Consider the following 115,343-nt stretch of genomic DNA (forward strand, 5'->3'; position numbering starts at 1 on the left):
GCTTCGGCCTGCTGGCCGAGCCAGCGCGTGACGTTTGCGAGGCTGATCACATAGTTGCCGTGGTTCCTGAAGTTATCCGGCAGCGCCCAGTTCGGCACGCTCTTCGAGCCGGTTTCGGTGAGAAAGAAGAAGCGGTCCTCGGTCACTTCAACATCCAGAGGCGCGCCTTTTTCCTTCCAGTCCGGAATCAGTTCATTCAACGCACGCGGGTCCATCACGGCACCCGAGAGAATATGCGCCCCGATCTCCGAGCCTTTTTCCAGCACGCAGACGCCAAGCTCGACGCCCTTCTCGGCCGCCAGCTGCTTCAGCCGGATCGCCGCGGACAGGCCAGCCGGGCCGCCGCCGACGATCACGACGTCGTATTCCATCGACTCGCGCGGGCCGTATTGTTCTAGCAATGCTGCGGTCATGCAAAAAGTCTCCGTACCGGTCTTGCGGATGCTTTTCTCCGCAATTAAAGATTCGACCTCGCCTTCACCAATAGCGATGTCCGCTACAACGCTATTGCTGTATCAGATCGTAAGCGCAGAGTGCTGCAACTTCCGTCACGCCGCCGTCCACCGGCAGACACGCGCCGGTAATGAAGCGCGCATCATCGCTGGCGAGGAACAATGCAGCCGCCGCAACGTCCCACGCGTCCCCTTCGATGCCGAGGGGCGCGACCTTGCGGCGCCGCTCTTTTGCCGGCTCGTCCAGCATGCTCTCGACCATCGGGGTGAAGATATGTCCCGGCGCGATGGCATTGGCACGGACCCCATCGCGGCCGTATACGACGGCCAGTTCACGCGTCAACGCAATCATGCCCGCCTTCGACGACCCGTATGCGGCCGCGCCGTGACTCCGCAGACCCGCTGTCGAACTGACGTTGACCACTGCGCCATTCTTTCCTGCAACCAGATGAGGCGCCGCCGCTCGGCTCATCAAAAAGGCACTCTTGAGATTGACATCGATAATGCGATCCCATGAGGCTTCGTCGATATTCTCGAAGTGGCCTCCCGCCCCTGCCACACCGACATTGTTGACAAGGATATGCAACGCGCCATAACGCTCGACCGTAGCCGCAACGACGCGTGCGCATGCATCGCTGTCGGTGACATCGGCAGCGCAGACGAACCCATTACCCCCGGCTTCAACGATCATCGCAAGCGTTTCGGCAGCCCGCTCCTCGTCACGATCGACCAGGCAGACCGACGCGCCTTCACGCGCGAAAAGACAAGCGATGGCCTTGCCGGTACCGACACCATTGCCTTGCGAACCCGCGCCGGTCACGATGGCGACTTTGCCAGCCAGACGCTGATGAAAAACCTTTGGAAAAGGCATGCTTTACCCGATGTGAGTATTCGACGAACTGTCAGTGTGGTGGACGCAGCACCGTTACCCGGCCATCGCGCACCGCCAGAATCACTTCATCTCCGGCGCGAAAGTGCGATGGAATCTCGTCGAGCGGCACCTTCCTGCCATCGATCCCCCGGCAGTACGTGTTTTCATCGAACACGAACGCTCCACTGCGGCCTTGATCGCCCTGCACCGCCACCTCACGGGACGTCAGCGACGTGATGTTGCCGATAATCGGTGTGTCGCCGGACGCGGCCATTACACGAATGTCCATCGAAAGCCGGAAGCGGTCCGAGTAATTTGCCACGCCGGTATGTGGAGTATTCAGATGCATCATGACAACATCGCCGGGCCGATATGTCGTGCGGCGCCATGCATGCGCCGGCACTGCGCCATCAGGAATCGGAAAAAGCGGTGGTTGCGCGAGATCGTGCAAATACGGCCCCTTATGCATGCCTTCGGCGAGCACCAGCCCTCCGACGTCAGGATCGATCTCGGCCAGCGGAATCCAGCAGATAGAGAACGGAATTCCCGCGTTGTAGAAACCGTCCTGATGGACATAGTCGAAGCGGGCTCGAGCGCGATCTTGCGCCGGGGGCGTAGCGCGATACTCGACCGTGGGAATCCAGAATGGGTCGTCGGCAAGCAGGCGGCTGAAAAAACGATGAATTGACGGCTCGGCGACGAAAGGTTTCCAGACCTTGCGCGACGCGAGCGACTCCATACGAAATGGAAAGTCTTCCAGGCTCTTGCCGTTGAATCGAGCAACGGGATCGTCCGGGGCAATCACGCCAAGTTGCGAAAGCTCGTCTAGAAATACTCTGCGCAACCGCCCGACTGCTTCGGTGTCGAGCACGTCCCGGAAGAACCAGTACCCATCGCGATCCCACGCCGCCTGCAGGGCCGCGCGATCGTCAAGAATATCGTTCGATACGTGGAGTTCCTGCATTGCCGGCAGTACGCCAGCATCCAATGTCGCGTTCATACCGTCTCCTTGCTGTTCGCCGCAGTTCGTCCGCGCGGTCGACCTTTCCACCTGTGGATTGGAGATTTAGCTTAAGCCTCGCTGCGCAATAATGCAACTAGTAGTTCCATTATTGCGGAAGCACTAGTGAGGCCTGTATGAACCCAAAACAGAGGACCCGAAGCGATGAGCTTCGAGACATCACTGCGCCGGCGAAACTGTCCCATGGTCGAGCATAGCCGCCCCGAAACGCGCAGCGTAGGCTGTGTTCACTGCCTCGGTCTGAAAGCGCGTCTCGTTTATGGCGAAGATAAAGTATCCATAGACCAGGTCTCGCCGGTAGTCCTCCCACGCCGCTTCGAACGCGGGTGTTTCGACACCGTTTGCCGCAAGATGAGTCAGGTAATGGGCAAGCAATTGGCGCTCCCACTTGCGCCGATCGGCAATATCGAGCGCGGAGCAGATATGGTATGAAACTTCGAGACTCCAAGGCGCACGGCTGACCTGCGCATCGAAAAAACCCGGCTTGCCATCTGCTGTTACGTACAGGTTACCGAGGTGCGTGTCACCGTGAATCAGACACACCGGCTTGCCTCGATGCGACTCGCCAAGCTGCGTGAGTGCCGCCTCCATCCACTCACGGTCGTGAAGAAGCCGGCTGACTGCGGCTCCACGGGGTAGTTCAACATAGTGCCGCCATACCTCAGGCACCAGATAGCGGCGCATGTAGTCGAGCGACCACCCCGAGAAACGCTCGCCAATCCAACCGTATCGCCCGTGTTCAGCGAATTCCGGACTGTCCCACGTTTGAGCGTGATAACGCGCCATTGCGGCAAGCCGCGCCGCGACATCGTCATAGCCCGCTGAACACTGTGCGTGACAAAACGTGACTCCGCTTGCTCGCAGATCCTCCATCACGACAATCGACTGCCAGCCAGAGGGATCGGTGCCCGCATAGAAGCACCGAGGCGCGTTCATGTCGATGAATGGCAACACGTCGCGATAGAAACGCATCTCGTTCTGGTACATGTCTTTCATCAACGGGCTGTGTTCTTCAAATCCCCCCTTCACGATCATCCGCGCAGGCAGACAGAACTCTTCTCCCGTACCGTTGTACTCGAGCAGAACGCGCACCTTCGTCGAGGTTCCCGACAAGACGTCCTCGCATAGTAAGCTCGTGACCTCCACGCCGGGATAGCGAAACTGAAGCGCTGCGGTCAGCCACTTCGCGGAAATTTCATCGACCGTCACCGGCAGTCTCATGTCGCTTGCAACAATTAGCGCGGACAAGGTTTGCCCCCCTTTAAAATTTTCAGTAGCTAGCCCATCAACTCGAACACGTCGTGATCGAGGGCCGCCATTGCAAAGCGAGATGCGACTGCGCAGTTATTGACCTCAGCCTGCCACTCAACGGGATTCACCAACCAGAAATAGAGCCCGTAAACGAGATGGCGCCGATATGCATCCCATGCTTCATCGAAAGACGGCGGTGTTGCAACTCCATATGCGGCGAGTCGTTCGAGGTAGTGCGTAAGCAGCGAGCGTTCCCATTCTGGACGGTCGGCAATATCAAGCGCGGACACGAGAAAGTATGTGAAATCGTGCGACCATGGTCCGCGCCGATACGATTGCCAATCGAGAAAACCGGGCGTGCCATCGCGCTCGATATACAGATTTCCCAAGTGCACATCGCCATGTAAAAACGTCATCGGTCCTAGCCGATCGAACGAACGCAGGTTCAGCAGCGCTCGCTGCATCCAGTCGCGGTCATGGAACTGCCTGGCAATCGCAGCCCCTCGCGGCAACTGGGTGTAGTGCGCGAATACATCAGCTTTGAGTTGCCCCCAGTGATAGGTGCCGGCCTCGCCGTCCGGCAACGGGTCCTGTTCGGCCAGCCAGCCAAGCTTACCGTCTGCAGCGAGAGCGGGCGCACTCCAGTATTGCGCGTGCAATCGGGCTTGTGCGTCGAGGTTTGCCGCAGCTTGCGCGTACGACAACGTATTCTGCACACGGCAGAAGGTCACGTCCCGTTCCGCGAGATCCTCAAGAATGACAATCGATTGTCCATTCGAATGGTCGGTCGCCGAGAAATATGCGCGAGGAACCTGCACGGGCAATTCAGGCTGCACCTCGTCGAAAAAACGCGCCTCGTACTCGTAGATATACGCATTCAGATGCCGATATTCGGGGACAAAGCCGCCTTTGACAATCAGAGACCGCGGCAAGCCGGCCTCATTTCCCCGCGCATTGTATTCGGGGCGAACGCGAAGCTTCGTTGCTGTTCCGTAGATGACATCCATCAGTTTCAGCGACGTGACTTCCACACCTTCGCAATAGGTCGCGAGTGCCTGCGACAGCCATTTCGCCGTCACCTCGCCTACTTCCACCGGCAACGGCGACAATCTTGCTTCACATTCACGTTCCATTTGGCTTCCTAACTGTATTTGCCGTGGAGCGGACCGCAACGCGCGACAGCTTACAGCATTGAAAACATATTGCATTGTCCAATGCATTCGCGCGTAGTCATCTCGTTGAAGACCGGCGAGCCTCCCACAGACGGAACATCTCGGCGCATCGTCGCGCACCGAGCCTATCGTTGACAACATGGGGAAAACCACAAAACGAAAGACGTTGCGTTTTTCGAATGACGTGCATATAGTTGCCTTCAACGGCAGATACTTTTTTGGCAGAAATCCAGTGGACAACTCATCAGCGCTTCAGTTTGAGGCCGCTTTGCCGGACTGCGAACTCGCGCATCGGCAAGGCACGAATACCTATCGTTCAGAGGAAAGCGTCGCCTACCGGATGAACCAGGTGCGCATTCTGCTGTGCGACGCGGTAGACGCCAAACTCTCGGCCTATGGTCTATCCGCCTTGCAATGGGGCGTCCTGAAAGCGCTGTTCGACGGACGTGCCAGGACGCCGTCAGAGCTATACCGCATCCTGCTGTCCGACAGCGGAGCCATGACGCGCCAGCTCGATTTTCTTGAAAGACGTGGGTTTCTCCGCCGCGTTCGCAATGAATTGGACAGACGCAGCGTTTACCTGGTGCTGACCGATAGCGGCCGCACGACGATTTGCGAAACCGTTCCTTTGATCGTCGAGACGAACGACCGGCAATTGCGCGGTTTCACTCAAGACGAAGTGGAAACGCTGAAGCTGTGTATGGATCGCATGATTGCCAACCTCGGCTGACTAAAGATTAGTCCCACGCGCATTCATCCGGGCGCGAACGTCGCGTTCTTACCGAATCGAGAAGGAATACTCATGGATCATGTCGATACCCCCGTTCAGAAGGCCCCGCAATCTCTGCATGGCGGCGCTCCGGCGTATCTGCTCGTACCGCATGTCTATCGCGGGCGTACCGTCTCGGGCGCGGCTGTCACGCATATCTCGCGCGATCTTGGCACGGGATTTCGCACACCGGCGATAGAGCTGGACGATCTGATCTGGTCCCGCACGCAAGCAGGCCCCGCGTTCGACTTGCCGATTGCACACGTTATCGACTTCCTCGTCGAGCTCGGTCCGCGTCTGCATCTGGATGCGAATCCGCTGATGCAGCAGGCGCTTGAATCGATGATCCAGGTGAGCCCGCTCGGTCGCCGCATTCTGGAAAACTGCTATCGCGACATTCCGAATCTGTTCGCGCGCAGCGTGATCGAAGACGAGTTGCGTATCAGCCTCGGCGACGCCAGTGTGATCGACGGCTGGATGCCGCGCACGTTGCGCGGACGCCCCAGCCGTCTGCGCGCGTTTCCTCCGCGCCTCGTTCACATACTCGCCGGAAATTCGCCCATGGTCGCCGCCATGACCGTGATGCGCGCCGCGCTGACCAAAGGTGTGCATCTATTGAAGCTGCCTTCCAACGACCTTTTTACCGCGACGGCGATTTTGCGCACCATGGCCGAAATCGACCCCGCGCATCCGTTGACGCAGTCATTTTCCGCCGCTTATTGGCGCGGCGGGGACGAGAACGTCGAATCGATCCTGTATCGGCCGCAATATTTCGACAAGCTCGTGGTGTGGGGTGGCGAAAGCGCCGTGCGCCATGCAATGCGTTACGCGGGTCCCGGCCTGGAACTGGTCGCTTTCGACCCGAAGGTGTCGATCTCGCTCATTGGACGGGAAGCATTTGCGTCGGAAGAACTGCTTGGACAAGTTGCACGCGCCGGCGCGGCCGATGTGCAGTCGTTCAATCAGGACGCGTGCAATGCGAGCCGCTACCAATTCATTGAAGGCGACGAGGACGATGCCGACCGCTATTGCGAACATCTTGCGACAGCACTGAGCGAAGACTTCCGTTATGGCGATGGGCAAGGCCCCGTAGTGCCAAACGACATCCGGGAAGCCGTCGACGTGTTACGCGAAATGGAGCCGATTTATCGCGTGTTCGGTGGTTATGACGGAAAGGGCCTTGTGATCCGCTCGGACGAGCTGGTCGACTTTCATCCCATCTGCAAGACGGTGAACGTCATTCCAGTGAAGAGCCTCCATGATGCAACCCGGTTTGCAACCGTGGCCACTCAGACCGTTGGCATCTACCCTCCGCACCGCGTCGTCGAGGTTCGTGACGCGCTCGCGTGTGCCGGCGTCCAGCGCATGGTGACGCTTGGCGAATCGATTTCAGACGGCGTTGGCGGCTATCCGCATGACGGCATGTTCCCGATTCACCGCTTCATGAAGTGGATATCCGAAGAAGCGGGCGGGAATAGCTCGACGGAGACCGAATGATGTCGGCCCTCGACACTCTGCTGCAACTGACCGCTCATCCCGACCCCTTTCGCAACGCTCCGGACGATCTCCACGCCATCCAATTGCAGGCGTTGCGCGAACGGTTCGCGCAGCGGCGCCGACAGATCCGTATTCTCGACAAGCGTGCAACGGATGCGGACGTAGGTGAACTTTCAAACCTTCATGATGCGGTGCCATTGCTGTTTGCAGACGCGGTCTACAAGAGCTATCCCGACGCTTTTATCGAACAGGGCAAATGGGCGCGACTAACCGCGTGGCTGCAAACGCTGACGGCGCAAAAGATCGAAGGCCCAAACTACACCAACGTTACGAACATGGACGACTGGATCAACGAACTGCGCCGACATGGCCATTACGTGATGAGTTCCAGTGGCACATCGGGAAAACAATCTTTCATCTATCAAAGCGGTGCCGATAGGGAACTTGCCTGGCGGCTGATGGGCCAGGGCATTCGTTGGGCGGCAAGCGCCATGCGCGATCCATCGCGCCGCGTTCCGGTGTTCCTGCTGACGCCCTCCTCCGGTTCGTATACCGGCACCGAGCGAATGTCCAGATTCGCGGAAACAATCGCCATTCCTGGCGACATCCACTACATGTCCGACGTGCCGCAAAGCGCGGACCAGACCGCGCGCATGGCACGCATGCGCCGCGCTATTGCTGACGGTACCGCCATGCCCAGCGATATCGCCACATTCCAGCTCGAAAGTCGGGCACGCGCTGAACTCGTGCAGGCCGACTTCCGGCGCTTCATCGATCTGCTGCTGGAACGACGCCGCGAGCCGATGTTCATCATGGGCATGATGGGCATGCTGTATCAGATCGTGGCAACCGCGCGCGAACGGGGCATACCGGATGGCGAGTTCCATCCGGACACGGTCATTAGCATCGGTGGCGGGAAAAAAGGCGCGAATCTTCCCGACGATTTCCAGGAACAGTGCGCGCGCTTCTTCAATTTCAACGCGGCCAACTTTAATGACGGCTATGGCATGGGCGAGGTATCCGGATTCTGCCCATGGTTCCACGCAGCCAACGCGTGGGCTGTTCCGCCATGGCTTGTGCCACTCGTGCTCGACGCCACTGGCGAACAGTTGCTCAATCCGCCGGGTGGCAAAGGTGTCGTCGAGGGGCGCCTCGCGATTATCGATTTGCTTGCCGATGGACGCTGGGGCGGCGTAATCAGCGGCGACAAGGTCGTGATGGAATTCGGGCACGGCATCGATGGTGTGCGCACACCTCTCATTCGCGATGTCGTGCGCTACAAGGACTTGCCAGGGGGCGACGACAAGCTGTCGTGTGCCGGCACGATCGATGGCTATGTGCGCGGCGAGCTAGGCGACATGGTCGAAGCCAGCCGCACCGCGTGATTTTTTTTCCTATTTCGTTAGAGAGAGTTTTGATGACAGGCAAATCGACATCCGCCGCTGTCTGGCTAATCACGGGCGTCTCGTCCGGTCTCGGCCGGGCCCTCGCTGAAGCAGTGCTCGCGCGCGGTGACAAGGTGGTCGGCACCGTGCGCAACCCGTCGCAGATCGAGGCATTCGAGCAGTTGTCTTCCACCGGCCTCGCGTACGCAATAGTGCTCGACGTGACCGACGCGTCAACCGTCCCGCACGCCATCGAGCAGGCGCTTGCCCGCGCAGGCCGCATCGACGTGCTGGTGAATAACGCGGGATACGGCTTGTTCGGCGCGCTCGAAGAGGTGTCCGACGCCGAAGCGAGACAAGTGTTCGACACCAATTTCTTCGGCACCGTGAACACCATCCGGGCAGTGTTGCCGCATTTACGCGAGCGCGGCTCAGGGCACATCGTCAACCTGTCATCGGTCGCGGGGTTGATCGGCATTACGGGCTGCAGTTTCTATTGCGCTTCCAAGCATGCAGTCGAAGGCTTGTCAGAGTCTCTTTCACGAGAACTCAAGCCGTTCGGCGTACACGTCACGCTGGTTGAACCCGGCGGTTTTCGCACGAATTTTGCGGGCAGCTCGCTGCGGTGGAGCGAAGTCGCAGCACCTGCATATGCAGACACAGTCGGAAAAATGCGTGAGCAGATGACCCACTATCACGGCACACAGTCGGGGGATCCGACCAAGGCGGCTGCGGCGATCATCCAGGCGGTCTATGCCGAGGAGCCGCCGTTGAGGCTGGCTCTCGGGCCCGACGCGGTCGGCGTCGTGCGCAACAAACTTGCGGCGCTGCAGGAGAACCTCGACACGTGGCTCGATGTGTCGACCGCCACGGATTTCGCCCAATAGCGCCTCGTCACTTAGGAGACCCCATGTCTGCCGTTGACCGCTTTTACGACCTTCTTGAACAGGATGTCGATCCGTTTCGCCAGCACCCCGACAATCTTCGGGCGCTTCAACTGGCGGCGATGCGCGAGCGCTTTACCGAGCGCCGGGAACAGATCAGGCTCCTGAACCGTCGCGCAACCGACATGGGCATCGATGAGCTCCGCACCGAAGCCGATATGGTCCCGCTGCTGTTCGCACACCAGATTTACAAGAGTTACCCGGAGCAGTTCGTCGAGATCGGTCGATGGAAGCACTTGAACACCTGGCTACAAACACTGACGAGCCGGCCAGTGGTCGACGTCGATGTGGATGGTGTCGAGAACGTCGATAGCTGGATGGAGCGCCTGCGCGGCGCCGGCCACTACGTGTTCAGCTCGAGCGGCACCTCAGGTAAATGCAGTTTTATCAGCCAGACGCGCGCCGACATGGACCGCGTGACGGCGACGTGCGTGAAGCTCGGCGTGTATGGCAACAAGCTGATCGAGCGGGATTTCGGCAAGCGTCCGGTGTTTTTGATGATGCCGCCAAGCGGTGCCCATCGTCATATCGGTCCCGTCCTGAGCGCGGCCACGCAACTCGGCAGCGAAAGCACGTTGATGTTTGACGAGCCAGTGCTGGCATCGTCGACGATAGAGATGGGCCGCATGCGCCGCACGCTCGCAGATGGCAGCGCGAAGCCGAGTGCGATCGCGGCGTTTCAGGAGCAGGCTGCAAAGCGTCAGCAACATACAGGCGCGATGATCGACCGCTTTCTCGACAAACTACTCGCTCACCGGGATGTGCCTGTGCTCGTGCAGGGCAACTGGTCTCTGCACTGGACGCTGGTCGATTTCGCGCGCCGGCGTGGCGTTGCCAACGGCATCTGTCATCCGGAAACGGTCATCACCACAGGTGGCGGCTTGAAAGGCACGCAAGCCCCTGCGGATTTCCGCCAGCAGATCATCGACTTTTACGGCATCAAGTCGGAGAACATCCAGAACAGCTATGGCATGTCGGAGATGATCGGCACCGGCCCATGGTCGGACGTGGCGCAAGGCTTCGCGATCTGTCCGTGGATCGTTCCGTTTGTGCTTGATAAGGCCGGCGAAAAGTTGCTCAACCCTGCCGATGGAAGCGGAGTTGTTGAAGGCCGCTTCGCGTTCTTCGATCTGCTTGCCGAAGGGTATTGGGGCGGGTTCATCACGGGTGACAAGGTGACAGTCGACTTTTCGCCCCAAGGCGACACAGAGGGTTTGCAAGGACCGCTCATCAGGCAGGTCGGCCGTTATGCGGATCTCGAAGAGGGTGAAGACAAACTTTCGTGTGCGGGAACGATGGAATCATACGTTCGCGGCATGATCGAAGTCTGACGGTTCAGCCTGTGCACTCACCTATCTCAGCACCGGCCGCGCCGCGATCAATACACAATCCTTCGAAAGACCCCATACCAGCCGACACCGTGAACGCCGAGAAAGGAGCCGTAAAGAATCGCCGCATTATCACGGTGTCGATCATGCTGGCCACGTTGATGCAAACGCTCGACAGCACGATTGCCAATGTCGCCCTTCCGCACATGCAGGGTGCACTCGCAGCGTCGCAGGATGAAATCGTCTGGGTTCTTACCTCGTACATTGTCGCGGCGGCGATCGCCACACCGCTCACCGGATGGTTCACCGACCGCCTTGGTTTGAAGCGTCTGCTCGTCGTTTCCATTGCTGGCTTCACGATGGCTTCGGGACTATGCGGTATTTCCGCTTCGCTTCAGCAGATCGTGCTGTCGCGCGTGCTGCAAGGCGTGTTTGGAGCTGCGCTGGTACCTCTCGCGCAGTCGATCCTGCTCGATATCAATCCACGCGAAAAGCAGGGCCAGGCGATGTCCGTGTGGGGCATGGGCGTGATGATCGGCCCCATCATCGGCCCGACTCTCGGCGGATGGCTCACGGACAGCTATAACTGGCGCTGGGTATTCTTCATCAACCTGCCCGTCGGCTTACTCGCGCTAGCCGGCATCCTGGTCTCGCTCCCGGCTCGCGATGATCGCCAGAAGCGCAGTTTCGATTTCGTGGGTTTCATCACGCTGGGGGTGGCAATCGGCGCCTTCCAGGCGATGCTCGATCGCGGCGATCAGCTCGACTGGTTCGGCTCACTGGAAATTCGCATCGAAGCCGTGATTGCCGCTATCGCATTTGCGTTTTTTATCGTGCACACGGCGACCGCCGGTCCGCGATCGTTCTTTCGCTACCAATTGCTGTGGGATCGCAACTTTGCCACCGGCATCGGCTTCATCTTCGTCATCGGTGCGGTGCTCTACGCCACCCGTGCGCTGATTCCGCCCATGCTGCAAAATCTGATGAACTATCCTGTCGCGACGACGGGCCTCGTCACCGCGCCAGGCGGTCTCGGTACGATGATCGCGATGCTGATCGCCGGGCGCCTTGTCGGCAAAGTCGATCTGCGGCTTTCATTGCTATGTGGCTTCGCCGTATCCGCGTTTTCGCTATGGCAGATGACGCAATACACCATCGTGCTGGCACGCTCCGATATTGTCTGGCCGGGGCTGATTCAAGGCTTTGGTCTGGGTTTGGTGTTTGTGCCGCTGAGTGCGGCATCGTTCTCGACATTGACGCCGGAACTGCGCGCGGACGGCACTGCGATTTACAGCCTGATGCGCAACCTCGGGAGCAGCATCGGCATCTCCGTTGTGCAGTCAATCGTGTCGCGCAATACTCAGGTTTCTCATGCTGCACTTGCCGAACACGTGACGGCATTTAATCCGCTGCTGCGACAACAGTTCGACGTTTCTTCGCAAGCCTCGATGGCGACGCTCGACGCAATCATCACGCAACAGGCATCGATGATCGCGCACATCGATGCCTTCAAGCTAATGCTATTCGCTACGCTGGCCGTGATTCCGTTGCTTGCCCTGATTCGTCCGACGCACCAGCATGTTGCCGGCGAGATTGCGCACGTCGCGCTCGACTAGCGTTATGGCCGCCCTACTGGCGGACTGCCAGGGAGGTGAGTACACTTTCACTTTCCCCCTGGTAGCTAGCTGCCCATGGCTAAATCTCCGGCACGCCATCCTTCACCCGTACCTCCAGTCGGCGCCGTAATGGCCACAGCCGCTCCACGCGCCGCGGGCCGGCCTACACAAGACGCCGCGGCCGAACTGCGCGAAAGACTGCTGAGCGCAGCCACGCAGATTTTTCGTGCGGAAGGATTCGGTGCAGCCAGAGTGGAAGAAATAGCTGCTCTCGCCGGGATCAGCAAAACAACCGTCTACCGGCAGTTCGGCACGAAAGAGGATCTGTTTCGCGCCGCGATCTCGCATGGCATGCAGGATTTACGAGGCAGGATCGAGCAGTTGCTCAAACCGTCTCGCGAGTTCGAGAAGACGCTGTCGCTCCTTTTGCGCACATTGACTGAGCATATGGCGGCCACGGACACGATTCAAATTACCCGTGTCGTGGTTGGAGAATCGAATCGCTTTCCGGATGTGGCGAATGGGTTCGTTCGGTATGTCAACGAGATGCTCGAACCGGTAGCGGAGTTCATCGCCTCGGCCGCTCGCGGTGGCACGATCAAGGTGGATGACGCACCTGCGGCTGCGCGTGACCTGCTCACGCTAGTGGCGGGCAGCACGGAAGTATTGATGGGCATTCCGACTACGCGCGCACATCGCGAACAGCGTGCCGCACACATTCAGCAGTTGCTGCTGTCGGCCTGGAGGTACACGCAATCCAGCCAGACTCACGAGCCACAGGTCTAGAGCGGCCAGCCGCTCTACGCATCCATCTGCCCCATGACCTGGAATTGTGCCGACACTTGAGCAATACGCTGACCGTTCGCCCAGATCAGACAATCTGAAAAGACCACGCGCTTACCGGACCGAAGCACGTCCACATGCGCCTCGACCCAGTCACCGGGCTGAGCGCCACCTAAGAAATTAACTGTCAGATTGGTCGTCAACACCTTGAGTGCGGGTTGGCGCGAATACTTGCTCGCCCATGTGATGGCGGTGTCAGCCAGCATGCAGACCATCCCACCATGCATCATCTGCCCAAGGTTGCGGTGTTTCTCGCGCATGCGCATGCCGACCACATGGCCACGCTCGTTTTTCCTGTACCAGATCGCGCCGACGAGCTCATGGAATGGGCCGAACGTCGGCATCAGCTGAAACCCCTCGGGAATCCGATCGTCGCCATCGTGATCAGCGTGCTCGGCGTGGGCAACGGCAGTGAGGTGGGCTTGCATTGACGTAGTCCTCTGTCGGGTCGATAGGCATCGTCTTTTGATGTCTTTGGGCATGGCACGACGCGCTGTTTCACCATAAAATGTAGCGTATCATTATTCGCACGTAAGTCAACTATACGCACGGAGACAACGGTGATCACAGCACCCCTATTTGCGCCACTGTCGGTCCGCGGAATCACGCTGGCAAATCGCGTCGTGATGTCGCCCATGACACGCGGCTTTTCTCCTGACGGACTGCCTGGGCCCGATGTCGCTTCGTATTATCGGAGGCGCGCTGAGGGCGAGACCGGACTCATCATTACTGAAGGTGTCGGGATCGATCATCCGTCGGCGCTCGGCGAAGCCGGACTCGGTGAGAATTCGATTCCCATGCTGACGGGGCCCGAATCGGTCGAAGCATGGCGCCTCGTGACCGATGCGGTCCACGCAAGCGGAGGTGTGATTTTTCCCCAGTTGTGGCACATGGGTCCGATGAAAGAAGCAAACACCGGACCTGTGCCCGCCGCTGCCCCAATGCGGCCATCTGGCCTATGGGGACCACGGGGAGGCCTGACGTCACTCGACGCCGGCTATCTTGACCGAGTGCAGCCTGCCACCCGACCAATGACCGACGAGGAAATCGCCGACGTCATTGCAGCCTATCGCCGAAGCGCGTCGTATGCAAAAAACGCGGGATTCGACGGAATTGCCCTTCACGGCGGTCACGGCTATCTGGTCGATTCGTTCCTGTGGAGCGAGACCAACCAGCGCACAGATGCGTGGGGTAAAGACCTCGTCGCGAGGAGCCGCTTCGCGGCGGAAGTAGTCCGCGAAATCCGCGCGGAAATCGGCGAAACCATGCCGATAAGTTTTCGCTTTTCGCAGTGGAAACAGCAGGATTTCAAGGCGCGTCTCGCCAGCACGCCCGAAGAGCTCGAACAGATTCTCGCGCCGCTCGCTGACGCCGGCGTCGATATTTTCGAAGCAAGCACACGGTATTTCAACCGCCCGGAGTTCGCAGGCTCCGATATGAACCTTGCCGGCTGGGCAAAGAAGGTGACTGGCAAGCTCTCGATGACCGTAGGCGGCATTGGAATCAATAAGGGCTACTATGATTCCATGGCCGGCGCGGAAACGGTAGCGCAGCCCGACCTTACGCCATTGCTCGATCGCTTCATGCGCAACGAGTTCGATCTGGTCGGCGTGGGCCGGTCATTGCTGCATGACGCTAACTGGACCCGTCGCGCGCGTTTAGGTGAACCCTTCCTCGGGTTCAACACGGATTCACTGGCCCGGTTGATCTGATCCGGGCAGTTCTCGTACGCGAATCTGCCGGCGCCCGCAAGGCTCGGCAGTGCGTCCCTTGCTGCAGTCAAAACATGCCACAGCAAAGGCGCTTCAGTGGCGACTAAGCTACGAGCGCCCGGTAACCGGAATCGATGCGCCGGTCACAGCGGATGCCGCAGGCGTTATGAGAAAGAGAATGACGGCTGCGATGTCTGCCGGCTGCACCCAGCGCGAGAAATCCGCATCGGGCATATCCTTGCGGTTTTGCGGCGTATCGATGACACCCGGAAGGACTGCGTTGACCGTCATCCCGCGATCCTTGACCTCGTCGGCGAGTGCCTCGGTGAAGCGCAACACGCCGGCCTTCGATGCCGCATAGGCGCCCATGCCCGCGCCGGCCCGCAGCGCCGCGCCGGCACCCACATTGACGATGCGTGCGCCCTGCGCTCCATTCGCGAAATGCTCCAACGCCGCTCTCGACGCGGTCACAGACGTGCGCACATTCATCTGATACATCGCATCCCATGTGTCCAGATTGCTGTCCGCCAATGTTTCCCAGCGAAAACCACCGGCCACGTTGATCAATGCGTTCAAAGGTCCGACACGCTCGGCCACTAACGACATGGCCTTGCGTGCGCTGACCAGATCTGTCAGATCGACGCCGCCAAACCGCGATTGCCCGTCCTGGGGGGATACGTCAGGCGCCAGCGCCCGATCCAGCAGTGCAACACTCCAGCCATCGGCTGCGAACGCGTTGCCGACGGCCCGACCAAGCGTTCCAAACCCTCCAGTCACCACCACTACACGTTGCATTGGGCACTCCTGTTAACAAGCTGCGCGCGACAGTGAAGCGAGCACGACTTAGCGGCCTTTGAATACCGGATCACGCTTCTCGCGAAACGCATTCACCGCTTCCTGATGGTCTTCCGTCTGATTCGATAAAGCCTCGTAGGCAATCGACGCATCGAGTATCGAATGGGCAAGTTGTTTCAAACCGATATTGATCGATGTCTTGGTCCACTGAATGGCTTGCGACGCGCCCGTGGCCAGCCGCTTCGCCATGGCATCGACAACCGCATCGAGTTCGTCCGCGGGAACGGCACGATTGATCAATCCGAGACGAGCTGCCTCTTCAGCCCCAAGCAGATCGCCGGTCAACAGGTACTCCTTGGCCTTCGCGTAGCCGATCAATTGCGGCCAGATCACAGCGCCGCCGTCTCCGGCGACGAAACCGACCTTCACATGCGGATCGCCGATTTTCGCGTGGTTCGCTGCATAACTCAGATCAGCGAACAGCGCGATGGTCGCCCCGAGTCCCACTGCATGACCATTGATCTTCGCGATCACCGGCTTCGGACAATCGAGCATCGAGAAGATGATCTTTTTCGCACGCTGCATGCCGGCGAGAAACAACGATTGATCGTCGATGACTTTCTGCATGTGTTCAATATCGCCGCCCGCACTGAATGCGCGGCCCGCGCCGGTGAGCACCACCACCCGCGTTTGCGGATCTTCCGCGACGTCCGCGAAGAGCCGCGACATTTCGATATCCATCTGTTCGTCGAAGGCGTTCAAAGTGTCGGGCCGGTTCAGCGTGACGGTAAGAACGCCACCATCGCGCTCGAGCAGCAACGCCTGATAATCCAGTAAGTTCATGGCTAGCCTGTCCAGAGTGACGCGAACGCGCGGGACGTCGCAAGCTTACCCGCTGTCGCTTCTATCTTTATGGGTCGAACAAAAACCGCTCGAGGCGCGTAAAACACGCGCCTCTTCACTGCCCGGACATCCGGACGATCAGGCCCGGGCCGGGATGAAGCGGCGCCCGTTGTCGTACATAATTTTTTGAGTGTCCACTGCGGACAACGGCTCGCAAGCCTCACGCGCGAAGTCTTTCGGTTCGGGCACGCCTTCTGCATGCGGGTAGTCGGAGCCCATCAGCAGATAGTCCGCCGATCCCGTTTGCGCGACGATCTGCGCGAGGTCATCTTCCGGATACGCTACCACGAAGACGTTCTCCTTGAATATCTGGCTCGGCCGGCTCTTCAGTTGACCGCAAGGCCAGTAGCCGTTTTTCGACATTCCGCGGCATTTGTCCATCTTCACCAGCATCGACGGCACCCATTCAGCGCCATTTTCCGCACTGCACAGTTTTACGTTCGGGAAGCGCTCGAAGAAGTTGTAGAAGATGAACGACGACAGCGTTTCCACCACCGGGCGCTCGCCGTAACCATGCATCCATACGAATGCAGTCTGGCGCTGACGCGATTGCTGCACCGGCTCGCCCCAGACGGCCATGTGGTCCTTCATATAAATCGCTTCGGAAACATGGAACGTGACGCGCACGCCGGCTTCATTGAGAATCGCCCAGTACGGGTCGAAATAGGGATCGGCGGGTGCGCGTCCGCCGAACGGCCCCATTGGCATCAGGATGACACGCACGCCGTTTGCCACGAGCCACTTCGCTTCGGCAACAGCCGAATCGAGATCGTCGAGCGTGACGATCGGCGTGCTGTAGATACGCTCTTTATAGCTGAAACCCCAATCGTCGAGCATCCAGCGGTTGTATGCGTGCAAGACGGCATTAGCGGCAACCGGTTCGCTCAAGTACGAGATGCATGCAACCATTTCGCCAACATACATCGTGCAGGCCTCGACACCGAACTCGTCCATCTTCTTCAGACGCGCGTCGCGATTGAACATGTCAGGCGTGGGCTGAACCCGCATTTCAACGTTATCCTTGCCGTCCTTCATGGCCCGCAGCCATTCGTGGAGTTTCCCCGGCGGCGGTACGAGTCCTTCCGCCGAAGTGTAGCCTTCGCTGATCTCGACCTTGCGATCGCCGACGTACATGCAGCGATTGCCTTCGGGAGTCACACGGCTTGTGAACCCCCAGTCTTTCTTGAATTTTTCCGGCAGATAGCGGCTGAACGCATCCTCCACTTCATAGAAGTGTGTGTCGGCGTCGTAGATCTTTCCCTGGTAAGTCTGCATGAAGAAGTCTCCTGTTTATAGAACGAGCGATGAGAGCCGTGCCGTTCAATGAAGTATCGGCGCACGCAGTCGACGTACAAACCTCCATATCGAAACGAGAAATCGTGATACCGGATCGATATCGGGAAGAACGATCCTGCCAGCGCCATGGCCGCTCGATCATTCCGCGCAACAACCATTATGCGTACACCGTTCAACTATGGGATGATAGAAAAGACTCAATCCAAGGGAGACGCCTCATGCACGCCGATGCAACGCCGCAATCGTTACCGCGAGCGCCCCTTACCGGGGGCACGCGGCGCTGGTTCATGGTTGCAGTGCTGATGTCGGCAGTCGCGGCATCGTCAGGCATTACGGTGATCTATACGATGCTCGTCACCCTCTACCGGGTATTTCCGGGGTCGGCCTCGGTGGGTTGGACAGTCACCGCCTACTGGCTCGGGGCAGCAATCTTTGCGGCGATCTGTGGGCGGCTTGGCGATCTGCTCGGCTACCGGCGAGTCCTGCTCATTGTGCTGGTTGTCGCGGCCGCAGGGGGCGCGGTGGCGGCGTGCGCACAAAGCATCGCCGTGTTGATCGCCGGCTGCGCCATGCAGTCCATCGCATCCGGCATCACGCCGCTTTCCATGGGACTCGTCCGGGAAAACCTGTCCTCCCGACAAATACCGTCTGCCGTTGGATTGATCAGCGCCGCAGGGATGGTGTCGGCCGGATTGATCTATATTTGCGCCGGCGTTGTGGTCGACCACTACTCGTGGCAGGGCGGCTTCTGGCTCAAAGTGGCTTTGTGTGCGCTCACGATCACAGCGGTGCGTCTATGGGTGCCGCAATCGTCGTGCAGGGCCAGCGAAAGAATCAACTTCGTGCGAGGCCTCGCCTTCGCACCGGCGTTATGTGCAATTCTGTTCGCCGTTCAGCAGATCCACGCATGGGGACTCATGGACCCGCGTATCTGGGGCATCCTGATAGCGAGCCTGGTGGTGCTGTGGCTTTGGGCAAGAGATCAGCGCCGCGTGACGAATCCGCTTATCGACATCCGCATTCTGGCGAAACGCCAGGTGATTCTCGCCAACGTCTGCATGATGTGTATCGCCATCGGCGCGATGCAACTCGGTCAGGTCTTTTCCCTGCTATTACAGCAACCAGCCTGGACGCATGCCGGCTTCGGGCTGACCGCAACTCAGGCTGGACTACTGATGTTCACCATCAACTCCGTCGCGATGATTGCGAGTCCGTGGAGTGGACGCATCGCCGCTCGCTACGAAGCGCGTCGTGCCGCATTGATCGGCATGGGAATGCTAGTGATGTCGTGGACCGGCCTGATCGTGCTTCGCAGCAATTTATTGCTGTTCGTTCCAGGCGCAATGCTCTGCTCCTTTGGTCTCGCCTTCGCGCACACCGCTGTCTACAACCTGATTATCGAGGCCTCGCCCGCCGAACAGACCGGCGAAGCGACGGGTCTGCTCTACGTATTTTTTTCTTGTTTTTTCGCGGTCGGTGCCCAGGCGGTATTCACGTTGCTGCAGGGCGCATCCGTGAACGAAGGAGGTGCGTCGTTTCCAGCTGCGCAAAGCTACGTTGCAGTGTTTGCGTATGTGGCAGGCAGTGCGCTGGCGGGACTGGCCATTGCCTACGTGTTGCCGCGCCGCCGCGGACCGGGCCGTCAGTCCCGCGCCCTCGATAGCGCACGCGTAAGTGGCCCGGCACGGGTTCGGTAAGTGCTCGAGTGGAATTGGCGGCCGCAACACGAATCCGCCAAAGACATCACGCGCGAGCCTGGCTACTCCTCGTCGTTCGCTCCGCTCAATGCGGAGGCGCGTTGCGCAACGGCGAGCATATGTTCCTCCAGACTCTTTCGTTGCCGGTCGAACCGCTCCAAAGGCGCGCCGACCGCCATTGCCGCAATCACATTGCCGTTGGGTCCGAAAATCGGTGCCGACAACCCTGCCGAGTCAGGCAGCAGTTCTCCGCGGCTGATCGACAATCCCGTCTCCACGATGCTTTGTAGCTGCTCGCGCAAAACCTTCTTGTTGACTGTGGTTTGTTCCGTGTGCCGCTCGAGCTTGACCGTGCGAAGATACTCGGCAAGAAACTCTTCGGACTGGTAAGCCAGCAGAACGCGCCCGGCGGCCGTGCAATACAGCGGGCGACGCATCCCGACGATCATCGAATATCGAACGGACTGTGCACTTTCAATGACGTCGACATACGTGATGACCTTTTGCTCTGCATCGAGCACGCCGATATAGACCGTTTCGTGAGTGCGCTCGGACAACTCGACAAGAAACGGACGCAGCATCTTCGAAAAATTCCATACCGCCATGACGTTCGCGGAAAGCCGGAAAATAGACGGTCCCAGCCGGTAGCGGCCGACGTCGTGCATAAGAAACCCCTCCGCTACAAGGGGTCGCAGCAAGTTGAGCAAGCTGCTTTTCGGCGACTCCAACGCAACGTTTAGTTCAGCCAGCGACATTCCATCCGGCGCTTTGGCCAGTACGTCGAACAGTCCGAGCAGGCGGGTCAGCGAACGCGGTCCGGTGACATCTCTGTCTGCCGACGCCAGGATTTCTTTCGACATATCACTCCCTTCCATTTAATTTGGGTCCATTATAAATGAACCATTCACATAGTCTCACGTCGGACGCGGGTTTAGCACAGTTTACTGTCCAGGACCGAAATAATTATGGACCGGCCCTGGCTCGACGTACTATATAATTGAACGACGTTCACAAAACTGCCAAACGTGTGACGGGCAAGCCGGTTCGACCTGCACAGTGAGCGCATATTCAATCGATACGAGACTAAGGAGTTCGTTCATGAGTGGACTACAAGACCGGGTTGCCATCGTAACGGGCGGGGGCCAGGGGCTAGGGCTTGGCATAGCACGTGCATTGGCAATGGACGGCACGAACCTCGTTTTGACTGGGCGCACCGAAGCGAAGCTTCGCAACGCGCAAAACACACTTGAGGCGCTGGGCGTTCGGGTGCTCGTGGTGCCTGGCGATACGCGCAGGCGCGCAGACGCAGAAAATGCAGTCGCCCTTGCCATCGAGCATTTTGGGCGTATCGACGCGCTTGTCAATAACGCGCAAAGCAGCACTCCGGGCGTGCCTCTGGAAGATGTCACCGATGAAAACTGGCGCGAGACGCTCGAATCGGGCCTTTATGGCACGCTGTACTTCATGCAGGCTGTCTTGCCACACATGAAGCGGCAGCAAGGTGGCAGGATCGTTAACTTCGCGTCGCGCACAGGTATCGAAGGCACGCAGGGCTTCGCGCCATACGCCGCTGCCAAGGAAGGCATTCGCGGCTTGTCGCGGGTCGCCGCCCGCGAATGGGGCGCTCATGGCGTCACGATTAACGTGGTGTGCCCCGCTGCACTGACCCCCTCTGCCGACGCCTATCTGGAGGCAAATCCCACCGAGCGCGCGCGCTATCTGTCCGAGATCGCAGTGGGCCGTTTCGGCGACCCCGAGAAAGATATTGGACGTGTAGTTGCATTCCTATGTAGCGAGAGTGCAGGTTATGTCACGGGTCAGACTATCAATGTCGATGGCGGGCAATCGATGCTTTAGAGCTACGCAAGCTAATTGATAGCCTGCAACAGCCTTTGAATCGCAGCGGGGTTGCATGCAAAACGCAAAGCCGCTCCCTTACACAGAGTTCTCCTCCATCGGACTTCGCGAGAGTGCGATGAGTTTGGCCCCGACTTCTTGCGGGAAGTCGGGGCCATTTTTTTTGGAGTTGCTCAGTCTCGCCGACAGCGCTTGCTGACGGCGTCAGACGTTGGACCTAAATGATCTTGCGCTCACGCAACGCGTGGATATCCGCAGGCGACATTTCCAACAGTTCGCTCAGCACCGAATCGGTATGCTGACCGAGCGTAGGAGGAGCGGTATAAGAATCGATCGGCGTACCTGACATTTTCACCGGATTGGCGACCATCTTCACTGCGTCGTCCGACAGCGGATGCGAGGCTTCCACGCACATGCCTCGCGCCTGAACGTGCGGATCGGCGAAGACCTCTTGCAGATTGTTGATCGGGCCTGCCGGGACGCCCGCGGCGTCCAGCGCAACCAGCAACTCGTTGCTCTGCCATTGCGCGATCAGCGGCTCGAACACCTCTCCGAGTGCCCGGCGGTTCCTCACCCGTAGCGCGATTTCGCAAAAACGCGAATCGGTGGCGAGTTCCGGACGACCCAACACCTGACACAGCCGCGCATACTGTTCGTTATTGCCGGCGACAATCATGATGTCACGGTCCGCGCATCGGAACATGCGTGAGGGCATGCCGCCGTTACCCTCGGTTCCGCGTCGGATCGGGATTTCACCGGATACCAGATACTGGCTGGCATAGTGCGAGGTCGCGGCGATCATTGAATCCAGTAGGGACAGGTCGATGTACTGCCCCTCTCCACCCGGCGCGCCGCCGGCGTCGCGCCGATAGAGCGCCGCCACGATCGCTGACGCCGCGTATTGCCCACAAATGATATCCGCGAGACTGGGTCCGGTCTTCATCGGGCCACCACCCGGGACGTCGTCGCCATTGCCCGTGATGCTCATCAGGCCGCCCATTGCCTGAAAAATCGAATCGTAGCCCGGACGCGGACTGTAGGGCCCCGTCTGGCCAAAGCCCGTGATCGAACAGTAGACGAGACGCGGATTGACCGTCTTGAGACTCTCATAGTCCAGGCCATATCGTTTCAGGTCCCCAACCTTGTAGTTCTCCAGTAGCACATCGCATTTAGCCGCAAGCGATCGGATCAGTGCCTGCCCTTCGGACGTCGCAATGTCGCAGGTGATGGACTTCTTGCCTCGGTTCGCGCTGATAAAGAAAGTCGATTCGCGCGTGTCGTTACCATTCCGGTCCTTCAGGAACGGAGGACCGAACTGCCGCGAGTCATCGCCCTTGCCCGGACGTTCGACTTTAATCACATCGGCTCCTAGGTCCGCCAGCATCTGCGCGCCCCATGGTCCCGCAAGGATGCGGCTCAGATCTAGCACACGAATCCCCGACAACGCACCGTTCTTCATATCGAATCGTTCCATTGAATTCATTCCAGACACGACGCCGGCAGTAGCTGCCTAGTAGCTGCCTGATAGCTGCCTGATAGAACTTCTAACGCATGAAAGCCCGTTCATCCACGCCCAATGTATCGTGCAGGTAGTTTCGCTAGCATCCGCTAAATCGGGCAGCACGCTTTTCGACAAACGACTGGACACCCTCTTTGGCATCTTCCGTGTTGTAGAGAAACTGCTGGGTCGCCTGAACCTTGGAATAGGCATCTTGCCAGCCCGAGCCTAACGATAACCGCGCATTTGCCATGGTCGCCTGCACGGCCAAGGGTGCCTGCGCGGCAATGCGTTCCGCGATCTCCAGCGCCTGCTTAAATTCCTCGCCCGCGGGCACGACTTCCTGAACGAAATTCATACGATAAGCTTCCTGCGCCGTGAATTCGTCACCCGTCAGCAGGATTTTCATTGCGTTGCCCCACCCCGCGCGATCCACCATCCGTATCGTCGCGCCGCAGCCGGCCATGATCCCGCGCTTGACTTCAAGCTGCGAAAAGCGGCAATTATCTGCAGCCACTGCCACTTCCGATGCCAGCATCAGCTCAACCGCCACCGTGAAGCAGATTCCCTTCAGCGCAATCACGACGGGCTTCTTGCGCAGTGGTTCGCGCAGATTGAACGGGTCGACCTCGCCGACGGGAAGTAGCGGTTTACCCTCACGGCGCAGCGGCGCGATCTTCGGCATGTCGAGGCCCGCCGTGAAGTGATCGCCCTCTGCATGGAGCAGTCCACAGAAAATGTCGGGACTCGTTTCGAGAAGCGTATACGCCCTGGCCAGTTCCTCGAACATTTTGGGGGTAAAGCCATTGCGTTTTTCCGGACGGTCAATGCCGATCAACAGAACATGGCCGCGCTGCTCCACGCGAATTTGCCCGTCCTCATGGCGTGTCGTCATTCTCTGCCTCCTTGCGTCTTTTGATGGAGCGCCGACCCGAAGCTCAATTGACAAAGCCTCGCCGCGCATTCAGAATTATAAACATCGTTCAGTTTACGGACAAGCCTGATTCACCTAAGCGTCGGCGGTTCGGTACGTCGATGCAGCCGAACAAGGGGACGCGCAGAGCCACCGCGTCGCGTCCCGGCAGTCAGCAAGGTGGCGTATGTGTTCGTTGGTATTCATGCAAGGAAGACTTATGGGCTACGAAACGATCATCGTTGAAACGCGCGGCGCAGTCGGCTTGGTCAAGCTTAACCGACCGCAGGCGTACAACGCGCTGAGCAACCTCCTGATGGACGAGTTGACCGCCGCGCTCGACGGATTCGAAGCTGACGAAGCGATCGGTGCGATCGTGCTGACCGGCAATGAGAAGGCGTTTGCCGCGGGCGCCGATATCAAGATGATGAGCGACTGGACCTACATGGACGTATTCAAAAGACAGTTCATTACGTCCAACTGGGAGCGCACCGCGCGCTGCCGGAAGCCGGTTATCGCCGCGGTGGCTGGCCTCGCATTGGGCGGCGGTTGCGAACTCGCAATGATGTGCGACTTCATTCTCGCTGCCGACAATGCCCGCTTCGCATTGCCTGAAATTACGCTGGCGACAATTCCAGGCGCAGGCGGAACCCAACGTCTCACTCGCGCACTCGGTAAATCGAAGGCCATGGAGATGATCCTGACGGGCCGCAAGATGGACGCCATCGAAGCCGAACGCTGTGGCCTCGTCAGTCGCGTTGTGCCTGTCGGCGAGTTGCTCGACGAAGCGTTGAAGACGGCGCAAGCGATCGGCGGATTTTCGCAACCCGTGGTTGCGATGGCGAAGGAATGCGTGAATCGCGCGTACGAATCGAGTCTCGCCGAAGGCATCCTGTTTGAACGACGCATGGCTTATGCGACTTTTGCAACGGAAGACCGCAAGGAAGGCATGGCCGCATTCGCGGAAAAGCGCAAGCCCGTGTTCAACAATCGCTGAAAACCATACGCGGTTCTGAACGCACCCTTTGTGCGAATCGGTTAAGGCCCGTGCTTCGATCGACTCCTTACCAACCAGTCATCCGCCCAGACGGCTCAGGATCATGAATTCCAGGAAAAATCGCATCACCGAACTGCTTGGCATCGATTACCCGATCGTCCAGGGTGGCATGCGTTGGGTGGCTCGCGCGGAACTCGCGGCGGCAGTCGGCAATGCTGGCGGACTCGGCTTCATTTCCGCCCACACGCATGCGACCGCGGATGCGCTGGCTCAAGAAATCGACAAGGTGCGAACGCTCACCGACAAGCCGTTCGGCGTGAACTTGACCGTGCTCGGCAGCAACGCCGGGCTCGACTACGAGGGCTATGTGCGCACGATCGTCGAGCGGGGCGTGTCAGTCGTCGAAACCGCCGGCAGCAACCCCGCGAAGTACATCGCCATGTTCAAGGCAAGCGGGGTCAAGGTCGTGCATAAGTGCGTGACTGTGCGGCACGCGCTGAAAGCCGAATCGCTTGGCGCAGATGCGGTCAGTATCGACGGCTTCGAATGCGCGGGGCATCCCGGGGAAGACGATATTCCCGGGCTCATCCTGATCCCCGCCGCTGCTGACAAGTTGAAGATTCCGCTGCTCGCGTCGGGTGGATTCGCCGACGGCCGAGGCCTGATGGCTGCGCTCGCGCTCGGCGCGGACGGCATCAACATGGGCACGCGCTTCATGCTTACGCAGGAGTCGCATGTCCATGCGGCAATCAAGCAGCGCCTGCTGGAAGCGACCGAGCGCGATACGCTGCTGGTCGGACGCACGCTCGGCGACTCGAGCCGCGTGATAAAAAACAGCGTCAGCCTCGCGGCCGTCGAACTGGAGCGTGCCGGCGGTATCACGCACGCCGATCTGTATGCACTGACCGGAGCAGATCGCTGGATGGACGCCTTTGCAAGCGGCGACACCGAAGGCGGTGCGTTTCCGGCCGGGATGGTGACTGGCCTGATCCACGATTTGCCGACCTGTGCCGAACTGATCGCGAGAATCATGCGGCAGGCGGCTGACATCGCGCAGCGTGGCTTTCCCTTCGAGTTCCCTGCAGCATGAAGCTCGCCGGGGTTCGCGTCGTCGATCTGTCGCAATTCATGCCTGGGCCGATGCTCGCGTCAAACCTTGCCGATCATGGCGCCGACGTCGTCAAGATAGAACCGCTGACCGGAGATGCGGCGCGCGGTTCGTTAGAGTCGGACAGCGAGTTTTTCGTCGCGCTCAATCGCGGCAAGCGAAGCATCGCGCTCGATCTGAAACATGCCGATGGGCGCGCGATCGCGCTGAGACTGATCGACAACGCAGACATCGTGATCGAATCGTCTCGGCCCGGAGTCGCGGCGCGTCTTGGCATCGATTACGACACCGTGAGCCATACGAATCCCCGCCTCGTTTACTGCTCGTTGACCGCTTTCGGTCAAACCGGCCCGCTTTCGCACGTGCCGGCACATGACCCTGTCATACAGGCCTTCGCGGGAACGCTGCCGCGCGACGAACGCGGTGCGCCGGTCACGTCGGGTGCATCGCTTGCCGCGCTGGCCGGTTCATTAACGGCCTTGTCCGCAGTGCTGATGGCGTTGTTGCATGCACGCGAAACGGGCCATGGCGACTTCATCGATATATCGCTTTACGATGCGGCGCTGACGGCACAACCACATCTGAGCGGCCACGCGCTCAACCCTGCGAACGGGGACAACATTGACGCTCCGCATGGCGGCAACGCGATCGCACTGCTCGCTGCATACCGGACAGCCGATTCGCAATGGCTTTGCCTCGGCGGACGCGAACTCGACTTCGCAACCAACCTGCTGACGCCCCTCGGCCGCCCCGACCTGATCCCCGTCGCAGTGGGGCCGGCAGGCAAAGCGCAGGCCGGCCTGCGCGCGTTCCTCAGCGAAGTTTTCCTGACGCGCACGCTGACCGAATGGCTCGAATGGCTGGAAGGACGCCGCGTCAGTTTCGCACCCGTGCTGTCGCTGCGTGAGGCGCTCTCGCATCCACAGGCTCGCGCCCGTCAGATGGTGAAAATGGACGCGGCCGGCCGACGGCACATAGCAAGCGCGATCCGGTTCCAACGCGATCCTGCAGAACCGGCACTGTCGATTCCAGCCATCGGCGAGCATACGGTAGAGATTCTCGGGACACTGGGTTATACCGCCGAACACATCGCCGCGCTGGACAATGCGGGCGCCGTCCGTATGCAGCACCCCAGAACCGGGGCGTAAGGTCATGCCCTCGCTCCTGCAGCCGGCCACGATCGAGTTCGCGTCCATCGTTCGTCCCGGCGACACGGTCATGTGGGGCCAGGCAAACGCCGAACCGGTGCCGTTGACGCAGGCTCTCATCGGCCAGCGCCAGCAAATCGGTCGTTTCCGTATATTCCTCGGGGCGAGCACCACCGACACCTGCCAGCCGGTCCACGCCGACTGCATCGATTTCGTCTCGTACTGCGGAGCCGGCGCGAACCGGGAACTGGCACGCGCGGGCGCACTCGATGTGCTGCCGTGCCACTACTCGCAGTTTCCGCAAATGATCCGCTCGGGCGCACTCAAGGTAGACGTGCTGCTGCTGCAACTCGCGCCGCCCGACGCCGACGGCCGCTACAGTCTGTCGATAGCGCACGAGTACCTGATCCCCGCACTCGATACCGCCCGAGTGATCGTCGCCGAGATCAACGAACAGGCACCCTGGACATACGGCGAGCGTTATCTGCGCGACGACGACCTCGATTTCATTCTGCCGACCTCGCGCGCGCCACTCGAAAATGCGCCCGCCAAGGCAGGCGATGTCGAACTGGCAATAGCCGGCCATATCGCCGGCTGGATAGAAGACGGCTCGACGCTTCAGTTCGGTCTCGGTGCGATTCCCGAAGCCGTGCTTGCGCGTCTGTCGGACCGGCGAAACCTGGGTGTCCACTCCGGCACGATCGGCGACAAGGTTGCCGATCTGATGGATGCCGGCGTCATCAACAATGCGCTAAAAAACGTTGACCGAGGCGTGACGGTAGCAGGCGTCATGATGGGCAGCCACCGCATTCACGAGTTCGCGCATCGCAATCGCAAGGTGCAATTCCGCTCGACAAGCTATACGCACGATGCCGACGTACTAGCCCGCATCGACCGCTTCGTTGCAATCAATTCGGCACTCGAAGTCGATCTCAGTGGGCAGGTCAATGCCGAAGTCGCCGGCGGCAGATATGTTGGCGCCGTTGGCGGCGCTCTCGACTTTCTGCGCGGAGCACGGCTCGCCAGAGGCGGGCTGCCGGTGATCGCCCTGCCTTCGACGGCAGCCAAAGGCGTGAGCCGGATTGTGTCGGCACTGAGTGGCCCGGTCAGTACGCCGCGAAGCGACGCCGGCATCATCGTGACCGAATATGGTGTCGCCGATTTGCGGGGACTCGGTCTGAAGCAGCGACGCCAGCGCCTTCTGGCAATCGCTCATCCTGACTATCGGGCCACGCTCGAACAATCCACCAGTGGCTCCGGTTAACTCGCGTGACGCCAACAGCAGCCACCGGCCAGACGTGATGTCCAGGCAGCAACTTCCATACAGTTCGAAGAGAATCCTATGAAACGCGCAGCGATTGTCTCTCCAGTACGAACGCCGGTCGGCACTTTCGGCGGCAGTTTGCGCAGCGTGCCGGTCGAAGAACTCGGCGCTCTGGTCACCAAAGAGGTCTTGAAGCGCAGCGGGCTCGATGCCGCTCGCATCGACGACGTAGTGTTCGCGCAGTCTTACGCCAATAGCGAAACGCCGTGCGTCGGGCGCTGGATCGCGTTGCAGGCGGGCCTGCCGGTCGAGGTACCGGGCATGCAACTGGACCGCCGCTGCGGCGGCGGACTCCAGGCGCTCGCTACCGCTGCCATGATGGTTCAGACTGGCGCCGCCGATGTCGTACTCGCAGGCGGAGTCGAGAGCATGAGCAATATCGAGTACTACAGCACCGACATGCGTTGGGGCGCACGTGCGGGCTCCGTGCAGTTTCACGATCGCCTCGCGCGCGGCCGCGAACGCTCACAGCCGGAGGAACGCTTCGGCCACATCTCGGGCATGATCGAAACCGCTGAGAACCTTGCAAACGACTACCACATCAGCCGGGAGCAGGCAGACGAGTATGCGGTGCGTAGCCATCGGCGTGCAGCCGAAGCATGGGCGTCGGGCCGCATGGCTGATGAAACCGTTGCGATCTCCGTCCCGCAGAAAAAAGGCGCCCCGCTGCTCTTTGGCAAAGACGAAGGCTTCCGCGAAGACGCCAGCATGGAGAGCCTCGGTAAGCTGCGCACGTTAATACCCGGAGGCACCGTCACGGCAGGAAATTCGAGCCAGCAAAACGATGCGGCAGCAGCCTGTCTTGTGGTCAGTGAAGACAAGCTCGAAGCGCTGGGCCTGGAGCCGATGGCCTGGTTCAACGGCTGGGCCGCAGCGGGTTGCGAGCCGTCACGTATGGGCATAGGTCCCGTCGCCGCCGTTCAGAAGCTGATGACGCGCACCGGGTTGTCAATCGATCAGATGGATCTGGTCGAACTGAACGAAGCATTCGCCTGCCAGGTGCTTGCCGTGCTCAAGGGATGGGAATGGAACGATCCGGACCGCTTGAACGTCAACGGGTCCGGCATCTCGCTGGGTCATCCGATTGGCGCGACAGGTGTTCGGATGATGACTACCCTGCTCTTCGAGTTGCAACGTCGCAAAGGCCGCTATGGTCTTGAGGCGATGTGCATTGGTGGGGGCCAAGGTCTGGCCGCTCTGTTCGAGCGGGCCTGAACCGCGCTTGACGGTGCCCGTCTCACTTTCGATTGAGAAATCGCTCGCGTTGAATGCGCACTTCGTCTGAAGCCATCAACGCGTCGTAAATGGCACGCGCCGTTCTCATCCCCGCTTCGAAGTCGACGCATTCGACAGCAGCGCCGATTGCCGCAAGCGCCTGAGCACGCACGGCGCTTCCAGGCTCTTGCCCGATGAGATGCGCGCGTGCCTCTTCAAGCACCTCTGCAGTCTGATTTATAGCAACCGGGAGATGGCGGATCAGCGGCAGCGAAACATCATTGCGTTCGATCAGGGCGTGCGCCAGTTGCATAGCGGAGGCCAAGGCCTGACCGTGTCCGACGATCTGATCGAACAATGCGGTTCCCGCAAACGCCGACGCGGGCTCCATGCGAGCCGACAGAATCATATCGATGGCGCGTCGAAGGTCCAACGCTCGCGGCATGCGTTGTGTACCCGACAGCGGAATGGTGCCAAGTCCGACTTCCGGCAGACCGACCCTGGTGTCCGCCTCGACGACGCGATAGTGACACACCAGCGCCGTCTCCAGCCCGCCACCTATCGCCATGCCATGTATGGCGGCAATGACAGGTTTGTTCATCGACTCGATCATCGGATGAACATGAATCGACAGTCCGGGGGGCGTGGCCGCCGCAGGCGTCCCGAACTCGCGGATATCTCCCCCCGCGCAAAAGCCTTTGCCACGGCCGGTCAGGACGACAGCCCGCGCGTTCTCATCCGCTCGAGCCTGTGCAAACGCTCGCAACAAACCCGATCGCACCGCAACGCTTAATGCATTGACCGGCGCCGAGTCGATCGTGATCGTTGCAACGCCGTTTATACAGGCGTAGCGCACGGGATCGGTGTCGATATTGGCCATTACCGGCGGCATCCGATGTTAGCCACGGCGCCGAATCAAACCTCGATCATGACGAAGTCGATCTTTCCCGCACCGCATTCGGGGCAGGTCCAGTCGTCCGGAATGTCAGCCCAACGCGTACCAGGGGGAAAACCTTCAGCCGGGAGCCCGACCGCTTCATCATAGAAGAAGCCACAGAAGATACATTGCCACTGTTTCATAGTTGTCGATCTGCTATTCATTGAAGAGACTCACGTTCCGACTTTCCAGGTCAGCGGCAGATACAGCATGCCGTTCACCGCGCCCGAGCCACACCGTGGCTTGTCACCCTCACGAATACTGAAATCGGGAATGCGCTTTAACCACTCCTGCAAAAATACTTTGATCTCAGTGCGCGCGAGAAACGATCCGGGGCACCGATGCGGCCCATTTCCGAATGCCGCGTGCAGCACCGGCTTGCGGGTCAGGTCGACATCGAGCGGATTGGCGAACTTGCGATCATCCAAGCCGAACAACGAGTTGGGCAACTGGATCTGATCGCCTTTCTTCAGCATCACACCCTTGTAATCCAGGTCTTCAGTGACGACTCTCGCCGTATTCGCTACGCCAAACCGGCGAATCAGTTCGTCAACAGATGAAACCATCAGTTCAGGATGCTCGATGAGTTGCCGCCGGTGGCCCGGATTTTCTGCCAGAAAACGGGCCACGAAACCCATGAGAGAGGCAACAGTATCAAGGCCGCCGAAAAGCACGACGATGAACATACCGAACATGCGCTCGGGGCGCATCGGCTCGCCGTCGATCTTTCCATTCGCAATCAGGCTGACTAGATCAGCGCCCGAATTGGCCTGTCGGTCAGCCACCCACTTCGAGATGTAGCCGCCGAGCAGATTCTGCGATTCGAGCCGCTCATCGAGCGTGCCACGCACCGCCATCTCAGCCCATTCGAGCAGCCGTTCGCGATCATCGAGCGGAAGATCCGCAAGGCGCAGAAAAATGACAATGGGCAAGATCTTTGCGAACTCGGAAACGAACTCGCATTCGCCACGCGGCGCGAGCTTTTCAATCAGCTCCACTGCCAGGTTTCGTGCATCCTCTTCGACGGACGCGATGGCTTTCGGCAGAAACGAAGGCGAAATCAGATTCCGGTAAGCGGTATGCTCAGGCGGATCGAGTTCAAGAGGTACGAGCTGTGTCTGCTCCAATGACGGAATATTGACGCTGCGGTGTGAGAAATGCGTATGGTCCTTCTGCATCGCCTCGATGTCTTCGCCACGCGTGGCGATCCAGTGTCCCCCATAGTACGGAGACCAGACTATGTCGGGGCCCTGGTGCAAAGCTTTCCATGCGAGATGAACGTCGTCGGAGGCGCCCATCGGATTCATATAATCAAAATCCACCACCAGCTCACGCGGCACGTGGTCCGGCACGCTCCAGCTCTCTGGATAACTCATTTGCGGTCTCCTTGCGGCTCGAACCCAAGTCGCGTTGTGTTGTGTCGTGTCGTGTTGCGTCGCGTTCATAATATGCAACGACGTTCAGTTTTGTTATTATAGGCGGACTAACTTTCTACATCAACGCCTAACGAATGGAGACGACGGTGAGCGATATCGTGAAGGATAAGGTTGTGGTCGTAACGGGAGCCGGAGCCGGCATCGGGCGCGACTTCGCGCTCCAGTTCGCGGCGGCTGGCGCGAAGGTAGTGGTCAACGATCTGGGGCGGCACGCGGAGAGCGGCGAGTTCGCGGCGGAGCGAGTCGTGGCGGAAATCAAGGAAGCGGGTGGCGAGGCAGTGGCCGCTACCGATAGCGTCGCTGAATGGGACTCGGCACAAAAGATCGTGCAGGCCGCGCTGGACACTTTCGGGCGGATCGATTGCGTGGTCAACAACGCGGGTATCGTGCGCGACCGGATGTTCTTCAACATGAGCCCGGAAGAATGGAAGGCAGTCGTGGACGTACATCTGAACGGCTCGTTTTTTGTGGCAAGAGCTGCAGCGCCGCACTTCAAAGCGCAGAACGGCGGCAGCTACGTTCACATGACATCCACCTCCGGTCTGATCGGCAATATTGGCCAGGCCAACTACTCGGCCGCCAAAATGGGAGTCGTGGGTCTATCGAAATCGATCGCGCTCGACATGGCGAAATTCAATGTGCGATCGAACTGCATTGCCCCTTGGGCATGGACTGCGATGACCGCTTCGATTCCGTCCGAAACGCCGGAACAGAAAGCCCGTGTCGAGATCATGAAGAAGATGGAGTCGCGCAAGGTCGCGCCGCTCGCTGTATATCTGGCCTCTGACCGCGCGGCAAAGGTATCGGGGCAGATTTTCGGTGTTCGAGCGAACGAAATCTATTTCTTCAATCAGATCCGGATGGTGCGCTCTCTGCACCGCGACGCCGGCTGGACGCCGGAGTCGATTGCCGATCAGGTTATGCCGGCGTTCGAATCGAGCTTCTTCCCGAACGTGCCGTCCCTCACACTGACGCCCTGGGACCCGGTTTAAATCGAAATTTTGGCGTATTCATCGGCGCTGCGCTCTTGAGCTTTAAGGGGAGTTTCGGCGAATTGCTCCTCGCCCTGGCAGCGCCGGCTGCGTTAGCTCTAGTCGCGGCCCACCGGTTGTTTGCGAACCATCGCTAACTGGCGCTGGGCCTTAAGCAGCACCGGTAAATCCACCATCCGGCCATTCACCGAGACCGCTCCCCCGCCCGCACGCGCGAACGCATCGACCACCTCGCGCGCCTGCGCGAGATCGCCTTCACTTGGGCTGAAAGCGGCGTTGACAAGCGGAATCTGCTTCGGATGAATGCAAAGCTTGCCGCCGAAACCGAGACCTCGCGCGTTCGATGAATCGCTTGCAAGTTGGTCCATGTCATCGAGTGCGACGGTTACTCCATCCACTGGCGGCAACAAACCAGCGACGCGCGACGCGAGGACGATCCGCGAGCGCGCATAGAGCAGCGCGTCCCAGGAACCGCAGCAGTCCAGATCGAGTTCAAAATCGACCGAGCCGAATACAAGGCGCTCCACACCAGGCATCTTCGCGACCTCGAGTACCTGCCACACGCCTAGCGCTGATTCGATGATCGGCAAAACCGGTTTCGCGGTCGCACGTGCGACGGCTTCGAGGAACGACGGGTTTTCCGCCTTCGGCAGTACGATGCCGTCGATACCGTCCATACTGTCGATACCGTCCCGCGCAAGCAACGCCAGGTCACCCTCAAACCACGGAGTCCCGAAGCCGTTGATGCGCAGCAACACACGCGTAGACGCTGCGCCAAACGCCGCCACCGCATCGGCGACATGTCGACGAGCCTCCTCCTTGTCGGCTTCGCCAACCGCATCTTCAAGATCCACAATCACTGCATCGGCGCCAGAAGCCAATGCCTTGGCGAAACGCTCGGGCCGGATAGCTGGTACGAAGAGAAAAGAGCGCATAACGCCTCGGGAAAGTAGAAAGTTACGTGCGAAAGTAATAGCGTGTACGCCGTGTGAACACCCGGTCAGGCGAGCACCGCATTGGCTTCCATCCGCAACGTACCGTCGTTGCCGGCGATCCACAACCACACCGTCTTCCCTTGGTCTCCGTCAGTTTGCCCACAGACGAAGAACGGAGCTGTATCGATTACCGGGCTCACTGCACGAAACGAATAAGCCTTGACGGTCGCCTCCGGCATTTCGCGGTGCAACAGATCGAGCAGCAACGTGGCCAGCAGCGGGCCATGCACGACGAGTCCCGAGTAGCGTTCCTGCTCGACCGCATACGTCCGGTCGTAGTGGATGCGATGGCCGTTCAATGTCAGCGCTGAATAGCGAAACAGCAAAACCGGGTCTGGATGAATCTCACGCTTCCATTGCGCGCTCTCCGGTGCCGGCCTTGGTATCGGCAGCGCTTCGCTAGCGGCGGGATGATCCCGATAGACGATGTCCTGACGCTCCGTGATCGCCACGCCTGAGGCATCACTGATCTCATGCAACACCTTGACGAACACGAGATCGCCACTGCGGCCGTTTTTGTAGGTCACGTCTTCGATCGTCGACAATCGAGTGATGTTGTCCCCTGCTTGCAAGCGCCGCGAAAAGAGGAGCTGACTGCCTGCCCACATCCGTCGGGGCAACTCGACCGGCGGCAGGAATCCGCCGCGCTTGGGATGACCGTCCGGCCCCACGAGCGACTGTCGGTGAACAGGCAGAAAATAGAGCCAGTGCCATACAGGCGGCAACGCAGCGCCTTGCGCAAAGGCCTGGCTGTCGTGGTCGAGCGCTGCGGAAAGCGCGTTCATCGGCGCGAGCGTAACCGTGTCCAGGACAGTCTCGCTCTTGCCGATCCATTGCTGCAGAAAAGTGAGATTAATTGGCATCACAAGAACCTAAACCAGATTCAAAGCCTGACGTATCGCCTGTGCAATAGGCAGCAAAGGATCTTCGTCCGGCGAAGAAGGGTTGAAGAGTTTGTTGTGGCAGATCGCAACCGCAAGGCCGGTGTCAGGATCGGCCCAACCGATAGAATTTCCCTGCCCTGGATGACACAACGCGCGCGGCGACTGGACGGCAGTCACGGGTGGGTACATCCCGCCGAACCAGAAGCCACCGATGGTGATCGGAATCGGAAATCCGAACATAACCGGGTCGGGTTCCTCGCTATTCGCGCGAGGCGTCTTCAAGGTCGCGACAAGTTCCTTCGAGAGCAGTCGCACTCCGTCGATTTCGCCGCCGCCTGCCAGCATCGCCCAGAAGCGGGCTTCGCTTCGCGCGTTGAATATGCCTCCCACGCCGGCTACCTCTGCGCGGCGCACGTCGGGCCGTTCGAATACCGTTGGGTTCAACGCAACCTGCTCCGGCATGGAGGCGAGGAAAAGCGGAGGCAAATATTCAGGCGGCACCGGCACCATTGCATCCGTGAGCTTTGCAATGCGCGGCTCGACTGCATCCGGGATGCCAATCCACAAGTCGGCGATGCCTAACGGCTGGGCAATTTCTTCGCGCACGAATCGCCCCAGCGAGCGCCCTTGCGGATCGGCCCGCCTAACCAGTTCACCGACGATCCATCCGAACGTCATCGACAGATAGAGCGTCTTCGTACCCGGTTCCGCCAACGGCTCGAGGTCGGCAATCGCGGCTGTCATCCAGGTCCAGTCGCACATCAGCTCGGGCGTCACGCCTGCTGGCATCTGCGGCACGCACGCGCGATGCGTCAACACGTCTCGAATCGTTGTGCGCGCCTTGCCACGTGCCGCATATTCCGGCCAGTACCGCGCGACAGGTGCGTCGTAGTCGATGTGCCCGCGATCGGCCAGGACGTGCAAGGCGGTCGCTGCAACGGCCTTGGTCACGGAATAGACGTTGAAAAGCGTATCGCCGTCCACGAGGCGTCCCGTAGCCGGATCGGCCACACCGCTCCATGCGTCGATCACCAGCTTGCCGTTCAGATACGCCGCGACCTGTACGCCGATCTCGCCGCCTTCGCGAGTCGCATGGTCCAGCGCCCGCTGCACGATCTCCGCGCGGTTCGACTCTTGCACCGAATTATTCACGGCGTGTCTCCTTGGTCAAAGATTTCGTGGCCTCATGCCGCAACGTTTAAACCGCTGCAGCGATACCAGCCAATCCCTCGAGCGCGAGTCCATAGCCGAGTTCGTCGACCATGCGGCGCTTAAAAGGCTGGGAAAAAACACTGCGCGTATAACGCAGCGTGTCGATAGGCTTCGCAGCGAGTTCTCTTGCCAGCTCCCAGGCGCGTTCGAGCAGGCGCTCGGCAGCAAGCACTTCGCTGACGACACCCAGTTCGAGCGCTTGCTGCGCGGACAGATGCTGGCCAGTTAGCAGAAAGTATCGACTGCGGTTGGGACCGAGCAACATCGGCCACACAATCTGAACACCGTCCGCCGGCACGACGCCATGTACGAAATGCGCACTGTCAGCAATGTCTGCGTGGCCTGCGGCCAGCACGATATCTGACAATGCAAGCAGTTCCGCGTGAATGTGCGCGGGACCGTTGATCGCGCCGATTACAGGCACCGGAATATCGAGCAGTTGCATAAGGAGGTCCAGCCCCTCACGCTGTAGCCGCGGCCAGAACTTCGCCAGCGGCTCTGACGGCAACTCCGCGTAATTCATACTGTCGCAGAAGACATCGCCCGTACCTGTGAAGATGACGACCCGGTTATCAAGGTCGCGCGCCACCTGGTAGAACGCCTCGCCAAGCTGCGTATGGATGCTTCCGTCCAGCGCGCCCCATTTGAGAGGGCCGCCATCGGTATGCAGCTGGATCAGAAGAATGCCATCGCGTCTGTCGAAGCGAATGTTTGCATATCGGTCGCGATACGCGTCGAGCCGGGTCATCGTGCATCCTCCAGAATCAGATCGGCAGCCCGCCACGCCATTGCCATCATCGGGCCGTTGGTATTGCCGGAGATCATCGTCGGCGTAGCAGACAGATCCATCACGCGCAGGCCGTCGACGCCACGAACGCGCAGCCGTGAATCGAGTACTGCAAGGCTGTCCGTGCCCATCTTGCAAGTACCGCAAGCGTGATAACCCGACTGGCCTTCGCGCCGGTACAGGTCGAGAATTTCGTCGTCGGATTGAATGGCGGAACCGGGCCGCGTCTCGCTATCTAGCAGGCTCGCCAACGGCTCTGCGGCAAAGACTTCGCGCATCAACCGGAATGCGTTGACGGCCATACGCCGATCGTAGGGATCGGCAAGATAGTTGCCCGTCACCTCGGGCGGCGCAGTGCGATCGGCGGAAATAATCCTCACGTGGCCCTGGCTCTCGGGCCTGAGCGGATAGCTGAACAGTTGCATGCCCGGGAACGATTCGAAACCGTAGCCGGCGTCAGCGAAATCCAGTGAGTACGGTGCCATCATCAGTTGCACGTCAGGCCGCGTTGCATCGGGCGCAGTTTTGACGAAGCCACCCACCTGATACGAACCGAGGGCCATGACGCCGCTATGGAACAGAAAATACCGCAGCGCGTTGCGCCACAAACGCACTCCGGAGAACTCCCGGTTCTGCGAATCGCGCCATTGCTTGAGACGTGCCTGAGCCATATAAAGCAGGTGTTCGCGCAGGTTCCGGCCCACTCCGGGGCTCTCCGCGACCACAGGGATGCCCAGCGACTGCAAATGCTGCGCGTCGCCCACACCCGACAATTGCAATAGCCGCGGCGACTCCAGCGCGCCCGCTGAAAGCACAACCTCGCCTCGTGCCCTGTACGCGGTGTCGACACCGCCTCGTTGACATTGCACGCCAACAGCACGCGTGCCCTTGAATATGATGCGGCTGACTTCAGTACCTGTGACTACCGTCAGGTTCCTGCGCTTCCTCGCGGGCTTGAGAAACGCTTCTGCCGAACTCTGCCGTCGTCCGTTGTGGATCGTGTAGGTCAAGTACGCGACGCCTTCGTGATCGAGCCGGTTGATGTCCTCGACGCGCCGCACGCCAAGCGACCGGCACGCCTCGAGGACTGCTTCGCCGAGACGGTTGCGTTGCGCGTACAGCGACACCTTCAGCGGACCGCCTACGCCGCGTAGTTCATCGGCGCCGAGCGCATGATCTTCGATGCGCTTGAAGCACGGCGCCAGATCTTGCCAGCTCCAGCCGTCGACTCCCTGCGCGGCCCAACCGTCGTAGTCTCCCGGATGGCCACGCATGTAGACCATGCCATTGATGCTGCTTGAGCCGCCAAGCATCTTGCCGCGCAACCAGACCTCGTTTCTATGTCCGTTGCCGGTGTCCGGTTGCACAGGAATGAACCATGCGTGAGCAGGATCGCCAAGCAATTTTCCGAACCCCTTTGGCATCCTGATCAACGGATTGGTGTCCTCCGGACCCGCTTCTATTAACAAAACGTCATGACGTCCGCTCTCTGACAAGCGGTTGGCCAGCACGCATCCGGCTGCCCCTGCCCCCACGACGATATAGTCGAACTCGATCATCAGTTCAGTCTCCGACGGCATCTCTAACGGTCACGCCTCGCGGTTTACCAGCGCTCCTGGCCGCCTGTTGTTGTGTCTGTAGCGCCAGGACCTGGAAGCATTTGCTTGCTGGCCCCTTACGCCCTTGGTGCTCAGTCGAATACGACCGGAATCGAATGCGGCACGCGCATCATGATTCCATTGATCAGCGGAGCAGGTGCCGCCGGATCGAGGCGCAGATCAGGCAACCGGTCAAGGATCGCGTTGAGCGCACGCGTCATCTCGACACGCGCCAAATGCTGGCCGATGCAGACGTGCGGCCCATACGCGAAAGCGAAATGCCGATGCGTGCTCGTGCGGAAAATATCGAATCGGTCGGGGTCTGCGAAACGATCTGGATCTCGATTGGCACCGCCTGCCACCACGTCGAGGAATGCCCCCGCGGGAATATCGACGCCTCCCAATGTCACATCGCGTGCCGCCATGCGCGATTGCATCAAAACCGGTCCATCCCAGCGCAGCGCCTCTTCAATCGCGCGCGGCACCAGTGTGCGGTCGGCGCGCACGGCGTCGAGTTGCTCGGGATGCCGCAACAAGCCAAGCAACAATACGCTCGTCGCACGGTAGGTCGTATCGCCGCCTGCGTTCACCAATTGCCGCAGGAACGAAATGACGACCTCTTCGGGCAAGCGTTCGCCGTCGACCTCAGCCGTCGCGAGCATACTGACGAGGTCATCTCCTGGGCTCTCCCGACGTTGCGCGACGAGTTGCGCAAAGTACTTGCCGAGCTTGGTGGAGGCTTCGACCCCGTGCTCGATATCGACGGAAACGAGGGTCTGTGCGATAGCGAGCTTGTGAAATACCTTGACGTCCTCCGGCGGCAGCGCCAACTGACGGTAGATGATGTTGAACGGGTAATGAAGTGTGAATTCCTGCACGAGGTCGGCATGGCCTCGGTCGACAAATTTCTCCATCAGGTCGTTCACGACCGGGTCGACCAGCGTCTCACCCCATGCGGCCACCGTATTGGGCAGGAAAGCCTTCTGGAAAATCCGCCGGTACCTCGGATGCTCCGGAGCATCCATGGTCGAAATGCTACGACCAAAACTGATGCCGATATTGCGTTCGTAGGACCGGTTCGAAAAGGTCGCCGGGTCGCCCAACACTTGCGCAACCTCGGCATAGCCAAACACACAATAATGCTCGACGTCGGACATGGTCAGATCGGCAGGCGTTCCCATGAGCACCCGATAATCTCCCTTCTGGACGGAACCTTGTTCGCGTAACTCGGCAATGCGTCGATAAGGATCGACATCAGCGCCGTAGGCCAACGAATCCTCGAAGAAGGGATTGAACGCCGGATCGTCGAAATCCTGAAGTCTGATGTGATTGCCCATGATGCCGTCTCCTGTCATTGAGGTTATAGGGACACGAAAAACTCGCGCACAAGCCCTCCAAGCGCAGTGCTACTATGTGAACTATGTTCGAATTTGCACGATTGTGCAACAAAGAATTTTCAGCTGCAGATCGCCTCACGTGAGCGACATCGGCACCGTCGCCGCTCCGGCCTTTTCGCTACAGGGAAGCAAGTCATGCCGAATCTCAGCAACCGTTCCCCGCGTGCCCCAACTATGGCCAAGCCTGTGGCAGCGAGTGCGCCAGCGGCGATCACGCGACGTACGACGGCCGGGCGCATCCTCGATACTGCTGAAGAATTATTCGCACTACATGGTTACTTCGGCACATCGATCCGCGACATCATGCAAGCCTGTGGACTCGAATTCAGTCTGGCCCGCTATCACTTCGGCAGCAAAGATGCCTTATTCCGCGAAGCGATTGGACGGCGCGCGGCAGTCATCAGCCAGCAGGTGACCGAATCGCTCGATGAATTGCTGGACAATACGCGTGGCGCGGCGCCCAGCGTCGAGGCAATCGTCACGGCGTTGTCGACACCGGCATTCGCACATTTGAAAAGCGGTGACCCCGGCTGGCACAACTACCTTCGTCTGCTGACCCAGAACAGTTGTTTGCTTGAACGGCCCGACCTGACCGCGCCTTTCTACGACCAATATGCGGCGACCGCGGCGCGTTATCGTGAAGCGTTCGCTATCGCACTACCCGACGCGGACATCGACACCATCAGGTTGATGCAGGGCTTCGTGGAATCGGTATTTCATCTGGTGCTGAACGAGCTATATGCGCGTGCCGCGAAAGCTGGCTCGACGGTCGGCGCTTCGCAACTGTCGTCAGTGGACATCGACAACATGCATTCGTACCTCGTGCGCTTCGCCACGGGCGGCATCGATGCACTTGTCCGGCCGCCCCATTCATTCCCGGATTAGCGAGCATTGACAGTCACCCGCCAATTCGTTCACACTTAAGAACGACATTCACGAAACGGATCGCGGTTGTTGCGTCATGGAACGCGCAATGGCGACGCGAGACAGGAGTTCGCCTTCATGAGCACTGCAGTCCCCCAGGACACCGTACTGATCGTGGGCGCCGGCCACGCGGCAGGCGAATGCGCGACCAGCATTCGCGACCAGGGCTGGGCGGGCCGCATTATGCTAGTTGGCGACGAGCCACATCTGCCCTATCAGCGGCCGCCGTTATCCAAAGCCTTTCTGTCGGGCGACCTGACGGCCGAACAGCTTTACCTCAAGCCTCAAGCCACTTACGACAAGGCCGGGATCGAATTTATTCCGAATACGCGGGTCGATCGCATCGACCGCGCCGCGCGCACGGTTACCCTGTCGGACGGACGGGAAACCGGCTATTCGAAGCTAGTCATCGCCACCGGCGGGCATGCACGCAGACTCGAACTGCCGGGCATCGCAGAGATTGAAAAGCAGCCGAATTTTCACTATCTGCGCACGCTCGATCACGTCACGCGCATCCGTGCGCAGTTTCATTCCGGTGTGCGTCTGGTCATCATAGGCGGCGGATATATCGGCCTGGAGGTAGCGGCAATCGCTGTCCGGCGAGGATTGCATGTCACCGTTCTGGAAGCATTGCCGCGTGTACTTGCGAGAGTCACGGCGCCTGAACTTTCGGCGTTTTATGAGCAGGTGCATCGCGAAGCCGGCGTCGACATCCGCACCGGCACGGCGGTTAGCGGCTTTGAACTGGACGCGTCCGGCGACGCCGTTGCAGCGGTGAGATGCGCCGACGGTTCACGTATTCCGGCGGATCTCGTCATCGTCGGCGTGGGCTTGCAACCCGCGACCGAACTCGCAGAAACAGCGGGACTTGCTGTGGACAACGGTATCGTCGTCGACGAGCACACGCGCACGTCGGACCCTGACATCTTTGCTATCGGCGACTGCACTAACCATCCCAATGGACTGCTCGGCCGACGCTTGCGGCTCGAGTCCGTGCCAAACGCGATGGAACAGGCGCGCACGGCAGCGGCCACGCTTTGCGGCAAGGAGCGGGTGTACAACAGCGTGCCGTGGTTCTGGTCCGACCAATACGATCTCAAGCTGAAGATGGTGGGCCTGTCGCAGGGATATGACGAACTCGTGCTGCGCGGTGCGCCGGCGAGCCGTTCGTTCTCGGCGTTCTATCTGAAAGAAGGCGTGATGCTCGCCGCCGACACCGTCAGCCGCCCACAGGAATTCATGCTGGCGAAACGTTTTGTCGGCGAAAAGATTCCCGTCAAGGCAACCGAACTCGCCGACGATTCGATCCCGCTTAAAAGCCTGCTCCCTGCAGTCTGATTGACCTTTCCACATCCAACGACATCATGCCTATCATTCGATTCATTCAACCGGACGGCACCGAAACCGCCGCGTCCGCCAACGTTGGCGAATCCGTCATGCAGACCGCCGTCAGCAATCAGGTGGCGGGCATCCTGGGAGACTGCGGCGGTAGTTGCAGTTGTGCTACCTGCCATGCGTATGTAGACGATGCATGGGTTAGCCACATGCCACCGGCTGAGTCGTATGAGACCGACATGCTGACCTGCGCGATGGATGTGCAGGAAAATAGCCGCCTCACCTGCCAGATCAATGTCACACCAGAACTCGACGGGCTGGTGATTCGCCTGCCCAGTACCTCATAAGAGGATCGCGCTGCCCTGCCCGCGCGACTCGCTTCCGCAAGCCATCGCCCACGGGGACAGTCAGGGCGAGCGCGTGAGCGTGTTGATCGTCTCGGCCTCGCCGGCCTCCCAGAACGAGGCCCAGGTCGGGAAGCTCTGCGGCAGGCGCGGCTGGTATTTATCACTCTCGTATTTTCCCGGCCAGTTCTGAAAGCGCGGCGCTCCCGGCCGCTCCAGCCAGTCGGTCGAATACCAGTGGCGCTCATCGCGGCGCTCAAAATACCAGGCGCCGTCACGGCGCACATAGTGATCGAAATAGCAGATCGCCATGACGACCCATTTGCCGTTGTCCTCGTGCTCCGCGCGACAATACACCTGACCGGACGCGTGGTTCTCGTCGATCAGGTCGATGGCGTGTCCGCATATCTGGTGAACGCTGCGGTAGAACGAACGGAGGATATTCCCGGAACCGTAAAACGTTTTCAGGGCTGCCCTGCCGGTGCCCCAGCGGCCGCAATCGACGTCATCTGTGAAGAGGTTAACAAGGGCATCGAGATCACGACCGTCGACCGCAATCGCGTAGCGAATCGGCAACTGCTGGATCGCCAGTTGCGCCTCGATGCGATCGATTCGGGCGAGAAGGCTGACATCCGTTGTCACTTCGTCCTCCGCTCGTCTATCGCTGCACTGGCTGAGGCTCGAGCGCGAATTTCGTCCGCGTAGTACGGCTGATGAGACAGCAGCCCGCCATCCACGTTGATGATTTGGCCCGTGACAAAGGCGGCCTCGTCGGAGGCCAGATACACCACTGCGTGCGCCACGTCTTCAGGCTGGCCGAGCCGCTGCGTGAGATGGTGGCTCAACATCATTTCACCCGCCGGCCCCGCGTAGTGCCCTACCGTCGCTGGCGTCACGATCAGCCCCGGCGCGATTGCGTTGCAGCGAATCCCCTCCTTGCCGTGCTGCGTCGCGACATAACGCGTCAATGCTTCGATACCTGCCTTGCAGACGCCATAAGCGCTATAACCAAGCGCGCCTGCCTGCGCTGCGCCCGACGACGTATTGATGATCGAACCGCCTCCGCGAGCGCGCATGAGCGGGATCGCGTAGCGCGACGCCAGCATCGTACCGCGCAGGTTGATCCGCATGGTGTCATCCCAGACCGAAATATCGACTGCTTCCACGGCCGCATCGACGGTGCTCGATATCGACGTTGCCGCCGCGTTGTTGTGCAGCACGTCGACGCCGCCCCATGTTTCGCATGTCAGCGCGAACAACGCCGCGATCGAAGCCTCATCGCCAATATCGACCGGCGCGGCAATCGCCTGACCTCCGTTGCGTTCGATACGCTCGGCTTGCGCCGTTGCTCCGTCGACATTGCGGTCCGCGACGACCACCCGTGCGCCTTGCGTGGCCAGCATCGCGGCACAGGCTGCGCCAATTCCCGACGCTGCGCCCGTGACAACGGCAATCTTTCCTTCAAGTCGCAACATGTGCCATGTCTCCTCATGATTGCCGCGGCTTAGAATCAACGGTGCAAATCAATGCTGGAAATCAATGCTGGAAATCAATGCTTCGCAGCGAAACGCGCAAGGTGGAAGTCGATGTCGCCGAACATCTTTTCCATCATCGTCATCTTGCGGAAATAGTGGCCAACCTGATATTCCTCGGTCATGCCCATTCCACCGTGCAACTGGATGCCTTGTGCGCATACGAAGCGGCTCGCGCGTCCGGCAACCGCCTTGGCAGCCGATATGGCGCGGCTGCGCTCCGTTGCGGGCCGGTCCAGATGAGCAATGCCGCAATAGAGCATTGACCGCGTTTCCTCTACGGCAACAAACATTTCGGCCATTCGGTGTTGCAGCGCCTGGAACTTGCCGATTGGCTGACCGAACTGCACCCGCGCCTTGATATAGTCGGCCGTGATGTCCATCACGGCTTCCATCACGCCGAGAATCTCGGCCACGCTCGCGAGCGTGGCAAGCCCCGTCGCGGTGTCGAGCAATTCGGGCGCAGTTGCGGGAGCGCTCAGCAACGCCGACTCATCCAGTTCGACGTTACGAAACTCGATGTCCGCGGCACGGGATCCATCAAGCAGGCGATACGTACGGCAACTCACGCCCGCTGCGCGGCGGTCGACAACAAAAATCGCCGGCCCTTCCGCTGAGTCGTCGAGACGCGCGGTCACGAGCAACTGGTCCGCTGACCCGCCTGCAATCACGAGCGTCTTGGCGCCGCTCAGCAAATAGCCGCCTTGCGTCTTGCGGGCACTGGTATGCGTGACGCACCCCAGCTTGAAACGCGAGCCAGCCTCGCTGTCAGCCAGTGCAAGAAGCAGCCGGCCCTCGATGACGGCGGGCAGCAGAGCCTGCCGCTGTATCTCCGAACCACTGCGATCGACGATCGTCGCGCACAGCACGGCCGTTTGCAGAACGGGCTCGAGCACCATGCCGCGGCCAAACGCCTGCATGACAACAGCCGTCTCGACAAATGAGCAGGCAAGCCCGCCCACATCTTCGGGAAGTGTCAGGCCCAGCCAGCCGAGTTCCGCGTAAGACTGCCAGCGTTCACGGCTAAAACCTTCTTCGCTCGCGGCAATCTCCCGGCGCGCTTCGAATCCATATTCCTGCTGGATGAATCGCTCCACGCCGTCTTTCAGCATCGATTGTTCGTCGGAAAGATTGAAGTCCATGGTCAAAGTCCAAAGGCCAGCCGGGCAATAATGTTTTTCTGCACTTCCCGCGCGCCGCCATAAATGGTGGATGCACGGCCGATCAGATAACCGGTCGTGCGGCCGGCCACATAACCAGGCCATGCGTCGTCGGCCAACGGGTTCTCGACGCTCCAATCCCCGTGCTCCTGAAAGCGCATGCTGCGAGGACCGAGTGCATCGATCTGCAACTCCGTGACGCGTTGCTGCATCTCGGAGCCGCTGACTTTGAGCGCCGAAATCACCGCATCGAGGTTGCGCGTGGTCTTTTCCTCTGCAAGGATGCGCAGTACCGACCATTCCAGCGCCAGCAGATCCACTTCAACCGCCGCCACCTTACGGGCAAATTCCGGAGTGTCGATCAGACGCACACCGTCAATCGTTTCCTGCTCGGCAATGCTCTTCGCACGCTGCAATTCACGCTTGTTGAAGTAAAGGAATGCGCTCGCCGTGCGTTCTTTTTCCAGCAGGTATTTCGCGTAAGTCCACCCCATCCCGGCCTCACCCACCAGATGCGTACCCGGAACCCGAACGTTCTCGAGAAAGACTTCGTTCAGACCTGTTCCACCTTCGATTGAAACGATCGGGCGCACCGTAATGCCTGGCGTATCCATCTTCACGAGCAGAAACGAGATGCCGCGTTGCGGCTTAACCGTCGTATCCGTTTTGACGAGAAAGAATCCCCAATCGGCGATCGTGGCGTCGCTGGTCCATATCTTCTGACCGTTGATCACATATTCGTCGCCGTCGAGCACCGCCGTGGTTCTGAGCGCCGCCAGATCCGAGCCCGCATTCGGCTCGGAAAAGCCCTGACACCAGAACTCGTCCCCGGAGAGAATGGCGGGCAGAAAGCGCTGCTTCTGCCACTCCGAGCCGAACGCAATAATGACGGGCGCAACCATATGCGTTGCCTGCCAGCCGTAGTCCATCGCATCGGCGTTGTACAGTTCTTCCATGAAAATATGCTTGCGAAAGCCGGACCACCCTGTTCCGCCGTACTCCACCGGCCAATGCGGCGCACCCCATCCGCGCTGGTGAAGAATGCCTTGCCATGTGCGGATGTCCTGTCTCGCCGGAGGGTGAGCGCCAATCGTCCAGCGATGAGAGATACCGGCCGGCAACTGCTCCGCGAAGAACTGTCTGACTTCCTGACGAAACGCTTCGTCTTCTGCGCTGTACTCGAAATGCATGTCTGGCTCCTCCTGCTATTTCCCGCTAGCGAGCGACCTGAATGGCTCGCTGCCTTGCTTGCCCGGCTGCGTGCATCGGATCAGGTGATCGACTAACGCCCCTTGAAAACCGGCGTCCGTTTTTCGCGCGCGGCCAGTCGCCCCTCGGCCGCATCCTCGGAATTCACAGCCAGAGCGACAGCGTTGAGTTCCTCTACAAGAAACTGTTCCATTGTGCCGGCGTTCGAACGGAACAACTGCTTCGTCAGTCCAATCGAGAAGGTCGGCATTGCTGCCAGTTCCGCAGCGAGGTCCTCGGCAACCTGCATGAGCTTTTCATCTTCGACGACGCGGTTCGCCAACCCGCACTCAAATGCCTCTTGCCCGGTCAGCTTGCGATTGAGATACATGATCTCTTTCGCGCGGAATTCGCCGCAGTGACGCGCGAGCAGATGCACCATGCCGCCTTCGGGCAGCGTCGCTCGCATCAGAAACGCGGGGATGAACTGGGCTGTGTCCGACACCAGTAGCAAGTCGGCACAAAGCGCATAGCTCCATGCAATGCCAACCGCTACGCCTCGTACCGCCGCGATCACTGGCTTGTTGAGGTTATAGAGCCGCAATGCAATCTGCTGGTACACGGCCATCGACTGGCGCGCGTGCGATACGCTCATTTGCGGGGGCGCCGCGCCGCTGCCCTTGATATCGGCGCCCGCGCAAAATGCACGCCCTGCGCCCGTCAGGATCACCGCACGGATTGCGGAGTCCCGCTCGATACGATCGAGATGTTCGATCAGCAGGGTCAGCATTTCCGGCGTCAACGCGTTGAGCTTTTCGGGCCGGTTCAGCGATAGCGTTGCAATCGCACCCTGTAATGAAAGTTCGACATCCATGGTTTAACGGTCTTCAGTGGGTGAATCGCACGGCTCGTTCAGAGGCTCCCCGCATCAGGCGAAAAGCTTCATTCACCGCGTGCACGCAGTTTGATCATGCCGTTGCCGAACGGCTCGTCGCGACGCTTGAGCGCATCTTTCAGACCGACGGTTTCCATGTCGGCCTTGAATTGTGCCCGGCGCGGTCCCTGGCTCTGATGCGCGCGCGCATCGTTCTCGACAGCGAGGCGTTGCAGCGCGCGCGCACCCGCGAGTTCGAGGCCGAGGTTCACAATCCGCTTGTTCGCCGAGAGCAAGTCCGCGTCGACGAAAGACAGCCGGCGCGCCAGTTCCGATACTTCAGCGTCGAGTTCCTCGATGGGTACCGCATCCATCACGAGACCGATCTTCGCGGCATCGCGGCCCGTTAGTGAGTCGCCCGACAGCAAAAGGCGCTTCGCCCACTGCGGCCCGACGTGATAGAACCACATGTGCGCCGGCGGCGAGCCATTGGCGCGGGTCGCCGGAAAGCCGATCCGCGCGTTGTCCGCCGCCAGCACCATATCGCAGGCCAACGCGAGGTCCGTGCCACCGGCGAGGCAGTTACCGTGCACCTGAGCAATGATCGGCTTGTGAATTTCGGCCATCAGGTTGACGGTTTCCGACTGCCGCTCCATCGACCAGCAATCGTCATCGAAGCTGCGTATCGTGCCGCGATACTCACCCGGATCGACCTGTTCAGCCGCGCGGTCCGAATACGTGGTGACGAGGTCGTAACCGGCGCAAAAATCTTTACCGGCTCCGCGCAGTACGATCACATTGACCGACTTCAGATCATCGGCTTCGAGCAGCGCCTCTTTCAGTTCACGCAGAAGGACACCGTTAATCGCATTCCGTTTATCCGGACGATTCAGCGTGATTCGCGCAACGCGTTCAGCTACATCGAACTGAACGCATTCGGTGCTTTTAAGCCATTTGCCCATGATTCACTCTCATTCGAAGAAGGTACTCGCGCGCCAGAAGTTCAGCTGCTAAAACGCTGGCGCAATATGACCTTGCTGATCTTTCCGGTAGGCAGGCGCGGGAGTTCGTCGACGAACTGGATCGACTTCGGACATTTGTAGCTTGCGATCAGCTCGCGGCAGAATGCGATGAGTTCGGCTTCCTGACTTGATTCCCCTGTGCGCAGAACGACGATCGCCTTCACGCATTCGCCCCATTTCTCGTGCGGCACGCCGATCGCTGCGGCATCCATCACCGCGGGATGCTGAAGCAACGCGTCTTCGACTTCGCGGCTGTAAATGTTTTCGCCGCCCGAGATGATCATGTCCTTCTTACGGTCGACAAGAAAAACGTAGCCGCAGCTATCCTGATAGCCCATGTCACCGCTGCGATACCAGCCGTCGCGCAACGCTTCTACCGTTGCGACGCTGTTGTTCCAGTAACCGGTCATCTGGGTGGCCGAGCGCAGCCACACTTCGCCGGTCTGTCCCTGCGGAAGGTCCACCCCGTTATCGTCGACGATGCGCAATTCAATGCCCGGACACGGATGACCCACCGACGCCAACCGTCGAATTTCCTCGGACGTGCCATGCGGCCGGACCTCGTGCGCGGGCAGCCAGCAGGCATTGCTCTCGGTCATGCCGTACTGGACCGCGAACACGGGACCGAGCACCTCGATACCTCTCTGGAGCAGTGGCACAGGAACCGGCGCGGCCGCCGTCGTGATGTTCTCGATGCTCGATAAATCGTACGACGCCAGTTCGGGTACATCGAGCAACGCCTGGAGCATCGCCGAGACGAGAAACGTGAAGGTGATGCGCTCTGCCTGAATCGCCTCGAGCACCGCCTTCGGCTCGAAACCACGGTGCAACACGGTGGTGCCGCCCATCCACGCGACCGCGTTCACATAACCGATACCGCCTACGTGAAACGCCGGCGTGGTCTGCAACACGCGTGAGTGCCCCGAGAATTCCGTCACGAGCGCACAGCTGTCCGCGGTCGCGCACATCGCGCGGTGCGTGCGGACCACGCCTTTTGGGCGACCTGTCGTGCCGCTCGTGTAGATGAGATAAGCGTAGTCGTCGGGCTGCGAGCGGATGGGCGGTCCCTCCGGCGAGCCGGCTTCCATGACGGCCTCGAAAGATGTCGCCCACGGCGGTGCATCGCCGATACAAATATATTGTTCGATGTCCGGCATCTGCGAGCGCAGACCGTCCACGAGCTCCGAATATTGCGCCTCGAAAACAAGGGCTTTCGGCGCCGCATCCTTCAGGATGTGCGAGATCTCCGCTGGCGCAAGCCGGAAGTTGATTGTGGCGAGCAGAAAGCCGGCCCATTCGCATGCCCGGTAAGTCTCGTAGTACTCCGCGCAATTCATCGCCAGTACCGCGACCCGGTCCTGACGCCGGAGCCCACGCTGGTAGAGCGCATCGGAGAACCGGCGGGCTCGCGCTGCCATCTCGCCATGAGTCACGCGCCGGCTACCGAAAACCAGGGCTTCCCTGTCCGCATAGAAGCGGGCATTGCGCTCTATCATCTCCCCAATCGTTTTCATCTCGATCCTGTCTTCGTATGTTTAACGCTCGAATGTCAGGCCGCAAGCGTCTGCGGGTCTGCAAGCGCCGCAGCTATGAACGCCGTGAAGCAAGCTGCGTCCGCACCGTTGATCACGCGATGATCGTAGCTCAGCGAAAGCGGCAACATCTTGCGCCAGTCGATACCGCCGTCGCCGGAGGGCTGGGGCGTCAGCCGGGTTTTCGTCACTCCGAGAATGGCAACTTCGGGGGCGTTGATGATCGGCGTGAAGCCCGTGCCGCCAAACCCTCCCAGTGAGCTGATCGAGAAGCAGCCGCCGGACATTTCCGCCATCGAAAGGCCTTTCTCACGCGCCTTGAGCGACACCGCTGTTAGCTCAGCCGCCAGTTCCAGAACGCTCTTCCTGTCACAGTCGCGCAAGACCGGCACGAGAAGACCGAAACGCGTGTCCACCGCGACCCCAATGTGGAAGTACTTTTTGAGCACGAGGTTTTTGCCGTCACCGTCCAGCGATGCATTGAATTGCGGGAACTCCCGCAACGCACGAACCGCCGCCTTGATGAGAAATACCAGCGGCGTCAGCTTGACTGCGGGTCCACCCTCGTTATACGCCTTGCGGAAGGCCTCGAGCGTTGTGATGTCGGCGTCGTCCTGATGGGTGACGTGCGGAATCGTCAGCCAGTTGCGCGACAGGAACGCGCCCGTCAGCTTCTGAATGCGTGAGACCGGCTTGACCTCGACTTCGCCAAATTCGGCGAAGTCGACCTGCGGCCACGGGGGAAGATTCGCGCCGACACCGGCCGGCGCCGAACCATTGACAACTGCCGGCGCAGCCACGGGAGGTGCGGTGGAAACGGATTCGACGCTCATTTCGGATGCCTCGCTAGACGGGTTCAATCAACGTAAAGGACGACCGGCAAATCAGACGATCTCCGCCAGTACCGTACCGACCGGATAAACCTCGCCGATCTGGGCAACGATGCGCAGCGTTCCTGAAGCCGGCGCCTCGACTTCCTGCACTGACTTGTCGCTTTCCAGCGCATAGAGCGCCTGACCTTCAGTGACGGCCGCGCCGTCTTCCAGCAGCCATTCGGTCAGCGTGCCTTCGTTCATCGAAAAGCCCAGCTTTGGAAGCAAAACCTGTGTGGACATAAGTGCTCTCTTCAAGATCAGGAAAACCGGGATGGGGACTTCGAACCTGTGTCATCGAGCGTTGCGCGAATCGCTGCTTCGATCTCCGCGGCCCCCGGCACGAAGGCATCTTCCAACGGCTTCGAAAATGGGACCGGGCAGAACTGGGAACCGACCCGCTGCACAGGCGCCTTCAGTTCACGAAACAGCGATTCGTAGATGCGCGACGCGATTTCCGCGCCGACTCCGAATGGCTTGACCGCCTCATGCACAACGACAGCGCGGCCCGTTTTAGCCACCGAGGTCAGGATCGTTTCCGTGTCGAGCGGTGAAATCGTCCGCAAATCGATCACCTCGCAGGAGATCCCTGACGCACCAAGCTGTTCGGCCACAGCCATCACGTCATGCACGCGGCGGCTATAGGTGATGACGGTCACATCGGTGCCGGTGCGGACCACGTTGGCTTTGCCGAGCGGAATCCGCACGCCGCGCTCGGGCGCCTTGCCTGGATTCCAATAGGTCGGCATGTTCTCGATGAAGAGGCACGGGTCGTCGTCGTCGATGCAGGACAGCATCAGGCCGTAAGCGTCGGCGGGCGTAGACGGCGCCACGACCTTGATGCCTGCAACGTGTGCGAACCATGCTTCCAGATAGTCGGCGTGCTGGCCACCCGTGCCGAACCCGGCGCCCGTCATCGTGCGGATCACGAGCGGCACATGGGTCTGGCCGCCCGACATGAAGCGCAACTTGGCGGCGTGGTTGACGATCATGTCCATCGCGACCGTTGTGAAATTCATCAGCATGATTTCGGCGACCGGACGCATGCCGACGATCGACGCACCAATCGCCGCGCCAATGATGGCCTGCTCCGAAATCGGCGTGGAGCGGACGCGCGACGTGCCGTACCTGGTCGACAGACCTTTGGTCACGCCGACAATGCCCCCTTCCTGCCCGTCGGCCACGTCCTCGCCAAGCACGATGACATTGACGTCCGCGGCCATGGCGTCGTCAAGGGCAAGATTGACGGCCTGAATCGTATTGATGTCGGTCTGCGTCTGGTTCATGCCAGCACCTCGTCTTTGAAGATATCGCGCCGCAGCTCGGCGACGTCCGGATAGTCGCTCGACAGCGCGAACTCGACAGCCGCGTCGATTTCCGCGTTGTGGTTCGCTTCCATCTCCGCCAGCTGCGCTTCGGTCGCATGCTTCGCGGCGATCAGCCATGCCCGGAAGAGCGGCACCGGATCTTTTGCCACCCACGCCGCCTTTTCGTTCTGGTCCATATAGGCATCCGGGTCGCCGAACACGTGGCCGTGAAAGCGAAATGTATTGGCTTCGATCAACGTCGGACCGCCGCCTTCGCGGGCCCTCTCGATAGCCTCTCGCGCCACGCGATGCATTGCGATGGGGTCGTTACCGTCGACGGTAATGCCCGGCATCTGATACGCCACCGCACGCTGAGCGATGTTCGCCACCGAGGTACCGTACGCGTATTTCGTATGCTCGGCATAGCCATTGTTCTGGCACACGAAAACGACTGGCAGCTTCCACACCGACGCCAGATTCAGCGATTCGTGGAAAGCGCCGATGTTGGTAGCGCCGTCGCCAAAATAGGCGACTGCGACGCGGGGTTCGCCACGAATCTGCGCGGCTAGCGCGAGACCGTTCGCAATAGGCATCGAGCTGCCGACAATTCCCGTCGTCACCATCACGCCGGACGCCGGATGCGTGACGTGCATGGGTCCGCCCTTGCCTTTGCAGGTGCCAGTGGCACGGCCCCCGAACTCGGCCCAAAGATCCTTGAGCGGCACGCCCTTGGCGATCATGTCGTGCACGCCACGATAAATCGTGCAGATGTAATCGTCGCTGCCAAGACAGGCGGATACCGCCGATGGAATCACCTCCTGTCCGCGCGGCGAATAATACGGCAGGACCATCTTGCCGGATTTGATAACTGCACGAAACCGCTCGTCGTTCTGCTTGATAAGCGTCATGCGCCGATAGATATCGACCAGGACTTCACTGCCAGGCGGCTGATGGACTTTCATGCGAAGGTCTCCTTCGATCACCAGATCGTTTGTGCGCCGCTGGCATGGAGCGCGGCGATGTAACCGAAAACGAACGACGCGCCGATACTGCTGCCCGCGCCAGGATAACAACGGCCCACAACGGACGCAGTGCAGTTGCCCGTCGCATAGAGCCCGGGAATCAGCGAACCGTCTTCTTTTAGCACGCGAGCATATTCATCCGTGACAAGTCCGCCTGCCGTACCGACGTCGCCCGGATACATACGGACTGCGTAAAAGGGCGCCTGCTCGATGGGCCCGAGGTTGGGATTCGGCTTGATCGTTGGGTCGCCGTGGCAGCGATCAAAAGCACGTGAACCGCGTCCATAATCGCTGTCCACGCCCGACTCGCAAAAGCCATTGAAGCGCGTGATGGTGTCCTGCAAACCGACGCTGTCGATACCGCACTTTTGCGCCAGCTCGCTAATCGAGCCAGCCTTGATCATGTACCCACTGTCCAGCCACTGCTGCGGGACCTGACCTTGCATTGCCGTGCCCCACGGGTAATACTTGCGCTGACGGCTGTCCATCACCACCCAGCTCGGTACCGCCTTGCCGGTTTCCTTTTGACGCTGGTACATGCGTTGGCCGATCTCCATGTAGGCGCCGGCTTCGTCGCAAAAGCGGCGGCCGTCCTGGTCGACCATGATGGAGAACGGCAGCGACAGATCGAGGTGATGCATGAACGGCAGCGGCGAGCCGTCGGGCGCGCGCGCGCCTTCGGGCAGAGTTTCGTTGGGCCCAAGCGAGGTCACGACCCACCAGGCCTCTTCCATGCAATCCACCGCGCCGCCAATCGCGACAGCGGCTTCGAGAACCTCGCCGGTGTCGCCGGGATTGGCGTTTGTCCACGCGCTCGACGACGGCTGCGGCTGATACTTGCGGCGCATCTCGGCGTTATGTGAAAACCCGCCGGTATTCAATAACACGCCCTCGCGAGCACGCACGCGCATTTCACGTCCGCCGCGCATCGCAATGACACCAACCACCCGCCCGTCCTCTACGATGAGATCGCGCACGGGTGTTTCGGTCCAGATAGGAATGTTTTCGCGCAGCGCTATTTGCAGCATGCGGCCCTGGATCGCCGCGCCGTTCGAGACCAGCTCTTTGCCCGTCAGCTTCTGATACAGCATGCGGCCCGCGAGCTGCATCGCCTTGCGTTTGCCGCCCCATGTGCGCTTGAGCAGGAAAAGCTGTGGGAATTCGTTCGAATTGGCGGGAATCGATACCCCTTTGTAGCGCGAAAGCTTCGGCGCCCATTCGCCCAGTTCCTTAACGTCGAACAACTTTGCGAGCAGTGAGCGGCCACGAGGTTCACCGCCAGGCAATGTGTCGTAGTAGTCGGACCATCCGTCCGCATAGACGAACTGCATGCCCTGCTGTTCGAGAAATTCAGCCATCTTTGGGCCGGTGCGCAAATAGGCTTCCCGACGAGCCGGCGACGTTCCGGGCCCTTGATAGGTGACTGCCGCATCGAAGTATTCCCGTGCGCGCTCGTACGAATCGGGCACGCCGTGCCGCCGCATCACATGATTGTTCGGCAACCACCAGACACCGCCGGAATACCCCGTCGAGCCACCGACCTTCGACTGCTTTTCAATGATCAGCGCCTCTTTGCCCGCCGTCTTGCACGCGAGCGCGGCGCACATCGAGCCGCCGCCGCTGCCGACAACCACGAAGTCATAGGTCGCATCCCAGGCACTCATGCTCAATTCCTCCCGGCGATGAATTCCCGCAGCGCGCGGTGGAAATTGGACACCGAGGTCTCCTGCAGCGGATTCGTGCGAGATCCTTTGAAGCCACGCGATTTCATGCCTTGCTGCACGTTCGTCATGTTCTGGAAGTCCTGCCACAGGATCAGACCAAAGTTCTCCAATGCGTTCTGCTTCCAGTCGTCGACCCCGTAGTAAAACTCACGCTTGAGCGGCGGCTCGGCGCCCGGCGCGTAGCGAACCAGCGACCAGATATCGTAAATGCAGGAGTCCGGATTGTCGCCGTCGGGACGCGCGCGATAGAACAGCGCACCGTCCGGATAAGGCAGGAAAATGAGGTTTGGAAACACGTGCCAGTCGGCGCCCGCTCGCCCCATCTGCGCGAAGGAAATATCGGGCCAACCCGCACCTTCCGCGACGGCGGCCTCGCGCTGGAATTCCATGGCTTTCGCCAGAACTTCAAACTGATTGCCATTGGGCGCCATTTCGGTCAGCAGACGTTTGGACGCTTCGTAGTCACGCGCGGAATTGATCGCCTTCAGCGTGTCTTCCATCACCTTGAAGAAATTGACCAAGCCTTGGCGCACGTCTTCCGGCAGCGGTTTTCCGGTACGCGAGGACGGGCCGCCAATGAAGCGCGTCGCTGTCGCATAGCCGAACATTCCGTGGCGCCCATAGGCAAAACTGCGGGTGACGTCATCGCCGGCGACGTCGAGCAGTTGCGGGTGCGTTGCCGAGACGTGATAGCCCTCGTTGAACGCCTCTAGTGCGACCTTCCAGTTGCACGGCAGCCGGATCGACTTGTACCAGCGGTAGCGCATCTTTTCGAACTCGAAGCAGTTCGTGATTTCCGGAACCGGCTCAAGGAATTTTGCAAGCGGCTCGGCGTTGGTATCCATGTTGATGAACACGAATCCACCCCATGTATCCACGAGGACTTCCTGCAAGCGCAGATCCTCGTCGGCCATGTCGGGGCAGCCTTCCCAATCGCTGCGATCGAGCACGCGTGCGACGCTTCCATCAAGGTTCCATTGCCACCCGTGATAGTTGCAATGAAACTTCGCCGCCTTGCCGCAGCCGTTCGTCAGACGCCGGCCGCGATGCTGACAGACGTTGTAATAGGCCTTGATCTGGTCTGCGGCTGTGCGCACCACGATGATCGACTCGCCGATTACGTCAAACGTGACGTAGTCGCCGACGCCCGGAATCTCTTCCAGCCGGCAGGCGACCTGCCACACGCGCGGCCACAAATTTCGCGTCTCCTCGTCGAGGAACTGCTTCGACAGGTAACTATCCTTGGGCACAAAATCGAGGCGGACAGCATGCTCAAGCGAACTGGTATTCGTGTCACCCATTGATATCTCCTTCATGGTGTCGCCGGCTTGTGTGCCGATCCTGGATTCCTGCTTCCCGGCGCACCTGCCGATCGAGTCCCCGGCGCGCAGCGGTGGGTATATATGAACGTCGTTCAAAATACTAGGCTGACGGGAAGAACCTTGTCAATCCGGTCCAACGTCAGTCCAGCGCTTCCGTGAGCGCGGGCACAGCATCGAAAAGATCGGCCGCGAGGCCGTAGTCGGCGACCTGGAAAATCGGCGCCTCGTTATCCTTGTTGATCGCAACAATGACCTTTGAATCCTTCATGCCGGCCAGATGCTGGATCGCACCGGAGATGCCCACAGCAATGTAGAGCTGAGGCGCGACGATTTTGCCCGTTTGCCCGACCTGATAGTCGTTGGGCACGAATCCCGCGTCGACCGCCGCGCGCGAAGCGCCGACTGCCGCGCCGAGTTTGTCGGCGAGCGCGTCAAGGAGCCTGAAGTTGTCGCCGTTCTGCATGCCGCGCCCGCCCGACACGACGATATTGGCAGCCGCCAGTTCGGGCCTGCTTGATTTAGTCAGTTCCTGGTCGACAAAACGTGCGCGTTCATAGGACGCCGCCGCCGGCACGGATTCGATCGGCGCGGTGCCTTCCAACGAAACGGCGTCGAAGGCCGTCGTGCGAACGGTCAACACTTTGATCGGATCGGCCGACCTGACAGTGGCAAGCGCATTGCCGGCGTAAATTGGCCGCACAAAGGTATCCGCTGCCTTGATGCCAACCACTTCCGATATTTGAGCGCAGTCAAGCAGCGCGGCGACCCGCGGCATGAAGTTCTTGCCCACGGCTGTCGATGCCGCGATCACGTGGCTGTACGCCTGCGCCAGCGACACCACCAGCGCCGCCAGGTTTTCCGGCAACGCGTGCGCATACGCTGGGGCGTCCACGTACAAAACTTTGGTCACGCCGCTCACTTTCGTAGCATCGGCCACGGCGCCCGACGCTTCGTGGCCGGCAATCAGCAGATGAACCTCGCCGCCGATCTGCGTCGCGGCAGCGACCGCATTCAGCGTCGCGCGGTGCAGCGACGCGTTGTTGTGTTCTGCAATAACGAGAATGGACATGGTCAGATCACCTTGGCTTCATTGCGAAGTTTTTCGATCAACGCCTCGACGTCGGACACCATGATTCCGCTCTTGCGCGGCGGCGGTTCGGTCACTTCGAGTACCGTAAGACGCGGCGTCACGTCCACGCCGAGTGCGTCAGGCGTCAGCGTATCGAGCGGCTTCTTCTTCGCTTTCATGATATTGAGCAACGTCACATAGCGCGGGCTGTTCAGGCGCAAATCGGTGGTGACGACTGCGGGAAGATCGAGCGCGACTCGCTCGAGTCCACCGTCGATTTCGCGCGTCACGGTCAGCACACCGTCCGCAAATTCCGTTTTAAAGGCGAACGTGGCTTGCGGCCAGCCGAGCAATCCGGCGAGTTTCTGACCGGTTTGGCCGGCGTCGTTGTCGATCGCCTGCTTGCCGAGCAGCACCAGTTGCGGCGCTTCCCGCTCGACGATCGCAGCCATGAGCCCGGCGACAGCGAGCGGCTGCAAATCCGCCGCTGTCTCTACCAGGATGGCGCGGTCGGCGCCCATTGCCAGCGCTGTGCGCAAAACGTCCTGCGACTGCGAGGTGCCGGCCGAAACCACAACGACCTCGGTTGCGGCCCCGGCTTCCTTGAGCCGCACCGCCTCCTCCACCGCGATTTCATCGAACGGATTCATGGCCATTTTGACGTTGGCCAGATCCACGCCAGAACCGTCGGTTTTGACACGGGGCTTCACGTTGTAATCGATCACCCGCTTCACCGCGACAAGTATTTTCAATTGACGCTCCAGACGCTTTTATGAACAATGTTCTATATTCTGAACCACATCTTTCGCCACTGTCAACGACAACGAAGGTCCATCGAGGCAATGTCAGCTAACGATGGACGGCTATGGAGGCCATCATGAAGCTTTATCGCTGCGCTCGGATCGAAGGCATTACGGGGCTGGAATTCCGCGAGGAACCGGACCTGCCACCACCGGGACCACATCAGGTGCTGATGAAAGTGAATGCCAGTTCGCTCAATGCTCGCGAACTGCTTTTTATGCGCGGTGCGCTCGGAGACTGGCTGCAGCCGAACTACATTCCGGTCTCGGACGGTGCGGGCACGGTCATCGCCGTCGGCCCGGGCGTGCGTCGCGTGAAGCCCGGAGATCGGGTCGTGGCGACGTTCTATGAGAACTGGGTTGGCGGCACGCTGCCGCAGCATTCGGACACGCTGGGACGCGGTGCAATCGTCGAAGGCATGCTGCGCGAGACGGTTCTGCTTGGCGAAGAAGAACTCGTCGCGATACCGGAGCACCTCTCGGACGAAGAGGCGGCAACGCTGCCATGCGCGGCCCTGACCGCCTGGAATGCGCTGTGCGAACATGGGCCGCTGCTGCCTGGGCAAACCGTGGTCGTGCAAGGAACCGGCGGTGTTTCGCTCTTTGCACTGCAGTTCGCGAAGCTTTTCGGCGCACGGGTCATCGCTACCTCGTCGAGCGACGCGAAGCTCGCACGGCTTACGCAACTGGGCGCCGATGCCACCATCAATTACCGCAGCACGCCGCGCTGGGCGGATGCCGTGCTGGAAGCGACCGACGGCGATGGCGCCGACCTCGTCGTCGAGGTCGGGGGCGCGGCGACCTTCGCCGAATCGGTCGCGGCCACACGAAAAGGCGGCCGCATCAGTGTGGTGGGCATGCTCACCGGTGTCCCCTCGCCCGGTGATGGTTTCTTCATGCGCGGCCTTTCTATTGCCCCGATTCACGTCGGGTCCCGCCAGGATTTCGAGACCATGAACCGCGCAATCGGTTTCCATAGACTAAAGCCCGTGATCGATTCGACGTTTGCCTTTGCCGACGTGCCCGATGCTCTGCGTCACCTGGAAAGTCAGCGCCACTTCGGCAAGATCGTGATTCTGCACGCCTAACGCTTGCCGGTCGGTTGCAACGGATCCCTGTCCACAAATCGCGCGGTGCGGCCTGTCGACCCCGCGTATACCCCATTTCGCCAATCTCCGAATGTTGTTCATAATGTAGAACATCGTTCGTATCTTCCAATTCCCTCTGACCGATGCCTGCGCAAGTCCAGCCATCGGTCGGCGCTCGTTGCCGGGAAGACGTGCCAATGAAAATGTTCTCTCTCGATGGTCAGGTTGCACTCGTCACCGGTGCGTCACGTGGTCTGGGATTCGCGATGGCGAGCGCACTCGCGTCCGCGGGAGCGACCGTCGTGCTCGCCGCCCGCTCCCGCGACAGCCTCGAAACCGCCGCCGGGTCCATTCGCGGCACGACTGGCGCCAGTAGCGAACAGGTTGATTTCGAGCCGTTCGATCTCACTGATCACGCCGGCATCGCGACCGCCGTGCAGAACGTTCTCACGCGTCACGCAAGGATAGACATCCTGCTGAACAACGCCGGCATGTGCGAGTGGTCCGATTTTCTGCAATCAACGCCGGCCATGTGGCAGCGCACGATGGACACCAACGTTACGGCGGCCTATCTTCTCGCGCAGCAGGTCGCCGCGCCGATGATCGCGCAAGGACACGGGCGCATCATCAACGTCGGTTCGTACGTTTCGGTCCTGGGACGGGAAAAACTGCAGGCGTATGTAGCAAGCAAGCACGCAGTGGCCGGTCTCACCAAGTCGCTCGGCGCCGAACTGGGCCGCCACGGCATTCGCTGCAACGGCATCTGCCCCGGCTACTTCATGACCGATATGGCCGAGCCCGTCACGTCGAACCCTCAAATGAAGGAAGTCGTCCGTTCGCACATTTCAGTCGGACGATGGGGACGCCCCGAAGAACTTGGCGGCGCGGCCGTGTTCCTCGCGTCCGAAGCCAGCTCTTATATGAACGGCCAGATGCTAATGGTCGACGGCGGTGTGTCGGAGATCCTCTGCTTTCCGATGTCAGTGGTTTAGCCATTCCTTTGCGCAAAGACCGCTTAACGTAGCGGCGCAGCGCAACACGCTGTCCGCACTTCAGGGAGCGCGGATGTGGATACTCTCTGCTGATCCGATGAACAGCGCCGGCCTCGCAGTAGTGAAACTACCGCCCTGAACAGCGTTGACAACCCCCACATGCGTGTTTATATTTGCGAACAGTATTCACATTTCTCCGCTAGACAGTCGGCACAATGTCCAAAAAAACAGAGACGGCGCAACTAGCTGGACGCAGTGGTCAACGGTGGACCTCACTCCATCGAGAGTTGAAAAAGAGCGGACACAGTTCCGCAGGCTTAAACGGACATCTGAGCAGTAGGCCGAAAATTCAACGTAGAGGAGACAACATGAAACACTATCGGCCTCGGCCCACGAAAATCAGCGTTGCCGTATGGACCACTTGCCTCGCGGCTGTCTGCGGGCTGTACGGCACAAGCGGATTGGCTTTCGAGATCACTACGCCGAACCCTGACATCGACATGCACTGGGACAACACCGTGCGCGGCGATTACGGCCTGCGTCTGCAAGGCCGCGACGGCTTCTACACGAACAGCCCGGGCTACGACGAAAGCGACCTCTCGACATCGAAATTCGGCACGATTCAAGCTCGATTGAATCTGTACAGTGAATTCGACTTCAAGTACAAGGACAACTGGGGTTTCCGCGTGAGCGCGGCCGCCTGGTACGACCCGAGCTACCGCCGCCACGTCAGCAACAACACGTCGCTGCCTTCGCCCAACAATCTGCCGAACTATCCGGGTAATACCTACACGAGCTATATCGACAAATATTACGGGGGTCCCAGCGGCGAGCTGCGCGACGCATTTGTCTTCGGCTCGTTCAATCTCGGCGACCACCCGGTTGACGTCAAACTCGGCCGCACGGCCATTACCTGGGGTCAGGCCGCTTTCGCGACGATCGGCGGCACGAATTCAATTGCCTTCTCCCAGCAACCGATCGATCTGTACAAGGCAACGATCAGCCCGAGCGCGTCGCTCAAAGAAGTGGTCTTGCCGACCACTCAGACCGTCGTGTCGACCAAGCTGACCGACACCATTACCCTGGCGGCCCAGTACACGCTCGAATGGGATCACGACCGCATTCCCGAAGGCGGCACGTATTTCGGCGGCGCGGACGCTGTGTTGTACGGACCGCCGGTAGCCGCTTATACGGAGATCCCTGGACTCGGCCCGGTGCCGTTGAACCGGGTTGCGCCGATCAAGGGCCAGCAGGGTGATATAGGCATCGACGGAAAATGGCGCATCGATGCGATCGGCAGTACAGCCGAAGTTGCCTTCCGGCATTTCGCTATGAAGTTCCCGTGGGCCGCGCTGCAGGCGCCTGGCCGTGGCGTCAATCTGGGGCCGGTCACGCTGCCCGGCATTCAGGCGAAATACGGTAATGACGTCAACCTGGTCGGCGCAGGGATCAACGGTCCGCTTGGCAGCGCCGCGTACGCAGCTGAAATTTCCTACCGCTGGAATATGCCGCTGAGTCCCACCAGCGCAACGACGATCAACAACGCTCCGACGGGTCGCACGTTGCACGGGCTCTTCAACCTGACGCAGTCTGTCGGCAAGACGCCCTTCTGGGACAACATGTTTATACAGGGCGAATTCGCGTTCAACCGGTTGATGTCTGTACAGAACAACCCGGGCAACCTCGCATTGTCTGGCTACGATACGTCAGGACAATGCTCGAGCACCGGCAACAATCCGTACAACAACTGCGCGTCTCGTTTCTGGATGGGTATGGGTATCGGTGCGAGCCCGCAGTGGTACCAGGTGTTTCCTGGCGTCGACCTGACCATGCCCCTCTTCGTCAACCTGAACCTGAAGGGCTACTCACCGGTGATCAACAACGCCGGGGAATCGCAGGGCTTCAATACGTTCCTGATTGGATTGAACTTCAATATCCACAACAAGCATGAAATAGATATCACGTACACGTACTACACGAACAAGAAGGGACGCTCGAGCAGCGGTACGGCATCGGCTATCGGCGCACCGTACAGCGACAAATCGTGGCTTGGGATTACCTACCAGACTACGTTCTAAAACAGATGGAGACAGTTGTGAAACGTATATCCAGACTCGTCAAGGCACTCGCCGTCGCCGTCCCGCTTTGCGCGGTTCCCTTCGCTGGCGTGACAGCACTCGCGGCAGAATCAGGCACTACGCCATTTGGAGCGGAAATTGCCGGGAACAAGGACGGCACCATCCCCGCCTACGCCGGTGGCATCACGACAATGCCGGCCGGCTTCAAGGCAAACAGCGGCAAGTGGGCCGATCCCTACCCCGATGAAAAGCCGACACTGCAAATCACAGCGCAAAATTATCAGCAGTACGCGGACAAACTGAGCGCCAGCGCGCAGGAGCTTTTCAAACGCTATCCAACCTACCGGATGGACATTTACCCGACGCATCGCAGCGCGTCTTTTCCGGACTGGTATCTGGCAAATTCGGAGAAGAACGCGTCGAGCGCGAAGCTCGATAAAAACGGCCTGTCCCTCACCGGCGCTTTCGGCGGCAAACCGTTCCCTGTGCCCAAGACCGGCCAGGAAGCGATCTGGGACTGGGAACTGCGCTACGTCGGCACCTACCAGAGGAATACGGTCAAGACCTACCTGGTCGACAGCGCCGGGAACTCGACGCTTGCGGCTCAATTTAAAAGTTCATTGAGCTACCCCTACTACGACATCAAGAACGAAGACGAATTCAAGAAGAAAGGCGGCGAAGCAATCTGGTACCAGGTGTTCAACGACTATGCCGCACCGGCTCGGCTGATCGGCGAAACGACGCTCTTCTGGTATTTCATGAATACCTCGGACCATGATCAACAGTCGTGGATGTACAGTCCCGGCCAGCGCCGTGTGCGTGTGGCGCCCGATCTCGCCTATGACACGCCGAACCCGGGTTACTCCGGCGCCATCACTATGGATGACATCCAGTTGTTCTACGGCAAGCTGGACCGCTGGAATATGAAGCTTGTTGGCAAGAAGGAGATGTACATTCCGTACAACGACTACAAGCAGCAGTATGAAACACCCGCCAGCAAGATTCTCACGCCGAAGTTCGTCAATCCCGATACGACGCGTTGGGAATTGCACCGGGTGTGGGTCGTCGAATTGACACTGAAGCCCAATGTCCGTCACGTGTACAGCAAGAAGGTCATGTACATGGATGAAGATGGCGGTGGCGGTGCGATGGATGCCTACGACCAGTCCGGAAAGCTCTATCGCGGCGGATTCGAAACCACCGTGCCGGCCTACGATTACAAGGTGCCTTACTCGCTCGGCAACTGGTTCTATGACTTCGGCAGTGGCATCTATATCTTCGGCAGCCATCCTGCGGAGTCGCCCGGCATCTTCTTCAACGTGAGCTTGCCTAAGGATTTCTTCACGCCGGACCGGATGCAGTCGACTGGTGTCCGTTAAGGCACGACAATGGGCAGGGCGGGCGATGGTTGGCCCGCCATCGCCGCATGCCAGCAGAACAAAATAAGATGAGACAGCCCGTCACGGCACCTCGTGTGCCGTGGCGGCGCAAGGAGATGAAATGAGCCCTGGAACAACTCGCGCGCTCGTCCCGCTCATGCAGGCCGTCACGCTCACGCTTCTGGCCGCGGGCTGTTTCGTACCCGGCCATGCGAACGCAGCCTTTCACGACCCGATCGACACCCCTGCCGTCGCCGCGCCAAACGCTGCGCACGAACCCATGATGTCGGTCGCGCCGGCAGGCAAGCGGCTCGTTGCGGTCGGACCGCGTGGTGTGATCCTTCTGTCTGACGACGACGGCGCACATTGGCGGCAGGCGCCAAGCCCGGTGAGTTCGGATCTGGTCTCCGTCATGTTTGCAACACCGCAGCAAGGTTGGGCCGTGGGACACGACGGCCAGGTGCTGCACAGTGCAGACGCCGGAGCCACGTGGCACAAGCAGCTCGACGGCATAGCGGCGGCAAGGCTGATGCAGAGTTTCTACGCTCACCAGACTGGCGCGTCACCGGATTTAAAGGCCGCACAGGACGAAGCCGCGCGCTTTCTGGCCGACATGGGCGGCCGACCATTCCTCGACGTATGGTTCGACAACGACCGTTCCGGTTGGGTAGTCGGCTCGTTCAATATTATTTTCCATACCGCCGACGGCGGCAAAACCTGGGAGCCGTGGTTCGAGCGCGTTGACAATCCGAATGCGCTGAACCTTCACACCATCCGGCGCATTGGGTCCACGCTGTACCTTGCCGGCGAGCAGGGCCTTCTGCTCAAACTCGACGAGAGCGCGCAGCGCTTCGTTGCGCTCAAGACGCCGTCGAAAAGCAGCTTCTTCGGCATGGCCTCGAGCGGCTCGACGCTGATTGCCTACGGTCTGCTGGGCAACGCATTCCGCACGGTCGACAACGGCCAGACGTGGCAGAAGATTACCTTGCCCACCGGTGCGAGCGTGCTGGCCAGCGGGCAGCTTGCCGATGGCCGGCTGGTGCTCGGCACGCAGGCCGGCGAACTGCTGGTCAGCACAGATCAGGGCGAGACATTCAGCCGCCTCGCCGCACCGGTGTCCGGCCCGGTCTTCGGCATGACCATGCATGGCCGCGAAGCTATCTTGACGGGCGCGGCAGGACTTTCCCGCATCGTGCTTCCCGCCGCAGGTAGCGCCAAGTGAAAGCTTTCTTCCATTGCATTCCAGGAGTCAGACATGGCGGCAGGTAGCAACGCCCAATTCGACAAAATGCCGATAGTGACTGATCCCAGCACGTTCGACCGGCGATCCGGAAACATGCTCGAACGGCTGATCTTCAACCGCCGTCCGTGGCTTGTGCTGATCTGCGCCATCGTGACGGCGATTCTGGGTTTTCAGGCATCGCGACTCGAAGTCAACGCAAGCTTCGAGAAGATGATCCCGCTGTCGCACCCCTATATCCGCAACTATGTGACGAACAAGGCGGATCTGAAGGGTTTGGGGAACTCGGTGCGGATTGTCGTCGAAGCGAAAAATGGCAACGTGTACGATCCCGCCTACCTGAATGCGCTCAAACGGATCAACGACGCGTTGTTCCTGATTCCCGGCGTGGACCGTCCTGGCGTCAAGTCGTTGTGGATGCCGATCGTACGCTGGAACACGGTGACTGAGAACGGTTTTGCGGGCGGCCCTGTCATGCCCGAAAGCTACGACGGCTCACCGGCGCAGATCGATCGGCTTCGCATCAATGTCGCGCGTGCCAACATCGTTGGCAGCCTTGTCGCGAACGATCTGAAGTCGAGCATGATCCAGATACCCCTGCTCGACGCGTATGCCGATAGCGGCAAGCCACTCGATTACGCCAAGCTTACTCATCAGATCGAAGACGTTTTACAGCGCGAGTCCCATGGCGAAGTGCGCGTGCACGTTGTCGGATTCGCCAAGCTGATAGGTGATCTGATCTCGGGGCTCAACCTCGTCGCGATGTACTTCGGCATGGCAGCGCTGATTGCCCTCGTCGTGATCTTTCTCTACACGCGCTGCATTCGCAGCACCTTACTGGTAGTGAGCTGCTCGCTGATTGCGGTGATCTGGCAGCTCGGCATCATCAAGACGTTGGGGTTTGTGCTCGATCCGTATTCGATTCTGGTGCCGTTTCTTGTCTTCGCGATCGGCGTATCCCACGGCGCCCAGAAAATGAACGGCATCACGCAGGACGTCGGCCGCGGCACGCACAAGTATGTCGCCGCGCGCTACACGTTCCGCCGTTTGTTCCTCGCCGGCCTCACTGCCCTGCTCGCGGACGTAGTCGGGTTCGCCGTGCTGATGGTGATCGACATCCCCGTCATCAAGGATCTCGCGTTTACCGCCAGCGTCGGCGTTGGCGTGCTGGTATTCACGAACCTGCTGTTGCTGCCGGTTCTGCTGTCGTACATCGGTGTCAGCCCCTCGGCGGCCCGACGTAGCGTCAGGACCGAGAGAGAAGAAAACGCCGGACGCAATACTGTCGGTTCACTCTGGAACGCGCTTGATCGCTTCACCGAGCGCCGATGGGCCACTGCAGCAATTGCGTGTGCAGCGCTTCTCGCCGTGGGTGGATGGAGCGTCAGCCAGAAGCTGCAGATCGGCGACCTCGATGCGGGCGCACCGGAACTTCGGCCGGACTCGCGGTATAACATCGACACCGCTTATATCAATGCCCATTACGGGCTTTCGAGTGACCTGTTCGTGGTGATCGGCAAGTCCTCGCAGACGAGTTGTGACGGCAACAACTTTCCGCTTGCCGTCGAGGCCGATCGGCTCGAGACCATGCTGCGCACAGTGCCCGGCGTGCAGACAACCACCTCGATCGGCGCGCTTTCCCGCTGGGTCACTTCCGGTTTCTACGAAGGGTATCCGAAGTGGTACACGATCGACCGCGTGCCGTCGATCCAGAACAAGACCGTTTCGCAGATTGTGCTTGACCACCCGGACCTGCTGAACGCGACATGCACGACCGCACCGATCATTGCGTACCTGACCGATCACAAGGCGGCGACTTTGTCGCGCGTCATGGCGGCTGCCGAAGAGTTTGCGAAAACACACAACGACAAGGACCATCAGTTTCTGATGGTAGCCGGCTCGGCCGGCATCGACGCAGTGACGAACGTTGTTGTTGCGAAGGCCAACCGGCTAATGCTGCTCATGGTGTATGGCGCGGTCATCCTTTTGTGCTTCATCACCTTCCGCAGCTGGCGCGCGGTGATTGTGGCAGTGGTGCCTCTCGCGATCACTTCGATTCTTTGCGAAGCGTTGATGGTGACGCTCGGCATTGGCGTGAAAGTCTCGACATTGCCGGTGATCGCGCTGGGCGTCGGCATCGGTGTCGACTATGCGCTCTATCTGTTGAGCGTCCAGTTGTCTTACCAGCGAGCAGGACTGCCGTTGGCGGAAGCCTACCGCCGTGCTGTGCAATTCACCGGCAAGGTCGTCGCACTGGTTGGGGTAACGCTGGCGGCGGGGGTCGTTACATGGGCGTTTTCGCCAATCAAGTTCCAGGCGGACATGGGCATTTTGCTGACGTTCATGTTCATGTGGAACATGATCGGCGCGCTTATCCTGATCCCGGCACTGTCGCATTTCCTGCTGCGCGGCATCTCCGACTCCGCGAGCAAAGCGGCGGTGATGCCGGTTAAGGCCGACGCGTCTGAACAGCCTCCGCGGGCCATGCGCATTGAGAAGCTTGCCGCGACGAGCAGCGCTACGACTAAACAGACCACGCGCGGCTGACCCGCGGCGAGTGAATTGTCAAGGTGTCCGAATAATCAGTCACTGAAGGCAGCGTGGCACTGACTCTTATCCAGAGCCTTATCCAACGACACAGGGCGCCGAAGCGCCCTGTTCTTCTTAACGCACGTCCCACTCCAGGGGCAAATGATAGAGCGTGCCGTTGACGCCGCCATGCACGCCCGCCTTTTCGCCTGCCTTGACCCGGAAGTCAGGGATTCGCTTGAGCCATTCCTGCAAAAACACCTTGAGTTCCACACGCGCGAGAAACGATCCTGGACAACGATGCGCGCCGTTGCCGAAAGTCGAGTGAATAGGCGTCGGGCGAGAAAAGTCCACCGTAAGCGGATCATTGAACTTGCGGTCGTCCAGTCCGTGCAACGTAGTCGGGATAATGATCATGTCGCCTTCCTTCATCTGCACGCCCTTGTATTCGAAGTCGTGCGTGATGCGGCGTCCCTGATTGACCACCGGAAAGCGCCGCAGCAACTCGTCGACCGCCTTTTGCGTGAGTTCCGGGTGCTCGATCAACTCCTTACGATGCGCCGGGCTTTTCGCGAGAAAATTCGCGATAAAACCCATTGCCGATGCGACGGTATCTAACCCCCCGATCAGTACGAGTCCGCAGAGCCCCTTCAGTTCCTGATCCGTCAGCGCGCGCCCGTCGATCCTGGATTGAACGATCCGGCTGATAAGATCGTCGCCCGGGTTGGCACGCCGCTCTGCAATCTTGACGCCGAGGTATTCGAAAATCGCGCCGAGCGCAGCCAGCTTTCGTTCTGACGAGTCGGGCCGAACCATCTGGTCGGCGAGGCCAAGCAGGTAATCGCGATCTTCTGCAGGCAACGCGACCATGTTCATGAAGATGCCGATCGGCAAGTGTTGTGCGAAGCCCGAGACGAACTCTACCTCGCCCTTCTGATAAAAGCCCTCGATCAACTCGATCGCCATCTCGCGGGCCTTCTCTTCGAGCTTGCTGATCGCCTGGGGCATGAAAGCCGGAGCAATCAGCGCACGATAATTCGTATGCACAGGCGGATCGAAGAAGATCGGCGGCAGCGGCGCATGTTCGACCAGCGGCACCGTCAGTTGCTTCGACGAAAAATTCTCGTAGTCTTTGAATATCTGGTAGATGTCGTCACCGCGCGTCGCAATCCAGTGGCCACCGTTTCTCGGTGTCCAGAAGATGTCGGGAATGCCGTCGTCGTGCAGCCTCTTTAGCGCGAGATGGTAGTCGTCCCCGGCGCCGGGCGGATTATAGATATCCACATCTACCACCAGTTTCGGCGGCACATGTGCGGGGATCGGCGCCGACTCGGGCGGCGCTGCATGACCGGTTGCTGACATTCGGTGTCTCCTTTTGTGACGCGGCCAGGCACACCGGCATAGCGGTTATCGCACCGGCCATTAGGTGATTGACGCCTACAGATAGGCCCCGTACAACTCGACGTGATGTTCGGTATTGCCCCAGGTCATATCGATGCAGGTCAGGCGTTTCACGTACCATCCGACTGACAGTTCGTCCGTCATTCCCATACCGCCATGCAACTGTATGGCCTGTTGTGCAACGAAGCGGCCGCTGCGCCCGATCATCGCCTTGGCAGCACAGACCGCGCGATGGCTTTCGCGCGTATCGTCGTCCGCAAGTTTTGCGGCGGCGAAGTACACCATTGAACGGGCCTGCTCGACGGCGCTTAAAATATCGGCGGCGCGATGTTGCAAAGCCTGAAACTTGCCGATCGGCGCGCCGAACTGCTTGCGTGTGCGCAGATAGTCGTAGGTCAGATCGGCCAGCTTTTCCATCGCCCCCACCGCCTCCGCGCAAAGCGCGAAGATGCCGTGATCGACCGTCCATTCCAGCAGTGCGAAGCCTTCGTCCACGGTGCCGAGCACAGCGTCCGCATTGACATGCACGTCGTCTAGCGTAATCTCCGCGACGCGCTGGCCATCGAGCGCAGGAAATCCTTTCACCGTGACGCCAGTCGCTTTTGCGTCCACAGCGAATAGTGTGATGCCCGCCGTGTCCGTCGGCTCGCCCGACGTTCGTGCAGAAACAAACAGCAGGTCAGCGCTGTCGCCATGCAGGACCACACCCTTCCGGCCATTGAGCACATAGCCTGCACCGGATGCTTTCGCGGTCGTGGTCACGTTCCATAGGTCAAAGCGCGCGCCCGGCTCCAGCGTCGCGAGCGCGGTCTTCAGGCTGCCGGCGGCGAGACTGGCGAGCCACGATGCCTTGCGCGCCTCGTGGCCCGCAACGCCGATCAGTCTTGCGCCCAGCACCGCCGTCGAAAGGAACGGTTCGAGCACAAGCCCCCGACCCAATGCCTCCATGACGATCATGGTTTCCGCCGGCGAAGCGCCAAGACCACCGTATTGCTCCGGGACGTTCAGCGCCAGCAGCCCCATGTCGGCGAGCGTGGACCAATGGGCGGACGACCAGCACTGGGTTGTCGCCGCCAGCCGCCGCCGTGCTTCGAAAGCATATTCGTTATCGACGAAACGGCCGACCACGTCGGCCAGCATCTGTTGCTCTTCGGCGAGCGCAAAGTCCATGACGTCTCCTCAGATGCCGAGCGCCAATTTGGCGATAATGTTTTTCTGCACCTCGGTCGAACCGCCGTAGATCGAGATCTTGCGCCAGTCGAGATAGTGCGCGGCGAGCGCGTTCAGCAGTCCACCGTTCGCAGTCTCGCCGCTCCACTCTCCATCGAGCGCGTCAGCGACGAATGGCACGGCATAGGGACCGGCGCATTCCATAATGAGCTCGGTCAATTCCTGCTGGATTTCCGAGCCGCGAATCTTCAGCACGGACGCTTCGGGACCAATCGTCCGTCCCGCCGATTCAGCGGAGGCCACACGCAGCAGCGACCATTCGTGCGCGATCAGATCGATCTCGACCTTCGCGATCCGGTCGCGAAAGCGGACATCGTCGATGAGTGGCTTGCCGTGCTTCAGTTCCGTCCGCGCAATTTCCTTCAATCGCCGCATGAAGCGTTTGCAGTTGCCGAGCCCGGCAATATTGGTGCGTTCATGCCCGAGCAGATATTTCGCGATCGACCAACCATGATTTTCTTCCCCGACCAGATTTCGGACCGGTACCTCGACGTTCTCGAAGAAAACTTCGTTGACGTCATGTCCGCCATCGAGTGTCTTGATTGGCCGCACGGTGATGCCGGGCGTATTCATGTCGATCAGCAGAAAGGAAATGCCCTCCTGCGGACGACCGCCGCTTTGCGTGCGCACCAGACAGAAAATCCAGTTGGCCCACTGCGCAAACGAAGTCCATATCTTCTGGCCGTTGACGATATAGAACGATTCACCATTGCGCTCAACGCATTCCGCGCGCGTTTTAAGCGAAGCCAGATCCGAGCCGGCGCCAGGTTCGGAATAGCCTTGACACCACCAGTCCTCCATCGACACGATGCGTGGAAGAAAGTAATCGCGCTGTGCGGCCGACCCGAACTTCTGCAGCACCGGTCCGACCATCGACAGGCCGAACGGCATTTGCCTGGGCGCGCCGGCGGTAAAGCACTCTTCGTCGAAGATATTGCGTTGCGTAGCGTTCCACCCCGCGCCGTCGTATTCGAGCGGCCACGCAGGCGCGCCCCAACCGTTGGCTGCGAGGATGCGCTGCCAGCGAACGTAATCCTCGCGCGGCACATGACGGAAATTGAGCACTCGCTCGCGGATATCCGACGGCAACCGGGCCGCCACAAATTCGCGAACCGATGCGCGAAAGGCCTTGTCTTCCAGACTTTCTCGCAAATCCATAAAACGCACTCCTTTGACCACGCTTGCCGAGGACATCAATCCAGGTCCGGTGTTTCAGCCAATCTCCACGATGCCGTTATTCAGCACCACCACATCGCGCGCATCGACTCGAGCCCGCAAATGGAAACGTGCGTCACTCTCGCGCCACAATTGAAAACGGATAGTTTCGCCGGGATAAACCGGCGACGTAAGACGAAGCGCAAGGCGCTTCAGGCGCGAGGCGTCATTGCCGGCACACGTTCTGAGCGCGGCATAGCCTGCAATCCCGTACGTCGCGAGTCCGTGCAGAATGGGCTGCCTGAAGCCGGCTTTCGTGGCCACTTCAGGGTCGGCATGCAGCGGGTTCGAGTCGCCCGAAAGCCGGTAGATCAGCGCAGCCTGGGGCGAAGTCGAAAATTCGAATTCACTATCCGGGGCGCGCTCGGGAACCGATGGCAGCGCCTCCGGAGGCGGGTCGCTGATGCCGGTCTCCACACTGAAGCCACCGTCGCCGCGCAGAAAAGACACTTGCCGTACCTCGGCGAGCCGTTCGCCGCTGCCCTGCTCGAGCAGATCGCGCTTGAGTTCGACGATGGCGCCCTTACCCGCTCCCTTGTCTGAAACAAGGCTCACACGTGTCTTGCTGACGATAGTCGCGGCCGTCGGCATCGGACGAAGGAAGCGGACGTCCTGCTCTCCATGCACGAGTTTCAGATAGTCAACGCCGGCACGCGGATCACGCATCCATGATTTCGGCCAGGCGAATGCCGCGGCGCACGTCGGCAACGCCTGCAGTTCCTTCTCGTAGACATAGCGCAGTTGCGCGGCGTCGAGCGGATCGCTGCCAATGCCGAGACCGAGCGCATAGAGCATCACATCACGCTCGGAGTAGCTCTGGGTCACATCCTCAATTGGCCAGTTCCTGATGACTTCGTACTTCAACATGACTTTGCCCCGTAGGATTTCAATCGTCGGTGAAATTCGGCTTGCGCTTTTCGAGGAAGCTGGCGATGCCTTCCTTGTAGTCGTCGCATTGATTCGCAATCGGCATGTCGAGGCCGGCGGACATGATGGCTTCATGCGGCGTCTGAAACGGCACTTCCCAGAGCTGCGCCTTCATCACGCGCATCGAGCGCGGCGAGCAGTTCTCAGCGAGGTCGCGCGCATACGCGTACGTCTCTTCGGCCAGCGTGCTCGACGGAAACGCGCGGTTGACAAGCCCCATGCGTTCCGCTTCGAGGCCCTTGATCTTGCGCGCCGACAGAAGCAAGTCGAGCGCCCGCGCATGCCCGATATGGTGCGAGAGTATCCACGCCATGCCATATTCGGCGGTCAGTCCGCGCCGCGCGAAAGCAGTGGTAATCGTGGCGTCCTCGGCAGCGAAGCGGATGTCGCAGAACAGCGCGTGAATCAGGCCAATGCCCACTGTCGCGCCGTTGAGCATGGCGATGACCGGCTTCGGTATCGCCGGGTAGTACGAGCAGCGCGTTTGCCAGTCGGCGCGCTTGCGCATATCGAAAGGACGCGGCAGCTTGGTCATGAGCGCGGCTGGATCGCCGCCAAAGCTATGAATATCGCCGCCGGCGCAGAACGCCTTGCCCGCTCCGGTGAACACAATGACGCGCACGCCGCGGTCGGCCCCTGCTGCCTGCATCGCTTCATAAACTTCTGTGGCGACCTTGTCGTTCCAGCTGTTCATGTGTTCTGGACGGTTCAGCGTGACCGTGGCGATCCGGTCCTTTACGTCATATAGGATGGTCTCGTAGCCCATGGATGTCTCCGTCGGTGGTCGCGTTATCTAGAAAGAGCGTGGCATGTCCAGCACATGCTCGGCCACGTACGACAGAATCAGATTGGTCGAGATCGGCGCCACCTGATAAAGACGGGTTTCGCGGAATTTGCGCTCCACGTCGTATTCGCATGCAAAGCCAAAGCCGCCGTGCGTTTGCAAACAGGCATTCGCGGCCTTCCATGAGGCTGTGGCGGCCAGGTGTTTAGCCATGTTCGCTTCGGCACCGCAGGGCTGGTGGGCGTCGAACAATTCGCATGCTCTGTAGCGCATCAGATCCGCAGCTCTGACGTCGATATACGACTCAGCGATAGGAAACTGCACGCCCTGGTTCATCCCGATCGGGCGGTCGAACACCTGCCGTTCGGTGGCGTACTTCCGCGCGCGGTCGACAAACCAGTAACCGTCGCCGATACATTCGGCGGCAATCAACGCACGCTCCGCGTTCAGTCCATCGAGGATGTACTTGAAGCCCTTGCCTTCCTCGCCGATCAGGTTCTCTTCGGGAATCTCGAGGTTGTCAAAAAACAGTTCGTTGGTTTCGTGGTTGACCATGTTGGGGATCGGACGCACCGTCAAACCGTTGTCGATCGCCTGATGCAAGTCGACCAGAAAGCACGAAAGCCCCTCGGACTTTTTCTTGACGTCGGCGAGCGGTGTGGTACGGGCCAGCAGAATCATCAGGTCCGAATGCTGCACCCGGGAGATCCACACTTTCTGACCGTTCACGACATAGCGGCCATCTTTCTTCACCGCCATGGTTTTCAGTTTGGTGGTGTCCGTGCCGGTGGTCGGCTCCGTTACGGCCATTGACTGAAGGCGCAGTTCGCCGCTGGCGATCTTCGGCAGATAGGCTTTCTTTTGTGCCTCTGAGCCGTTGCGTAACAGCGTGTTCATGTTGTACATCTGGCCGTGGCAAAACCCGGAGTTGCCGCCATTGCGATTGATCTCTTCCATGATGACGGAAGCTTCGCTCAACCCAAGACCCGAGCCGCCGTATTCGTGCGGAATCAGCGCGGCCATCCAGCCTGCGCGCGTCAGCGCGTCGACGAACGCTTCGGGATAAACACGCTCGTGGTCGATGCGGCGCCAGTATTCGTCGGGATATTCCTTCGACAGATCGCGCAACGCATCGCGCAGTTCCTGATACGGATCGGAGGTAGAAAGTCTGCTCATCTGAATGATTCCGTTCACATGAAGAAGCCGCGGGCTCAGGCCGCTGCGTCGATCAGTCCGCCCGCACTGGCGAGCTGGGTCAAATGGTGTTCGGCGGCGCCGAACAGAATGTCGATCACACTCAAGCGCCGGAGATAGTGGCCGACCTTGCATTCCTCGGTCATACCAATGCCGCCGTGGAGTTGCACACCCTGCTGGCCGACAAACCGGCCGGCGCGGCCGATCTGCACCTTGGCCGCTGCAAGGCTGCGTCCTCGTTCGTCCACGTCCGGCTCCTCGCTCATCATGGTGGCGAACAGCGCCATGCTGCGGGCCTGCTCGACCATCACCAGCATGTCGACCGCGCGATGTTGCAACGCCTGGAACGACCCGATGGCGACGCCAAATTGTTTGCGCACCTTGAGGTATTCGACAGTTTCGTCGTGCGCGGCCGCCATCGAACCGACGGCTTCCGCGCATAGCGCGGCGATCGCTTGCGCGACGACCGTTTCGATCAACGGCAAGGCTTCCCCGGCTACACCGATCACATCCGCGTTGTTCACGCGCACGCCCGACAGCTCGATATCCGCTGCGCGCAGCCGGTCCTGTGTCAGATACTCCCGGCGCGTTAGACCAGGCGCATGCGCATCGACGACAAATAGCGCAATGCCGTCGCGGTCGCGGCGGCCACCTGAAACGCGCGCCGACACGATCAGCTTGTCAGCGCTGCCGCCGTGTATCACAACGCGCTTTGCTCCATCGAGCACCCAGGCATCGCCGTCGCGTCGCGCGGTGGTGGCAACGTCGGCCAGGTCGTATCGCGACTGCGGCTCCGCGTGTGCGAACGCCATCAGCAGCGAACCATCGGCGATGAGCGGCAGAATCGCCTCGCGCTGCGCGACACTGCTGCCGAGACGGATGCAGCCACCGCTCAGCACCACGGTCGCCAGATACGGTTCGACGACGAGTGCCCGCCCAAACGCTTCCATCACGATCATCGTTTCGACCGGTCCGCAGCCGCTGCCGCCAAAGTCATCGGCGAAGGTCAGGCCCAGCAAGCCCATGCTGGCGTAGCGGGCCCACTGCGCGCGACTGAAACCATCCGGCTCCGCCAGGTAGCGCGCACGCTGCTCGAAGCTGTACTCGTCTTTGACAAGCCGGTCGACACTGTCCTTGAGCATGCGTTGCTCGTCGGTAAAATCGAAGTCCATGGCCCTTGCTTCTCCGCGTTTCGATTGACCCTCAAAGTCCCAGAACGGACTTGGCGAGGATGTTTTTCTGGATTTCGTTCGATCCGCCCACAATTGAAACGTGGCGCGCAAAATAATGATTCGGCGCGATAGTCAGCGCCCAGTCGGGGTCGCGGATCGGCTCGCCTACGCCGCGCACGAAATCGAGATCGAGCGGCAGCGCGTCAGGCCCGGCCACTTCCAGAAGCAGTTCGGCCGCGAGTTGCTGAAGCTCCGACCCCTTGATCTTCAGAATCGACGTCTTGGGGTCCGGCGTGTGGCTACCGCGTGCGGTACTTCCGGCAATCACTCGCATCTGCGTAATTTCCAGCGCCTTCAACTCGACTTCGATAGACGCGACACGCTCACGAAATTGCGGGTTGTCCCAGAGCACACCGTCACCGCATGGAACACGCTTCGCAAGATCTTTGGCGTGGCGGATGCGCATCTTCGACACGCCGACACGCGCAATGCCGCTGCGCTCGTTGCCAAGCAAATACTTGGCGTAATCCCACCCCTTGTTTTCTTCGCCAATCCGGTTTGCGACAGGCACACGTACGTTGTCGAAAAACACCTCGTTGGTTTCATGATGACCGTCGATGGTGATGATCGGCCGCACCGTCAAGCCAGGTGTTTTCATATCGATCAGCAGATAGGTAATGCCCTGCTGTTTCTTCCCGCTCGTGTCGGTACGCACGAGACAGAACATCCAGTCCGCGTGATGGGCCGTCGAGGTCCACAGCTTCTGCCCGTTGATCACGTAGTGATCGCCTTCCCGGACCGCCTGCGTCCTCAGCGCCGCCAGGTCGGACCCCGCACCCGGCTCCGAAAAGCCCTGGCAGAACCAGTATTCGAGGCTCGCAATACGTGGCAGGAAGTCGCGTTTCTGCTCGTCGCTGCCGAACGCGATCAGCACCGGACCGATCATGTTGACATTGAACGAAAGCGTTTCCGGCGCGGGCGCCATGTGCAGCTCTTCCTTGAAGATGTATTGCTGCACCGCGCTCCAGCCAGTTCCACCCCACGCCTTATCCCATGCCGGCGTCGCCCAGCCGCGTTCGTACAGGATGCGCTGCCAGCGGCGCAGATCGGCTGAGGAGTAGCGCTGTCCCAGCGCTGCCTTGGTGCGGATGTCTTGCGGCAGCGCTTCCTTGAAAAAGGCTCGCACTTCATCGCGGAACGCCAGCTCTTCGTCGGTATATCGCAGGTCCATGGTGTCTCGTCTCGATTCGTTGCCGCGGCGCTGACGGCCGTCCATTGTTTTTGTTCCGCAGCGCTCTCTCAGGCTAGCGTCCCAGCCTGTTTCAGTTCGTCGATACTTTGCCTGTCCAGCCAGGCCGACAGCGCTGCCTCGATGGTTGCCGGATCCGGTGCTTCGGGCGGCGTTGGCATTGCGGGCACCGTCGACGAAAAACGCGGCGCGGGCGCTGGCTGCACGATCCCATCGACTTCCACAAAAGTCCCGCGCGCTTTCAGATGCGGATGCTCAGGCGCCTCAGACCACGACAGCACAGGAGCGAAGCACGCATCCGAATGTTCCAGCAGCGTGGTCCACTGGGCACGGCTGCGCGTCTTGAACTTCAGCGCGAACAAGGCTCGTGCAGCGGGCCAGTTGCGGTGGTCGAGCTGGGCGCCAAGCGTGTCCGGCGATATATCGAGCAGTCGAAGGAGCTCCAGATAAAACTTGTCCTCGATGGGGCCCACCGTAATCCAGTTGCCGTCCGCGCACTCGTAGACGTCATAGAAATGTGAACCCGAATCGGTGATATTGGTGCCGCGCTCGTCGCGCCAGATGCCTGCCGCGTGCATGCCGAAAAAGGTCGTCGCCAGATTCGCGGTGCCGTCGACAATCGCCGCGTCCACCACCTGCCCCGCGCCGCCACCGCGGGCGTGAAGGATCGCCGAGAGCAGCCCCATGGCCAGGTACAAAGAACCGCCCGCGTAGTCCCCAATCAGGTTCAACGGGATGGACGGCGGCTGGTCCAACCGGCCGATCGCATTCAACACGCCGGTGATGGCGATGTAGTTCACATCGTGACCGGCATATCGCGCGAGCGGACCGTCCTGCCCCCAGCCGGTGATCCGTCCGTAGGCGAGCTTCGGATTGCGCTCAAGGCACGTTTGCGGGCCGAGCCCGAGGCGTTCGGTCACACCCGGACGAAAGCCTTCTATTAACGCGTCGGCGCCCTCCACGAGCGTTAGTACAAGGTCGATCGCGGCCGGCTCCTTGAGATCGAGCGCGATCGTTCTGCGATTGCGCAGCAGCAGGTTGTAGCGCAACGGTCGCTCGATACCGAGCTTGACCGGTTGCCGCCGTTCGATCCGGAGCACCGTTGCACCGAGGTCGGCGAGCAACATGGCGCACATCGGACCGGGGCCGATACCGGCCAGTTCGATGATCTTGACGCCAGCGAGCGGTCCCATGCTCAGCCCTTGCGCGCGTGGGCACGCATGGCGTCCCACTGTTCGTCGCTCCAGTCCTGCATCGCGCGAAACGTGGGACCGCCCACGCCCTGCATCCAGCGCCCGCCGTCGATCACGATCATGTCACCGGTGATGTAACCGGAGCCGTCTGAAGCAAGATACGCGTATAGATCGGCCAGTTCCTGATGGTCCCCAAAACGCCGTAGCGGAACACTGCGATCCTGCGATTCAACCTGCGAACCTGGTGGGTAAAGTTGTTCCCACGCGCCTTCTGTCGGAAACAGACCTGGCGCCACGGCGTTCAGCCGAATGCCTTTCGGTCCCCATTCGACAGCGAGACTACGGGTCATTGCAAGCACGCCGGCCTTTGCCGCCGCCGACGGCGCGGTGAAAGCGGAACCGGTCATGGTAGGCGTCGACACGGTGCTGATCACGTTGCCTGGGCGGGCCGCGCCGATCCAGCGCTTGCCCGCGGCGATCGTGCAATAGAAGCTGCCGTGCAGCACGATGTCCAACACTGCATCGACTGCGCGCGCTGACAGTGTCTCAGTGCGCGCAATGAAGTTGGCCGCGGCATTGTTGAGCAGCACGTCGAGCGGACCATCGCGCCAGATCGTGTCCATCATCGATTCAACCGAATCGGCGTTGCGCACGTCCGCGGTGATCGTCGTCACACGGGCGTTCTCGACAGCTGCGCGAAATTCGTCGGCTGTCGCGTCGAGCACTTCCTTGCGGCGGCCGCAAATGACCAGTTCCGCGCCGAGTTCCAGATAACGCCGGCCAACACTCTTCCCGAGACCGGTACCGCCGCCGGTAATCAGAATCTTTTTATCCTTCAGCAAGTCGGTCTTGAACATGGTCTGTGTGCGTTCTAAATCCAGTGGCTGATAAAAGGCGGAAATGGTTGGGCGCGAACTCGTTCAGGTGCCGGTAAAGACCGGCTTGCGCTTCTCCATGAACGCGGCAACCGCTTCTGTGTGGTCGCTAGTTCGGCGCGTTAGCGGATTCAGATCGACTTCGAGGCGCCATGCGTCTTCAATCGAATTACCTGCATTGACGAGGCTCGCCTTCAGCAGCGCGAGCGTCACCGGCGGGTAGCTGGCAAAACGGGCTGCCTGCGCCAGAGCGGCAGTGAGCGCTTCGCCCGGCGCGGTGGTCTGATTGACAAGTCCGATGCGCTGCGCGGTAGCGGCGTCGATCACATCCGCTTTCAACATGAGTTCGCGCGCCTTGCCGCCGCCGACCTTCTGCGGCAGCGTCCATAGAAGACCGGTGTCAGGCAGCAAACCGACCTTGGTGAAGGCACAACAATATTTCGCCGCGCTGGAGCCGATCGTGAAATCACAAGCGGCGGCCAATGACAACCCGGCGCCGAAACAGGTCCCCTCGACCGCGGCAACGACGGGCTTGGTGCCCGTGTAGATCAGGCGAAAAAGACGCACACCGACGGCGATGCGTTCGCGCAGTTCAAGCAATGGCGGTGTGACTGCCTGCATTTCGGACAGATCGCCGCCCGCGCAGAAATGTCCGCCCGCGCCGGTCAGCACGATCGCGCGGGTAGCCGCGTCCTCTTGAAAAAGGCGCTGGAAGGTGTCCGTCAGCGCAACGCGCATCTTCATCGAGAAGGAATTACGGCGTTGGGGATAGTTCATCGTGACGACAGCCACATCCCCTTCGTGGCGCACCTGCACGATATCGTCCCCATCGTCCGCGCCATGCAGCGCTTCATTTTGTTCGACGCTCATCGGAGATTCCCCAATGTTCATTGACCGGTAAAGACCGGCGTGGTCTTGTCGAAAAAAGCCTGACATGCGACGTGATGATCTTTGGACAGACGCAGTACCGGCTGATAATCGATTTCGGTACGCAGCGCCAACTCCATGGTGTTGGCGCCTTCGGTCAGCGCCGCCTTGAGCAACGCAACGCCGAGCGGCGGTTGTTCACCGAGGCCGCGGGCCACTTCGATAGCGGCAGCGAGCGTAGCGCCCGGCTCGACCACCTGGTTTGCCAAACCGAACTCGCCCGCTTTCAGGCCATCGATTTCCATCGCGAGCGTCAGCATTTCTCTCGCGCGCGCCATGCCGATCTTTTCGGGCAGCGTCCACAGAATACCCGTGTCGGGAATCAGCCCAACACGCATGAATGCCGCACAGAAACGCGCATTCGATGCCGCCACCACGTAATCCGTGGCCACCGCCAACGACAGGCCCGCACCGAACGCGACCCCTTCGACGGCGGCCACCACTGGCTTCGCGCCGGCCAGCATGTCACGCACCACCACACATGATTCAGCCAGAATCTCGCGGCTTTGCAAGATGCTCCGCTGCGTCATTTCGGAGATATCGGCGCCGGCGCAAAAGTGCTCGCCAGCGCCTGTCAGCACGATTGCGCGCGATTCGGGGTCGGCCGCGATCAGGCGGTGCATCGTGTCGCGCAGCAAATGACGCATCTGCCTGCCCATCGCGTTGCGGCGCCCCGGATTGTTCAGCGTGACAATGGCCACGCTGCCTTCCCGCGTTACCTCGATCAATGCCGGCGCAGTGTTGCTGTCCGTATACTTTTCGCTCATGACGTGCTTTCCTAGTCAGCCACGAATACTGGTTTGCGCTTTTCCATGAAGGCGCTGACCGCCTCCTGGTGTTCGAGGCTACGGCGCAAGATGGGCTGCAGATTGACTTCCGTTTCGATTGCCTCGTCGAGCGTACGAATGCCTGTGGCCAGCGCCGCTTTTAGATGCGCCATGGCGACCGCCGGCAACGCCGCATATTGGACGGCGATTTCCAGTGCTGCAGCCAGCGTTTGCCCCGGTTCGACGACCTGATTGGCAAAGCCCATCTGCAACGCTTCAATTCCGTTGAATTCTCGTGCGCTCAGCATCAACTCACGCGCCCGTCCGCCGCCCACGCGTTGCGCCAGACTCCAGTAGAGTCCGGTATCCGGCATCAATCCCACTTTGACGAAGGCACTGGCGTAGCGCGCCGTGGATGAAGTGATCACGATGTCGCACGCGGCAGCAAGCGAAAGACCCGCGCCAAGCGCGAAGCCTTCGACGGCCGCAACGACGGCCTTGGGCCCGGACACCATCAGCTTGAAAATTTCCAGCGGCAACTGATTGCGCTCGCGATACTCGAGCACCTTGCGCGGCTTCATCTCGGAGATATCGCCACCCGCGCAGAAGGTGTTGCCCGCGCCCGTCAGTACGATTGCCCGGCAAGCGTCGTCGTGATGCATCAGGTGGTGCAGACGCGCATACAAGGTTTCGCGCATCTTCAGCGAAAACGCGTTGCGCCGCTCGGGATAATTCAGCGTGACGATTGCGGTCGCGCCTTCATGCTGGACCTGCACGATCTGTGTCGCGTCGGCGGTCGTCTCTTCGCCCATCTGTCTATCTCCTGTTGACCGGCTGGCACACGTCACAACGTCTCCTGGGTGCCGAGAATGACGGTTGCCTGACTCGACAAGACGCCGCCATTGCCATGCGCGACGGCTAGCCGCGCGCGAGGAACCTGCCGTTCACCCGCGCGTCCCGTGAGCTGGCGCATCGCTTCCTCCATCAGGAACAATCCGTACATGCCCGGATGCACGCAGGACAAGCCGCCGCCATTGGTGTTGACGGCAAGACGGCCTCCCGGCGCAATCCCGCCGTCGGACACAAAGCGGCCGCCCTCGCCCTTCGGGCAAAAACCAAGATCTTCCAGGAACAGGATCGTGTTGATCGTGAACGCGTCGTACAGCATTGCAACGTCGATGTCGCTCGCACTGACGCCGGCCATCTCGTAGGCGCGCCGCCCTGATTCCTTTGCGGCGGTCACAGTAAGATCGGGCATGTTCGCGATCTCCCGATGCGACGTGGCCGATGCTGCACCGAGCAGGTAGACCGGCTTGTCCGTCAGATCGCGAGCGCGATCCGCGCGCACCATCACAACGGCCGCCGCGCCATCGGTCACGAGACAACAGTCGCGCACGGATAGCGGATCGGATACCAGGCGCGCGCCGAGAACGTCTTCGATAGTTAGCGGCGTGCGCACGTACGCTTGCGGATTGAGTTGGGCCCATTTGCGGGCCGCTACCGCGACTTCGGCGAGATCGCGGCGTGTCGTTCCATACTGATGCATATGCCTCGCAGCGGCAAACGCATACGACGACACGGGATTCATCGGCTTGTAAGGGCTTTCCCACGGAGACGGGCGCGACGACTGCACCAGTTTGCCGGATGCACTGCGCTGGTTGCTGCCATAAGCAATTAGCGCGACGTCGATCTGGCCCGTGACCAGCGCCATCGCCGCGGTATGCGCATAGACCTCGAACGCCGAGCCGCCGCTGCGGTTGTTGTCCGTGAACTTCGGATGAATGCCGAGGTACTCAGCGAATGTCAAGCCGGACAACATGTCGTCCGGCGTGCAGACGAACAGGCCGTCGACATTGGCTGGTGACAGCCCGATCTGTGCGAGTGCGTCGACCGATGCGCGCGCGGCGAGATCCAGCGACGACATGCCGGGCGCTTCGCCGATTCCGTATGTCGCGCCGGACACCAGCGCGGTACGCCCACGTAAGTTGAATTCCATGCGATGTCTCTTATCGGTGCAGCAGATGCCTTGCGCGCATGCTGCCGGTTAGCTGTCGGTTAGCTGCCGGTTAGCTGGCGTCAGGCTGGCTCGAACACGAGCAACGGGGCGTCGTTCCTGAATACGATCCTCGCCTGCACGGGCATGCCGATGCGCACCGCGTCCGGCTCGATGCCCTCGACACAGCTGATCATCCTCACGCCTTCGTCGAGGTCGATCAACGCCACGTTGTAGCTCGGCGTGGGTGCCTTCTGCCTCACCACGGTCGTGGAATAAACCGTCCCTTTGCCACACGCCTCGACCCACTCGAGATCGCGCGCGCCGGTAACCGGCTCGGCCACGCGCGGATAAAACACGTGCCGGCCGCTGCCGCGGCTGCGCTGGATCATCAAACGGCCTTCGGCCAGAAACCTCTGATAGTCGACTTCAGGACAAACAGACTCCATTTTCCGCTCCTCCCAATGCACTGCCCTGCGGGTCTCGGCACCCGACCCGTCCGTCGCGCTTGTTTTCGATCCGGAACAATCAAATAACCGAACATCGTTCCACATTCTAAACACGCGACAGATCGCGTGTCAACCGCGGTGAATTGGACTCATGCGCCGCCCGGTAAGGCTCTCACTACATCTGAACAGTGCGCGAGGTGCACTACGGGCAAACCCCCGTTCGTCCGACGTCACCCTTGACGAGCCCAAATGCATCGTTTACTTTATCGAACAGTGTTCATGTTTATGAAGCACGCAACTTTCGAGGGCGGTTTAGGCCCGCATCATTGGCAAGAGACTTTCAACGTGACCTATCAACTGACAGACGATCAAATCCAGATCCGCGACCTGGTAAGGCGCGTCGCAATGGAAAGAGTGGCGCCTCGGGCGGACGAGATCGATCGGACCGCCGAATATCCGCACGATATGTACGCGTTGCTTAAGGAACTGGGTCTTTTCACGCTTCCTTTCCCGGAAGCCTATGGCGGCGCCGGCAGCGTGATGTCCGCCTGTATCGCAGTCGAGGAATTGGGGCGCGTTTGCTACAACACGGGTTACCTGCTGGTCGTGCAATGGACGCCCTTCGGCGCGATTCTGGCGGGCGGCACCGAAGAGCAGAAGGCCCGGCTGTTGCCAGGGCTTGCGTCAGGCGACTTGCGCGGCGCGCTTTCCATCACGGAATCGCAAAGCGGCTCGGACGTGTCGGGAATTCGCACTACCGCGCGCCGTCGCGGGGACGGTTACGTGTTGAATGGCTCGAAGATCTGGTGCACGAATTCACACATTGCCGACTTTCTGCTGGTCGCCGCCAAGACGCTTGACGAAGAAGGCAACCATCTCGGCATCAACCTCTTCGTTGTAGACCGTGAAACGCCGGGGCTCACGATCGGCCGGGAAGAAGACAAGATGGGCGCGCGCGGCGTGGCTTCCTGCCCGCTTTTTTTCGACGATGCGTTTGTCAACGCCGATAACCGGCTTGGCCCCGAAGGCGGACAGGGATTCAAAGTCGCGATGGAAGCGCTCAATACGAGCCGCCCGATCGTGGCCGCACGCGCTGTCGGCATCGCCCAGGGCGCGATCGACCACACCATCCGCTTCATTCAGGACCGCGTCGCCTTTGGGCAGACGATTAGCAATTTTCAAGGTGTGCGCTGGATGGTGGCCGACATGATCACGCAGACCGAGGCCGCGCGTCAGCTCGTCTACCGCACGGCGTCGCTCGTCGACTCCGGCGCGACAGGACGCGAACTCGCCCCGATGGCTGCGATGGCGAAGATGTTCGCCTCGGACGTCGCGATGAAAGTGGCTACCGACGCAGTGCAGCTGTTCGGCGCTGCGGGTATCTCGAACGAATATCCGATCAACCGCTATTTCCGCGATGCCAAGGTGGTTCAGATCATCGAAGGAACGAACCAGATCCAGCGAAACATCGTCGCCGACAGCGTCTTCGGACGTGTCAAGAAGACTGAGCCCCGTGCCCGACATACAGACGCGTGACAACAGGAGAGAGAACAAATATGGAAGAGATCGAAACAGTCGGCCTGGGCGTTCATTGGGAAGACCTGCCCGTCGGCCGCAAGTTCAAGACAGTCGGACGTACTGTCACGGAGGCGGATGTCGTCAATTTCGTCTCGGTGACCGGCATGCTCGAAGTGCTGTTCACTAACACCGAGTTTCTGAAGGAGACGTCCGCGATCAAAGGACGGGTCGCACCGGGTGCCCTGGTATTCACCTTCATGGAAGGGCTGCTGACCCAGGCAACGATGCAAGGCGTCGGCTTCGCTTTTTTGAACATGGAACTCGACATCAAAGGTCCGACCTTTGTGGGGGACACCATCCATGTCGAATGTGAAGTCATCGAATGCCGCCCCAGCAACGGTCGTCCTGGCCTCGGACTTGTGCGCACGCGCAACCGCGTGATCAAGCAGGACGGCTCGGAAGTCATGGTGTACACGCCGTTGCGGCTGGTCAAAGGAAAAAACTACAAGGCGTGACCATGCACACCCCACAGCAACCTCTGCATCAGCCAACCGGGCCGCTGACCGGTGTGCGCGTGATCGACCTGACCATCAATGTGCTGGGCCCCGTCGCCACGCAACTTCTGGGCGACATGGGCGCGGACGTCATCAAGATCGAGCCGCCCGAAGGTGACCAGAACCGCAAGAACGGCCCCGGTCGCAACCCCGACATGGCGGTGTTTTATACGATCATGAACCGCAACAAACGGAGCGTGTCGCTGAACCTGAAACTGGCCGAATGCCGCGAAGCCGTTCTTCGGCTGGTGGAAACCGCAGATGTCTTCGTTCACAGCATGCGCCCCAGCGCGGCACGGCGTCTGGGCATCGACTACGAGAGTGTCAAGGCCCGCAATCCCCGCATCATTTACGCATCGGGCCCCGGCTATCGTCCGGACGGCCCCTACAAGGATCGGCCGGCCTTCGACGACGTGATCCAGGGCGAGACCGGGATTGCCGCGATGAATCGCGATGCCGACGGCTCACCCCGCTATTTTCCGACGGTCATCGTCGACAAGTTCTGTGGATACGTACTCGCCTCCTCTGTGAGCATGGCGCTCTATCACCGCGAGCGCACCGGGGTCGGCCAGTGCGTACAGGTGCCGATGTTCGAAACGATGCTTCAGTTCAACCTCTTCGAACATTTGTGGGAAGGCGCGCTTGGCTCATCGGACGGAACAGGGCTCGGTTACACACGGATGTTTTCGCCCCACCGCCGCCCCTATGCGACGAAGGACGGCCACGTCTGTTTGCTCGCGGTCAACAACGAACAATGGCGGCGCGTGTTATGCGCGATCGATGCGGCCCATCTGCTCGAAGACTCGCGCTTTTGCCACATTGCCGACCGCATGCGCAACATCAACGAGCTGTACCGCATCGTGAGCGAAGCGATCAAGACCCGAACCACGGCCGAGTGGAACGCCATTTTCGCAGCCGCCGACGTTCCGCACGGTCCGGTCCGCGAGTTGAACGACCTGATGCAGGACAACTACATAAAGGAAACCGGCTTCTTCCAGCACTACCAGCATCCGACCGAAGGGGGCATGGTCATGACGTCCATTCCGGTGCACTTCTCGGAGTCGCCAGGCAATGTCCGGTATCTGCCGCCTAACCTCGGCGAGCACAGCATCGAAGTGCTCATCGAGGCCGGATACACAGAAAAAGAGGCAGCCCGGCTGAGCGGCCACGCGTCGGCCCAGACAATGGCGGCCGCAGAACCAGTCGCCAAAGCTTGACGGGCGTCCCGGCGCCCCACTACATCATGCGAGGAATCCAAAAATGAAAGGACTCAAGAATAAGGTCGTGGTCGTTACCGGAGCTGCGGGCGGCATCGGCACGGCGATCAGCAAACGTTTCGGCGAAGAAGGCTCGACCGTCGCGCTATTCGACCTGAATACAGAAAATGCTGCCCGCGTGGTGGCAGAAATTGAAGCCGCGGGCGGCAAAGCTCGCGCCTATCGCGTCGACATCACGGATCACGAAGGCGTGAACAAAGCAGTCGCGCAAGTAGAGGAAGAGCTGGGTCCAATCGAGATGCTCGTCAACAACGCGGGCTGGGACATGGGCGCCTTTTTCCTCCAAACGGAGAAACCGTTTTGGGACAAAGTGGTTGCCATCAACCTGTACGGTCCGTTGAACATGCATCACGCGGTGCTGAAGCGGATGGCCGAACGTGGGCGCGGAAAAGTGGTGAACATTTCGTCGGATGCGGGCCGCGTCGGTTCGTCGATGGAAGCGGTGTACTCGTTCTGCAAGGGCGGCATCATCGCGTTCTCGAAGACCATGGCGCGTGAAATGGCGCGGCAGCAGATTCCCATCAACGTGGTCTGCCCCGGTCCCACTGCTACAGCCTTGCTGGACAACTTGGCCCAAGGCGAAAAAGGCGATCGCATCAAGGCCGCGCTGGTCAAGGCTGTGCCGTTCGGGCGCATGGGCGAACCGGACGACATTGCCGGCACAGTGGCGTTCCTGGCGAGCGACGACGCCGCGTTCATCACCGGTCAAGTCATCAGCATCTCGGGCGGCCTCACGATGGCAGGCTAACGCCCGTTGCGCTCATTCAATCTTCAACTGGAATATATCCATGGAATTTCAGGACATTCTTTATAGCGAAGCCGACGGGGTCGCGACGATCACGATCAATCGCCCGAAGGTGTACAACGCATTCAACGCGAACACCTGCGAAGAACTGATCAAGGCATTCAGCAAGGCTGGCTGGAATAAGGACATTGGCGTCGTCGTGCTGACGGGTGCCGGCGAAAAGGCTTTCTGCACCGGCGGCGATCAGTCAGGCGACGGCTATGGTGGCCGCGGCACCGTGGGGCTGCCGATCGAAGAGCTGCAGAGCGTGATTCGCGACATTCCTAAACCGGTCATCGCTCGGGTGAACGGCTACGCGATCGGTGGCGGCAACGTGCTCGTCACGATCTGCGACCTCGCCATCGCTTCGGAGACAGCGCTGTTTGGCCAGGTCGGCCCCAAAGTCGGCTCGGTCGATCCGGGTTTCGGCACGGCGTATCTTGCTCGCATCATCGGCGAAAAACGTGCCCGGGAGATCTGGTATCTGTGCCGTAAATACACCGCAAAAGAAGCGCTCGAGTGGGGCTTGATCAACGCTGCGGTTCCGGCCGACCAGTTGGACGCCGAGACGAAGAAGTGGTGTGACGAGATCCTGCAGATGAGCCCGACCGCGATCGCGCTCGCCAAACGTTCGTTCAACGTGGATAGCGAAAATATCCGGGGCATTGGGGCATTCGCGATGCAAGCGCTCGCGCTCTACTACGAAACGGATGAGTCGAAGGAAGGCGGTAATGCGTTTCGTGAAAAGCGGAAACCGGAATTCCGAAAATACGTTAAGTGAACTCGCCTGACATAAAAGGGGGCAACCGCTCGATAGCGGTCCCCCCTTTCTCATTGCAGCGGCGCGATACGCCTGGCTGCGTTGCGTGGCGGTTTGCTGTTTGCTGTTTGCTGTCCGATGTGGCTTCGCGCTGTGTGAGCGCGACTAGTCCGCCGCTGTCATGATCAGACGTTCGGGCGCGAGCACGCCCTCCCCCTGCTTTGCGACGCCAAGCAGGCGACCTTGCGCTGCGTAGACCCTCACGCGGGGCGCATTCGTCGCTTCACTGCTCAGGCTCAACTCCGAAAGCTTCAACCGCTGACCGTGCAGAAAGCGGCGCGTCGCATCTTCGTCGAGATATATGGCGGGAAATGTCGACAGCAAAGCGTCGACCGGTTGCAACCATGCGTCGCGCTCGCTTTCCGTTGCATCCGACAGCGCGTCGAGCGTCACGGCATGCTCGAGCGTCAACGCGCCCACGCCGGTGCGCCGCAAGGCAACGAGATGCGCGCCGCAGCCCAACGCCTCGCCGATGTCCTCCGCCAGCGTCCGCACATACGTGCCCTTGCTGCACGTGACGCGAAACGTGACATTGGGCAGCGCACAAGCGAGCAATTCGAGCGCGTGGATCGTCACCTGACGCCCTTCGCGCTCCACTGTCTGGCCTGCTCGCGCGTATTCGTAGAGCGGCTTGCCGTCGCGCTTGAGCGCCGAATACATGGGCGGCACCTGAACGATCTCGCCCAAAAACTTCGGCAGCATGGCAAGGACCGCGGCTTCGTCGCACGTCACGTCGCGCGTGTCGATCGGCTCGCCCTCGGCGTCACCCGTGGTCGTGCGAATGCCGAGGCGCATGGTGGCCTCGTAGGTCTTGTCCGCTTCGAGCAGATCTTGCGAAAACTTGGTGGCTTCGCCAAAACATAGCGGCAGCAAGCCGGTAGCCAGCGGATCGAGCGTGCCAGTATGGCCCGCCTTTTTCGCCAGATAGAGACGTTTGGCGCGGATCAGTGCGTCGTTGCTCGACAGGCCGAGCGGCTTGTCGAGCAGCAGCACGCCGTCGAGCGCGCGACGCGGCACGCGGGGGCGTTGAGGTGCGGTCATGTCGGAAGACGAGTTTTCTATGGAAACCGAAACAGCATCAGGCGCGCGGCGACTCGGCCGTTGCAGCGCGCCGCGCGGCTCATGCCGCGCTCAGTCTTCTTTCGCGCGATTGGCGTTCGCCTCGTCGATCAGACGGGACATCTCGACGGCGCGCTCGATCGTCTGGTCGTAATGGAAATGCAGCGTCGGCACCGTATGAATATGCAGGCGCTTGAACAACTGATTATGCAGATGGCCGGCCGCATGCGTGAGCGCCGCGAGCGTCTGCTGCGGGTCGCCGGTCAAGGTCGTGAAATAGACCTTCGCGTGCGCGTAGTCCGGCGTCAGCTCGACGCTCTGAATCGTGACGATGCCGATGCGCGGATCCTTGACCTCGCGTAGCAGCTCCGACAGATCGCGCTGGATCTGATCGGCGATCTGCACATTGCGATTGGGTGAAGAACGTTTTTTTGGCATGGTGTTGTGTGATCCGTTCTGACGGATGCAAAAAATGGTTCGCGGCCGCGAGGTTCGAAAAATCGCGGCATCCGCGCGGCGCAACGGCCGCAAGGGCGCGAAACGGCAGGCCCCAAAAACAACGGGCGGAGCGGGCGTTGATGCCCGCTCCGCCCCTAAAGCCGTGCCGCGTGAATTACAACGTACGCGCGACCTCGGTGACCTCGAAGACTTCGAACTGATCGCCTTCGACGATGTCGTTGAAGTTCTTGATCGACATACCGCACTCGAAGCCCTGACGGACTTCCTTCACATCGTCCTTGAAGCGCTTGAGCGAATCGAGCTCGCCCGTGAAGATGACGACGTTGTTGCGCAGCACGCGCACCGACGACGAGCGCTTGACGAAACCGTCCGTGACCATACAGCCGGCCACCGCGCCGATCTTCGGCACCTTGAAGACCTGACGCACTTCGACCGTACCCGTCACGACTTCGCGCTTCTCCGGAGCCAGCATGCCGGACATCGCGGCCTTCACCTCATCCACTGCGTCGTAGATGATGTTGTAGTAGCGAATATCCACGCCGTTGGCTTCCGCCAGCTTGCGAGCCTGTGCGTCCGCGCGGGTGTTGAAGCCGATGATGACCGCTTTCGAAGCCGTTGCCAGGTTGACGTCGGACTCGCTGATCCCGCCCACGGCGCCGTGCACGATCTGCACCCGCACTTCGTCGGTGGACAGCTTGAGCAGCGACTGCACCAACGCTTCCTGCGAACCTTGCACGTCGGCCTTGACGATGAGCGGCATATACGCCACTTCGCCTTCGCCCATCTGTTCCAGCATGTTCTCGAGCTTCGCGGCCTGCTGCTTGGCCAGCTTGACGTCGCGGAACTTGCCTTGACGGAACAGTGCGACTTCGCGTGCCTTACGGTCGTCCGGCATGACGATGACTTCTTCGCCTGCTTGCGGGACTTCCGACAGACCCTGGATTTCGACCGGGATCGACGGGCCAGCGGACTTGGTCGGCTTGCCGGTTTCGTCGAGCATGGCTCGCACACGACCGTAGGCGCTACCTGCCAGCACCACGTCGCCGCGGTTCAACGTACCCGACTGGACGAGGATCGTTGCAACCGGACCCTTACCCTTGTCGAGCTTCGCTTCGATAACGAGACCCTTGGCCGGCGCTTCGATCGGTGCCTTCAGTTCCAGCACTTCGGCCTGCAGCAACACGTTTTCGAGCAGATCGTCGATGCCCGCACCGGTCTTTGCCGACACCGACACGAACGGTGAATCGCCACCGTACTCTTCCGGCACGACGCCTTCCGCGACGAGTTCCTGCTTCACACGGTCCGGATTCGCATCCGGCTTGTCAATCTTGTTGATCGCGACGACGAGCGGCACGCCGCCGGCCTTCGCGTGGGCGATCGCTTCCTTCGTTTGCGGCATCACGCCGTCGTCGGCTGCCACCACCAGAATCACGATGTCCGTTGCCTTCGCACCGCGGGCACGCATGGCCGTAAAGGCCTCGTGACCCGGCGTGTCGAGGAACGTGATCACGCCGCGCGGCGTTTCGACGTGGTAAGCGCCGATGTGCTGCGTAATGCCGCCAGCTTCGCCCGCTGCGACCTTCGCGCGGCGGATGTAGTCGAGCAGCGAGGTCTTGCCGTGGTCGACGTGACCCATGACCGTGACGACCGGCGGACGCGGCAATGCTTCAGCATCCGACACTTCGCCTTCGACCAGCATGGCTTCCGGATCGTCCAGCTTGGCCGCAACCGCGTGGTGGCCCAGTTCCTCGACGATGATCATCGCCGTTTCCTGGTCCAGCATCTGGTTGATCGTGACCATCTGGCCGAGCTTCATCATCGACTTGATGACTTCCGACGCCTTCACCGCCATCTTGTGCGCCAGATCGGCGACAGTGATGGTTTCCGGCACGTGCACTTCACGCACGATCGGTTCGGTCGGCGCCTGGAACGTGGTGTTCTGGTCCTGATGCTTGCCGCGACCCTTCGGGCCGCCGCGCCAGCCACGGTCGACGCCGCCGCTCGTATCGCCGCGCGTCTTGATACCGCGGCGCTTGGCTGCGTCGTCCTGCCAGCCGCCCTTGCCGCCCGGCTTTTTCTTGTCGCCAGCGGACGGCGTGGTTGTGGCCGCCGGAGCCGCGGCAGCCGGCTTCCTGGCTGCGGGACGCCCCGGAGCCTCGCCAGCCGGACGCGCCGGCTTGTGCAGCGTGCCCTTGGCTTCCACGGCCTTGGCCGGCTCGGCGGGCTTCGGTGCCGGTTCCGGCGCCTTCACCTGCGCCTTGCGCGGCGTGTTCATCATTTCGCGAATCGCGCGCGCTTCGGCTTCGGCCGCCGCACGGCGCTTGGCGATTTCTTCCTGTTCGGCACGCGCTTTTTCGGCAGCCTGACGCGCAGCGTCTTCCGCCTTCTTCGCGGCTTCGCGTTGCGCCGCGCGTTCCGCTGCGGCGCGCTCGTCGTCCTGCTCGGTGCCTTTCGCGACCACCGGCTCTGCTGCCTTGGCAGGTGCCGCTTCAGCCTTGGCGACTTGCGGTGCCGTCTGCGTCTTCTCGCGAGCTGCCAGCTCGGCCGCAGCCGCTGCGCGCTTCTTCGCCGCGTCTTCTTCCGCGCGACGACGCTCGGCTTCCGCAGCCTGCTCGCGTGCCTGGCGTTCAGCCTCTTCGCGTTCGAGCTGCTCCTGGCGCGCCTTCAACTCCTGAGCCTGCTTCTCGAGCAATTCGGCTTCGTGACGAGCTTCCTCTTCACGGCGCTGGAGTTCGAGATCGTCGACCTCGGCGGCCTCGGCCACATGATTCGATGCATCTCCGCCTTCAGCGGAGGTTTCGTCGCGGCGGACGAAAGTGCGCTTCTTGCGCACCTCGACCTGAATGGTGCGAGCTTTGCCCGTCGCATCGGACTGCTTGATCTCCGACGTATGCCGTTTCGTCAGCGTGATCTTGCGCTTGTCTGCATCAGTCGAGCCGTGAGACTTGCGCAAGTGGTCGAGCAGACGCGCCTTGTCCGTTTCGGACAAGGCATCGGCTTCGCTCGCTTTTGTGACGCCTGCCGCCTGCAGCTGCTCGAGCAGCACGCCTGCAGGCATTTTCAGTTCCGCGGCAAATTGGGCTACGTTGTTACTCGCCATTCATTCCTCTTAATGCAAGGACCGATTCCTTGCGGTTAGCATCGGGTCATGCGGCCTGACGGCCGCGTTCAATTTAGTGCGCCATGGTCATTTCTCACTGGAACCAATGTTCACGTGCTTTCATGATCAACGCCTTAGCGGCATCCTCTTCCATTCCGGTCATCTCGACCAGTTCATCCACAGCCAGCTCGGCGAGTTCGTCGCGCGTCTGGATCTGATGTTCGGCCAGCTTCGCGAGCAGGTCGGCGTCCATACCGTCCAGGCTCTTCAGGTCGAGCGCTACATTTTCGACCTTTTCTTCATTCGCGATGGCCTGTGTCAACAACGCGTCGCGCGAGCGGTTACGCAGTTCGTGGACGGTGTCTTCGTCGAATGCTTCGATTTCGAGCATCTCGTTGAGCGGCACATAAGCGATCTCTTCGAGGCTCGTGAAGCCTTCGTCGATCAGGATGTCGGCGACTTCCTCGTCGACATCGAGACGCGCCATGAACAGGTCACGCAGAACACCGCGTTCCTGATTCTGCTTTTGCGCAGATTCGTCCGGCGTCATGATGTTGATCTGCCAGCCGGTGAGTTCGCTGGCAAGACGCACGTTCTGGCCGCTGCGGCCGATCGCGACCGCCAGTTCGTTTTCGTCCACGACGACGTCCATCGAATGCTTCTCTTCGTCGACGACGATCGATTGGACGGCTGCCGGCGCGAGCGCGCCGATCACAAACTGGGCGGGATCCTCCGACCATAGCACGATGTCGACGTTTTCGCCACCAAGCTCATTGCGCACGGCCTGCACGCGCGAACCGCGAATGCCGACGCAGGTGCCGATCGGATCAATACGCTTGTCGTAAGCGACCACGCCGATCTTCGCGCGCACGCCCGGATCGCGGGCCGCCGCCTTGATTTCCAGCAGGCCCTGTTCGATTTCCGGCACTTCCATCTCGAACAGCTTCATCAGGAATTCGGGCGCCGTACGCGACAGTTCGATCTGCGGACCGCGCGCGGTGCGATCGACCTTTGCGATGTAGGCGCGCACGCGGTCGCCCACGCGCAGGTTTTCCTTCGGAATCAGCTGATCCCGGCGCAGCAGCGCTTCGACACGGCCGGTTTCGACGATGAAGTTGCCCTTGTCGAGGCGCTTCACCGAGCCGGTCATGATGTGCTCGCCGCGCTCGAGGAAGTCGTTCAGGATCTGCTCGCGCTCGGCGTCGCGCACCTTCTGCAGAATCACCTGCTTGGCGGCCTGCGCGCCGATACGGCCGAATTCGATGGACGGCACCGGTTCTTCAATGAATTCGTCGATCTGGATGTCCGGCTTCTGCTCACGTGCCTCGAACTGCAGGATCTCCTGATCCGGCTCCTGGAGGCCGGCTTCGTCCGGCACCACTTTCCAGCGGCGAAACGTTTCGTGCTCGCCGCTTTCACGGTCGATATGAACGCGAATATCCGCGTCTTCTTCGAAGAGTTTCTTGGAGGCCGAAGCGAGAGCCGCTTCGAGCGCGGCAAATACCACGTCTTTATCGACGTTCTTCTCGCGTGCCAGCGCATCCACCAGCATCAACACTTCGCGACTCATTGTTTGCGGCTCCTAAAGTCAACTTTCGGAACGAGGCGTGCTTTGTCCATGTCCGCGAGCGTGAAATCGAGCATCGCGGCGCCTTCCTTCCCTTCAAATTCCAGACCGATGGTCTCGCCTTGCGGAGCATGCAAAATACCCCGGTACGATTTCCGTCCGTCCAATGGCTTTTTCAATGTGATTACCACCTCGCTGCCTGCGAAGCGTTCAAAATCCGCCAGTTTTTTCAGCGGACGGTCGAGCCCCGGCGACGATACTTCCAGTCGCTCATATTCGATATTTTCGACCGTCAGTACGTGCTGGAGCTGACGCGTGACTTTCTCGCAGTCTTCGATCGCGATGCCGGCCGGCTGGTCGATATAAATACACAGCATGCCGCGCCCGGTGCGCTCGAGATCGACGAGCTCGTAGCCGAGTCCCACGACCGTGGTTTCAATCAGTTCCGTCAGTTGCACAGTGCCCTCTTAGATGTTCGCGCAGCGAGCCTGCCGCTTGTTCTGCAAACAACCAATGCGGGCCGCGCGCCTGGCCGGCGCACGTTCGTGCTACCCGAGATGACGAACCACGATGAACTGAGCGGCAAAAAAAAATGGGCTAAACGCCCATCATCTTATTACCGGTGGTCGCACCTGAGCCGCACATGAAAAGCCGCACGCCCAGCGACTTCGCGATTGTAGCCATTTTTCAGGACAAACGCAAACCGCAGAACGCCGTGCGAAGCGCATTTCCGCTTGATTTCATGGGAGTCTTTCGACGATATGGCGGCGCCTCGGACTTTTGCAAGGCGGGCAATGGAGAACCTGCCCCTACTTCCGCCCGCGCAGCTTTCGTGTGTAACGTCCCACAGTACGGTCGCCGGTCGACCGACTTATGACGGCGACCGTTGCGACTCGTTCAAGCGCGACCCGCAACGGCCCGCCATGCTTGCGCTTTACCGTCCGCGCGAACGGCCGCGAGGTGCGCCACCGCCACGGTTTGCGCCGCCGGCGTTGGCATTGCCGCCACCCGTGCGATTGCCGCCGCCTGAATTCGGACGGTTGCCGCCCGGCGCACGGTTGCCGCCACCCGGATTCGGGCCGTTGCCGCCGGCGCGCTTGCCACCGCCCGCCGCGCGGTTACCGCTACCCGAAGGCGCCCGATTTCCGTCAACCTCACGGCCACCACGCGGGCCACCGACGCCGCCGCCCATGCCACCACCCGAGCCGCCCGCGCCGCGGCCAGCGCCGCGATTGCCGTAGCCGCCGCCGAAACTGCCCCCCGCGCCCGCGCCGCCGCCAAAACCGCCGCCCGCCGCACCGCGCCGACCTTGACCGCGCGGCTGCTGCTCGAAGCGGCTGTGCGACATCAGCACCGGTTCGCGGCTGATGAACCCCATCGAGGTCTGCATCGGATCGGGTTGCTTGCGCTCGGGCGCGGAGCCGCGGCTGCCGCGCTCTTCGGTCGGCGCCTTCAGCCCTACCGACGCCATTAGCGCGCGCACCTGGTTGTCCTCGAGCTCTTCCCAACGGCCGCGCTTCAGGCCCTTCGGCAGCGAGATCGGACCATGACGCGTACGGATGAGACGGCTGACCATCAGGCCCGCGGCCTCGAACATGCGACGCACTTCGCGATTACGCCCTTCGGCGAGCGCGACGTGGTACCAATGATTGGTGCCTTCACCGCCGCCGTCGCGGATACGCAGGAAGTTCGCCGGACCGTCATCCAGCTCGACGCCGTGCAGCAGCTTCTGACGCATGCCTTCGGCCAGCTCGCCGACCACGCGCACCGCGTATTCTCGCTCGACGCTATAGCGCGGATGCATGAAGCGGTTCGCCAGATCGCCGGAGGTCGTCAGCATCAGCAGACCTTCGGTGTTGAAGTCGAGGCGGCCGACCGCGAGCCACTTGGCGGTTTTCATCGGCGGCAGCTTGTCGAATACCGACGGACGGCCTTCCGGGTCGGCGTGACTGACGATCTCGCCGGTCGGTTTGTGATACAGCAGCACGCGCGGCGGCTTGTTGGCCAGCTTGCGCTTGACCGGCTTGCCGTTGATGCGGACCTGGTCGGTCGGCATGATGCGCTGGCCAATGTGAGCCGGCTCGCCGTTCACCGACACGCGGCCGGCGACGATCAGCTCTTCCATATCGCGGCGCGAACCCATGCCGGCTTCGGCCAGCACCTTGTGCAGCTTCGGCGCGTCGTCGTCGGCGGACAGCACGCGCTTGGGCGCCGCCGGCTTGCCACGCAGCATCGGTGCGCGCACGCCGCCGGTCGTGCTGTTGTCCGCGTCGAAAGCCGGGGACGTGACGTAGGAGAAGAGGTCGTCCTGACCCGCCTCGGCCGCTGCCGCCGGCGTTTCGCCACCGCGGCGGTTCTGACGCGGACCGGCTGCGCGCGGCTGACGCTCGCGCTGGCCTTCACGAGCAGCGCCTTCACGAGGCGCGCCCTCGCGTGGGGCGCCCTCGCGAGGGCCGTCCTCGCGCTTCGCGCCGCGCGCATTGCGTCGCGGCCCTTGGCCCTTCGCGCCCGCCTCCTTACGCGGCATGCGCACTTGCGCCACCACTTCGCCGTCCGGCGGAGCCTCGGCCACGACCGGCGCGAGAGCGCCTTCCGCGGCCTTCGTCTTGGCGCCGGCGCGGCGGCGGGCAATCAGGCTGCGCGGTCCGCGACGCAGACCGCGGCGCGGACGGTCTTCGCCGTCTGCTTCCGTGGTCTGCGCCGGGCGCTCGCCCTCGCCTGATGACGCTTGCGTGGTGCGCGTTTCGTCAGCGCGCGCCGACGGCACGGCGCGCTCGGATTCGGACGAATCGGTGTCGTGGGTATGTGTCAAAACAACCTCAAAATGTCAGGTCGCGCGCGCCCGTTGCGGGCGCGGCAAAAAAGTTCGGTTACGTCAGGCGCTGCGCGACTCGGGTTCGTCGTCGGTCAGAATGCCTGCGTCCTGTGCGGCATCGCGGCGATCTTCCTGATCGCCGTGCGCCGCCTTGGTCGGGTTCGGCTCGGCGGCGTGCTCCGTATCGCGGAGTACGCCCGAGCCGTGCGCGGGTGTTGCCGGATCGGCCTGGGAGACCGGATCGTGATTCATTTCAGACTCGGCGGCGCCGGCCGCCGATGCAACGCTTGCCGCTTCGGTGTGTGCCTGAGCGGCCGCCTCTTCCACTTCTTCCACCTGTTCCGGCTCATTCGCCGCTTCGGCAGGCGCCTCCAGCTCGGGTGCGGCATCTACAGCAGCCTCGGGGGTGTCGACGGTCTCAGCACTACCAGCACTATCGGCGCTCTCAGCCGCCGGTTCCGCCGGTTCGAATTCCCCGCCCTCGACATGCTCCGCTGAAGGCCCTTCAGCCTGTTCGCCAGCGATTTCCGTTCCTGCCGCAACGAGCTCGCCAGTTGTGACTTCAGCGCCGATCACTTCCGGCTGTTCGGGCGCGTTTTCGTCATTCGACGCCAACGCCTGCGCGGCCTCGACGTCGGAAAACTCGATGGCGTGCTGTCCGAGCAGATCCGCGTTCAATTGCGCCGACGGGTCCGCGAGCGGCGGCAATTCGTCCAGCGCCCGCAAGCCGAGGTCGTCTAGAAACTGCCGCGTGGTCGCGTACAGCGCCGGACGTCCAGGCACGTCGCGATGACCGATCACCTCGATCCAGCCGCGATCCTCCAGCTGCTTCACGACCTGCGTGTTTACCGTGACACCGCGGATTTCCTCGATGTCGCCGCGCGTAACCGGTTGCCGGTATGCAATGATCGCGAGCGTTTCGAGCACCGCGCGCGAATATTTCGGCGGTTTCTCAGGATGCAAACGATCCAGATACGAACGCATCGCGGGCTTGCTTTGAAACCGCCAGCCCGACGCCAGCCCGACCAACTCCACACCGCGCCCCGACCAATCCTGTTTCAGGTCTTCGAGCAGAGTCCTAACGGTGTCCGCCGACACGCCGTCGGCAAAGAGCTTGCGCAAATCGCCGAGCTTTAACGGCTCCTGCGCGCAGATCAAGGCTGTCTCGAGGACGATCTTCGCCTCTTGGGTATTCATGCAGCTAGGTCAGACCCTGTGGTCAAAGAACCGGATCAAACAGACGATGTGGAACTGAAGACGCGCTCGCCCGATTCTGATCGGTCATATTGATGGGAGCACGCACCGGGGGGAGGCGAAACAGACTATCGAGCCAAACCCAGCCGGACGGAGCAGCGATATTCCGGACAGGAATCGCGTGACTGAGCGCCATATTACGCAAAAACAACCGGTGCGTAAAGCCGAACCCCCGGACAAAATGCTCGACGCATCGGCGTGTAGGACTTGAATCGACGCGCTGCTACAAATGCATGTGCATCTGTCACAACATTTCCCTTCACGCAGATTTCCGTCACGTTCCCCCAACGCTTCGTCCGTAGGCAGCTACGGCGTCCGATGCTGCGCGAGAAACCGCCTCAGGCGCTCGACGCCCGCGTCGAGGCGAGCGATGTCGCACGCGTAGCACCAGCGCAGAAAGCCTTCGCCCTGCGGACCGAATGCGCTGCCCGGCGCGACGCCCAAGCCAACCTCCCGCACCATTGCCTTGCATAGCTCCAGACTGCGCGAGGCGCCCGTCATCGAGAAAAAGAGATACATCGCGCCAGGCGGCGCCTTCACGTCGACGCCCGGCACCGCGGACAACGCCCGCACGAGATGATCGCGCGACGCCCTGAGGTCGTGCACCAGTTCCTGCGTGACGCGCTCGCCCTGCTGCACGGCGGCGATCCCCGCTTGCTGCACGAACGCCGGCGCGCAGGACGTGTTGTACTCCACGAGTTTGCCCAGGTCGTCCATCAAGCCCGCAGGTGCAACGATCCAGCCGAGGCGCCAACCGGTCATCAACCACGCCTTGGAGAACGAGTTGACGCAGACCACACGCTCGTCGCGCGTGGCCAGATCGAGAAACGACGGCGCCGTGCGGGCGACCGGACCTCGCGAGGGCGTGGCGCTGTCGTCCGGATAATAAAGGCGCTCGTAGACCTCATCTGCGACGATCCAGATGCCGTGCCGCCGGCAATGCGCAAGCACCGCGCGCTGCTGCTCCCGGCTCATCACCCAGCCGGTCGGATTGTTCGGCGAGTTGACCAGCAGCATCTTCGTGTCAGGCGTCAGCGCGGCCAACAGTTGCTCGACGTCGAGCTGCCAGCCATGTTCGCCATAGGTGAGCGAGACGGTTTCCACGTGCGCGCCGAGAATCTTCGGAATCTCGACCAGATTCGGCCACAGCGGTGTGACGGCGACGGCGCGGTCGCCCGCCCCCACCACCAGTTGGGCGGCAAGCATCAGTGCATTGACGCCCGCGCTCGTCACCGCGATATGGCCCGGCGAAGTCGCGCCGTGCAGTTCGCTGACGTAATCGGCGAGCGCCGCGCGCAACGGCGCAATGCCCAGGTTATGCGTGTAAAACGTGTCGCCCGCGGCCAGTGCGGCGCTGGCGGCGTCGCAAATGAAGGCCGGCGTCACACGGTCGGATTCGCCGAACCAGAAGGGCAGCACGTCGGCGACGCCAAAGCCGGCGTTGGCTACTTCGCGAATCTGCGACGGACGCAGCGCGCGCACCGCGTCACGCGCATTGGGGATGGATGGGACGGAAAATTCCGGTTCGCTCATCGAGGCTTCCAGGTGAGTAAATAGCTGAAGTCAGGCTAGAGCGCCGCAGCCGGCAGACGTCGCCATTGAATGCAGCCAAGGAGTTTAGCTCAGCGCCTGATTTTGGGACGTTGGACCGCGCATAGGTATAAGCGCGAGCGTTGGACAAACGGCCCCGCCGAAGCGGCGGCACGCTTGCGGCGTGCAACCGGGCTCCCGGAATCACATCAGATCCTCGGCCCGCGCCGGCAATTCGCGGATCAAGCCCCACACCGCCTCAGCCGCCGGCGACAGAGAGCGATCCCGACGGCGCACCAGTTCGACCGTCCGCTCGGCCCGCGGCACCAGCGGTCGCGCGACCAGCGCAGCGCCCGCCGGCAACGGCAACGCGAGCCACGGCAGCACGCTGACGCCGATGCCCGCCTCGACCAGCCCAAAAACGGTCGCCGAATGCCCGAGTTCCTGCACCACCGTGGCATTGACGCCGTGCTCGTGCATCACGGCGTCGATGAGCGGCCGGCTGCCCGACGCGTAATCGAGCATGACCAGTTGTTGTCCTTCGAGGTCGGCCCAGCCTACCTGCTTCTGCCCCGCGAGGGGATGATCGTCGCGCGACACGACGCAGAACGAGTCGGTCATTAGCGCTTCGCTCAGCAGGTCGTCAGCGGCAAACGGGCCGATGACCACGCCGAAATCCACCTCGCCCGACTTGATCTTGCGCAGCACGTCACTCTGCACGTCATCGCGCAAGCCCAGCGCGATGTGGGGAAACCGCCGCCCGCACGACGCCAGCACACCCGGCATCAGCCGGCAGGCGACGGTCGGGCTCGCGGCCACGACCACGCGTCCGCGCCGCTGCTCGCCGATTTCGCGGATCTCGCGCAAGGCGTCGTCCAGATCCGTCAAAAGACGCGACACGCTCGATACCAGATTGCCGCCGACGTCAGTCAGCTGCATCTCCCGCGTCGTGCGGTCGATCAGTTTCAGGCCGATTTCCCCTTCCAGCTCACGCACGCAGCGGCTCACCGCTGATTGCGTCAACCCGATCTCTTCGCCCGCACGACTGAAGCTCTCAAGGCGCGCGACCTCCATGAAAACCCTTAGTTGGCGCAGCGTAACATTCATCTAGTTAGCTCATCAATGGAATACTTTGATGCGCATTGTACGCGCACGCGCGGCGAGACACCCGGTTTGTGCATGCGCGCTGCAATGCAGCAATGAGGCGCAAACGCACGCCGTGCGGGCCTCGCTGCACAAGATTGGTGATTGTCCCGATTTGCGAGATGGGTTTTTTGGATTCTTATACGGCCCTAGCTAGCGCCCGCGCTGGCCCGCTGTCATGGGGCTTTCAGGCGGTCGGAGTCAACTTGGCACACATCCTGCATTTACATGCTCACAGGGTCGGCGCCATGACTTCTGACTGCATAGCAGACCGTGGCAAACCCGACCCCCTTGGCACTCGCCTATCGAGTGCATGGAGAGTGCGCGGCGCGGGGCAGCGCACCGGAGTTAGCTTCGCTGAGGTGAAACATGATGCTGTTCGACGATTTGAGAGACAACGAGTGGGCGCTGGTCGAGGCGTTGTTCTGTGCGGAGCCAGCACGGAGCGAACGTCGCGGTCGACCACGCGTGGAAGCACGCGCGGTCGTCAACGCGGTGCTGTGGGTGCTGTCGACAGGCGAAGGCTGGTCCAAACTGCCGGGCCGCTATCCGTCGCCGCCGACTTGCCGCCGCCGTTTCGACGAGTGGCAAGCCGATGGTACGCTCGCCGAAATAGTTAAGCGACTCGGCACGAGCGGCCGCGAAATTTCGCTGCGCGGACGCATCGGCGCGACTGCCGCGAAACCGCCGGCGCCGCCGAGCCGCGACCGTCTGCGTGGCGCATTCTGGACCAATCCGGAATCGTGGCGCGCGCCGGTCAAGATGGCCTGAGCAAAAATCGTTTTCTCTCCGGGCGCCTGCGGGCGCCCGGAGCGTATCTGGACCCGCCCGGCGCCGGCCCGGCGGCGTTCTTCCGATGGCCCGGCTTCGCGGTCTCTTGCAACCGCACTTGTTCGACGGCGCTCGTCGACTGCGTTGTTCGACGCTTATCGGCGCGAGCCGGGCAGCGCACATCGGGCGGCCCCGGCTATCGTCTCTCGCCGTAGGGTCGTCCGCGTTTTTCCGCACTGCCTCTGACGGCTGATCACCGCGCGCGTTGCGGGTGAAACATCCATTTACTATTACTTACAGCGTGCTTTCGTTGACGGGCATACCTTATACGTATGCAAACGGGCCTAGTATTCAGGGGGCCTGGACGGGAGCTCAGCATGAAACCAATGTCACTGCTTCTGTGCGGCATTGTGCTTTCATCAATGGCCGCACCGGCGCTTGGCCAGCAGCGGCCTCAAGGCTGGAACTGGCGGCCGGACCGGACCGCTTCCGTCGAGGCGTGGCAACAAAGTGCAGCGCGTAGCCGTGACTTCACGCCGCCTGCGCCGCGCGGCGATCTGCGCGGCGATATTGCGAGCAATGTTCGGACGCGCCCAGAAGCGCCTCATGGAGATCCGTCGCGGCGACGTTAGCGCCGGCGGTTGCTTCGGTTGCTTGGAAAGCACTCATTTTGTCGCGCCTGTCGCGCCATTAGGTGGCCGCGACGAATGCGAAGCGAATATCCGGGAACCACATCGCATTGCATCGGTCTGATTAACGCCATTAGCACAGCGTGGCAGCAGTAATTCCGGTATGCCCGTATCCTTGCGATACGGGCTTTTTTTCATGCGCACGGGAATAACGCACGCAGGCGCTGCGCGCGGTTGTGGATCGAATGATGCATGAGCCGTCTCCCGTCCGCTTGGCGCGGCCGGAAAAACAGAGGCATAAGACGCCGGCGGCCGGCGGCCAACGGGGGGCCCGCCAGGACCGCTAGGGCCGGGCTTCGAGGGACGCGGTGGGGCGCGCTTCCGTTGCTGCCAGAACGTAGTCGCTCATTCGCTGGGCGGTCCAGGTCAACAGGCCTTCGTCGTGTGAGAGCCGTGCGAATTCGGCGCGGCCCCGCTCTGTTAGCACGGCGATATCGACGGGTGCATGAAAGCCCGGTGCCGGCGCGACGGTGCGCTGCCGAACGGTGTCCATCAGGCCAAGCGCGCGAAGATATTGAAAAACGCCCGGCCGTTTGGCCCATGGCACCTGGCGATATTGCGCTCGCCGCAGCGCTTCAAGTACCGCTTCGTTGGAATACGTGGTCATCTCACTTCTTTCTTAAAGTGCAGCTATGACACATCTATGCCAACACGTCACCGCGCCACCAGTGACGCGCTTGGCACCCGCCCGTGGCTGGAAGCTGGCCGTAAGCACTGCGGCCGAATTCCGCCAGGTGCTGCCTGGTCTTTGTTTTCGGAACCCCCGTCAGAACGGCATGTTAGCGTTCGACCTGCGAGCCGACGATGCAACCGCTGCGGCGCGATAGCAAGCCCGAAGATTTAATCCCGAAAGACATACGTTACCCCATCTAAATTGATTCTATTCACTTTATTAGCGCTTTTTTTTGCAGCAATCCTGATATGGAAGCGCGTTCGCCGTCCTCTCATTATTTGCGCAGTCGCCCTGTTCTGGCTGCTCTCGGCCGGCTGGCTCACCGCTCCACTGCTGTGCCTTGCGCAGCCACAGGCGCAAACCAGCACACCCGCGGAATTCGCGCCGCATACGGCGATCATCCTGCTCGGCGGCGGCACGATCTACAACGAGGACGACGTGCTCGTTCCGCCGCGTGACGTACTCGCGCGCATTGCAGTCAGCGCGAAAAACTACGCCGCATGCAAACGTACAGCCGCGATCTGCCGCGTGATCGTGAGCGGCGGCAATCCGCAGCGGCATCCCGCGACGGAAGCCGACACCTATCTGCCCTACCTGCTGCGTGAACAGGTGCCGCGCTCGGACATCGTGCTGGAAAACAGCAGCCGCACGACGTACGAGAACGCGCGCAACGTGTCCTCTATTGTCGGCCAGTCACGTTACGATTCCTTGATACTCGTCACGTCCGCGTATCACATGCCGCGCGCCTTGCTCGATTTCCACTATTTCGGCCTCGCCCCGCAGCCGCTGATTTCGAGCGCACGACGCGCGCATCTCGGTTTGCTACCGCGTTATGACAATCTGGTGAACGCCGAAATCGCGTTGCACGAACTTATCGGCATCGCGCAATTTCATGTGTATCGCGCGATCGGGTTGTTCTGAAAACGGACGCAACCGCAAGGGGAAATTTACTTAGCGATGCGAATAACTCTGACAGACTGATGCCCGGCGATGAAGTTTTTAACGGCGCGATCCAGCATTGCGCATCAGACGTTAGTAACAAAATGTAAGCGATTGTGATCGCCGTTACAAACGTCTGCTGGAGCGGATATTGCTCGCTAGAATGCAGTGTCTTTCCGAATAGGACTGACAATACTCAGGTCCACAACCACTCTGCGGAGGTAGCAATGAAGAAAGTGTCCCTGGCGATCCTGGTTTCCCTCAGTGCCGTGGCCGGCGCGGCCTATGCACAGGACGGCGGCGTTACGATGAGCACCGACCCGGCCAAGGCCGCCGACGTCGAACAACGCGCGCAAGATTTGCAAAGCCGCCAGCAAACCATGGAAAGCGCACCGGCCGCACCGATGCAGCATCACAAAGCGTCCCCGCGTCATCACAAGAAGTCCGCGAAGGCCGACGCATCGAGCTCGTAAGCGCAGCGCGCGGACCTCGTTGGCAGCGGGCGCTTTTCACTGCGTTCGTCATGGCGTTCGTCACGGGTTGTCACGGCCTTCGTTTTAAGGGCGTTTGTCTAAGCTAGCCGCCCGAGCGTTGCCTCGTTGTCAGTTCACCTACGGCCTCGCCGCGAAGGTGAAAAGCCGAAGCCGGCACTGCCGGCTTCGGCTTTTTTATTGTCTAATGGACCGGCCGGCGCCGTCTGGCCGGTATGCTAAAGTCGCGCACCGACCGGCGCCCTGCCGGACCCATAACCCGTGCGCACCCTGGTGCGGAGGACAGCATGAGCAACATCCAGCTAGATATCGAATGGACTGAAGCGGCATCCCGCAAAATTGAAAAACTGATGCCGCGCGGCGGTCAGGAAGCGTTCCTAGCGCTGCCGCCCGTCGAATGCCTGCCGATGGAAGGCGACGTGCTGTTCCTCGGTCCGGACGGCAAACAGCAGCCGTTTATCGTCGCCGAGCGCCAGTATCATCACGATGGCGAAGCCGACTGGACCATCATCCTGATTCTCGACGTCCCGCAAGCCACTCATTAATGTCGACGGCGAGTGCGCCACGGGCCACACCGGCCCGGCGATCCGCTCGCCGCCGCGTCGCCGCCCGTTGTTGAGAATGCGGCGCGCTCCCAGAAGCTTCGCCGCAGCCGTATTAGCCTTACACGATTTTCGACACGACGCGGACTTCCGAGTGCTCGACCCAATCGGCCACCGCCTCCTTATAAGCCCTGATGTGCGCGGACTTTGCGTGCGCGGCTAGCGCCTCCTGGCTCTCCCAGCGCTCGACGAACACGAAACGGCGCAGCTCCTGAACGTCGCGATGCAGATCGTACTGAAGCGCTCCCTGCTCTTTGCGCGTCGGCCCGACAATGCCTTCGAGCGCCTCGCGCAGCCGGTCTTCATAGCCAGGCTTCGCCACCGAAATGGCGACCACCGCGATTTCCGACATCTTTACTCTCCGTTTCACGAAAAGCAGCAGCATACCCGCCGCCCGCCGACACTGCAGGCGACCGGGCAATGCCATAGGCGCATCCGGACTGGCGGCCTGATGGGCTCACGGACCGCCGCGCCGCCGGCGCTAACGTCTGAGCACCGCCGTTGCCTGGAGTTTGGCGGGCATCCGCTTTCCGCCCTGCTACCCTCGGCTCATGCAAGCTCACAAACGCCCGATTGCGATCGGCGCAGATTGGCGCAAGTCCGGCGCGGCACTGAAAGCCGGCGAGGCAAACGCCACGCGACAGTCAGCGTCATCCCGTCCGCGGCAGAGCAACCGATGCGTGGCAGCCGGTTCGCGCCTCTGTGACAACCCGCACATTCATGCGAATTGCAAGCTGCTAGACTCGTTCTGACCATCCGCCGGAGTCTCGCATGGCTGGCATTGCTCTCCGCGTTCCAGGGTTTTGTCCGGTTCGCCGTGCGAGTGTCCGTGTTGCGTGTTCTGTTGCGCATCCGTTACGCGCCGGGTCAGTGTGCGCGCCCCGTCACCCGATTGCCGCGATGCCGCTATGTCCGCTCTCATGCCCGCCGTTATGCCATCCGTCAGCGAAGTGAGCCTGAGCGGCTTGCTTCCGCACCTGGTCCGGGACGAATCCGGCTGGACCGCGACGTGGCGCGCGCTCACGCTGCACAGCGTGTTTCAGCCGGTGCTCTCGGTCACGCATCAGTGCGTGGTCGGCTACGAGGCACTGCTGCGCGCGTTCGATCCGGTCGGCTTGCCGGTTTCGCCCGAAGTCCTCTTCTCAGGCACCCGCTCGGCGGCCGACGCCCGCGAGATCGATCGCATTGCGCGTTGCCTGCACGTCGCGAATTTCATGGAGCAAGGCATCAGTACCGGCTGGCTGTTCCTGAATACGCGGCCGCAGGTGTTCGAAACCGGCTGGCCGCAGCGCACTTTCATCGATGAGCTTTCCGCGCACTTCGGCCTGCCGCAGGAGCGCATCGTGATCGAGGTGCTCGAACAGCCCGCCGACGACGAGTCCGCCGTCGCCAGCATGCTCGCCGCCTCGCACCCGCGCGATTTCCTGATCGCGATCGACGATTTCGGCACCGGCTTCTCCAACTTCGACCGCGTCTGGCGCTTCCGGCCGGACATCGTCAAGCTCGACCGGTCGCTCGTCGCGCGCGCGGGCAAGCGTGAGGGTGACGACTCGATGATCGGCCACCTGATCGCGATGCTCCATCAGTCGGGCACGCTGGTGCTGGCAGAAGGCGTCGAAACGGACGAGGAACTGATGATTCTGATGCAGGCCGACGTCGATTTCGTGCAGGGTTTCTGGCTCGGCCAGCCAAACGGTTCAGTGGAGGCGGCAGTAGCCAGAGTGCCCGCGCAAATCGAATCGATGTGGAGCAAGTTCGCAGACTACGAGCGTGCGCACGACCGCCATCAGCGGCTGGGGTTCGAAGGTTTTGCAGAAGCGGTGATGGCTGCCGCCGAGGCGTTCAAGACCAGCGGCGATCTGGGCGAGGCGGCGCAAAAGATGTGGCATCTGAGCGAAGCACGCCGCGTGTTCATCACCGACGAGCAGGGCGAGCAAACTCAGGCCTCCGTCACGGCCGCCTCGGTTGCGCCGCCTCCTCAGCGGCTTGCGCCGCTGTCGAACAGCGCGCGCAGCAACTGGTCGCGGCGCGCCTATCTCAAGCATGCGCTAGGGGCACGCGGGCGCGTCGCGATCATGGGTCCGCACTACTCGCTCGCGGACGGCGAGGACTGCTACACCGCCGCACTCGCGTTCGAGCGGGAGGGCAAGACGCACGTGCTGTGCGTCGATTTCGTGCCCACGGTGCCGACCGTGCCGGCAACGCGATTGCGCTCTGGCCGGCGCCAACGTTAATCGTCCACCCGGCTGCGGCCCGACTTCGTCTCACTGCGCTTGGACTTGCCCTCCAGCCGCCGCAGATTCGATGCGCGCGTCGGCCGGGTCGCGACGCGAGGCCTGCGCGTCACGCTCACGCTTTCTATCAGTTCGTCGAGCCGCGCGAGCGCCGCCGCACGGTTCATCTCCTGAGTCCGGTGTTCCTGCGCCTTGATGACCACGACGCCGTCACGCGTGATCCGGCGATCGGACAGCACGAGTAGCCGCATCTTCAGCACTTCCGGCAACGAAGAAGCCCGCACGTCGAAGCGCAACTGAATCGCGCTCGAGACTTTGTTGACGTTCTGACCGCCCGCTCCTTGCGCGCGCACTGCGGTCAGTTCGACTTCGTTCAGCGGAATTGGATAGCGGGATGTCATGACGCGAGCTTGGGCAGGGAGATGCAAGTGTACACAGCGGTGCGGGCGGTTGAGCCGTGGGTTGAGCATGATCGGGCCATGGGATGAGCCAAGGTTTCACCGTTCGTTCCGCCCTCGGACCGGGCCGCCGTTGAGCCGCCTGCTCCTGCCGCGAAACTTGCCACGCGGGCAAGCACATGACTCCGCGACAACGCACTGCCCTCCCACCGCTAGCGGCCTCGCGACGCCTCCTCGATTCTGGCGGCGAGACCGGAGTCTCGCTGGGTCGGCGTCGCGATGGCCTGCGCCAGCACCGCGCGCGCGCCGATCACCTCGACGCGCTCACGCGCACGCGTGATCGCCGTATAAACTAGCTCACGCGACAACACCCTGCTGAACGAGGACGGCAGCATCAGCACCGCATGCTCGAACTCGGAGCCTTGCGACTTGTGAACGGTCAGTGCGAAAGCGGTGTCATGCGGCGGCAGTGCTGCCGGCGACACGGCCCGCAAACCGCGGTCGCCAGTCCGAAAGTAGACGCGTAGCGCGCCGCCTGCGCCCGGCAATGCGATTCCGATGTCGCCGTTGAAAAGCCCGAGCGCATAGTCGTTGCGCGTGACCATCACCGGCCGTCCGGCGAACCACTGCGCACCGACTGCGAGCGTTACGCCGGCCGAGCGCCGCACCTGCGCCGCCATCGACGCGTTCACCTGATCGACACCACGCGCGCCCGAGCGCGTTGCGCACAGCACCCGGAAGCGATTCAAGGCATCGAATAGCGGCAACGGGTCCGGCGTGTCGCCGGCGAGTGCGGCGGCAAGCGACTCGGCGTACGGCGCGAAACCGGCGGCAAGTCGCTCGACGGTGCGCTCGGCCAGCGTCACGTGCGCATCTTCGTGAAGGGCTGCGGCGTGTTGTGTCGCGTCGGCGAGCAGCACATCGAGTGCCGCGCTTGCCGCGCCGTTGCGGATCGCAAGCGACAAACGGCCGATCGGCGATTCAAGCCCAAACCGATAGTTGCGCTCCAGCCAGACGACGCAATCCGCGAGCGGACTTTGCGGCTGCCGCATCGACATGGTTGACGGCGCCCCCACCGCGGACAAATTGGTGTCGAACGGATCGGCGTCGCGCAGTTCGTCGAAACTGCTGGCCGCCGGTGGCTCGGCGAACAGATCGTCAGGCGGCGCATTGAAAAGCTCGGGCGCGTCATCGGCTTGCGGGGACCGGCCAGGCTGTTCGTCGAGATCTTCGGTGACTCGCGGCAATGATTGCGTGAGCCGCGCCTTCTCGATACCCAGCGCACCCGCGATTCGCTCGAGCCCTTGCGCCGTGAAAGCGGGCCGCGCGCTCAACTCGGCGAACACGGCGCCGGCCTCCACCGCCGCCAGCTGATCTTTATCGCCGAGCATGACGAGACGCGTGTGAGGCGCAATCGCATCGAGCAGATGCGCGGCCATCGCGACGTCGATCATCGATGCCTCGTCGATCACCACGACATCGTAGGGCAGCGGATTCTCGCGATGATGCCGGAAGCGCCCGCCTGGCCCCGACCCCAGCAGACGATGCAACGTATACGAAGTCTGCGGCAAACGCGCGGCGAGCTCGGGCGGCAAATCGCTGGCACGCGCGAGCAAGGCTTCCTGCATCCGCTGGGCCGCTTTGCCGGTGGGCGCGGCGAGCGCGATTCGCAGATCGGCGCGCGCATCGAGCAGGCAGGCGAGCACGCCGACCACCGTGGTGGTCTTGCCTGTGCCCGGACCGCCGCTGACGATGGTGAGCCTTCCCGACAGCGCCATGACGGCGGCCACGCGCTGCCAGTCGACTTCGTCGTCCTTGGAAGGGCCGAAGTAGCGCAGGAGACGCTGGTGGAGTGTTTGTGTGGCGTTGGCGTTGGCGTTGGCGTTGGCGTTGGCGTTGGCGTTGGCGTTGGCGTTGGCGTTGGCGTTGGCGTTGGCGTTGGCGTTGGCGTTGGCGTTGGCGTTGGCGTTGGCGTTGGCGTTGGTGTTGGCGCTGGCGTTGGTGTTGGCGCTGGCGTTGGCCTCGCTATTGCCGGCCGCGCCCTTCTGTGCGCCGGCTTGCCCGCCATCGCTTGCGCCCACCACTTTTCCGCCACGCTCAGCCGGACGCCCAACCGCACCGACACCCGCAACGCCCCCTGGACCCTTAAACGCACTGGCATCCGTACTCGTCCCCGCACCCGCATGCGCAACCAGCGCGCGCGCCAGACGCCGCTCGTAATCGTAGTAACGCGCCAGGTACAGCCGCCCTTGCCCATCGATCACCAGCGGACGCAGCGCCGCTGCGCTTTGCGCCCCGTCGCTCGCCATGCCGCTTGCAAACAAAGCCGCCCGCACCTCTGCGGTCGACGCCTCGAACCGACGCGCGAGCGCCGCGAGCGGCACGCACACGTGCCCTTCGCCAGTCGCCCGGCTCGCCGCGAATGCAGCGCGCGCCACCCATTTCACAGCTTCCGTCGATGCCCCGCCGCGGCGCGCCAACTCGCCGATACGGCGCGCGAAACCTTCCGCGAGCGCGATGCTGAAGTCGGCTGGCGCGGGCAGATTCACGCCGATGTCGTCGAGTTGCAGCGGCGGCGGTGGACCCTGATCGAACTTGCTCAAGCGGCACCTCCGATCATCGCCGCGTCGAGCAACGCCACCAGCTCGAATGCAGGCCGCCTGACATGCACGCCGGCCTGGCCGTCGGCGTCGCGCCAATGCGGACGCACGCCGCGTACGAACAGATACAGATAGCCGCCAATATGCGTCTCGTACGCATAATCGCGCACCCGGGTCTTCAGATAACGATGCAGCGCCACGGTATAAAGCAACGCCTGCAGGTGATACGCGTGGCTCGCCATCGCCGTTTCGAGCGGTTCGGCTGCATAGTCAGCCGCGGTGTCGCCGAGATGGTTCGACTTCCAGTCCACGATCCAGAACCGTCCGTCGTACTCGACGATCATGTCGATAAATCCTTTCACGAAACCGCGCAACATGCCCGGTTCCAAAGCGACGTCCGGATAACCGTGCTCGACCAGCAACTCGCGCAGCGCGGCGAAATCGAGCGACGGCGCGGCAAACAGGAATTCGAGCTCGTTCAGACGCCGTTGCGGATTCAGTTGCGCCAGCGTCATCCCGGGCACGAGTTCGGTGCTGACGACGTCCTCGATCAGCTTGTGCATCATCCCGGGGAGACGGGGGGCGAGTTCCGGCGACGCCGGCGCCGGCCGCTCGCGCAACGCGCCGCGGATCGCGTCGGGCCATGTGTGCGGCTCGCTGAAGTCCGCAAGTTCGAACATGCGATGCAGACACTCGCCGGCGGCCGCTCCGCGTGGGAACGCGAGAATGTCGTCTTCGGCAATGGACGGCGTTTGCGGTGCCGGTGCCGGCCCCGTTGCCGACACGAGCATCGGCATGGAGACGAGCGCATCGGCGATCTCGTCGTGATCGGGGCGCACTTCTTCCACGGGCGCCTGTGCCTCTTCGGCCTTGCTGCCCGCGACGATCAGACCGCTGAAACTCGCCATGCGCCACTGATCGCGCAAAGACCGGCGATGGCTCCGCGCGCGCCTATCCGCGCCGCTTTCCTGCATGCTCTCCAACGGCGTGCGGCGCTCCACCTTGGGCAGCGCTTGCAACGCTATCGGGCCACCCGCCAACGCCTGCCATCGCGATGACAACGCCTCTTCGTCCGGCGGATTGGCAAGCCAGTCGTCGAAGCTGTAGCCACTGCCGGCCACCAGCCAGTTCAACACGCTGCGTCGCGATTCCTTCGTCGAACGCGACGACAGATACGTGCCCGCGACGAGATAACAGCGGTACACCGAGCGTGTGAGCGCAACATAGACGAGCCGCGCCCGTTCGGCCGCCTGTTCACGCGTCGCGTGACGGGCTGCACGTTCCGCCTCTTCGTCGTCGCAACCGTAGTGCAGCACTGCGTCGCCAGTTGGATCGTGATACTCGCGCGCGTCCGGCAGGCCTGAAGGCGGCGGTTCGCGCAAGGCGCCGTCGTTGAGAAACGGACAGAACACGACCGCATATTCGAGTCCTTTCGACTTGTGCACGGTCACGATCTGCACCAGGTTGCGGTCGGACTCGAGCCGCAATTGCGCCTCCTCGCCGCCGCCCTGGGTGCGTTGTGCGGCGAGCCAGCGCAACGTCGGCGCGATGCCCGGTTGCGTGGCCGCGCGCGCCTGCACGAGTTCGGCAAGATGATTGACGTTCGTGAGACGCCGCTCGCCGTCCGGCGCGGCGACCAGCCGTTGGGCGACGCGCAGTTCGCGCATCAGCGTGCGCCACATCACCGCGAAGCCGCGCTCATGCCAGAGCGTGCGGTAACGCGAAAAACGTTCGACCCAGCCCATTGCGTCCGCCGCGTGCGCGGGATCGTCGGCGACAGCGGGTGCGTCGGCGACCTGTTCCAGACGCCACAGCGCCGCCGCGTCGAGGCCGAGCCAATCGGTCGCCAGCGCGGCACGCAAGCGGCGCAGATCGCCCGGCGTATCGACGGCGGCTAGCACACGCTCGATCTGCTCGGCGTCCAGTGTTGCAAACACCGAGGCCTGCGCCAGTTCCACACTGCCGACGCCCCACGCCGCCAGCACGCGTTTGATCAGGCTGCCCTGCTTGTGCGTTTGCACGAGCACCGCGATGTTGCCCGGCGCAAGCGGCTCGTTGCCGATCGTCACCGAGCCATGGCGCGCGCCGCGCAAGAGCCGCACGATCTCGGCGGCGCACGCCTCGCTCGCTTCTCGCTGCGCGTCGCGCCGGGTCAAGGCGGCCTCACCCTGCGGCAATGTCCAGACGCGGAAATCGCCGGCGCTTGCGTCGGGGTCCGCGAAAGGCGGCCTGCGCCGCTCGCCCGCGCGCACCGGCTGATAGTCGAGCCCATCGAGGACGAAGGCCTGCGGGTTCGCTTCGAAAAGCCGGTTGCAAGCTTCGACAATCGGCGCGGTCGAACGCTGATTGACTGCCAGCGTATAGCGCGCGGAAGCCGACGCGCGCGCCGCCAGATACGTGTGCAGATCCGCCGCGCGAAAACTGTAGATGGCCTGCTTGGGATCGCCGACCAGAAAGAGCGGCCCCGCCGGCGCAAAAATGCGGCTGAAGATCGCGAACTGCAACGGATCGGTATCCTGGAACTCGTCGATCAACGCGGCGGGATAACGCGCGCGCAATGCATCCGCAAGCCACGGATGCGCGGCGAGCGCCCGATACAGGTTCGACAGCAGATCGTCGAACGAGACGACACGGCGCGTGCGCTTGCGCGCCACCAGTTCGGCGGGCGCATAGTCGAGCCAGACCTGCATCAGCGCGAGCCAGCGTGCGCGTTGCGCCGCCTCCGCCGCGACCACCGCTGCCGCCAACGCTTCCGCATGGTCGAAAAACGCATGCTCGGGCGGTTCGAACTTGACCTTTGTCGCTTTCTTCAACGCGGATGCCGTCAACTTCAATGCGGCCCGTGGCGGCGGCGCATGGCAATCGCCCTGTGCGAAGTACTCGGTCCACGCGGCAATCGCAGCGCCTACATGATCGGGTTTGTGCGTGGTCCTACTCAGACGGTCCTGGGCTTGCTCCAACAGGCTGACGATGGCATCGCGCTCCGCATGCCATAGTTCGCACGCGGCGTCGAAACCGGCTCGCGGATCGGCGCTCGCATCGGCGTCGGTCTTGCCCCAACGTAGTTGAGCCAACGGCTTTTTCAGGCGCCTTGCGAGTTGTTCGTCGAGCGATACGGGGCCGGCACGCTTCGCCACCAGCCAGGCTGCGAACGCGGGATGCGCGTGCGCGACGGGCTCGATCTGCTCGCGCCAGAAATCGGCGGCCATTTCGAAGCGCAAGGCGGCGTCGTCGGCTTCCATCTCGAAGGCGAACGGCATCGCGGCGGCGAACGGCGCCTCCTGCAACGCACGTTGGCAAAACGCGTGGATGGTGTGAATCGCCGCCTGGTCGAACGTGCGCAGCGCACGGCGCACAACCTTCAAGGCGGCTTCGCGGTCGATGCCACGCTCCGGCGCGAGCGTCGTCTCAAAGAAACGCCGAATGAACGGATCGCCGCCGTCGTCGTCCATTTCGATCGCGCGATGCAGTTCCGCGAGACGCCCGCGAATGCGCTCGTGCAATTCGGCGGTCGCGGCCTTCGTGAAGGTCACGACGAGAATCTGGTCGGCGTTCAGGTTCTTTTCGAGCAGCAGGCGCACATACAGCGCGCAGATATTCCACGTCTTGCCCGTGCCCGCCGACGCCTCGATCTGATTGACGCCGTCGAGCGAACAGGCGAACACATCGAGCTCTTCCGCACCGGGCGCATGATGATGGAGCGCGCCGCTCATGATGCGCTCCGCAAATGCTGCATCAACGGCTTGAATACGATCGACGCGAGGCTGCCGAACGGTTCGTCGAGCGTAAGCGGCGTGCCTCGCAGCGCGATGCGCAATGCCGGGTCGTCGGACTCGCTGCGCACGCGGTCGTTGATCCACACCCCTTGTGCCGCCGGATCGCTTTCGCTCACTTTGGTCCACGCGCTCTTCGGGAAAAAGCGCAGCGGCAGCCTGCGCCCCGCCTTGAACAGCGCGGCGAGCGGCGCGAGTTCATCGAGGGGCGCCTCGACCGGCGCGAGTTCGAAGCTTTCGCCGCTGCCGTGCCAGACAGTGCGGCGCGGGCCCTCGGGCCGGGCCGCGCAATAGACCAGATGCGCGAGCCAAGCCGACAGGTAGTCGCGCGCGGTGGGTTTGGCGTAGCGAAAAATCACTTGTCCTGTTTCAGTCAGCAGGTTCAACGTGCCGTGCATTTGCAGCGGCGTTTCGGCGGCCTGGCGAAGCTGCGCGTCGTGAGGTCCGAACAACTCGCCGGCAATCTCCGCGCTATCGGGCCAGCGCGGCGCGATGTCGAGCACGAATGGCAAGCGCTCGACGCCCGAGGCGACTTCGCGGCGCACCGTGTCGGCAAGCTGGCGTAACGCGCCCAGTTCACGCGCGCGCCACACCGCGCCGGTCGCGCCGCCGGGCAACTCGGGGCTGGCCTCGGCGACGCGCCGCACGCGGTCGAACATATGCTCGTCGTCTTCCGTATCGGCGTCGAGCAGCACGGGCAAAAGACGCTCGGCCAATGCATCACGTCCCGCGTAATCCAGATCGAACGGCTCGGTGTCGAGCAGTTCGCCTTGCGCGTCCGACAACACGATGCCGAGCCGATCGCGCAGCAACGCACGCGCAGGATGACGCCAGAACCGCACGAATTCGTCGAACGCAACGGGCACCGCGTCTTCCGGCGGCAACGGTTGATCGAAGAACGGCGCGGCGGCTCGCTGCTGCGGCGCGGCCAGCAATGTGGCGAGTTCGGCGCGATCGGCGTCGTAAGTGAAGAGTTCCGGCTGCGCGGCGAAATACTCGGACGCAAACGCCTGCAACGGATGATCGACGATAAACGCACTGCGCGTGCGCTCCACCTCCGCCGGACTCGCGCCTTCGCCCGCCGACACTTGCGCCAGATGGTCGAGCAACTCGTCCACAAGCGCAGCCGGTGGCAACGGCGCGTTGTCGCGAATGCTGCGCCCGGTATAAGCAATAAAGAGACGGCTGCGCGCGGCCAGCAGCAGATCGAGGAACAGATTGCGCTCGTCGTCGCGGCGCTGCCGGTCGCCCGCTTTGCCGAACGCGGCCATCAGATCGAACTCGTCGGCGCGGGCGAGGCTCGGCAACACGCCGTCGTCCATGCCAAGCAGACAGACAATGCGGTACGGCAGGCCACGCAAGCTCGTCAGCGACGAAAACGTCACGCTGCCCCAAGGCACGCCGCCGCGAGCCGGATCGTCGAGCGCTTCAGTGAGTGCACCCCGCACGACCGCGGCGGGCATCGCGACCTGGTGCGCGCCGGCCTGCATCGCGTCGCCCATCTTGCCGATCGCGTCGCGCACGGCGGCGAGCGAGTCCGCAAATTCCACGCCGCCGTCGAAACACTGCGCGAGCGTCTCCAGCAGCAGTTGCGTCCACTCCGAAGATGTCTGTTCGGTCGCGCAACGCGCCGCGAAGGTATCGATATCGTCGACGAAACGTGACAGGCGGCCGAGCAGTTCCGCGTCCGAGCCGTCGGCGCCCTCGACGGGCAGCCAGGCGTCCACCGGTTCA

General features: G+C 61.3%; 101 protein-coding genes and 1 pseudogene (1 of these 102 running past the window's edge). 36 read left to right on the plus strand and 66 right to left on the minus strand.

Annotated elements, in window-relative coordinates; translation table 11 throughout:
* The 5 genes from C0Z16_RS23780 to C0Z16_RS23800 all read right to left on the minus strand — a co-directional run.
* Positions 1-413 (minus strand): NAD(P)/FAD-dependent oxidoreductase (locus C0Z16_RS23780; protein WP_146014339.1); only part of this gene is annotated, 413 nt, incomplete at its 3' end.
* A 91-nt stretch (positions 414-504) separates the two neighbouring features.
* Entirely contained in the window at positions 505-1,323 is an 819-nt protein-coding gene (locus C0Z16_RS23785; RefSeq protein WP_102634525.1) for an SDR family NAD(P)-dependent oxidoreductase, read from the minus strand.
* Positions 1,324-1,354: 31 nt separating this feature from the next.
* Positions 1,355-2,323, minus strand: a complete 969-nt coding sequence (locus tag C0Z16_RS23790) for a phytanoyl-CoA dioxygenase family protein (RefSeq protein WP_102634526.1) — start codon at positions 2,321-2,323, stop codon at positions 1,355-1,357.
* A 180-nt stretch (positions 2,324-2,503) separates the two neighbouring features.
* Complete coding sequence (locus tag C0Z16_RS23795; RefSeq protein WP_102634527.1) at positions 2,504-3,565, minus strand: phosphotransferase; 1,062 nt, start codon at positions 3,563-3,565, stop codon at positions 2,504-2,506.
* A gap of 56 nt (positions 3,566-3,621) precedes the next feature.
* The gene (locus tag C0Z16_RS23800; RefSeq protein WP_102634528.1) at positions 3,622-4,728 is read right to left on the minus strand and encodes a phosphotransferase family protein; all 1,107 of its coding nucleotides are present in this window, start codon (positions 4,726-4,728) and stop codon (positions 3,622-3,624) included.
* A 178-nt stretch (positions 4,729-4,906) separates the two neighbouring features.
* Between C0Z16_RS23800 and C0Z16_RS23805 the strand changes: the two genes are divergently transcribed.
* The 7 genes from C0Z16_RS23805 to C0Z16_RS23835 all read left to right on the plus strand — a co-directional run bounded on the left by C0Z16_RS23805 (position 4,907) and on the right by C0Z16_RS23835 (position 13,092).
* Positions 4,907-5,497: a MarR family winged helix-turn-helix transcriptional regulator gene (locus C0Z16_RS23805; protein ID WP_102634529.1), complete on the plus strand. Its 591-nt coding sequence runs from the start codon at positions 4,907-4,909 to the stop codon at positions 5,495-5,497.
* A 72-nt stretch (positions 5,498-5,569) separates the two neighbouring features.
* On the plus strand, positions 5,570-7,033 hold the full coding sequence (locus C0Z16_RS23810) for an acyl-CoA reductase (RefSeq protein WP_102634530.1): 1,464 nt from the start codon (positions 5,570-5,572) through the stop codon (positions 7,031-7,033).
* On the plus strand, positions 7,030-8,418 hold the full coding sequence (locus C0Z16_RS23815; protein ID WP_244201330.1) for a hypothetical protein: 1,389 nt from the start codon (positions 7,030-7,032) through the stop codon (positions 8,416-8,418). Before C0Z16_RS23810 ends, C0Z16_RS23815 begins: the two co-directional genes overlap by 4 nt.
* Positions 8,419-8,450: 32 nt before the next feature.
* Positions 8,451-9,305, plus strand: coding sequence for an oxidoreductase (locus C0Z16_RS23820; protein ID WP_102634531.1), 855 nt, complete (start codon positions 8,451-8,453; stop codon positions 9,303-9,305).
* Between the two features lie 23 nt (positions 9,306-9,328).
* Positions 9,329-10,693 carry a hypothetical protein gene (locus C0Z16_RS23825; protein ID WP_102634532.1) on the plus strand — a complete coding sequence of 455 codons (1,365 nt, stop codon included), beginning with the start codon at positions 9,329-9,331 and terminating at the stop codon, positions 10,691-10,693.
* Positions 10,694-10,767: 74 nt separating this feature from the next.
* On the plus strand, positions 10,768-12,306 hold the full coding sequence (locus C0Z16_RS23830) for an MDR family MFS transporter (protein ID WP_407070697.1): 1,539 nt from the start codon (positions 10,768-10,770) through the stop codon (positions 12,304-12,306).
* A gap of 129 nt (positions 12,307-12,435) precedes the next feature.
* On the plus strand, positions 12,436-13,092 hold the full coding sequence (locus C0Z16_RS23835; RefSeq protein WP_102634533.1) for a TetR/AcrR family transcriptional regulator: 657 nt from the start codon (positions 12,436-12,438) through the stop codon (positions 13,090-13,092).
* Positions 13,093-13,106: 14 nt separating this feature from the next.
* On the opposite strand, the gene C0Z16_RS23840 is transcribed toward C0Z16_RS23835, so the two are convergent.
* Positions 13,107-13,577, minus strand: a complete 471-nt coding sequence (locus tag C0Z16_RS23840) for a PaaI family thioesterase (protein ID WP_102634534.1) — start codon at positions 13,575-13,577, stop codon at positions 13,107-13,109.
* Positions 13,578-13,709: 132 nt separating this feature from the next.
* Here C0Z16_RS23840 and C0Z16_RS23845 point away from each other — a divergent pair, with 132 nt between their 5' ends.
* Entirely contained in the window at positions 13,710-14,861 is a 1,152-nt protein-coding gene (locus C0Z16_RS23845) for an NADH:flavin oxidoreductase (protein WP_102634535.1), read from the plus strand.
* A gap of 108 nt (positions 14,862-14,969) precedes the next feature.
* On the opposite strand, the gene C0Z16_RS23850 is transcribed toward C0Z16_RS23845, so the two are convergent.
* The 3 genes from C0Z16_RS23850 to C0Z16_RS23860 all read right to left on the minus strand — a co-directional run bounded on the left by C0Z16_RS23850 (position 14,970) and on the right by C0Z16_RS23860 (position 17,834).
* Positions 14,970-15,656: an SDR family NAD(P)-dependent oxidoreductase gene (locus tag C0Z16_RS23850; protein WP_102634536.1), complete on the minus strand. Its 687-nt coding sequence runs from the start codon at positions 15,654-15,656 to the stop codon at positions 14,970-14,972.
* A gap of 48 nt (positions 15,657-15,704) precedes the next feature.
* A complete protein-coding gene (locus C0Z16_RS23855) occupies positions 15,705-16,499 on the minus strand; it encodes an enoyl-CoA hydratase/isomerase family protein (RefSeq protein WP_102634537.1) in 795 nt (264 codons plus the stop codon).
* 138 nt (positions 16,500-16,637) lie between these two features.
* Positions 16,638-17,834, minus strand: a complete 1,197-nt coding sequence (locus C0Z16_RS23860; protein ID WP_102634538.1) for an amidohydrolase family protein — start codon at positions 17,832-17,834, stop codon at positions 16,638-16,640.
* A gap of 239 nt (positions 17,835-18,073) precedes the next feature.
* Here C0Z16_RS23860 and C0Z16_RS23865 point away from each other — a divergent pair, with 239 nt between their 5' ends.
* Positions 18,074-19,552 carry an MFS transporter gene (locus C0Z16_RS23865; RefSeq protein ID WP_244201331.1) on the plus strand — a complete coding sequence of 493 codons (1,479 nt, stop codon included), beginning with the start codon at positions 18,074-18,076 and terminating at the stop codon, positions 19,550-19,552.
* Positions 19,553-19,614: 62 nt separating this feature from the next.
* On the opposite strand, the gene C0Z16_RS23870 is transcribed toward C0Z16_RS23865, so the two are convergent.
* Positions 19,615-20,412: an IclR family transcriptional regulator gene (locus tag C0Z16_RS23870; protein WP_102634539.1), complete on the minus strand. Its 798-nt coding sequence runs from the start codon at positions 20,410-20,412 to the stop codon at positions 19,615-19,617.
* A gap of 238 nt (positions 20,413-20,650) precedes the next feature.
* Here C0Z16_RS23870 and C0Z16_RS23875 point away from each other — a divergent pair, with 238 nt between their 5' ends.
* A complete protein-coding gene (locus C0Z16_RS23875; protein WP_102634540.1) occupies positions 20,651-21,409 on the plus strand; it encodes an SDR family NAD(P)-dependent oxidoreductase in 759 nt (252 codons plus the stop codon).
* Positions 21,410-21,626: 217 nt separating this feature from the next.
* On the opposite strand, the gene C0Z16_RS23880 is transcribed toward C0Z16_RS23875, so the two are convergent.
* On the minus strand, positions 21,627-22,868 hold the full coding sequence (locus tag C0Z16_RS23880) for a CaiB/BaiF CoA transferase family protein (RefSeq protein WP_102634643.1): 1,242 nt from the start codon (positions 22,866-22,868) through the stop codon (positions 21,627-21,629).
* A gap of 139 nt (positions 22,869-23,007) precedes the next feature.
* A complete protein-coding gene (locus tag C0Z16_RS23885) occupies positions 23,008-23,802 on the minus strand; it encodes a crotonase/enoyl-CoA hydratase family protein (protein WP_102634541.1) in 795 nt (264 codons plus the stop codon).
* A 238-nt stretch (positions 23,803-24,040) separates the two neighbouring features.
* Between C0Z16_RS23885 and C0Z16_RS23890 the strand changes: the two genes are divergently transcribed.
* From C0Z16_RS23890 to C0Z16_RS23910, 5 genes are all read left to right on the plus strand, one after another.
* Positions 24,041-24,817 (plus strand): enoyl-CoA hydratase, encoded by a 777-nt coding sequence (locus C0Z16_RS23890; RefSeq protein WP_102634542.1) that lies wholly within the window; start codon positions 24,041-24,043, stop codon positions 24,815-24,817.
* Between the two features lie 103 nt (positions 24,818-24,920).
* Positions 24,921-25,907, plus strand: a complete 987-nt coding sequence (locus C0Z16_RS23895) for an NAD(P)H-dependent flavin oxidoreductase (RefSeq protein ID WP_102634543.1) — start codon at positions 24,921-24,923, stop codon at positions 25,905-25,907.
* A complete protein-coding gene (locus C0Z16_RS23900) occupies positions 25,904-27,073 on the plus strand; it encodes a CaiB/BaiF CoA transferase family protein (protein WP_102634544.1) in 1,170 nt (389 codons plus the stop codon). Before C0Z16_RS23895 ends, C0Z16_RS23900 begins: the two co-directional genes overlap by 4 nt.
* A 4-nt stretch (positions 27,074-27,077) precedes the next feature.
* Entirely contained in the window at positions 27,078-28,337 is a 1,260-nt protein-coding gene (locus tag C0Z16_RS23905; protein WP_102634545.1) for an acetyl-CoA hydrolase/transferase family protein, read from the plus strand.
* A gap of 78 nt (positions 28,338-28,415) precedes the next feature.
* On the plus strand, positions 28,416-29,612 hold the full coding sequence (locus tag C0Z16_RS23910; protein ID WP_102634546.1) for an acetyl-CoA C-acetyltransferase: 1,197 nt from the start codon (positions 28,416-28,418) through the stop codon (positions 29,610-29,612).
* Positions 29,613-29,634: 22 nt separating this feature from the next.
* Here C0Z16_RS23910 and C0Z16_RS23915 read toward each other — a convergent pair whose 3' ends face one another.
* The 3 genes from C0Z16_RS23915 to C0Z16_RS23925 are packed head-to-tail and all read right to left on the minus strand — an operon-like array spanning position 29,635 to position 31,925.
* Positions 29,635-30,492 (minus strand): enoyl-CoA hydratase/isomerase family protein, encoded by an 858-nt coding sequence (locus C0Z16_RS23915; RefSeq protein ID WP_102634644.1) that lies wholly within the window; start codon positions 30,490-30,492, stop codon positions 29,635-29,637.
* A gap of 35 nt (positions 30,493-30,527) precedes the next feature.
* Entirely contained in the window at positions 30,528-30,692 is a 165-nt protein-coding gene (locus tag C0Z16_RS23920; RefSeq protein ID WP_102634547.1) for a rubredoxin, read from the minus strand.
* Between the two features lie 30 nt (positions 30,693-30,722).
* On the minus strand, positions 30,723-31,925 hold the full coding sequence (locus tag C0Z16_RS23925; protein ID WP_102634548.1) for a cytochrome P450: 1,203 nt from the start codon (positions 31,923-31,925) through the stop codon (positions 30,723-30,725).
* Positions 31,926-32,071: 146 nt separating this feature from the next.
* Here C0Z16_RS23925 and C0Z16_RS23930 point away from each other — a divergent pair, with 146 nt between their 5' ends.
* Positions 32,072-32,977 (plus strand): SDR family NAD(P)-dependent oxidoreductase, encoded by a 906-nt coding sequence (locus tag C0Z16_RS23930; RefSeq protein WP_102634645.1) that lies wholly within the window; start codon positions 32,072-32,074, stop codon positions 32,975-32,977.
* A gap of 98 nt (positions 32,978-33,075) precedes the next feature.
* On the opposite strand, the gene C0Z16_RS23935 is transcribed toward C0Z16_RS23930, so the two are convergent.
* The 6 genes from C0Z16_RS23935 to C0Z16_RS23960 all read right to left on the minus strand — a co-directional run bounded on the left by C0Z16_RS23935 (position 33,076) and on the right by C0Z16_RS23960 (position 39,790).
* Positions 33,076-33,912, minus strand: coding sequence for an HpcH/HpaI aldolase/citrate lyase family protein (locus tag C0Z16_RS23935; protein ID WP_102634549.1), 837 nt, complete (start codon positions 33,910-33,912; stop codon positions 33,076-33,078).
* 65 nt (positions 33,913-33,977) lie between these two features.
* On the minus strand, positions 33,978-34,835 hold the full coding sequence (locus C0Z16_RS23940) for an FAS1-like dehydratase domain-containing protein (protein WP_102634550.1): 858 nt from the start codon (positions 34,833-34,835) through the stop codon (positions 33,978-33,980).
* 9 nt (positions 34,836-34,844) lie between these two features.
* Positions 34,845-36,008 carry a serine hydrolase domain-containing protein gene (locus C0Z16_RS23945; protein WP_102634551.1) on the minus strand — a complete coding sequence of 388 codons (1,164 nt, stop codon included), beginning with the start codon at positions 36,006-36,008 and terminating at the stop codon, positions 34,845-34,847.
* Positions 36,009-36,054: 46 nt separating this feature from the next.
* Positions 36,055-36,816, minus strand: coding sequence for an enoyl-CoA hydratase/isomerase family protein (locus C0Z16_RS23950; RefSeq protein ID WP_102634552.1), 762 nt, complete (start codon positions 36,814-36,816; stop codon positions 36,055-36,057).
* Positions 36,813-38,414, minus strand: a complete 1,602-nt coding sequence (locus C0Z16_RS23955; RefSeq protein ID WP_102634646.1) for a GMC family oxidoreductase — start codon at positions 38,412-38,414, stop codon at positions 36,813-36,815. Before C0Z16_RS23955 ends, C0Z16_RS23950 begins: the two co-directional genes overlap by 4 nt.
* A 131-nt stretch (positions 38,415-38,545) precedes the next feature.
* Positions 38,546-39,790, minus strand: coding sequence for a cytochrome P450 (locus C0Z16_RS23960; RefSeq protein ID WP_102634553.1), 1,245 nt, complete (start codon positions 39,788-39,790; stop codon positions 38,546-38,548).
* 234 nt (positions 39,791-40,024) lie between these two features.
* Between C0Z16_RS23960 and C0Z16_RS23965 the strand changes: the two genes are divergently transcribed.
* The 3 genes from C0Z16_RS23965 (at position 40,025) to C0Z16_RS23975 (ending at position 42,456) form a co-directional block, all read left to right on the plus strand.
* A complete protein-coding gene (locus C0Z16_RS23965; RefSeq protein ID WP_244201332.1) occupies positions 40,025-40,735 on the plus strand; it encodes a TetR/AcrR family transcriptional regulator in 711 nt (236 codons plus the stop codon).
* A gap of 117 nt (positions 40,736-40,852) precedes the next feature.
* A complete protein-coding gene (locus tag C0Z16_RS23970) occupies positions 40,853-42,112 on the plus strand; it encodes an NAD(P)/FAD-dependent oxidoreductase (RefSeq protein WP_102634555.1) in 1,260 nt (419 codons plus the stop codon).
* A gap of 26 nt (positions 42,113-42,138) precedes the next feature.
* A complete protein-coding gene (locus tag C0Z16_RS23975) occupies positions 42,139-42,456 on the plus strand; it encodes a 2Fe-2S iron-sulfur cluster-binding protein (RefSeq protein ID WP_102634556.1) in 318 nt (105 codons plus the stop codon).
* A 60-nt stretch (positions 42,457-42,516) separates the two neighbouring features.
* Here the strand turns inward: C0Z16_RS23975 and C0Z16_RS23980 are convergent, their stop codons facing one another.
* From C0Z16_RS23980 to C0Z16_RS24050, 15 genes are all read right to left on the minus strand, one after another.
* The gene (locus tag C0Z16_RS23980; RefSeq protein WP_102634557.1) at positions 42,517-43,095 is read right to left on the minus strand and encodes a nuclear transport factor 2 family protein; all 579 of its coding nucleotides are present in this window, start codon (positions 43,093-43,095) and stop codon (positions 42,517-42,519) included.
* On the minus strand, positions 43,092-43,928 hold the full coding sequence (locus tag C0Z16_RS23985; protein WP_175130719.1) for an SDR family oxidoreductase: 837 nt from the start codon (positions 43,926-43,928) through the stop codon (positions 43,092-43,094). Before C0Z16_RS23985 ends, C0Z16_RS23980 begins: the two co-directional genes overlap by 4 nt.
* Positions 43,929-44,002: 74 nt before the next feature.
* On the minus strand, positions 44,003-45,127 hold the full coding sequence (locus C0Z16_RS23990; protein ID WP_102634558.1) for an acyl-CoA dehydrogenase family protein: 1,125 nt from the start codon (positions 45,125-45,127) through the stop codon (positions 44,003-44,005).
* 2 nt (positions 45,128-45,129) lie between these two features.
* Entirely contained in the window at positions 45,130-46,335 is a 1,206-nt protein-coding gene (locus C0Z16_RS23995; RefSeq protein ID WP_102634559.1) for an acyl-CoA dehydrogenase family protein, read from the minus strand.
* Between the two features lie 92 nt (positions 46,336-46,427).
* Positions 46,428-47,207 (minus strand): enoyl-CoA hydratase/isomerase family protein, encoded by a 780-nt coding sequence (locus C0Z16_RS24000; protein ID WP_102634560.1) that lies wholly within the window; start codon positions 47,205-47,207, stop codon positions 46,428-46,430.
* Between the two features lie 68 nt (positions 47,208-47,275).
* Complete coding sequence (locus tag C0Z16_RS24005) at positions 47,276-48,169, minus strand: crotonase/enoyl-CoA hydratase family protein (RefSeq protein WP_102634561.1); 894 nt, start codon at positions 48,167-48,169, stop codon at positions 47,276-47,278.
* 41 nt (positions 48,170-48,210) lie between these two features.
* Positions 48,211-49,743, minus strand: coding sequence for a class I adenylate-forming enzyme family protein (locus C0Z16_RS24010; protein WP_102634562.1), 1,533 nt, complete (start codon positions 49,741-49,743; stop codon positions 48,211-48,213).
* 35 nt (positions 49,744-49,778) lie between these two features.
* A complete protein-coding gene (locus tag C0Z16_RS24015) occupies positions 49,779-50,594 on the minus strand; it encodes a 2-oxo acid dehydrogenase subunit E2 (protein ID WP_102634563.1) in 816 nt (271 codons plus the stop codon).
* Between the two features lie 51 nt (positions 50,595-50,645).
* Positions 50,646-50,876 carry a biotin/lipoyl-containing protein gene (locus C0Z16_RS24020; RefSeq protein ID WP_102634564.1) on the minus strand — a complete coding sequence of 77 codons (231 nt, stop codon included), beginning with the start codon at positions 50,874-50,876 and terminating at the stop codon, positions 50,646-50,648.
* Positions 50,877-50,893: 17 nt separating this feature from the next.
* Positions 50,894-51,919: an alpha-ketoacid dehydrogenase subunit beta gene (locus C0Z16_RS24025; RefSeq protein ID WP_102634565.1), complete on the minus strand. Its 1,026-nt coding sequence runs from the start codon at positions 51,917-51,919 to the stop codon at positions 50,894-50,896.
* A complete protein-coding gene (locus C0Z16_RS24030; RefSeq protein WP_102634566.1) occupies positions 51,916-52,902 on the minus strand; it encodes a thiamine pyrophosphate-dependent dehydrogenase E1 component subunit alpha in 987 nt (328 codons plus the stop codon). Before C0Z16_RS24030 ends, C0Z16_RS24025 begins: the two co-directional genes overlap by 4 nt.
* Before the next feature lie 17 nt (positions 52,903-52,919).
* The gene (locus C0Z16_RS24035) at positions 52,920-54,626 is read right to left on the minus strand and encodes an FAD-binding protein (protein WP_102634567.1); all 1,707 of its coding nucleotides are present in this window, start codon (positions 54,624-54,626) and stop codon (positions 52,920-52,922) included.
* 2 nt (positions 54,627-54,628) lie between these two features.
* Positions 54,629-55,987, minus strand: coding sequence for an aromatic ring-hydroxylating oxygenase subunit alpha (locus C0Z16_RS24040; protein ID WP_102634568.1), 1,359 nt, complete (start codon positions 55,985-55,987; stop codon positions 54,629-54,631).
* Positions 55,988-56,147: 160 nt separating this feature from the next.
* A complete protein-coding gene (locus C0Z16_RS24045) occupies positions 56,148-57,077 on the minus strand; it encodes an electron transfer flavoprotein subunit alpha/FixB family protein (protein ID WP_102634569.1) in 930 nt (309 codons plus the stop codon).
* Between the two features lie 2 nt (positions 57,078-57,079).
* Entirely contained in the window at positions 57,080-57,829 is a 750-nt protein-coding gene (locus C0Z16_RS24050; protein ID WP_102634570.1) for an electron transfer flavoprotein subunit beta/FixA family protein, read from the minus strand.
* A gap of 125 nt (positions 57,830-57,954) precedes the next feature.
* On the opposite strand from C0Z16_RS24050, the gene C0Z16_RS24055 reads away from it, so the two are divergent.
* The 6 genes from C0Z16_RS24055 (at position 57,955) to C0Z16_RS24080 (ending at position 67,201) form a co-directional block, all read left to right on the plus strand.
* Positions 57,955-58,965 carry a zinc-dependent alcohol dehydrogenase family protein gene (locus tag C0Z16_RS24055; RefSeq protein WP_102634571.1) on the plus strand — a complete coding sequence of 337 codons (1,011 nt, stop codon included), beginning with the start codon at positions 57,955-57,957 and terminating at the stop codon, positions 58,963-58,965.
* Positions 58,966-59,162: 197 nt separating this feature from the next.
* Positions 59,163-59,957, plus strand: coding sequence for a glucose 1-dehydrogenase (locus C0Z16_RS24060; protein WP_102634572.1), 795 nt, complete (start codon positions 59,163-59,165; stop codon positions 59,955-59,957).
* A 368-nt stretch (positions 59,958-60,325) separates the two neighbouring features.
* Positions 60,326-62,035 carry a DUF1302 domain-containing protein gene (locus tag C0Z16_RS24065; RefSeq protein ID WP_102634573.1) on the plus strand — a complete coding sequence of 570 codons (1,710 nt, stop codon included), beginning with the start codon at positions 60,326-60,328 and terminating at the stop codon, positions 62,033-62,035.
* A gap of 5 nt (positions 62,036-62,040) precedes the next feature.
* Positions 62,041-63,414 carry a DUF1329 domain-containing protein gene (locus tag C0Z16_RS24070; protein ID WP_175130722.1) on the plus strand — a complete coding sequence of 458 codons (1,374 nt, stop codon included), beginning with the start codon at positions 62,041-62,043 and terminating at the stop codon, positions 63,412-63,414.
* Between the two features lie 121 nt (positions 63,415-63,535).
* Positions 63,536-64,636: a WD40/YVTN/BNR-like repeat-containing protein gene (locus C0Z16_RS24075; protein WP_244201334.1), complete on the plus strand. Its 1,101-nt coding sequence runs from the start codon at positions 63,536-63,538 to the stop codon at positions 64,634-64,636.
* Between the two features lie 33 nt (positions 64,637-64,669).
* Positions 64,670-67,201, plus strand: coding sequence for an efflux RND transporter permease subunit (locus C0Z16_RS24080; protein WP_102634576.1), 2,532 nt, complete (start codon positions 64,670-64,672; stop codon positions 67,199-67,201).
* A 117-nt stretch (positions 67,202-67,318) separates the two neighbouring features.
* Here C0Z16_RS24080 and C0Z16_RS24085 read toward each other — a convergent pair whose 3' ends face one another.
* The 15 genes from C0Z16_RS24085 to C0Z16_RS24155 form a co-directional block, all read right to left on the minus strand.
* Positions 67,319-68,545, minus strand: a complete 1,227-nt coding sequence (locus tag C0Z16_RS24085; RefSeq protein ID WP_102634577.1) for a cytochrome P450 — start codon at positions 68,543-68,545, stop codon at positions 67,319-67,321.
* Between the two features lie 75 nt (positions 68,546-68,620).
* On the minus strand, positions 68,621-69,754 hold the full coding sequence (locus tag C0Z16_RS24090) for an acyl-CoA dehydrogenase family protein (RefSeq protein WP_102634578.1): 1,134 nt from the start codon (positions 69,752-69,754) through the stop codon (positions 68,621-68,623).
* Between the two features lie 9 nt (positions 69,755-69,763).
* The gene (locus C0Z16_RS24095) at positions 69,764-70,972 is read right to left on the minus strand and encodes an acyl-CoA dehydrogenase family protein (protein ID WP_102634579.1); all 1,209 of its coding nucleotides are present in this window, start codon (positions 70,970-70,972) and stop codon (positions 69,764-69,766) included.
* Between the two features lie 54 nt (positions 70,973-71,026).
* Complete coding sequence (locus tag C0Z16_RS24100) at positions 71,027-71,896, minus strand: MaoC/PaaZ C-terminal domain-containing protein (protein ID WP_102634580.1); 870 nt, start codon at positions 71,894-71,896, stop codon at positions 71,027-71,029.
* Between the two features lie 19 nt (positions 71,897-71,915).
* Positions 71,916-72,722: an enoyl-CoA hydratase gene (locus C0Z16_RS24105; RefSeq protein WP_102634581.1), complete on the minus strand. Its 807-nt coding sequence runs from the start codon at positions 72,720-72,722 to the stop codon at positions 71,916-71,918.
* A gap of 27 nt (positions 72,723-72,749) precedes the next feature.
* Positions 72,750-73,916: an acyl-CoA dehydrogenase family protein gene (locus tag C0Z16_RS24110; RefSeq protein WP_102634582.1), complete on the minus strand. Its 1,167-nt coding sequence runs from the start codon at positions 73,914-73,916 to the stop codon at positions 72,750-72,752.
* Positions 73,917-73,951: 35 nt separating this feature from the next.
* Positions 73,952-75,106 carry an acyl-CoA dehydrogenase family protein gene (locus tag C0Z16_RS24115; RefSeq protein WP_102634583.1) on the minus strand — a complete coding sequence of 385 codons (1,155 nt, stop codon included), beginning with the start codon at positions 75,104-75,106 and terminating at the stop codon, positions 73,952-73,954.
* Between the two features lie 31 nt (positions 75,107-75,137).
* Positions 75,138-76,337 (minus strand): acyl-CoA dehydrogenase family protein, encoded by a 1,200-nt coding sequence (locus tag C0Z16_RS24120; protein ID WP_102634648.1) that lies wholly within the window; start codon positions 76,335-76,337, stop codon positions 75,138-75,140.
* A 68-nt stretch (positions 76,338-76,405) separates the two neighbouring features.
* Positions 76,406-77,548, minus strand: a complete 1,143-nt coding sequence (locus C0Z16_RS24125) for a CaiB/BaiF CoA transferase family protein (RefSeq protein WP_102634584.1) — start codon at positions 77,546-77,548, stop codon at positions 76,406-76,408.
* A 2-nt stretch (positions 77,549-77,550) separates the two neighbouring features.
* Entirely contained in the window at positions 77,551-78,405 is an 855-nt protein-coding gene (locus tag C0Z16_RS24130; protein WP_102634585.1) for an SDR family oxidoreductase, read from the minus strand.
* Positions 78,406-78,468: 63 nt separating this feature from the next.
* The gene (locus C0Z16_RS24135) at positions 78,469-79,293 is read right to left on the minus strand and encodes an enoyl-CoA hydratase/isomerase family protein (protein ID WP_244201335.1); all 825 of its coding nucleotides are present in this window, start codon (positions 79,291-79,293) and stop codon (positions 78,469-78,471) included.
* Between the two features lie 17 nt (positions 79,294-79,310).
* Positions 79,311-80,117 carry an enoyl-CoA hydratase/isomerase family protein gene (locus tag C0Z16_RS24140; RefSeq protein WP_102634587.1) on the minus strand — a complete coding sequence of 269 codons (807 nt, stop codon included), beginning with the start codon at positions 80,115-80,117 and terminating at the stop codon, positions 79,311-79,313.
* An 11-nt stretch (positions 80,118-80,128) separates the two neighbouring features.
* Entirely contained in the window at positions 80,129-80,929 is an 801-nt protein-coding gene (locus C0Z16_RS24145) for an enoyl-CoA hydratase/isomerase family protein (protein WP_102634588.1), read from the minus strand.
* 32 nt (positions 80,930-80,961) lie between these two features.
* Positions 80,962-82,113: a thiolase gene (locus C0Z16_RS24150; protein WP_102634589.1), complete on the minus strand. Its 1,152-nt coding sequence runs from the start codon at positions 82,111-82,113 to the stop codon at positions 80,962-80,964.
* Positions 82,114-82,193: 80 nt separating this feature from the next.
* The gene (locus C0Z16_RS24155) at positions 82,194-82,559 is read right to left on the minus strand and encodes a Zn-ribbon domain-containing OB-fold protein (RefSeq protein WP_102634590.1); all 366 of its coding nucleotides are present in this window, start codon (positions 82,557-82,559) and stop codon (positions 82,194-82,196) included.
* Between the two features lie 345 nt (positions 82,560-82,904).
* On the opposite strand from C0Z16_RS24155, the gene C0Z16_RS24160 reads away from it, so the two are divergent.
* The 5 genes from C0Z16_RS24160 to C0Z16_RS24180 are packed head-to-tail and all read left to right on the plus strand — an operon-like array spanning position 82,905 to position 87,473.
* The gene (locus C0Z16_RS24160; protein ID WP_102634649.1) at positions 82,905-84,095 is read left to right on the plus strand and encodes an acyl-CoA dehydrogenase family protein; all 1,191 of its coding nucleotides are present in this window, start codon (positions 82,905-82,907) and stop codon (positions 84,093-84,095) included.
* A 20-nt stretch (positions 84,096-84,115) separates the two neighbouring features.
* Positions 84,116-84,592: a MaoC family dehydratase gene (locus C0Z16_RS24165; protein WP_102634591.1), complete on the plus strand. Its 477-nt coding sequence runs from the start codon at positions 84,116-84,118 to the stop codon at positions 84,590-84,592.
* 2 nt (positions 84,593-84,594) lie between these two features.
* Entirely contained in the window at positions 84,595-85,848 is a 1,254-nt protein-coding gene (locus C0Z16_RS24170; RefSeq protein WP_102634592.1) for a CaiB/BaiF CoA transferase family protein, read from the plus strand.
* A gap of 43 nt (positions 85,849-85,891) precedes the next feature.
* Complete coding sequence (locus C0Z16_RS24175; RefSeq protein ID WP_102634593.1) at positions 85,892-86,656, plus strand: glucose 1-dehydrogenase; 765 nt, start codon at positions 85,892-85,894, stop codon at positions 86,654-86,656.
* A gap of 40 nt (positions 86,657-86,696) precedes the next feature.
* Positions 86,697-87,473 carry an enoyl-CoA hydratase-related protein gene (locus C0Z16_RS24180; RefSeq protein ID WP_102634594.1) on the plus strand — a complete coding sequence of 259 codons (777 nt, stop codon included), beginning with the start codon at positions 86,697-86,699 and terminating at the stop codon, positions 87,471-87,473.
* Positions 87,474-87,617: 144 nt separating this feature from the next.
* On the opposite strand, the gene truB is transcribed toward C0Z16_RS24180, so the two are convergent.
* The 9 genes from truB to C0Z16_RS24225 all read right to left on the minus strand — a co-directional run bounded on the left by truB (position 87,618) and on the right by C0Z16_RS24225 (position 100,403).
* The gene (gene truB / locus C0Z16_RS24185; RefSeq protein WP_102634595.1) at positions 87,618-88,553 is read right to left on the minus strand and encodes a tRNA pseudouridine(55) synthase TruB; all 936 of its coding nucleotides are present in this window, start codon (positions 88,551-88,553) and stop codon (positions 87,618-87,620) included.
* Positions 88,554-88,643: 90 nt separating this feature from the next.
* Complete coding sequence (rbfA, locus tag C0Z16_RS24190; RefSeq protein WP_102634596.1) at positions 88,644-89,009, minus strand: 30S ribosome-binding factor RbfA; 366 nt, start codon at positions 89,007-89,009, stop codon at positions 88,644-88,646.
* A gap of 175 nt (positions 89,010-89,184) precedes the next feature.
* A complete protein-coding gene (infB, locus tag C0Z16_RS24195) occupies positions 89,185-92,130 on the minus strand; it encodes a translation initiation factor IF-2 (protein ID WP_102634597.1) in 2,946 nt (981 codons plus the stop codon).
* 94 nt (positions 92,131-92,224) lie between these two features.
* Positions 92,225-93,700 carry a transcription termination factor NusA gene (gene nusA / locus C0Z16_RS24200; RefSeq protein ID WP_102634598.1) on the minus strand — a complete coding sequence of 492 codons (1,476 nt, stop codon included), beginning with the start codon at positions 93,698-93,700 and terminating at the stop codon, positions 92,225-92,227.
* Positions 93,697-94,155 carry a ribosome maturation factor RimP gene (gene rimP / locus C0Z16_RS24205; protein WP_102634599.1) on the minus strand — a complete coding sequence of 153 codons (459 nt, stop codon included), beginning with the start codon at positions 94,153-94,155 and terminating at the stop codon, positions 93,697-93,699. Before rimP ends, nusA begins: the two co-directional genes overlap by 4 nt.
* A gap of 476 nt (positions 94,156-94,631) precedes the next feature.
* Positions 94,632-96,509 carry a 23S rRNA pseudouridine(2605) synthase RluB gene (rluB, locus tag C0Z16_RS24210; RefSeq protein ID WP_102634600.1) on the minus strand — a complete coding sequence of 626 codons (1,878 nt, stop codon included), beginning with the start codon at positions 96,507-96,509 and terminating at the stop codon, positions 94,632-94,634.
* A gap of 63 nt (positions 96,510-96,572) precedes the next feature.
* Complete coding sequence (scpB, locus tag C0Z16_RS24215) at positions 96,573-97,709, minus strand: SMC-Scp complex subunit ScpB (protein ID WP_102634601.1); 1,137 nt, start codon at positions 97,707-97,709, stop codon at positions 96,573-96,575.
* A 363-nt stretch (positions 97,710-98,072) separates the two neighbouring features.
* Positions 98,073-99,299 (minus strand): pyridoxal phosphate-dependent aminotransferase, encoded by a 1,227-nt coding sequence (locus C0Z16_RS24220; protein ID WP_102634602.1) that lies wholly within the window; start codon positions 99,297-99,299, stop codon positions 98,073-98,075.
* Positions 99,300-99,500: 201 nt separating this feature from the next.
* On the minus strand, positions 99,501-100,403 hold the full coding sequence (locus tag C0Z16_RS24225; protein ID WP_102634603.1) for a LysR family transcriptional regulator: 903 nt from the start codon (positions 100,401-100,403) through the stop codon (positions 99,501-99,503).
* A gap of 408 nt (positions 100,404-100,811) precedes the next feature.
* On the opposite strand from C0Z16_RS24225, the pseudogene C0Z16_RS24230 reads away from it, so the two are divergent.
* Positions 100,812-101,207, plus strand: a pseudogene (locus C0Z16_RS24230) (transposase); the annotation flags it as partial.
* A 380-nt stretch (positions 101,208-101,587) separates the two neighbouring features.
* On the plus strand, positions 101,588-101,842 hold the full coding sequence (locus C0Z16_RS38920) for a hypothetical protein (RefSeq protein WP_102634604.1): 255 nt from the start codon (positions 101,588-101,590) through the stop codon (positions 101,840-101,842).
* Between the two features lie 340 nt (positions 101,843-102,182).
* On the opposite strand, the gene C0Z16_RS24240 is transcribed toward C0Z16_RS38920, so the two are convergent.
* Positions 102,183-102,506, minus strand: a complete 324-nt coding sequence (locus C0Z16_RS24240) for a hypothetical protein (RefSeq protein ID WP_102634605.1) — start codon at positions 102,504-102,506, stop codon at positions 102,183-102,185.
* A gap of 267 nt (positions 102,507-102,773) precedes the next feature.
* Here C0Z16_RS24240 and C0Z16_RS24245 point away from each other — a divergent pair, with 267 nt between their 5' ends.
* The 3 genes from C0Z16_RS24245 (at position 102,774) to C0Z16_RS24255 (ending at position 104,547) form a co-directional block, all read left to right on the plus strand.
* Positions 102,774-103,493, plus strand: coding sequence for a YdcF family protein (locus C0Z16_RS24245; RefSeq protein ID WP_102634606.1), 720 nt, complete (start codon positions 102,774-102,776; stop codon positions 103,491-103,493).
* A gap of 245 nt (positions 103,494-103,738) precedes the next feature.
* Positions 103,739-103,984, plus strand: a complete 246-nt coding sequence (locus C0Z16_RS24250; RefSeq protein ID WP_102634607.1) for a hypothetical protein — start codon at positions 103,739-103,741, stop codon at positions 103,982-103,984.
* 305 nt (positions 103,985-104,289) lie between these two features.
* Positions 104,290-104,547 carry a hypothetical protein gene (locus tag C0Z16_RS24255; RefSeq protein ID WP_006052974.1) on the plus strand — a complete coding sequence of 86 codons (258 nt, stop codon included), beginning with the start codon at positions 104,290-104,292 and terminating at the stop codon, positions 104,545-104,547.
* Between the two features lie 118 nt (positions 104,548-104,665).
* Here C0Z16_RS24255 and C0Z16_RS24260 read toward each other — a convergent pair whose 3' ends face one another.
* Complete coding sequence (locus C0Z16_RS24260; RefSeq protein ID WP_102634608.1) at positions 104,666-104,956, minus strand: putative quinol monooxygenase; 291 nt, start codon at positions 104,954-104,956, stop codon at positions 104,666-104,668.
* Positions 104,957-105,512: 556 nt separating this feature from the next.
* Here C0Z16_RS24260 and C0Z16_RS24270 point away from each other — a divergent pair.
* Entirely contained in the window at positions 105,513-106,838 is a 1,326-nt protein-coding gene (locus C0Z16_RS24270; protein ID WP_244201337.1) for an EAL domain-containing protein, read from the plus strand.
* Here C0Z16_RS24270 and arfB read toward each other — a convergent pair.
* The 4 genes from arfB to recC form a co-directional block, all read right to left on the minus strand.
* On the minus strand, positions 106,835-107,239 hold the full coding sequence (gene arfB, locus C0Z16_RS24275; RefSeq protein ID WP_102634611.1) for an alternative ribosome rescue aminoacyl-tRNA hydrolase ArfB: 405 nt from the start codon (positions 107,237-107,239) through the stop codon (positions 106,835-106,837). The two genes, C0Z16_RS24270 and arfB, sit on opposite strands and share 4 nt — an antisense overlap.
* A gap of 209 nt (positions 107,240-107,448) precedes the next feature.
* Positions 107,449-109,839 (minus strand): AAA family ATPase, encoded by a 2,391-nt coding sequence (locus C0Z16_RS24280; RefSeq protein WP_102634612.1) that lies wholly within the window; start codon positions 109,837-109,839, stop codon positions 107,449-107,451.
* Positions 109,836-113,549: an exodeoxyribonuclease V subunit beta gene (recB, locus tag C0Z16_RS24285; RefSeq protein WP_102634613.1), complete on the minus strand. Its 3,714-nt coding sequence runs from the start codon at positions 113,547-113,549 to the stop codon at positions 109,836-109,838. The genes C0Z16_RS24280 and recB overlap by 4 nt, the downstream gene beginning before the upstream one ends.
* Positions 113,546-115,343 carry the 3' portion of an exodeoxyribonuclease V subunit gamma gene (gene recC, locus C0Z16_RS24290; RefSeq protein WP_102634614.1) on the minus strand. 1,580 nt of this gene lie beyond the right edge of the window, so only the last 1,798 of its 3,378 coding nucleotides appear in the window; the start codon falls outside the window, past its right edge — the gene reads right to left on this strand; its stop codon occupies positions 113,546-113,548. The genes recB and recC overlap by 4 nt, the downstream gene beginning before the upstream one ends.

Origin of the sequence: Paraburkholderia rhynchosiae, from assembly GCF_002879865.1 — a bacterium.
Lineage (GTDB): Bacteria > Pseudomonadota > Gammaproteobacteria > Burkholderiales > Burkholderiaceae > Paraburkholderia > Paraburkholderia rhynchosiae.

Bases quoted from the DNA above. Each gene is read 5' to 3' on its own strand.
- C0Z16_RS24015 (WP_102634563.1), bottom strand. From the start codon at position 50,594: ATGAGCGTCGAATCCGTTTCCACCGCACCTCCCGTGGCTGCGCCGGCA.
- C0Z16_RS23790 (WP_102634526.1), bottom strand. From the start codon at position 2,323: ATGAACGCGACATTGGATGCTGGCGTACTGCCGGCAATGCAGGAACTC.
- C0Z16_RS24140 (WP_102634587.1), bottom strand. From the start codon at position 80,117: ATGAGCGAAAAGTATACGGACAGCAACACTGCGCCGGCATTGATCGAG.
- C0Z16_RS23865 (WP_244201331.1), top strand. From the start codon at position 18,074: ATGCACGCCGATGCAACGCCGCAATCGTTACCGCGAGCGCCCCTTACC.
- C0Z16_RS23810 (WP_102634530.1), top strand. From the start codon at position 5,570: ATGGATCATGTCGATACCCCCGTTCAGAAGGCCCCGCAATCTCTGCAT.
- C0Z16_RS24175 (WP_102634593.1), top strand. From the start codon at position 85,892: ATGAAAGGACTCAAGAATAAGGTCGTGGTCGTTACCGGAGCTGCGGGC.
- C0Z16_RS23840 (WP_102634534.1), bottom strand. From the start codon at position 13,577: ATGCAAGCCCACCTCACTGCCGTTGCCCACGCCGAGCACGCTGATCAC.
- C0Z16_RS23900 (WP_102634544.1), top strand. From the start codon at position 25,904: ATGAAGCTCGCCGGGGTTCGCGTCGTCGATCTGTCGCAATTCATGCCT.
- C0Z16_RS24030 (WP_102634566.1), bottom strand. From the start codon at position 52,902: ATGAAAGTCCATCAGCCGCCTGGCAGTGAAGTCCTGGTCGATATCTAT.
- C0Z16_RS24055 (WP_102634571.1), top strand. From the start codon at position 57,955: ATGAAGCTTTATCGCTGCGCTCGGATCGAAGGCATTACGGGGCTGGAA.
- scpB (WP_102634601.1), bottom strand. From the start codon at position 97,709: ATGAATACCCAAGAGGCGAAGATCGTCCTCGAGACAGCCTTGATCTGC.
- C0Z16_RS24135 (WP_244201335.1), bottom strand. From the start codon at position 79,293: ATGAGCGTCGAACAAAATGAAGCGCTGCATGGCGCGGACGATGGGGAC.
- arfB (WP_102634611.1), bottom strand. From the start codon at position 107,239: ATGACATCCCGCTATCCAATTCCGCTGAACGAAGTCGAACTGACCGCA.
- truB (WP_102634595.1), bottom strand. From the start codon at position 88,553: ATGACCGCACCTCAACGCCCCCGCGTGCCGCGTCGCGCGCTCGACGGC.
- C0Z16_RS23975 (WP_102634556.1), top strand. From the start codon at position 42,139: ATGCCTATCATTCGATTCATTCAACCGGACGGCACCGAAACCGCCGCG.
- C0Z16_RS23940 (WP_102634550.1), bottom strand. From the start codon at position 34,835: ATGCCAATTAATCTCACTTTTCTGCAGCAATGGATCGGCAAGAGCGAG.
- C0Z16_RS23800 (WP_102634528.1), bottom strand. From the start codon at position 4,728: ATGGAACGTGAATGTGAAGCAAGATTGTCGCCGTTGCCGGTGGAAGTA.
- C0Z16_RS23820 (WP_102634531.1), top strand. From the start codon at position 8,451: ATGACAGGCAAATCGACATCCGCCGCTGTCTGGCTAATCACGGGCGTC.
- C0Z16_RS24020 (WP_102634564.1), bottom strand. From the start codon at position 50,876: ATGTCCACACAGGTTTTGCTTCCAAAGCTGGGCTTTTCGATGAACGAA.
- C0Z16_RS24170 (WP_102634592.1), top strand. From the start codon at position 84,595: ATGCACACCCCACAGCAACCTCTGCATCAGCCAACCGGGCCGCTGACC.
- C0Z16_RS24025 (WP_102634565.1), bottom strand. From the start codon at position 51,919: ATGAACCAGACGCAGACCGACATCAATACGATTCAGGCCGTCAATCTT.
- C0Z16_RS23990 (WP_102634558.1), bottom strand. From the start codon at position 45,127: ATGGACTTCAATCTTTCCGACGAACAATCGATGCTGAAAGACGGCGTG.
- C0Z16_RS23950 (WP_102634552.1), bottom strand. From the start codon at position 36,816: ATGACCCGGCTCGACGCGTATCGCGACCGATATGCAAACATTCGCTTC.
- C0Z16_RS24110 (WP_102634582.1), bottom strand. From the start codon at position 73,916: ATGAGCAGACTTTCTACCTCCGATCCGTATCAGGAACTGCGCGATGCG.
- C0Z16_RS24130 (WP_102634585.1), bottom strand. From the start codon at position 78,405: ATGTTCAAGACCGACTTGCTGAAGGATAAAAAGATTCTGATTACCGGC.
- C0Z16_RS24085 (WP_102634577.1), bottom strand. From the start codon at position 68,545: ATGTCAGCAACCGGTCATGCAGCGCCGCCCGAGTCGGCGCCGATCCCC.
- C0Z16_RS24255 (WP_006052974.1), top strand. From the start codon at position 104,290: ATGAGCAACATCCAGCTAGATATCGAATGGACTGAAGCGGCATCCCGC.
- C0Z16_RS23785 (WP_102634525.1), bottom strand. From the start codon at position 1,323: ATGCCTTTTCCAAAGGTTTTTCATCAGCGTCTGGCTGGCAAAGTCGCC.
- C0Z16_RS24180 (WP_102634594.1), top strand. From the start codon at position 86,697: ATGGAATTTCAGGACATTCTTTATAGCGAAGCCGACGGGGTCGCGACG.
- C0Z16_RS24100 (WP_102634580.1), bottom strand. From the start codon at position 71,896: ATGTTGAAGTACGAAGTCATCAGGAACTGGCCAATTGAGGATGTGACC.
- C0Z16_RS24105 (WP_102634581.1), bottom strand. From the start codon at position 72,722: ATGGGCTACGAGACCATCCTATATGACGTAAAGGACCGGATCGCCACG.
- C0Z16_RS23960 (WP_102634553.1), bottom strand. From the start codon at position 39,790: ATGGGCAATCACATCAGACTTCAGGATTTCGACGATCCGGCGTTCAAT.
- C0Z16_RS23895 (WP_102634543.1), top strand. From the start codon at position 24,921: ATGAATTCCAGGAAAAATCGCATCACCGAACTGCTTGGCATCGATTAC.
- C0Z16_RS23850 (WP_102634536.1), bottom strand. From the start codon at position 15,656: ATGCAACGTGTAGTGGTGGTGACTGGAGGGTTTGGAACGCTTGGTCGG.
- C0Z16_RS23860 (WP_102634538.1), bottom strand. From the start codon at position 17,834: ATGCAGACTTACCAGGGAAAGATCTACGACGCCGACACACACTTCTAT.
- C0Z16_RS24060 (WP_102634572.1), top strand. From the start codon at position 59,163: ATGAAAATGTTCTCTCTCGATGGTCAGGTTGCACTCGTCACCGGTGCG.
- C0Z16_RS24165 (WP_102634591.1), top strand. From the start codon at position 84,116: ATGGAAGAGATCGAAACAGTCGGCCTGGGCGTTCATTGGGAAGACCTG.
- infB (WP_102634597.1), bottom strand. From the start codon at position 92,130: ATGGCGAGTAACAACGTAGCCCAATTTGCCGCGGAACTGAAAATGCCT.
- C0Z16_RS24005 (WP_102634561.1), bottom strand. From the start codon at position 48,169: ATGGGCAAATGGCTTAAAAGCACCGAATGCGTTCAGTTCGATGTAGCT.
- C0Z16_RS23795 (WP_102634527.1), bottom strand. From the start codon at position 3,565: ATGAGACTGCCGGTGACGGTCGATGAAATTTCCGCGAAGTGGCTGACC.
- C0Z16_RS23805 (WP_102634529.1), top strand. From the start codon at position 4,907: ATGGGGAAAACCACAAAACGAAAGACGTTGCGTTTTTCGAATGACGTG.
- C0Z16_RS24250 (WP_102634607.1), top strand. From the start codon at position 103,739: ATGAAGAAAGTGTCCCTGGCGATCCTGGTTTCCCTCAGTGCCGTGGCC.
- C0Z16_RS24040 (WP_102634568.1), bottom strand. From the start codon at position 55,987: ATGGGTGACACGAATACCAGTTCGCTTGAGCATGCTGTCCGCCTCGAT.
- C0Z16_RS24240 (WP_102634605.1), bottom strand. From the start codon at position 102,506: ATGACCACGTATTCCAACGAAGCGGTACTTGAAGCGCTGCGGCGAGCG.
- C0Z16_RS24010 (WP_102634562.1), bottom strand. From the start codon at position 49,743: ATGAAAACGATTGGGGAGATGATAGAGCGCAATGCCCGCTTCTATGCG.
- rbfA (WP_102634596.1), bottom strand. From the start codon at position 89,009: ATGCCAAAAAAACGTTCTTCACCCAATCGCAATGTGCAGATCGCCGAT.
- C0Z16_RS23855 (WP_102634537.1), bottom strand. From the start codon at position 16,499: ATGAACTTACTGGATTATCAGGCGTTGCTGCTCGAGCGCGATGGTGGC.
- C0Z16_RS23870 (WP_102634539.1), bottom strand. From the start codon at position 20,412: ATGTCGAAAGAAATCCTGGCGTCGGCAGACAGAGATGTCACCGGACCG.
- C0Z16_RS24115 (WP_102634583.1), bottom strand. From the start codon at position 75,106: ATGGACTTCGATTTTACCGACGAGCAACGCATGCTCAAGGACAGTGTC.
- C0Z16_RS23915 (WP_102634644.1), bottom strand. From the start codon at position 30,492: ATGGCCAATATCGACACCGATCCCGTGCGCTACGCCTGTATAAACGGC.
- C0Z16_RS24150 (WP_102634589.1), bottom strand. From the start codon at position 82,113: ATGGAATTCAACTTACGTGGGCGTACCGCGCTGGTGTCCGGCGCGACA.
- C0Z16_RS23995 (WP_102634559.1), bottom strand. From the start codon at position 46,335: ATGCATTTCGAGTACAGCGCAGAAGACGAAGCGTTTCGTCAGGAAGTC.
- C0Z16_RS23965 (WP_244201332.1), top strand. From the start codon at position 40,025: ATGGCCAAGCCTGTGGCAGCGAGTGCGCCAGCGGCGATCACGCGACGT.
- C0Z16_RS23970 (WP_102634555.1), top strand. From the start codon at position 40,853: ATGAGCACTGCAGTCCCCCAGGACACCGTACTGATCGTGGGCGCCGGC.
- recB (WP_102634613.1), bottom strand. From the start codon at position 113,549: ATGAGCGGCGCGCTCCATCATCATGCGCCCGGTGCGGAAGAGCTCGAT.
- C0Z16_RS23905 (WP_102634545.1), top strand. From the start codon at position 27,078: ATGCCCTCGCTCCTGCAGCCGGCCACGATCGAGTTCGCGTCCATCGTT.
- C0Z16_RS23985 (WP_175130719.1), bottom strand. From the start codon at position 43,928: ATGTTGCGACTTGAAGGAAAGATTGCCGTTGTCACGGGCGCAGCGTCG.
- C0Z16_RS24145 (WP_102634588.1), bottom strand. From the start codon at position 80,929: ATGGGCGAAGAGACGACCGCCGACGCGACACAGATCGTGCAGGTCCAG.
- C0Z16_RS24080 (WP_102634576.1), top strand. From the start codon at position 64,670: ATGGCGGCAGGTAGCAACGCCCAATTCGACAAAATGCCGATAGTGACT.
- C0Z16_RS24090 (WP_102634578.1), bottom strand. From the start codon at position 69,754: ATGGACTTTGCGCTCGCCGAAGAGCAACAGATGCTGGCCGACGTGGTC.
- C0Z16_RS24155 (WP_102634590.1), bottom strand. From the start codon at position 82,559: ATGGAGTCTGTTTGTCCTGAAGTCGACTATCAGAGGTTTCTGGCCGAA.
- C0Z16_RS23910 (WP_102634546.1), top strand. From the start codon at position 28,416: ATGAAACGCGCAGCGATTGTCTCTCCAGTACGAACGCCGGTCGGCACT.
- C0Z16_RS24070 (WP_175130722.1), top strand. From the start codon at position 62,041: ATGGAGACAGTTGTGAAACGTATATCCAGACTCGTCAAGGCACTCGCC.
- C0Z16_RS24270 (WP_244201337.1), top strand. From the start codon at position 105,513: ATGTCCGCTCTCATGCCCGCCGTTATGCCATCCGTCAGCGAAGTGAGC.
- C0Z16_RS24120 (WP_102634648.1), bottom strand. From the start codon at position 76,337: ATGGACCTGCGATATACCGACGAAGAGCTGGCGTTCCGCGATGAAGTG.
- C0Z16_RS24095 (WP_102634579.1), bottom strand. From the start codon at position 70,972: ATGGATTTGCGAGAAAGTCTGGAAGACAAGGCCTTTCGCGCATCGGTT.
- C0Z16_RS24000 (WP_102634560.1), bottom strand. From the start codon at position 47,207: ATGGATGTCGAACTTTCATTACAGGGTGCGATTGCAACGCTATCGCTG.
- C0Z16_RS24035 (WP_102634567.1), bottom strand. From the start codon at position 54,626: ATGAGTGCCTGGGATGCGACCTATGACTTCGTGGTTGTCGGCAGCGGC.
- C0Z16_RS23880 (WP_102634643.1), bottom strand. From the start codon at position 22,868: ATGAAGAACGGTGCGTTGTCGGGGATTCGTGTGCTAGATCTGAGCCGC.
- C0Z16_RS23885 (WP_102634541.1), bottom strand. From the start codon at position 23,802: ATGACGACACGCCATGAGGACGGGCAAATTCGCGTGGAGCAGCGCGGC.
- C0Z16_RS24125 (WP_102634584.1), bottom strand. From the start codon at position 77,548: ATGGGACCGCTCGCTGGCGTCAAGATCATCGAACTGGCCGGTATCGGC.
- C0Z16_RS23825 (WP_102634532.1), top strand. From the start codon at position 9,329: ATGTCTGCCGTTGACCGCTTTTACGACCTTCTTGAACAGGATGTCGAT.
- C0Z16_RS23875 (WP_102634540.1), top strand. From the start codon at position 20,651: ATGAGTGGACTACAAGACCGGGTTGCCATCGTAACGGGCGGGGGCCAG.
- C0Z16_RS38920 (WP_102634604.1), top strand. From the start codon at position 101,588: ATGAAACCAATGTCACTGCTTCTGTGCGGCATTGTGCTTTCATCAATG.
- nusA (WP_102634598.1), bottom strand. From the start codon at position 93,700: ATGAGTCGCGAAGTGTTGATGCTGGTGGATGCGCTGGCACGCGAGAAG.
- C0Z16_RS23835 (WP_102634533.1), top strand. From the start codon at position 12,436: ATGGCCACAGCCGCTCCACGCGCCGCGGGCCGGCCTACACAAGACGCC.
- C0Z16_RS24065 (WP_102634573.1), top strand. From the start codon at position 60,326: ATGAAACACTATCGGCCTCGGCCCACGAAAATCAGCGTTGCCGTATGG.
- C0Z16_RS23935 (WP_102634549.1), bottom strand. From the start codon at position 33,912: ATGCGCTCTTTTCTCTTCGTACCAGCTATCCGGCCCGAGCGTTTCGCC.
- C0Z16_RS23955 (WP_102634646.1), bottom strand. From the start codon at position 38,414: ATGATCGAGTTCGACTATATCGTCGTGGGGGCAGGGGCAGCCGGATGC.
- C0Z16_RS24260 (WP_102634608.1), bottom strand. From the start codon at position 104,956: ATGTCGGAAATCGCGGTGGTCGCCATTTCGGTGGCGAAGCCTGGCTAT.
- C0Z16_RS23920 (WP_102634547.1), bottom strand. From the start codon at position 30,692: ATGAAACAGTGGCAATGTATCTTCTGTGGCTTCTTCTATGATGAAGCG.
- C0Z16_RS23925 (WP_102634548.1), bottom strand. From the start codon at position 31,925: ATGAGTTATCCAGAGAGCTGGAGCGTGCCGGACCACGTGCCGCGTGAG.
- C0Z16_RS24220 (WP_102634602.1), bottom strand. From the start codon at position 99,299: ATGAGCGAACCGGAATTTTCCGTCCCATCCATCCCCAATGCGCGTGAC.
- C0Z16_RS24045 (WP_102634569.1), bottom strand. From the start codon at position 57,077: ATGTCCATTCTCGTTATTGCAGAACACAACAACGCGTCGCTGCACCGC.
- C0Z16_RS24225 (WP_102634603.1), bottom strand. From the start codon at position 100,403: ATGAATGTTACGCTGCGCCAACTAAGGGTTTTCATGGAGGTCGCGCGC.
- C0Z16_RS24075 (WP_244201334.1), top strand. From the start codon at position 63,536: ATGAGCCCTGGAACAACTCGCGCGCTCGTCCCGCTCATGCAGGCCGTC.
- C0Z16_RS23815 (WP_244201330.1), top strand. From the start codon at position 7,030: ATGATGTCGGCCCTCGACACTCTGCTGCAACTGACCGCTCATCCCGAC.
- C0Z16_RS23890 (WP_102634542.1), top strand. From the start codon at position 24,041: ATGGGCTACGAAACGATCATCGTTGAAACGCGCGGCGCAGTCGGCTTG.